Genomic DNA, 109,582 nt, shown 5'->3' on the forward strand with positions numbered 1-109,582 from the left:
CGTACCTGGCGCTCCACAAAGGGCTCGATCATGCCGTGCTCTAGTGCCATGCGGCGAATCCACTTGTCCGATTTGATGCTCATGGCAGTGTCCTGAATAGCGAGGTGGAAAAATATGTTGGGCATCTTACCGGGCCGGGCCGCCGGGTTCAAAGATTCTAGAGGTCACAGCCATCGATTCGACCCCCTCTTTTAGCAATGAGAAGAAATAATCCTGAACAAGGCATTGGCACTTCTCGAAAAACCAGATAAGGTGACGTCACTGTGTTGCTTGTGTCACTGAGAATCTCTACACGATGTTGAATTTCGATCCAACCATCTCCAAGAATTTTTCCTGCTCTTTGCACTCAGTCTCGGCCAGGGTTCTTCCTGCGTCGCAGTTAACTTTGTCCAAGGAGATACACCATGTCTAATCGCCAAACTGGTACCGTTAAGTGGTTCAACGATGAAAAAGGCTTCGGCTTCATCACTCCACAATCCGGTGACGACTTGTTCGTTCACTTCAAAGCTATCCAATCCGACGGCTTCAAAAGCCTGAAAGAAGGCCAACAGGTTTCTTTCGTCGCTACCCGCGGTCAGAAAGGTATGCAAGCTGAAGAAGTTCAAGTTATCTAACTTGTACTGAATCGCTTAAAAGAAGCCCCGCCCTCAAAAGCGGGGCTTTTTTATGCCCGTTGCAAAATAACCAGCGGTGTCCGGACGGACTCTTCGCGACAGCAATACAAAACCTGAAGCGAACGCTACGATGCCTGCATCTGCTTAACCAAGGTGCTCGTCCATGCTGATCGGCATTCTGCTCATCCTCACCTGGCTGATTCTGCTATTGCGTTACCCGACCAAGGCGCTCCTGGTGTCACTGGCTGCACTGCTGGGTCTGGGGGCCGTGGCAATGTGGGTAGTGTGGCAGGATAGTCGCGAAACGCGGCAGTTGGAGCATCTGGAGTTGCGACTCAACTATTTGCCGCAACACTGCCCACCCGACCGTCCGTTGCAGATCCAGCTACATAACGGCAATGATGTGCCGCTGCTTACCCTGCATTGGCGTATTGCTGCTTATATGCCGGGGGATACGGTCAATCTGGCGGATAACGCCTACGCGGCACCTCGCTATCGCGGCCCTGGCGAATTGCAGGCCGGTGGTGACTGGCAAGATTGCTTGCCGCTGCCACCGCTGCGTCCCGGTTACCGCGCACAAACCGTAGAGTTTCGTGCCGAGCACTTACAAGGTAGTTTCTCGGACTAGGTCCATTAAGGAAAAAACATGCCCATCGCTCTTATCACTGGCTGCTCCAGCGGCATTGGCCGTGCGCTGGCGGACGCGTTCAAAGCCGCTGACTATCACGTATGGGCCACGGCCCGCAAAACCGAAGACGTCGCCGCGCTGAACGCAGCCGGCTTTACCGCTGTGGAACTGGACGTCAACGATGGCGCGGCCCTTGAGCGATTGGCCGCTCAGATCGAGCAACACGGTGGCCTCGACGTGCTGATCAACAACGCTGGCTACGGCGCCATGGGGCCTTTGCTTGATGGCGGCGTGGACGCCATGCGGCGGCAGTTCGACACCAATGTGTTCGCGGTGGTCGGTGTCACCCGTGCGCTGTTCCCATTGTTGCGCCGCAGCAAGGGAATGGTGGTCAATATAGGCAGCGTCTCCGGGGTCCTGGTCACGCCATTTGCGGGCGCTTATTGCGCCTCTAAAGCCGCCGTGCATGCGCTCAGCGATGCCCTGCGTCTGGAGCTCGCGCCATTCGGTATCAAGCTGATGGAAGTCCAGCCCGGCGCCATCGCCTCCAGCTTTGCCAATAATGCCAGCCGCGAAGCCGAACTGTTGATCGGGGAGTCCTCGCCCTGGTGGCCGCTGCGCGAAGCCATTCGCGCCCGTGCCAGAGCATCACAAGGCAACCCGACCCCCGCCAGCGACTTCGCCCGCGACCTGCTCAGGGCGGTGAAGCAAGACAATCCGCCCCGTTTGCTGCGATTGGGTAATGGCAGCCGCGCCATGCCACTGATGGCCTGGTTGCTGCCCAAGGGCCTGCTGGACAAGCAATTACGCAAGCGCTTTGGTCTGGATGTGCAGCTATGATCCGCGCCACCGAACCGCTCGAGGCCAGCCACATTTACCCGGACAGTCAAGACGCGAGCTACTGCGACGCCTACCAGATCTTGACGCCCGCCGGTGATGACTCGATGTTGACACTGGCGACGCAGGTGCTGGGCTCGACGCCGAAATGGATCGACTTCTTGATGCTGTGTCGCAATCGGATTGTCGTCCTGCTGGGCCTGAAAGACCTGGGCGGGATGAGAAATATTCGCAGGGATAAAGCCGTCGAGGACTACCGCATAGGGGATCGGGTGGGGATTTTTACGCTGCTATATCTGGCTGAGAATGAAGTCATCCTCGGCGACGCGGACAAGCACCTGACGGTGAAGGTGTCGATCTACCGTCAGCACGCAACGCACGACTGCGAGTTGACCGTGGCCACCGTGGTGCACAACCACAATTGGCTGGGGCGCCTCTACATGCTGTTCGTGGCGCCGGCGCACAAGGTCATCGTGAGGGCCTCGTTGCGCCGTTACCTACGCACGCTGACGGCGCGCAAATAGATAATCAGTGGTCCTGCGGATTAACAATCACTGTGCAGGTAATCCCCGCCGCCAACACCACATCGTCCGGCACTTTATCCAGGTGGATGCGCACGGGCACACGTTGGGCCAGGCGCACCCAGTTGAAGGTCGGGTTAACATCGGCGGTCAGTTCGCGGCTTTGCGGGTTGTCCCGGTCGTAGATGCCACGGGCGATGCTTTCGACATGGCCTTTAAGCACTTCGCCGCTCATCAATTGCATATCGGCCAGATCACCCACGCGAATGTGCGGGAGCTTGTTCTCTTCGAAGAAGCCGTAGACCCAGAATGAGTTCATATCGACCACGGCCATTTTTGCATCGCCGATCCGCGCATAGTCGCCGCGGTGCACGTTGAGGTTGGTGACATAGCCATCAACAGCAGACAACACCTGGGTGCGTTTGAGGTTGAGCTCAGCCGCGTCCAGTTCCGCTTGGGCGAGCTCATAGTCGGCCAGCGCCGAGTTGGCGATATTGCTCGCATCGTCACGGTTTTCGCTGGAGATCACCAGGCTATCCATGTCTGCGCGGCGCTTGGCATTGAGCTTGCGCATCTCCCACGTTGACTTGCGCGAAGCCACTAACGCCTGCGCCTGTTTGACGGCGAGCTGGTAATGCTCTGGGTCGATCTGCATCAGCACGTCGCCCTTTTTCACCTGTTGGTTGTCGCGCACCGGCACATCCACTACAACCCCGGAGACATCGGCAGCCACGTTGATCACATCGGCGCGCACCCGGCCATCGCGGGTCCATGGCGTGTCCATGTAGTTGATCCACAGAGTGCGACCAATCCAAAGAGCCATGGCCAGAACCAGCAAGGTAGCAGTCAGACTGAAGAGCTTTTTCATCCAGGGGTTCTCAACAAAAGTGCATCAACGGTAAACAGTGAGCGCCAAAGCGCCAAAGATGCAGGTAAACACGCACAGACGCAGGAGCGCCGGATGCCAGAAGAGCCGATACAAATCAAACCCGGACAAGAGCCTACCCAGCGTCCAGGCAAGGACCGCCGCGATCAGGAACATCAAAGTCATGGTCGGCATATAGACGCCGTGCAGGGCGATTTCACGAGGCATGGATCAGTCCTTGCGGCTTGCGTAACGGAGCATACGCGGCCAGGGGAGATTGCGGGTCGAGCAGCGAAGTCCGGATAAAGTGCAGGTAACTCTGGACTCGCCGCAATACCGAGGTGTCGAAGTGTCGGGCAAAGGGTTCGTCAGTACCCTGCACACGACTGATGGCATGGTCGACGGCGATCAGGGCACGCTCCAGGTTACTGTGATTGGGTAGCAGGAATAAGCGCACCAGCGAACGCCCCATCACCCGGATTGCCAGGCGCCAGGACTGCGATTCGGCATAGCATGAGTGCACCGGCATGACGGATTGCTCACGACGCAACTCGATGATGGCATGACCGACTTCAAGCACCACGAACATCCAGCGCAACAGATTGCGTTGAACCTCAGGCTGCCCTGCCGCCAGGCCATAGGCTTGATGCAGCAGGTCGCGGGTACGGCTTTCGAAGCTTGAGCCTAAACCGCGCAACGGCGCACTGATGGCGAACAATACCTGCTGACGCAAGTCCTGCTCAAGCCGGCTCCACATCCAGCGACTGTTGGGCGGCATGATGATTGCGCCTGCCGCCGCGCAGACCAGCATGCCGAGAACCATCCCGATGTAGTCGTTGATAAACCCATAGGGGTTGTAGATCGTCAGGTTGTCAGGCACCGAGCCGGTACTGAAAAATATCAATAATCCCAAGCCATAGCCTGCCAATTGCGGCCGCGAGGAGAGAAACGAACCCAGCACCAACACCGGGGCCAGAACCAGACACAGCAAGGGGAAACCATCGATAAACGGGTACACGAAAAACATCTCTATAAAGCCAAATATGGCTCCCAGAAACGTACCGCAAGCCATCTGAAAGGCCATGCGCTTAGGGTTCGCCGACGAGGCCGAAAGGCCAATGGTGGCGGCGGCGACCAAGGTCATGACGGCGCCACTCGGCCAGGCGGTGGCGACCCAATAGCTGCCCAACACCAGAAGGACGAACGAGGCTCGAACACCGGCGGCGAGGGCCGCCATCCAGTTCGTTTGTGAGGTAAACGGCTCATCCCACTGTTCACGGGCATGGTTGTGATCGGCCAGCGAGGCGTGGGTCTGAGCGTAACCGTGCATGTCATCGACAAAACGATACAGCAGCTCATAGGCGGTGTGAAAATCCAGCAGGTCAGCCTCTGCGGGTTGAGTCTCGACCAGCGCCGCACGCAGGCTGCGCACGTGCTCCGGCAGTCCCTCTTTAAAAGCCGCCAATCGCTCGGCCAATCGCGCGGCGTCGGCATCGGTCAAGGGACGCCCGGAAAACGGTTCAAGCAAATCGGCCAGTGCCATCAACCCAGGCTCAATGGCCCCAATCACCTGAACCACCTCCCGGCTGCGCAAGCGTCCGAGCAGTTGGTGCAAGGCATTGAAGCGCGTGGTAATGGCCATGAACTCACTGTTCAGGCGATTGAGCCGGCCGTTGCGGCGGCGCATGTGCGGGTCTTCGAACACGGTGACACTGCGCAACCCTTCCAGGCCGATCGCTTCAGCAATGAAGCGCACATTACCGGCCTCGAATGCGCCCGACTCATTGCCCACCCGCAAACCATGAGCCACGAACCCGGCGAACACGCCGAAGCGCAGGTACAGCGCGTTACGCATCGCCGCGCTGGCGGTCTGCGGCAAGATCGCGACACTGACCAGCGTCGAGCACAGAATGCCCAATGAAATTTCCAGCACCCGCCACATGGCGGCCATGAACGCCCCGTCCGGGTGCGCCAGGGCAGGCAGGCCGACCATTGCTGCGGTATAGCCCGCGAGAACAAAGCCATAGGCTCGAAAGTTGCGGTTACGTGCCGCACCGGCAGAACAAATGCCCACCCAGATCGCCAGGCTGACAAGGAACAACTCAGTGTCCTGGGCGAACAGGGCAATCAGAGCCACCATCACCGCCGAACCGGTCAACGTCCCCAGAAAGCGATAGAAACTTTTGGCCAGGACTTGTCCGTTTTGCCGCTGCATCACAATAAACACGGTGATCATCGCAGTGCGGGGCTGCGGCAACTCCAGGCGCATGGCCAGCCATAAAGTCAAGAATGCGGCGAACAGCACCTTGAAGATATAGACCCAGGTCACGCCATCGCTGCGCGCCCATTCAAAGAAACTGCGGCGCCATTCCAACGAGCCCAGCCAGCGCAGTGGTGCAAACAGTTGGGTCATGGCCGGCTAATCATGTGATCGTACGCGGCAAGGGCCGCAGAGGGTTTGCTGGGCGCGGTCTTGTTCTCGTCGGGTGAATCAGCACCTGCCGACAAGCCGCCACCCAGCGCAACCACCAACGCGGCATGAGCGGTCAGGCGTGCAGCCTGAACCTGCTGCTGAATCTCCTGCTGATGAAACAACAAGGTCTGGGCATTGAGCACATTCAGGTAATCGGTCAGACCGCGTTTGTAGGCGACTAAGGCAATGTCATACGTCTTCTGCGCCGACGCCACCGACTCAGCGGTGAACACTTGCTGCTTGTCCATCGAGGCACGACGGATCAATTGATCAGAGATGTCTTTGAGCGCATTGATCAGCGTCTGGTTGTACTGCGCCACGGCCACGTCATAACCGGCCGCCGCTTCACCCAGCTCCGAGCGCAAACGCCCGCCATCGAAGATCGGCAAGCTGATAGCCGGGCCAACGCTGTAGTTGAGTTTCTTGCCGGCCAGGAACGACAGCATGCCGCCACCGGTGGCCATGTAACCCAGGCTGCCGACCAGATCGACGTTAGGGTAGAAGCCGGCATGTGCGACATCAATGCCACGCGCCTGGGCTGCGACCCTCCAGCGGCTGGCGACCACATCCGGGCGCTGCCCGAGCAGTTCAGCCGGCAGCGCCGACGGCAGTTTTAAAGCGACCTGCAACGACAGCGTTGGCCGCTGCAACTTCGCGCCCTCCCCCGGCCCCTTGCCCGCCAGCGCTGCGAGCTGATTACGGCTCAGGTCAATGGCCTCGTCCAGCGCATCGATTTGCCGATGGGTTTCCGGCAGCGGTGTTTCGGCCTGGCTGACTTCTAAGTGGGTGCCGATCCCGCCACTCAGGCGGCGTTGTGCCAGATCGAGAATCTGCTGTTGTTGGGCCAGCGTCGCCTCAACGATATCGCGCTGGGCAAAGTTCAACGACAACTGAATATAGGCACGGACGATGTTGTTCTGCAGCTCGAGTTGCGCCAGCCGTGACTCGGCGACACTCATGTGCGCCAGATCAAGCGCCTGTTCGGTGGTATTGCTTTCCTGACCCCACAGGTCGAGGGAGTAACTCAGACCCAGCGACGCATTGTTATCCCAAGTGCTGGTGTTCGCCAGCGCGCCAGGACCGTAGAACTGATCGGTAGGCCAGTTATGACGTTTGAGGGTGGAGTCGCCATTGATATGCAGCGATTCGGCGGACTCGGCGATACCGGCCATCGCTTTGGCCTGACGCACACGGGCGGCGGCCATGGCCAGGCTCGGACTGCCTTGGGCGGCAAGCTCGATCCAGCGGTTAAGTTGCTCATCACTGTAAGCACGCCACCACTGGGCGGCGGGCCAATGAGCATCTTTTGCAGCACTTTGGATCGCTTCATCCGTGGCCAGGGCGTTGGCTGGCAAAGAGTGGTCTTGAGGAGCAATCCCCCCAGTCCCGATGCAGCCGCCTATTGCCAAGGATAAAGACAAAACACTGAGGAGCTTAAGCCCTCTGATCATGCGACGCGGCACAGCTGCGAGTTCCCGACTTAGGTGAAATAGCGTGAATACAGCAATTCTAGGCGGCGCTCAAAGCGGCGATAAGCCGAGGGAAGTGTGATTCTTTGTTACCGAACGAGCGATAATCCATTGGTCTGGCTCACACGCGACTGTTACTTCATGTCACACTTTGCCGATCTCACCAGAGAACTGCCAATGGATACCCTGCAAAACATGCGCGCTTTCAGTTCCGTAGCGCAAGCGGGAAGCTTCACTGCCGCAGCAGTGCAGCTCGATACCACCACCGCCAACGTATCGCGTGCCGTCTCAAATCTTGAAGCTCACCTGCAAACCCGATTACTCAATCGCACCACTCGTCGCATTGCCCTCACCGAAGCGGGCAAACGCTACCTGTTGCGCTGTGAACAGATCCTCGGGTACGTCGAAGAAGCCGAAGCCGAAGCCAGCGATGCACATGCCCGACCGGCAGGACAGCTGAAAGTCCATTCGATGACCGGCGTCGGCCAGCATTACGTGATCGATGCCATTGCCCGTTATCGCAAGCATCACCCGGACGTGACCTTCGACCTGACCATGGCCAACCGCGCGCCTGATCTGCTCAATGAGGGTTACGACGTCTCCATTGTCCTGGCCAGCGAGTTGCCCGATTCGGGTTTCGTTTCCCAGCGCCTGGGGATCACCTACAGCATCGTTTGCGCTTCGCCAGCCTACGTCAAAGCCTTCGGTGCTGCGCAAAAGCCCCAAGACCTGCTCAACCATGCGTGTCTGCGCCTGGTGAGTCCGGTGATTCCACTGGAGAAGTGGTTGTTCGATGGTCCTGAAGGTCAGGAGATGGTTACCATCGTCACCTCGCCCTTCCTGGTCAATTCGGCCGATGCCATGAAAACCGCCATCTGCAGCGGCATGGGTGTCGGGATTTTGCCGATTTACTCCGCCATCGAAGGATTGCGTAATGGCACGCTGGTGCGGGTATTGCCCAACTACCGCTCGCAGGAACTGAACCTGTACGCCATCTACCCCTCGCGCCAGTACCTGGATGCGAAAATCAGGACCTGGGTCGAATACCTGCGCGGCTCATTGCCAGAGATTCTGGCCGCCCATGAAGCCGACTTGAAGACCCACGATTTGATGAACATCGTCTGACCCGCACGGCTCGCCAGAAGAGCGCCCTCGAAAGAACCAGATGCCCAGGGACGGGCAAGAATGTTAGCGTGCTACGCACTGACCATTCGAACGTCCGAGAGTATCTGCCTGATGAAAAAGACCGTACTTGCCTTCAGCCGCGTGTCGCCCGAAATGGCCGAGCGCCTGCAGCAAGATTTCAACGTGATCGTACCCGACCCCAAGCTTGGCGATATGAACGCGCAGTTCAATGACGCGCTGCCGCACGCCCACGGCCTGATCGGCGCGGGCCGCATGCTGAGCCGCGAACAATTGCACAGCGCCATCAAGCTGGAAGTGGTGTCGAGCATCTCAGTGGGCTACGACAATTACGAGCTGGGCTATTTCAACGAGCGCGGCATCATGCTCACCAATACCCCGGATGTATTGACCGAAAGCACCGCCGACCTGGCCTTCGCGCTGCTCATGAGCAGCGCCCGACGCGTTGCCGAACTGGACGCTTGGACCAAGGCTGGGCAGTGGAAACGCACGGTCGAAGCCTCGCATTTCGGCACCGACGTGCACGGCAAGACCCTGGGCATCGTCGGCATGGGCAACATCGGTGCTGCCATCGCCCGCCGTGGCCATTTCGGTTTCAACATGCCGATTCTGTACAGCGGCAACAGTCGCAAGACCTCGCTGGAACAGGAAATGGGCGCGCAGTACCGCAGTCTCGATCAATTGCTGGCTGAATCCGACTTCGTCTGCCTCGTGGTGCCGTTGAGCGAAAAGACCAAACACCTGATCAGCACCCGCGAACTGGCGCTGATGAAGTCGAGCGCGATCCTGATCAACATCTCTCGTGGCCCGGTGGTCGACGAACCGGCGCTGATCGAAGCCCTGCAGAAAGGCACTCTTCGTGGAGCAGGTCTGGATGTGTACGAAAAAGAACCGCTGGCCGAATCACCGCTGTTCCAGTTGAGCAACGCCGTCACCCTGCCGCACATCGGCTCCGCCACCCACGAGACACGGCAGGCCATGGCCGATCGCGCCTACCAGAACCTGCGCAGCGCGTTGTTGGGTGACCGGCCGCAGGACCTGGTGAATCCACAGGTGTGGAAGGGCTAAACCCTTAGGCCAGCTTGCCGTTGCCGCTATTGGCAGGGTTAACGGCAGGCATCTTTGGCTTACGAAACACCAACACATTCCCCAGCATCACCAACACCAGCCCCATCAACGCGGGCAGTGTCCATTGGTAGCCTTCGGCGAACGCCGAGATATTCAGCGCGACCACCGGGAACAGTACAGTGCAATACGCAGCGCGTTCCGGCCCCATGCGTCCGACCAGCGTCAGGTAAGCGGTAAAGCCGATGACTGAGCCAGCAATCACCAAATACACCAGTGAACCGATGTAGCGCGTGTTCCATTCGAAGCTGAACGGCGTGCTGCTGAGCAGGCAATACACGCTGAGCATTGCCGCACCGTAGAGCATGCCCCAGGCATTGGTGGTCAAGGGTCGTAAGCCGGCCTTTTGTTGCAGACTGGACAACAGATTACCGGCGGAGAAACACAGGGTGCCAAGCAGCGCCAGGCCCAGACCGAGCAAGGTTTCGTGGCTGGCCGTACGCCCGGCCAGTTCAGGCCAGAACAGACACGCCAGACCGACCAGCCCCAACGCCCCACCGGCCAGCACATTGCGCGCGACTTTCTGGCGAAAAAAAATCCGTGCATTCAGTGCGTTCCACAGGGTCGAGGTGGAGAACACCACTGCGATCAGGCCGCTGGGGATCCACTGACTGGCGGTGTAGAAGCACATGAAATTGATGCAAAACAGGCACAGTCCCTGGGCGAGGCAAATAAGCTGGCCACGCCGATTAACCTTTTGCAGACGCCCGCTCAACAGCAGAATGACGAACAACACCAACGCCGCGAAGCCGAAGCGATAGACGATCGACACCGGAATCGCCACGACGCCGAGCTGTAATTTCAGAGCGATCCAGGTCGTGCCCCAGATCAAAACGGTGAGTAAATAAAGCGATATGTTCATCGTTGGGCTCCTGAATGAAGCCTCAGTCTGGCGTTTTGCGTGAGCGTCGACTTGCACAATCTTGCGCATTTAATCACGGGGAGGCTGGCAGCTCGGGTGCTACGGAGTAGGATGCGAATCGGAGAGAACGCGTTATGCAGCCACTGGAAACCATCCAAGTCTTTCAAGCCCTGAACAGCTCGCCCAACGCTCGTCTGGAACAAAGCGCGGGCCTGGGTGACGGCATGGTCGCGGCCCTCTGGAACAACCGGCACGATGCGCAGGAGTACCAGGCGCCGAGCCACCACACGCTGTCCTGCTACATCGAAGGTGGCACCGGGACCTTTCGCCGCGACCAGCCCAATGACAAAGGCGGGCCGGGGAAATTGTGCGTATTGCCTGCCGGCCATGAATCAGCCTGGGTGATCAATGGTGAGATCCGTCTGGCGCATTTGTACGTCAGCCCCGAGCAATTCGCGCTGGGCTGCGTCACCCTGCTGGACCGTGAGCCGCGCGAGTTGCAACTGCGCGAAAGCACTTTCATCGACGACCCCGAACAAGTGCTGCGTTTTCGCCAGTTGATCCAACTCAACTGGAGCGAACCCGGCGAACGCCTGCTGACCAGCAGCCTGGCCCACGAAATGCTCAACCATGCCCTGCTCAGTCAGGTTGGCCAGCGCGAAGGTCTACGCCTCAAAGGCGGGCTGGCCCCACACCTGCGGCGGCAACTGGTCGACTGCATCGAGCACCGCCTGGCTGATCCTCTCAGCCTTGGCCAACTGGCGGGGCAATGCGCGCTGTCCGAATACCACTTCGCGCGCATGTTCCGTGAAAGCTTCGGCCTGCCGCCCCATCAATACCTGCTCGCCCGCCGCCTGGCCCACGCCCGGCATCTGCTGCGCACCAGCAACCACCCCTTCGGTGATATCGCCATGGCATGTGGTTTTGCCAGTGCGAGTCACTTCAACAATCGTTTTCGGCAGGCAATGGGCGCGACGCCGGGGGAATATCGGCTGGCGTTTATCCGGTAATTGATCGACGCCTTCGCAGAGGAATATTGACCCTTCGGCATCTCTTATCAAACAACCTGTAAGTAATTGAAAAATAAAGCATAAATCACACAAATTTTTCAGCAAAACACTGACTCTAATGAAATGGTTACCCCCGCCTACCCAGTGGAACGCCCACTAAGCTTTCACTGGGTATTTAACGGAGATCATTTCCATGAACCACGCAGCGATTGTCAGCATTGATCTGGGAAAACAGAGCTTTCATGTAGTTGCTCACGATAACCAAGGGCGCGAGCTTCAACGCAGAAAGCTCAGCCGCGCAACCTATCCCAAATACTTTGCCAATCTTCCACCGTGCACTGTCGCGATGGAAGCGTGCGGTGGGGCTCACTTCATGGCTCGGGAGATGATCAGATTCGGGCATGAACCCAAGCTGATTGCACCGCACCATGTGCACCCCTATGTCAAAAGCAACAAAAATGACTTCGCTGATGCTGAAGGCATTTGCGACGCCGCCAGCCGGGGCAGCATGCGATTTGTCGCACCCAAGTCTGAAGCGCAGCAAGCTTTGGCCCTGCTCAATATCGTGCGCGACTCGTTCATCAAGGATCGCACCGCCACCGTCAACCGCATCCACGCCGCGCTTCTGGAAGTCGGTATCGGTTTGACTCCCAGTTTCAAAGCCATCAGGGAATTGCCGGTATTACTCGAAACCTGCGACTTCTCTGGGCTAATCAAAACGTTGCTAATGGACCTGCATAGCCACTTCACTTACCTGGACCAAAAGGTCAAGGCGATGGACCATCAAGTCGAACGCCAAGCCGCTGACGATGATCTGGCCCGCCGGTTAATGACGATTCCGTGCGTCGGCCCGATCACCGCCACCGTCGTGGCTGCAGAGTTGGGCGACGGTCATCAGTTCAAATGTGGGCGTGACTATGCCGCCTCGATAGGGCTTGTACCCAAGCAACACAGCACCGGCGGCAAGCAGGTATTGCTGGGGATCAGCAAGCGCGGTGATAGAAATCAAAGGCGTCTATTTGTCCAGGGTGCTCGAGTCTATTTGATAACGCTGGATCGACGGACGGGCCCACTGGCGGACTGGGTCCGCCAGTTGCTGAGCCGAAGCCATCCAAACAAGGTGGTTTGCGCCTTGGCCAACAAACTGGCACGTATCGCCTGGGCAATAGCCGCACACCACAGTGAATTCGATGCAGGGCCAAGCGCTATGGACGCCTGACCCTGCTGTCACCCAAGCACCACCCACCTGGTTTTGCGATGCTGAATAACAGATGACATGAACGGCCAACCGGCCTGACGGAGATCCTGGGCTCCTACGCGGCTCTTGAAGCCGTAACTCTAATGAGGACCGTCAGGCGCGATTTTCATCGAGGCGCGGGCATAAGCTCAGACGCCGAATAGATGACCGCAAGCCAACCATGCATCGGATTTAGTATTGCAGAAAAGGGGGTAACCATAGATGTAGGAGCTGCCGAAGGCTGCGAGCGACCGGGAACCGGTCGCTTTCTTGAGACCGCTGAAGGTCGTGCCGGTCGCCCGCGACCCCGGCCTATCGCAGCCTTCGGCAGCTCCAGGATTCAGTTTGCTGCGCGACAGCGCAGCGTCGAAGACAGGGGCCTTCTACATAAAATCAGTACGGACCTTGCGCCAAAGCCCGTCGCTGATGGTCTAATCCCGGCCTGCCACCCCTGATTTTTTCCACGTCAAAATATTTCTGTGCACAAAGGGCTTGAATTGTTTCCTCATCGGCGCCAACACTGAGGGTGAGAGGCGAATGGTTTGAACTCCCCGAGCGAAACCGTCAGATCTCATGTGAGCAAGCCTAAGTAAGGGAAAAACTATGCAAATCCAGGTCAATAGCGATAACCACATCGAAAACAGTGTCCGACTGGAGGAGTGGGTACGTACCACCGTTGAGAGCACGCTCGAACGTTACGAAGAAGATCTGACTCGCGTCGAAGTCCATCTCCGCGACGAAAATGGCGACAAGCCTGGCCCGCATGACAAACGCTGCCAGATGGAAGCCCGGCCAAAAGGACACCAACCGATCTCAGTCACCCACAAAGCCGATACATTGGACAGGGCAGTGGAAGGCGCGGCGGAAAAACTCAATCACGCCCTTGAGCATCTGTTCGGCAAAATACGTGACAAACGTGCGGGCGCACCTGTAACAGAAGGCGCTCTGAACGAAAGGGCAGAAAACCCGGACGCCCTGCTTCAGGAAGAGTTTTTAGAGAAAGAACTCGAAAAAGATGAAGCGCTACTCAGCTGATCCGACGACGCGAGTGGTTTTTGTACCTCTTACCATTGAGGCAACAAACTAGAAGAAGGGCGGGCCTGTGTAGACAGGTCCGCCCTTCTTCGTTATGACGACGGTTTGATCCAGTGCCGCAAATCCATGCAGACCACCGATCCAGCGCCGCGAACTTAACCCAACCACAGGCGGTCAACTTAGACAGACCTCTTGACTAGGTAACAGGCCATGAACAACCCTTTTCAACTCATCACCGACGCCTTCCAGTCTCAATACAGGGTCAACCTGAGCATCCAGAACCTCGACGGCAGCATCATGCTGACCTTGTCCAATGAAACCGGAGTCGTTGCCAAACGCTTGATCAGCGCCGCACAACGCAACGAACCCAAACGTCTGCGCCGCCTGATCGAAAGCGTGCAATTCGGTATTGCGATTGAGCATGGCCACAGTGCCGTGGATATCCTCACCGCCATGACCGACAGCGATAGCCTCAATCAACTGCATGTGCCACGCAAGAACTGGCTGGGCAATCAACCCCATCCAGGGCACCGCATTTAAGACCGCGTCAGCGCTCGTTTAAATCAGATCCAGCGCATTAGGGCGGGCGCCAGGAAATACCGACTGCAGTTGCGTGCCAGACAGTCCCCACGTGCGCCCCAGTAGCCCACCGAGCAGGTCGCGATAGTTATTGAGCACCGGATAATCACGGTTTTGCAGCAAGGTTTGCTGATTCACGGCGACCTGCTCACCGACGATCCGTCCGCCGCGAACCTTACCGCCCAGCACCCAGTACACGGTGCCATGACCGTGATCGGTGCCCTTGTCGCCGTTCTCTCTAAAGGTACGACCGAACTCCGACACCACCACCACGGTGGTGTTATTCCATTCGTCACCGAGTGCATCGGCATAGGCCGCCAAACCCTGCCCCAGGTTGTTCAAGTTGTTGGCCAACACCCCGGTCGTGCTGCCTTGGTTAACGTGGGTATCCCAGCCGCCAACATCTACAAAGCCGAGCCGATACTGATCACGCATCAGCGTCGCCATGCGTTGGGTTTGGGCGGCAAAACTCTGCGCATTCGGCGCACCGCGATTTGCACGGATCATTTCGTCTTGAAGGTCCCTGGACACCACCTGACGCAGCTCAAGACCATCGGATGCAGCCGCAGCGAGCGAAGTCCCTTTGTACATCCCAGCCAGAATGGCTGATTGCCGGTCATCGAACGCTGGCTTGGAGACGCCGCGCAACGAGATGTTCGGAATGTCCTTGCCACCCTGAAAACTCAGCGGCAACGCATCCGTAAAAGCAATCGGCGAGCTACCGGGGACTAAGCGGGATAAGCGAGCGAGGAAGCCTGAATTATAACTGCGCTGCTGGGTCGGCTCGCCGGACTCTATGTTGTCTTGGGTCTCGAAGTGGCTGCGTGACAGGTCGTCAGTGCCGGCAAACGGGACGAAGGCGATCTGTTTGCGTTGCCACAACGGATAAATCGAATCGCGTAGAACCGGGTTGAGGCCCCAGTGTGCATCGAGCGCAATGGCACTGTTGACGTTGTTCGGGTCGGGCTTAGCGATTGCCAGCGTCGGGCGTGACGCGTAATAAAAATCGCTGGTGTAAGGGATGAGCAAGTTGTTGCAGTCGTAGCCTCCGCGCAAGAACACAATAAGAGTCCGCGGTGTCGAGGGGGGCGCGGCGAATAACGTGCCGGAGAACGAGAGCGCTGGAAGCATGGCGGCCGCAGCGGACGCTAAAAGAAATTCTCGACGATTCATGACAGCACCTCATTACACGGTGGATCGTGACGCAGTTCAATTCGACGCAAGCCAAGCGCTTGTAGCCGTCGCGCTATCGGCTGTTGAAATCGGGTGAAGCCAGTAGAAACGTGTTCCATTCCTGCTGCGACGCCGCCTGGTCCAAGGCACTTCTTGTGTTAGCGGAGAGGGTCGGGGCAATCGCATCGTAGAAGAGCCGGGTGGTGATCATCGGAAACCCAATACCCTCGGTAGGGCTGCCTTCAGGTGTGAACAGCCGGTTGTTGCCCCTGCCGATAACCCGTGCAATCTCAAACCGCTTGGACAGCTGTCCCGAGCTCGACCACCCAATAGCATTCAGCGGCCAGCCATCCGGCGTCACACGCCCGAACACCGGCTCGCCCATCTGGTTAAGCCAGTTGACCATCGGTTTCGCATTGGCAACCGGCTTGCCGTCATAGGCGAGTCGAACCGACGACACCACAAACTGAAGGGGGTCCTTGAACTTGGAGCCAGCGCTCTGAAGAAGTTCCTTGGACTCAAACATCGTGCGCATCACTTGGCTGATGTCGCCATCGCTGCGCTGGAAGGTGTTGGTCATCCGATCCACAAGGGCTTGAGGCGGATTATCAGCCACGAAATAGTTGGCCAGTTGACGCGAAATGAACTGTGCGCAGGCTTTCTGGCGAGTGATCAGGTCAACGGCCTGGGTGATTTCATCAAAGCCCACTCCTTTGATCGCGTGCCCGAGCAAGACCTTATCGCTAAAGTCGTGGCGCTTGGGGTTGAACTCGAACACACCCTCACGCACCACCAACGACTCAATCCGTGGCGGAAACTTTTGCACTCGGCCATCCAGCGGGACGAGGCCGGCGCCGGTAAGAATCAAGGCCAACTGTTGCACGTCTTGCTGCGTGTAGCCCGACCCCACTCCGAGCGTGTGCAATTCCATCAGTTCACGCGCGTAGTTTTCATTGACCTTGCCTTGCGCGTTTTGGGCATTGTCTAAAAACTCAAGCATCGCCGGGCTTTTGAGCGTCGCCATCACCAGGTCTTTGAACTTACCCAGCGCATGCGGGCGGATCACGTGCTCTTCGTAATCTGCCACCATCAAGCGCACACGCCCTTTGCCCAAATACACGCTGAAATGGTTGAGCCAGAACCCTACCAACTGTTCCTTGAGCTGGTTCGGCCCATAGACGGCTCGCAGCAGGAAGATCTCCCGCGCCTGGTCCCCGATTGCGTTGGCTTGCTGCTGCCAGGCCTTCCTGGCGTCCACCTTCGCGTCACCGTCAGGCATCGCCTTGATCTGTTCCTGCGCGTCCTTGTTTGCGCGTAACGACGATTCGAGCGACGTCATCAGCACCGGGTAACGGTGAAGCAGCGTCGCAATGGCCGGAGGGAGCGGATCAGCAACACGATCGGTCAACTGAGCTTCCAGCAGGCCCGAGCGACCCATTGACCGAAAGCGCGCCACGCTCGCCGCGTCCAGATCGAAACCGTCCCGGCGCAGCCATGCAATATCGCTGGGGCTAAGGGGAGAAGGTCCGTTTGCCGCGGCCTCGCCAGGCGCAAACATCAGGAGACAAACCAACAGACACAAGGAGCGCTGAACGACAGTGGGCACTTGCATGCAGGAGGGCTTCCGAGTGATGAAAGAGACGCCAGGAATCGTATCGGTAATTCATCCTGTTCCATGACCCGACGCTAATGATCAAGCGCTTGTCAGGCGCCATGTTGGGCGCATATTCATGCTCCGGCAAGCCGCTCACTTCAGTCCATGTGCCGCAGACTGCCAAATGTAATGGTCGGGTAAAACCACTGTAAGTGAAGTGTTTAGTGTTGTAGTTTGACCCTGATTCGAACAACCCCGAGGGAGGCAACATGTTTTTACGTTATGTATCGCTGATAGCGATGGTCGTAGTGGCTTCCGGTTGCGTAGAACGAGTGGTCCATGAGCGACGCGTGGTGGTCGAGCGTCCGGTGCAGCAGCGAGAGTACGTAGAAATTGTCGCGCCGCAACCGCCACCAGAACGTATCGTCGAAGTGGAACCGGTCGGCCGACCTGGTTATGTCTGGGCTCGCGGTTATTGGCACTGGGACGGGGCGCGCTATGTCGCCGCCCATGGCCACTGGGAACAAATACGTCCGGGCTATCGCTATGAGCATCCCCACTGGGAGCGCAGGGGTGATGGTTGGCACTTGCGTGCTGGCGGTTGGGCTAATTGATCCGTAACGTGTCCCCGACACCTGAAGCTGTGTACTGACACATCCATGCCCCGTTCCGACGGGGCATTTCCTGACCGCCTGTCAAATCGCCCCTTTCTCCTCTATCACTGCGCCTTTTACGCTGCAGTGGGGGTCAGAGATTTTCGCTGACAGGAACTCTGATGACGCGTATCGCACAACCAGAATCGAAAAGGCGAGTAAGAGGATGGCGCCCGTTTGAAGGGCGGTTGCAGCTGAGTGCAACTCAGTTATTGCATTGAATATTTCGTTAGTGACTCAACTACCGGTACACCTCACGGCGGTTACCCAGTTGCACCACCAAAATCTGCAATACGTCGTCCTGGATGTCGCAAATCACCCGAAAATCCCCAACCCGATAACGCCACAAACCACCCAACGGGCCGGTGAGCGCCTTGCCCGTGCTGCGCGGGTCATCCCGACCGGCAACCCGCTCATCCATAAAGTCGAGGATGCGCTTGGCCGCCTGCTTGTCGAGCTTGCGCAACTGCGTCTTGGCCGTGTCGGTGTAATCAATCGTCCAGACCAAGGTCTTTCCTTACGTCCGCTGCCGAATGCACGGCTTCCTGACCTTTGCGGACACGCTCCAAAACTTCCGCCGCGAGGTAGTAATCCTCGAGGTCAGTCAGGCCATGGTCGATGAGTTCGCGCAGGTAATACGCTTTGGTGCGCCCGGTGCTGGTCGCCAAAAAATCGAGGCGCTGCTCGGTTTCGGGAGCCAGGCGAATGGAAGTGGCCATGTCTAAACCTCCTATGTGATACGTGTATTCACTGTATCACAACAGATAACGCATTCCCGTCCTGAATAAGGTTGACACCTCCATGCCCCGTTTCGACGGGGCATTTCCTGACTGCCTGTCAAACCTCCCCTTTCTCCTCTATCACGGCGCCTTTTACGCTGCTGTGTGGGTCAGGGATTTTCGCTGACGGGAACTGCGACGAAGCATATCGCACGACCAGAATCGAAAAGGCGAGCAGGAGGATGGCGCCCGAGAGATAAACCACACCCAGATCCGGTGGCGCATGGTGCGATACATCCGAAATCAACAGCCGGGTGAGTGCCGTGATGGCGACGTAAATCAAAAAACGCACGGGCATATGGTTGGTCTTGAAGTAAATCCCTGTCATCGCCCCTAATTCCAGGTAAATGAAGAGCAACAGAATGTCATCAACCGTGATATTTCCCTTTTCGATCATCCCCAGGAACGCAACCACGGAGGCCCAGGCAGTGATCCCGCCAATCGCGAACAACGCAATGAAGTGGAAACCTTCGACGCAGAGATTCCCGAATGACTCAGCGTGGGAATGCAGGTTTTCGCGCAGCTTTTCCGCCCATTTGGTTTCCATTCTTTTTTATCCCCTAACCCTTCGATTTTAAAAAAAACTGACCTGTCCGCATGACCCATTTCCATTCGCTGCTTTTTGTAGCAGCTTTTTGTAGCAGAAAGGGGGCCAAAGTCTAGGGTGAGAGCGTGGCAGGTTGTCGCAAGACACATCCCGACGCTCTTCCGATGCGCGGGAAGGTAAAAATGCCACTATCCAAATCGAATCGGTTGGCTTATGCTTTTAGCTGTATAAAAATACAGTAGTCGTTAAAGACACATTATCGTAAAGGCCTGTGAGGTGGTGAATGTCCGTCGAAGTGGTATACCGCAGCAGCCGAGATCTGGAGCGTTTGTTCATGGATAAAGCCGAAGCTGACCGTCATGACAAAATGCTCGAGCTGGCAGAATTGCTCGCCGAAGTATTGCAAAGAGCAGTGCCGTCGCTGACGGAGGCTCAAGTGGAAGAGGCCGGTATTTACATGGCGAAAAACCGTGACGTCTTCGCCAAGGCGTTTAAGAGCCAGCCAGACGCATTGTCCGAGCTGCTCAGTGCGCCGTTGGAAGAATGACGTTGATGCGGTGTGTTCGGCACACCGCGGTCAATCACCCTTCCGGTTTTTCCAGCGCCATCACCAACGCTTTGAAGAATCGCGCAGCTTCGCCGCCGGTCACTGCTCGATGATCGAAGGTCAATGACAGCGGCAATATCGGATGCACCACCACCCTACCGTTCATGGCCACGGGCTCGTCACGAATGCTACCGGCACCGAGAATCGCCACTTGTGGCGGTATGACCACCGGGTTGGCGTAGCGACCGAACAAGGTGCCGAAATTGGACAGGGTCAGGGTAGCGCCCATCATTTCTTTGGGTGGTATAGAACGCGCTTTGACGTCAGCACGCAGTCGGCCCATGCCCTCCTTCAAGTCCATCGCCGTACGGTTGCCAATATCGCGCAACACCGGCACGAACAAGCCGTCAGGCGTATCGATAGCAATCCCCAGGTCGAGCGTTTCATGCTGCTTGATCGACAAGGATTTACCCTCGAACCAACTATTGAGCACTGGCTCCGCCGTGCAGGCAACCACCAAGGCCTGGGCCAGACGAATCAAGGGGTCGCGGGCATGACCCCATCGATGTAAGTCTGCGTCAGCAAAGATCGTCACCGGCACCACTTCGGCATGGGAGCGGGCCATGTTCAGCGCCATGCTACGGCGCACCCCGTGTAGTTTTTCCCCGCCAAATTTATCGCACTCGGCTTGCGCCGCGCCTTCGACGTCGGAGCGGGTGATCAAGCCCTCGCGGCCAGAGCCACTCAATCCACTGAGTTCTACGCCCAACTGCCGGGCAAATTGGCGCACCGCAGGTGTAGCGCGAGAAGCCATGTGTTCGCGAGTGGACGGCGCCGCACCCACAAAAAACTGATCGTCCTGGTTGTTACCGCCGCCTTCAAGACGTCCGACTACCGTGCCCGCATCGCCCTCCCCTTCATAGGCCATCAGCGGCTCGCCGACGTGCAGAATATCGCCGTCACCGCCATAGGTTTTCGCCACGATGCCGTCGTATGGAGCAGGAATATCGACAATGGCTTTGGCGGTTTCCACCGACACGACCAACTGATCGGTCTTGACCACGTCACCGACTTTGACGTGCCATCGGACAATCTCGGCCTCCTGCAAACCTTCGCCCAGATCAGGCAGTTTGAAATATTTCATGACTGGCCTCCTCAGGCGAAATTCAAGGCGTTGTCACAGGCGTGAAGGATGTCCGCAACGCTGGGGATGTACAGATGCTCCAGTCGATACAGCGGCGGCGGAATGTCCGGCGCGGTGACACGCTGGATCGGCGCCTGCAAATCCAAAAATGCCCGTTCATAGAGGCTGGCCGCGATTTCTGCGCCCACGCCGCACGAGCGCGGCGCTTCGTGGACGATTACACAGCGCCCGGTTTTGCGCACCGAAGCCTCGAGCGTATCGAGGTCCAGCGGTTTGACGCAGGCGACATCGATCACCTCTGCCGACACGCCCCGCTCCGCCAGCGCGCTGGCCGCTTGTAAGGTTTCGAGCACACTGGCGCCCCAACTGACCAGGGTGATATCACTGCCTTCGCGCAAGGTAAAACAGGTGTCCAGCGGCAAGCGTTTACCGTCGTCCAGCAGAGGTTGTGGGTTCATCCGGTAGAGACGCGTCGGCTCAAGGAAAATAACCGGGTCAGGGTCATCGATGGCTGCCAGCAACAAACCATAGGCCCGTGCCGGCGAGGACGGGATGACCACGCGCAAGCCGGGAATATGGGCGAACAGCGCTTCGGTGCTTTCACTGTGGTGCTCGGGTGCGCGAATCCCCGCGCCCATCGGGGTACGCAACACCATCGGGCAACTCAAACGACCCCGCGTGCGATTGCGCAGGCGGCTGGCGTGGGACACCAGATGCTCCATGGCCGCGTAGATAAAACCCATGAACTGGATTTCCACCACCGGTTTCAAGCCCTGTGCCGCCATGCCGACCACCAGGCCGCCGAGCATGGCTTCGGCCAGCGGCGAATCGATCACCCGCTTGAAACCAAAGCTGTCGCGTAACCCTTGGGTGGCGCGAAATACGCCACCGTTAACCCCTACATCTTCGCCGAGTATCACCACATTTTCGTCTTCAGCCATGGCCCGATGCAGGGCCAGATTGACCGCCTCCAGCAGCGTGACCTTTTCATTTGCCATGAGTGTCACTCCCGGCACGGCCCGCGGCCCGCTCAAGGAGCCATTCGCGCTGCTCGGCCAGGGCCGACGGCCATGTGGCGTAGACATGGTCGATCACTGATTCAGGCGCTTGAGTGCCAGCGCTTTCGAAGACATCCACCGCCTTCTGCACCCATGCTTGGCATTCGCTGATCAGTGCCCGCTCGCGGCCCTCATCCCAGATACCTTGGCTCACCATGAAAGACTGCAGGCGTTTGACCGGTTCTTCCAGCCAGGCCTGCTTGACCTCTTCAGCCGGGCGGTAACGGGTGGCGTCATCCGCGGTGGTGTGGTCGCCGAGGCGATAACTCAGGCACTCCAGCAACACCGGGCCCTTGCCTTTACGGGCGCGCTCAAGGGCGATCTGCACCCTGTCGTAGACCGCTAGCATGTCATTGCCATCGACCTGTTCGCCGTGAAAGCCCGCGCCGACCGCTTTTTGCGCCAGCGTCGGCGCGCCGCACTGAATACGCCGGGGGACGGAAATGGCCCACTGGTTGTTATTGATCACGAACACGACGGGTAATTTCCAGGCGCCTGCAACGTTGAGCGCTTCAAGGAAATCGCCCTTGCTGGTTGCGCCGTCACCGCAAGTGGTCACCACCACCCGATGCTCGCCACGAATCTTGAACGCAGTGGCGACACCACAGGCATGCAAGGCCTGGGTCGCAATCGGGATGCTCAACGGGAAGTCCTGGGCGGCGGCCGGTTCGGCATAATCACTGCCGCGCTCGTCGCCGCCCCAATAGAGAAGGATTTCTTCCATGCGCACGCCGCGCATCAGTTGCACGGCCGTGTCGCGGTAGTAGGGAACCAGCACGTCTTCAGGGTGCATCAGGCTGCCAATGGCGACCCCGATGGCTTCTTGGCCGAGGGTTGGCGCGTAGGTGCCGATGCGCCCGGTGCGTTGCAGGGCGACGGCTTTCTGATCGAATAGGCGGGTAAGAACCATTTGCCGATAGAGACGGGACAGCAGATTGAAATCATCGGCCCAACGTGGAAGTTCGCCGACCAGGCGACCATCGGGAGCGAGATAGCGGGTGTAACCCATATCGATCTTGTTATAGGACATTGCACGCTCCTGACACGCAACACGCCCTGTCAAGCGAGAAGCGTGGTGGCCCGATTCACCGCGTGTGGCGGCGAGGTCAGTCGGGCGGCGCCAGGTAAGGTGCTAGCCGACGTTCAGCAGGCGTTCTGCCAACATATCGGCGACGCGCGCAGGTGAGCGCTTCTCCGCTTGGGCATGGGCAAAAACCTCAGTTAATCGTAGTCCGATTCGCGATAGATGCGCGGTGATGGTACCCAGTGTTTCCCCCCGATGCTGCAATGCAACATAGATCAGGCCGCCGGAATTGATCACGTAATCCGGCGCGTAAAGAATGCCTCGGTTTTCCAGGTGATCCGCGACTGGCAAGCTGCTCAGCTGATTATTGGCCCCGCCCGCCACAGCGGCACAACGCAGTTGAGCGACGCTCTGACTATTAAGGATGGCACCCAGCCCACAGGGCGCAAGAATGTCGCAAGGTGTGCTGAGCAACGCCTCGCAAGCAATCGGATGCGCGCCCAGTTGTTCCATGGCCAGTTGCACCTTGCCGCTGTCCAGGTCGCTGACCAGCAGTTCGGCACCCGCCGCATGCAGTTGTTCGGCCAAGGCATAACCGACATGACCAAGCCCCTGGATCGCCACCCGCAGACCTTCAAGATTTTCGCTGCCCAAACGCGCCAGCGCCGTGGTGCGAATGCCCGCAAACACGCCCATGGCGGTATGTTGCGAAGGATCGCCCGCTTCGGTGGTACTGGTGACATGTTGGGTGCGTTGGGCGATGCAATCCATGTCGGCGCTGGAGGTGCCGCTGTCGACAGCAGTGATGTACCTGCCGTCCAGGGTTTCGACAAAGCGTCCGAAGGATTCGAACAGCGCAGCACGATTATTGATATGCGCCGGACGCATGATCACTGCTTTGCCGCCGCCAAAAGGCAATCCGGCCAGTACCGCTTTGTAACTCATGTTTTGCGCCAGACGAATGGCGTCCTCGATAGCGCTTTCTTCATCCGCATAGGCAAGGTAACGACAGCCGCCAAGGGCTGGACCTTTTTGGCTGCTGTGGATCGCGATCACCGCCTTGAGCCCGGTTACTGGATCGACGATGAAGTGCAATGTTTCTACACGTGAGCTTTGCATGAGAGCGAACATCGGTATTGCTCCCGGTGGTTCTTTTTCTACAGCGAGTATAGGCGATGAAAAAAAAAACGACTGATCGCTCAGTCATAAGTAAACGAACGCTGACAGGCTTCAAGGCATAACGCTGATGGCCTTCACCCGGAGATAGAAACCGCACTGGACGAAATCGGCTGCTGGGGCTAAAACGGGACATCTCAGGTCAGATAACTATTTCGCCTTATGGCTCTACACCCCTGATCCACCCGGAGAGCTCGATGACCCCACGTCAAGCCTGCCTTGCCTGCCTGCAGCGCATACCGCCTTCAATTTTTGAGGCGGCTTTGTGGGTTTCAGCCGAACACGACCCGGAGTTTTTGCCGCAACAAGCGCTTGGGTATATTGAGGATTTGAAACGTCAGGTCAGCGCTGCCCTGCCGATGTTGCCGGCTGACGAATTGGCGCAACCCTTGTTGCGACGGCTGACTGCGTTGGGGTTTCAGCAGGACGACTGGAGTCATCCAAAACCACAGTCGGCACTGCTGCACAAAATTCTGCAACGCCGCCGTGGACAACCCTTGGGGCTGGCGATCATTGCGCTGGAGTTGGCCAGACGTCTGGAAATCCCACTGGAGGGTGTCAACTTCCCGGGGCATTTTTTGCTGCGAGTACCGGGCGCCGATCACCTGCTTGATCCGTGTGATGGACGCAGGCTTTATCCCAAGGATTGCCGGGAATTGCTGATCCGCCAATTCGGCCCGGATATGCTGCTCAAGTCTGAGCACATGGGTCGTGCGACCGACATGATCATGTTGCAACGGTTATCGCGCAACCTGAGGCATCTGCATCAGCTTGACGATGATCTTCTGGCGTCACTCAAAGACGCCGACCGCGTGGTGGAACTGGGCCAAGCGACCACCAGCGATCATTTGGCCCGCGCCAGCCTGTACCAGTTACTCGAATGCCCGCAGGCCGAGCGTTTCGACCTCGAACACGCGCTGTTACTCAGCGATGATCCGATTCAGCGCCTGCGTCTGACCGAACGGCTAAGCCATCTGCCGCCCATCAGTGCGCTTCATTAGACAGCAAAATGAACAGGTGCTCGGCGATGCTGTGGTTGTGATAGACGGCGTGGGTGAGATCAATGGATTAAACTTCCGAGCCCTGCAAAACCCGGCGAACGCGTTGCGGACCGGCGCCCTGAAAAAACGCACTATTGCCGTGTATGCAACAGTCCATGTCGCAAACCGCTCTGTTTCATTTGGCCGAAACTCTTTACTCTTACCGCACTTCCACAGCAACCGGCCAGAATCATTAAAACACCGGTGCTTATTCAAGTGATTGGTTTATCAACTGTCTACCGGTAGCCGCTCAGCTATAAGCGTCTACGCGATTATTTGCCCCTGGTTTATCGACGTTGGTTTGAAAGCTCCTGGATCGAACGTCTTCTTTAGCCGCTGTTTAAACAGCGGCTTTTTTTTGCCTGAAATTCAGCATTCACGGCCTTGAGCTATCAACTAGCGGCCTTTCCGTCAGCACTTTTCTCCCGTTCTCTGGCACGCAACGTGGCGTAGCTATCACCCGTCGTCGCGTAGACGTGCAGGTTCTGTATGACATGAATCGTCTGGATGTAGTCGGGAAGCAACATCGTTGCATAGGGATCACCACGCAATGCGTTGTCTTTCATGGCCGATATCCTGCCCGCGAAGAAATCCAGGGCGTTGATCTTTACCTGCGGGTTCATTGGCATTCCGTTTTTATCGAACTCGGCGCCGGCTCTGTCCATGAGTTCGGCCGTGTGATTATCGATAAGACCCCATTGGTAAAGCTGCTTACCCAACTTACTGAGCTCATCAGGCGTGACCTCTTCAGGGTTGAAATCCTTGACCAACGGCTTCAACCTCAGCTTGTCCATATGCTCTGTATCAAGGGCTATCGGGTTTTTGCCGATTTCCAGCAAGACACTATTAGTTTGTGCGGTGGTGGACGTTTTCGGCAATGTGCTCTCTGGCGGTTGCCGGATGCGGACAGCAGGCAGGTCGCCCCAGACATTAACACTTGACATGTATTTCTCCCAATTCAATTAACGGACAGTGCATTGGGCGTATCGGAAAGCTGTTCGATAACTTGACAGATCCAATCAGGCTCGCTTGAAATTGATCTATTACCTACTTCATAACGAGAAATATCGTACATAAAATAGGGAAACGTCATCAGCACGGAAAAACCCTACAGCCATCTCAGAGGCAGACCTACAAGAAAGTGTGATTAACCTTAAGTCGCCAAGTAGAAATTCAAGCATTACTTGAACGGTATTGGCATTAAACATAAACATTAAAAACCCTATACTTTACTTATAAAACAAGCTGATAGATTTAAGGGGCTTCATCATGAACAAGAAAATCAACACACTGCTGCTGTCGCTGGCGCTATGCCAATTTGTGGGACCAAGCTTCGCGGAGCCTGTCGTCAGCGCGGAGACAACGGCGATGTGTTTCAGGAATAACGGCACCATTTACGAGAGCCTTGCTAACGCAGGCGAATACAAAGTAGTGCACGGGCCGTTCACCACAAAATGCGGCACTACGGCGCACAGCATCCAACTGAGAACTGCGGCAGGCGCAATGCTACCTGTGGTGGTAGAACAATTGTCTGGGGGTGCCTGGACTCTTGTAGTGAATAAGGCATTAGACCCTTACCAAAAACTCGGCAATGGTACATTTCGCGCGGTATTGGATAATAGGGAAGGCCTAACGCCCGTTCGTTATAAAGGGACATTCTCGCTCCCGCTTTAACCCGCCACTGTAGTGTTGCCTGAGCCGCATGATCCAGGATCATGCGGCTCAGGTTCCGTTGAAACCTTACACCATCGGTATTCAAACCCGGTCATCAATCACCCCGGCAGTACGAGATGCCTGCGCACGCTCTTGCAAAGCCAACATGACAGTAATGACGGTATTCAAACCTGTCAGTGTGTCCTTAGCAAAGTCGTGCCCCTCCGCAATATAGCCTTTGATAAATTCAAGGCTGTTGTTGAAGTATTCGAAAGCATTCGTTTTTTTGTCCATATTAATTTGATTCCCTTGATCATTGAACTCGCTCCCAACCATACCAAGCCAAGACCCCGTAGATTGGTCAATAATGCCCATTCGCTCAAGCGCAAGACTAATTTTTATAAGCTCTCGACTGCTGGTTTTCATGGGATCAAAGCCTGACAAATCAAACTCAAACCCCTCCAGCTTCGACGAGTTTGGAATACTGTCATCCGCCCAATACTGTCGTAATTTCTGGGCAACACTTTCTTCTTCTACGGAACGACCGGAAGACGTCCTGAACTGTCGATCAGGCACATAGGTATAGGAACTGATTCGGTCTTTGATCAGACCAAAATTCTCAATCATGCAAACCTCCGTCATCGACTTCATTATTAACGTCGTATCGGGAGGCATCGGAAAATCTTGATAACAAGTCGACCTAAAACAGCATAAAAAATAGATATAGAGAACAATCCTACATACGCACCACTAACAGTCCTACAAAAACAACTCGGCCGATCAGGCATAACCTGATCGGCCGAGTTCGATATGAAGCCGCTATTATCAAGCGCTATAGTGTTGCAGATTCTTCATCATTTCCTGCAGTGCTTCGATCGTGTCTTTTGGATGCGCTGCACCTTCGAAGTCACAGATGTTCTGCCAACTGGCGGCCACCTCTTCCGGGCTAAAGCCGGTGCGAGGGTCGAAGCCCGCCCCGATGCTGCGCTCCCAGCGTGTCTTGCCGATCCAGCCGCCACCGACTTCGAACAGACCGGAGGTTTCCTGGCACTGTTCGCTGCCGAGAAACACCACCAGCGGACTAATCAACTCAGGCTTGAGCAGTTCGAACACATCGGCCGGGATCAATCCTTCGGTCATGCGTGTGCCGCCGGTTGGGGCGATGGCGTTGACCAGAATATTGTTCTTGCGCCCTTCCACAGCCAGGGTTCGGGTCAGGCCATAGAGACCCAGCTTGGCCATGCCGTAGTTTGACTGACCGAAGTTGCCGTAGATGCCAGAGGTCGATGAGGTAAAAATCACCCGTCCGTAGTTCTGCTCACGCATGTGCGGCCAGGCGGCATGCGTCACTTTGTAGGCGCCTTCGACGTGCACGCGATAGACCAGGTCCCAGTCGGCATCCTCCATTTTGGCGAAGGTCTTGTCCCGCAGGATGCCCGCGTTGTTGACCACGACATCAATGCGACCGAATGCATCCAGTGCGTTTTGGACAACTTTGTCGCCGTCGGTGACCGAGTCATGGTTGGCCACCGCTGTGCCCCCCGCTTCGCGGATCTCGGCGACCACACGATCAGCCGCCGACGCGTTGGCGCCTTCACCGTGCGCCGAGCCACCCAAATCGTTGACCACTACGCGGGCGCCGTGCTTAGCAAACAGCAGCGCATGGGCGCGCCCCAGACCGCCGCCAGCACCGGTGACGATTACGACCTTATCCTCAAAACGAACAGGCTCACTCATGGACAGCTCCAGCAGAAGGTGGACTATGGTTTGAGTGTCGAACACTCGACCCACTGTCACAATCAACACGCTCAGTCCTGAATAGTGCGCAATAAGCTGGCGTGGGGTGCTGGGCGCCTGATGCGGCGCGAAAACTGATGTAATGCTGCAGGACCAGTGCTGGCGCCTCGGTTTGCGGGTAATGACCGATGCCCTCCAAGAGCACGGTGTCGGCATTGGGGATCAATTCGCGGTAGCGCTCGACCATGTGCGCACCGGAGATCGGATCGACCGCTCCGTCGATCACTCGCAGCGGAACATCGCCACGCTGCATGGCGGCCACCCAGCGATCACGCTGCACAATCCGCTCGGGAATATAGTTGATTAGACGGTGGATGATCCGCGGCCCCTGGTTGGTTTCGATCAGGCTCCAAAAATCATCCAGCTCACTTTCGCTGGGCCGCGTATCGGGGCCAGAAATCCGGGTAAAAATTTTGACCAGGCGTTCCCGGTTGAACATCCGCCCCAGCAGCCAGCCCAGTGGGCTGAGCAATAGTTTCTGGGCCAGCAGTTTGCGATGGGTCTCCGGGAACAGCCCTCCATTGAGGAACACGCAACTGGCCATGACGAACGTCCCTTCATAATGCCGGGCCAGCAATTCCTGAGCGACGCTGTCACCGTAGTCATGCGCCAACACATGGACCGGTTGCTCAACGTGCAGATGCTCGAGCAGCGCTTGCTGCAGGTCTGCCTGTTCAAGCAGGCTGTAATCAAGATCCTGCGGCTTGGACGAGTCGCCAAAACCCAACATGTCGCAGGCAATCACCCGGTAATGCTGGGTCAAGGGTTGCCACAGGTAATGCCAATCCCAACTGGCGGTGGGGAAGCCATGAATCAACAACAAGGGTTCCCCCTGCCCCGCGACCCAGTAACGGATGGTCTGTCCACGGAACAGAAAACTGTGTCCATGGGTGCGCCAGACGCTCAGTGGGATCTCTGCCGGCAGCATTATTCTTTGTAACTCGGGTCTTGTTTATCGAGTTTTCGCAGCAGCGCCGGCCAAGCCAGTGGCCCGCCCATGCCTTGTGCACTTTTGGTCACCCCGGCAATCATCGCTTTCGCTCCAGCCAGGATCTGCTCGCCGATAGGGATCAGCTCGGCACCACCGTTTTGTGCCAGCACCTGGATTTCACAGGCACGCTGGAAGGTGAACATCATCAGGAAGGCGTCGGCAATGCTGCTGGAGCAGGTCAAAAGCCCATGATTGCTAAGCATCAAGAAGCTGTTGTTGCCCAGATCGGCTTGCAGTCGCGCTTTTTCTTCATGATTGAGGGCGACGCCTTCGTAGGGGTGATAAGCCAGGCTCGACAGGACGAAAATTGATTGCTGGCTGATCGGCAAAATGCCCTGCTTTTGCGCAGAAACGGCAACCCCTGCCGCCGTATGGGTATGCAGCACGCAGACCACATCATGACGAACTTCATGCACCGCGCTGTGAATGGTGTAGCCCGCCGGGTTGATCTCGTAAGGGCCGTCCATCAGTTTGTTACCGGCCTGGTCGACCTTGACCAGACTCGACGCGGTGATTTCGTCGAACATCAGGCCGAACGGGTTGATCAGAAAGTCTTCGGTGCCAGGAACCTTGGCCGAAATATGGGTAAAAATCAGATCGTCCCACCCGTGCATCGCTACCAACCGATAGCAGGCGGCAAGATCGACCCGGGCCTGCCATTCGGCGGCACTGACTTGATCCTTCACGCTTCGGGAGGGCAAAACTTGAGCAGTGTTCACGGTGCTTACCTCGGTATTTTTATTATGTTGGCAATTAGGTTCACGTGCCCATCAGTCTAGTCAGACCTGAGTCTCCTGGTAGTTTCATTGGCAGCCAGCTTACTGGCCGAGCGAGTCATATCAGAGTAGCGCCGACAACAACGGTGCCGCGAACAAATTGAGCAGCCCGGTCAGCACCATGACCAATCCGGCCACCGAGCCTTCCTCATCCCCCACTTCATGCGCCCGACTAACGCCGGCACCGTGCGCCCCCACACCAAACAAGGCGCCACGTGCCAGGGCGCTGCGCAAGGGCAGCCACTTGAGCAGCACGCCACCCAGCAACGCGCCAAATATCCCGGTGAACATGACGAACACCGCCGTCAATTCCGGCACGCCCCCCAAATCCTGGGCCAATGGCATAGCGAAGGGCGTGGTGATCGAGCGCGGCACCAGCGACATTGTCACCGAGGTGTCCAGCGCCAGCGCTTTGGCCAGCCAGAAGGAACTGCCGATGGACGCAGCACTGCCAGCCAACATGCCCATCAGTAAGGCCGCCCAGTGGCGCATTAATAGTTGGCGTTGTTGCCAGATCGGCACGGCAAAAGCGACGGTCACTGGCCCCAGGACCCCCATCAACCAGTGAGTATTACTTGAGTATTCGGCGTAAGCGGTGTGCAACGGTAAAGCGACCGACAGCAATAGGGCTGGCGCTAATATCAACGGTGACAACAGGTAGCGGCCGGTGCGCCGATAGATCCAGCGGCTGAAGGCGTAGGCTGACAGTGTCAGGACCAACCAGAACATGGGCATTGGTTCAAGTGTCATAACGCATCCTCCAGCGGCACACCGCCTCGACGGTAAGCGCGGTAACCAACATCACCATCAAGGTGCTGACGCCGATGACCAGCATGATCCGCCAGCCCTCATCACGCATCAGCGCGCGGTAATCGAGCAGGCTCATCAGCGCGGGGATAAAGAACAACAACATCTCGGCCAGCAACAGGCCCGCGCCCAATTGCAAAGCCGCAGGCTTCACCCAGCCAAAAGCGAACGCCAGCAACAGCAAGGCCAGGCCAATCACACCGCCGGGAATTGGCCAGTGCCACCAGATCGCCAATTGGCAGCCAAACAGATAAACCGCGAGCAAAACGCCCAGCTCGGAAAACAGACGGCCTACGTGCTGCAAGGTGGAACGCTTCATAGTCTTTCAATCCTCTCTGGCATGCATTTTATGCAGCCAGCTATCATCCCAAAAGCGAATTGTTAGACTTGCAACCATTCCATATTGGAATTACTAGGGTCTGTTAACGTATGGTGGCGAACCAAACGTCAACAGACCCTGGACCCTGCGGATGAATTGATCATGGAATTCAAACAACTGCGCAGCTTTATAGAAGTCATGCGTCAGGGCGGTTTCACCCAGGCGGCGAAGACCCTGCACGTCAGTCAGTCTGCCGTCAGCAAGCAAGTGGCGCAGCTGGAACAGAGCCTTGGCGTCCCTCTGCTAGACAGGCTCGGATCGCAGCTGCGCCTGACCGCTGCCGGGAGCGTCGTGTTGCAACGGGGCGAAGAGATGCTGCTGTTGCGCAATGAGTTGCTCAGCGAACTGGATGATTTGAGCCAACTGGTGCGAGGCGAGTTGCGCCTGGGTTTACCGTTGCTCGGAAGCGATGCGTTGTTCGCCGGACTATTTGCCGAATATCGGCGGCGCTATCCGAACATTGCGATTCATCTGCTCGAAGGCGGCAGCCACAGCATTGAACAGGCGGTGTTGAATGGCGAACTGGAACTGGGCGGTAGCCTTACGCCGAATAATCCAGCCTTCGCTTATCAGCCTTTTTGTGATGAGGCTCTGGATGTACTGCTGTCCGCTGATCATCCGCTGGCCAGTGCCGGGCACGTCGACCTGGCTCAATTGGCCGACACGCCGTTCCTGCTCTATCAGCGCAGCTTTGTTCTCAACGACCGTTTGCTTCAAGCCTGCCAGCAAGCGGGTTTCACCCCGAAGGAAGGCGGTCGCAGTGGGCAGGCTGACTTTCTCGCAGCCTTGGTGGCCGCGGGCCAAGGCGTGGTGCTGTTGCCCAGCATCGTGGCACGTGGGCTGGTGCGGCCGGGCGTGGTGCGATTAGCGTTAATCGCACCGACGTACCTGCGCTGGGACATCGCATTCATCTGGCGCCAAGGGGCGTACCTGTCAAAAGCGGCGCAGGCCTGGCTGGCAATGCTGCGTGAGCAGCCTGCTCAGACGTCGAGCTGATGAATAAACGCTGCCAGCCACGGTTCCGCATCGGACTCAGGTGTAACCGTTTCGCTGGCATCCAGACGCAACATGGGTTGCACTTCGCGAACCCCCAACTCTGCAAACAACTCACGCACCTGCTCGCCAGCACCGCAGAACGTATCGCCATAACTGGCGTCGCCCAAGCCAATCACTCCGCCGGGCAGGCCACGCCAAATTGCTGGCAACACATCACGAATCTGCGAATAGAGGGCCTGGAAGTTATCCGGCAATTCGCCCAGCCCCGTGGTCGAGGTCACGACCAGAAACGCCTCGGGTGCGAATGCCTGCAATTCCGCCAACGTGACACGGGGGTTGTGCCGAACTTCGTGGCCAGCGTCACGAATGATTTTCTCGGCATGCCGGGCGACTTCTTCCGCCGAACCATAGACCGACCCGGAAAGAACGACCACTCTCATAAATAGATCCTGTAGCAGAGTAAAAACGTCGGACATTATGCCCCAAGCCGGCGTGATGTCTTAGAATGCTGGCTTGGCAATTCGCAACGGAAGCTTTCCATGATCAATGCAAAACTATTGCAGCTGGTAATCAACGCCTCGAATGACGGCATTGTGGTCGCTGAGCAGGAGGGTGATGACAATATCCTGATCTATGCAAACGCAGCCTTTGAAACGCTGACTGGCTACAAGGTGGACGACATTTTGTATCGCGACTGCCGCTTCTTGCAGGACGATGATCGCCAGCAGCCAGGGTTGGAGGCCATTCGCCAGGCCATTGCCAGCGGCCAGCCGTGTCGGCAAGTGCTGCGCAATTATCGCAAGGACGGCAGCGCCTTCTGGAATGAGTTGTCGATTACACCCGTATTCAACGAGGCCGATCAGCTGACCTATTTTATTGGCATTCAAAAAAATGTCAGCACCCAGGTCGAAGCACAACAGCGTGTCATCGAACTGGAAGCTGAGCTGGCACTCGCACAGGCAGAGATAAAATCGCTAAAAAATTGACAAGCGGCGCTAACAAACCGCTGAATGAGTTGTCTGCATCTTCAATAACCGCCTCTTTCGAGCTTTAGCATGCAGCGCGATACCCTACTCACGCAGGATGAGCTGGACTTCATTCAGAACATGCAGCACAACCCGAAGCTGAACGTGCGTGATGCGTCACGCAGTCTGTTGGTGAACGGTGGCGCGCAGGTTCAGGAGTTGCTGACCCGTCTGGCTGCTCAAGAGCAGGTAACCATTCAGGCACAGTTTGAAAACCAGCAAATGACCTTTCCGTTGCATCTGGTGGAAGATGAATTCCACGCCATGCATCTGCAGTTGGGCGCGCCGAGTATTTATGAAGAACACGGCCCTCAGGTTCGTCCATGGCGCCTCAGCCTGCCTGAACCGCTGCCGCTGCAAACCGCAAAAGGTTCGCTGACCGCACTCTGGGTGCACGAAATCTCGTTCAAGGGGATTTTGCTGGAGAACCGAAAAGCGACCAAACCGCCAACATACTTCGCGCTGTGGTTTTCTCCGACGGGCTACGCGCCCATTGCATTGCGCGGCACCTTCGAACGACTCACCGAACACGGTCTGGCGGCGTACCGCCTGAGCCAGAGAAACAAAGAAGACACTGAACGCCTGCGTCAGTACATCCTGCAACAGCATCAACTGGCTCACCCTGCCCCGCTCGACTGAGCCACCGCGGGCACTGTCACTCGTCGGTCAAGACAACCCCGCCAGGCATCGATGCCTACGTATCCAAATGCCCCTCTAAAAATTGTTGTAAACGCCTCTGCATCGAAAGCCCATCACTTCCCAGACAAGCGATGGGTGAGCCGTCGAGGCTTTCTTGCGCCAAATCCGATGCCTCCCCCGCCAACAAAACAGGGCAATCCAGGGTCAGCGCCAGGCGCTTCAGGCGCCGAGGCAGATCAGCCGCCGGCGGATGATTTGAAAACAGTACCAAGGCCTGAGGCTGAACCTTCTCGCACACCAGGCTCAGCTCTTCCAGCGGCTGACCGAGCGCCAGGACACTGATCGATGTATCAGTGGTGCCCAGCATCAATCCTGCCACCCAGAGTTCCAGCTCGCGACATTGGCCCGGAATGGCCGCCAGCACGACCTTCAACTCCGTCGCACCCCGCAGCATCTGCAAACGTTGCAGGGTGCGCGCACGCAGAAAACTGTCGAGAAACAGCCATTCGCTCGCCTGGCCAAACTGATCCTGATGCAGCAGAAGCTCCTGCCACAGCGGCATCAGAATATCCTGGAACACTACGGTCAGCGGATAACTGGCAAATACCTGGCCGTATAACTGCTCCAGACGTCGCTCATCGAAGGCACTAGTGGCGCGACGCAGCTGTGCCTGCCATTCACTCCACTCACCCAGCGAGCCCTCCTCTTGAGGAGGGCTCGACAGGGTCCTGACGATGCTGGCCTTGGCGAGAATCTTGCCGACCTTACTGACCGCCACACCGCGCTCGATCCAGCCAAGAATGCTGCGTACCTCGTCGATATCGGCCTGGGAATACAGACGATGGCCGCTGTCGGTGCGCGTCGGCTGGATCAAACCGTAGCGTCGCTCCCACGCCCGCAACGTAACCGGATTGATCCCGGTAATACGCGACACCTCGCGAATGGGGAATAACTCTTCTTGTTTGAGGCCGCTGCCCAAGGCAGGGCCAATACCAGGTTCAGTCATGACAGGCATCGATTGAGAACAATGGAGGCATTGTACCCTCAAGCCCGCCTCCACAAACAACGCGGGTGACGACGACCGCTGGCTTATTTCCGGGATTCGGGAATAATCCTTGCTTGCCTTTTAAACGCAGCCCACCACCCCGGCGCTGCGTTATGTGAACGCCCTACCCGGGAAGCTCACTCGTCTTACGGAGATGCACGATGTCTACCTCACCCGTCACCCTGATGGTCGCACGCCGCGTCGCCCATGGCCGCTACCACGAACTCATCACCTGGCTGCGTGAAGGTGAGCAACTTGCCACCGATTTTCCTGGCTATCTGGGCTCCGGTGTTCTGGCGCCGCCCCCTGGCGACGATGAATTCCAGATCATTTTTCGCTTCGCCGATGCCTACACAATGCACGCCTGGGAGCATTCCGCGTCACGAAGCACCTGGCTGGTGCGCGGCAGTGGCTTGTTTGCCCAACCTTCGGAACATCGGGTCAGCGGCATTGACGGCTGGTTCGGCGCCGTCGGGCAGCATCCTCCGCGCTGGAAACAAGCAGTGGCTATCTGGCTCGCGTTCTTCCCGGTATCGCTACTGTTCAATTTCTTGCTGGGCCCCCTGCTCAACGAACTGAATCTGCTGACCCGGGTGTTGGTGAGCACCCTGGCGCTTACACCGCTGATGGTTTTTCTGTTCATCCCACTGTCCACCCACCTGCTCGCACGCTGGTTGCACAGCACACCTCAAGCGCCTATCCGCAGGTCAGAATCGTCACCCAGCTGCTAGGGCTCAACACCTCGCGCCGAGCAGTGCGGGTTGTTCAGTGAGGGTCATTGGTATAACTTTGCTCCAGATAATAGCCAGCTAATGGTTTCGCTGGTTCGAGCCGCATGGCGATGACTCAGGGCCCGGCTTCAACCCTCACTGTGATGCGCGAGTTGCCCCATGGCTTTTCCTTCTGCCCCTATTCTGATCACTGGCGCCAGCCAGCGCATCGGGCTGCATTGCGCAAAGCGCCTGTTGGCAGACGGTCATCCCGTTATTATCAGCTACCGCAGCGACCGCCCCGGCGTGCAGCAATTGCGTGAGCTGGGGGCGGTGGTGATTCATGCCGACTTCTCATCAGAAGCGAGCATTCTGGCGTTCATCGACGAACTCGGCAGCCACACCGACAGCCTGCGTGCCATTGTCCATAATGCCTCTCAATGGCTGGCCGAAACGCCAGGCAGTGAAGCCGCAGCCTTTACTCAGATGTTCAACGTGCATATGTTGGCGCCCTATTTGATCAACCTGCACTGTGCCCCATTGCTACACCGCTCGCCCGTGGCCGACATCGTCCACATCAGCGACGACGTTACCCGTAAAGGCAGCCGCAAGCACATCGCCTACTGCGCCAGCAAAGCAGGGCTTGAAAGCCTGACCTTGTCATTTGCAGCCAAGTTCGCACCCCGGATCAAGGTCAATAGCATCGCGCCCGCGCTGTTGATGTTTCAACCCGACGACGACGCGGCGTACCGCACCAAGACCCTGGCAAAATCCGCCACGGGTATCGAGCCAGGTCCAGAGGTGATCTACCAGAGCCTGCGCTATCTGCTGGACAACCCCTACGTTACCGGCACAACCTTGATTGTAAACGGCGGCCGGCACCTTAAATAAGTCGCCCCGCGAGGATCCATTAATGACCTTATCGCTGCCTCAGCATTACCATGAAATCCTTGTGGGTCTGGGTGAAAACCCCGATCGCGAAGGTCTGCTGGATACGCCAAAACGGGCGGCCAAAGCGATGCAATACCTGTGTCATGGCTATGAGCAAAGCATTGAGGGCATCGTCAACGGTGCGCTGTTCGCCTCCGACAACGATGAGATGGTCATCGTCAAAGACATCGAGCTGTACTCACTCTGCGAGCATCATCTGCTGCCCTTCATTGGCAAAGCACACGTGGCCTACATCCCGACCGGCAAAGTCCTTGGATTGTCGAAGATTGCGCGCATCGTCGACATGTTCGCCCGCCGCTTGCAGATTCAGGAGAACCTCACCCGGCAGATTGCCGACACGATCCGCGAAGTGACGAGCGCCGCTGGCGTCGCCGTGGTGATTGAAGCCCAACACATGTGCATGATGATGCGCGGCGTCGAAAAACAGAACTCGACCATGATCACCTCGGTGATGCTCGGTGCATTCCGTGATTCGAGCACGACCCGCCAGGAGTTTCTGCAATTGATTGGACGGAGCAAATAGTCATGCCGAGACTCGAACCAGGAACAGCCCGCATTCGGGTCAAAGATCTGTGCTTGCGCACCTTTATCGGCATCAATGAGGACGAGATTCTTAATAAGCAGGACGTGCTGATCAACCTGACGATTCTGTATGCCGCCCAGGATGCGGTGCGTGACAACGACATTGATCACGCGCTGAACTACCGCACGATCACCAAGGCCATCATCCAGCACGTTGAAGGCAATCGTTTTGCGCTGCTCGAACGGCTGACCCAGGAAGTACTCGACCTGGTGATGAGCCACGAAGCCGTGCTGTACGCCGAAGTCGAAGTCGACAAACCTCATGCCCTGCGATTTGCCGAATCGGTGTCGATTACCCTCGCTGGGCAGCGTTGATTTAATGTTTGCCTGGGTCTGACCAGGAGCCTTCGCGAATAAATTCGCTCCCACGGTTGACCCCCTATCCATGTGGGAGATTCTATGGTTGTGATCAAACCATTAACTGCCTGCAAAGAGCCCATCATGACCGAGCAAGAACGCCTCGAACTCGAAGCCGCCGCCTTTCGCCGACTGATCGCGCACCTGGACAGCCGCAAAGACGTCCAAAACATCGACCTGATGAACCTTGCCGGTTTCTGCCGCAACTGCCTGTCCAAGTGGTATAAGGCCGCAGCCGACGAGAAACAGATCGACGTCAGCCTCGACCAGGCCCGGGAAGTGGTTTACGGCATGCCCTACAGCGAGTGGAAAACCCACTACCAGCAAGAAGCCAGCGCCGAGCAGCAAGCCGCGTTCGCCAAGGACAAAAAACATGATTGATCTGAATACCCTGCACGCCAGCCTGCGCAGCGGCCAGCATGCCTTCGCCGACACCCTGGCATTCATCTCCGCTGGCTACGACTATCAGCCGCAAGCGTTCAGCAACGGTGGCGTGGAGAACGCTGCTGGGCAGAACGAAGGCTCCTGCAAGACATTGGGCCTTGTACTGCTTGAAGGACTGAGCGATGAAGAGGCCCTGCTCGCCTTTGGCGAACACTATCGCTCGGTGCAGGCCACCCCTGATGGCAATGATCACGGCAATATCCGCGCGCTGATCGCTCACGGCCTGGCGGGTGTGACATTTGCCACCGAGCCGCTGAAACGTAAAGGCTGAACATGAAAAAACCGGCCGAGGCCGGTTTTTTTTGCAACTGCAAGCTGGGTCTTAGAACGCAGCGTCCTTCAGACCATCGAGGTAACGCTCGACGTCCAGTGCCGCCATGCAACCCGCGCCCGCCGAGGTAATCGCCTGACGGTAGATGTGGTCAGCCACGTCACCTGCCGCGAAGACACCGTCGACATTGGTCGCAGTCGCATTACCGTCACGACCGCCCTGAACCACCATGTAGCCGTCTTTCAACGTCAACTGGCCTTCGAACAACGACGTGTTCGGCGTGTGGCCGATAGCGATGAATACGCCATCGACTTTCAGCTCGTCGGCGCTGCCGTCGTTGTTTCTCAGGCGAGCACCGGTCACGCCCATGTTGTCGCCCAGCACTTCTTCCAGGGTCGCGTTGAGCTTGAGCACTATCTTGCCTTCGGCAACGCGGGCATGCAGCTTGTCGATCAGGATCTTCTCGGCGCGGAACGTTTCGCGACGATGAACCAACGTCACTTTGCTGGCGATATTGGCCAGGTACAGCGCCTCTTCCACTGCGGTGTTACCACCGCCAACAACCGCGACTTCGCGATTGCGATAGAAGAAACCGTCGCAGGTAGCGCAGGCAGAAACACCTTTGCCCATGAAGGTTTCTTCTGACGGCAGGCCCAGATAACGAGCGCTGGCACCGGTAGCGATGATCAAGGCGTCACAGGTGTACGTCGCGTTGTCGCCTTTGAGGCTGAACGGCTTGCCAGCCAGATCCACTGCATTGATGTGGTCGAACACCACTTCGGTTTCGAAACGCTCGGCGTGTTCTTTCATCCGCTCCATCAACACCGGGCCGGTCAGGCCGTGGGGATCGCCAGGCCAGTTATCGACTTCAGTGGTGGTGGTCAATTGACCGCCAGCCTGCATGCCGGTAATCAGCAGTGGCTTGAGGTTGGCACGTGCCGCGTAGACCGCTGCGCTGTAACCGGCAGGGCCGGAGCCGAGAATAATCACTCGGGAATGACGTACATCAGACATGACACACTCCTATTGACCGGCCATCGTTACGCGTGGTCGGAACGCCGGTGTACCGGCTGGAATAAAAAAGGACCGCACAAGCACTTGGGGAAGGCTTACAACAGCGCAGCCCTGAAAAATCTGTGGCTGCGGCCGAAGCCGCAGCCTGGGTATTACAAGTTTTTAGCGTTTTCGGCCAAGTAATCAGCAACGCCCTTAGCGTCAGCCTTCATGCCTTTTTGACCTGGACGCCAGCCGGCTGGGCAGACTTCGCCGTTTTCTTCGGTGAACTGCAGGGCTTCGACCAAACGGACCATGTCGTCTACATCGCGACCCAGTGGCAGGTTGTTAACGACCTGATGCTGAACCACACCTTCCTTGTCGATCAGGAACGAAGCGCGCAGAGCGACGCCCGCTTCATGCTCGATGCCATAAGCACGAGTGATTTCGTGTTTGACGTCAGCCACCATGGTGAATTCGACTTCACCGATGCCGCCTTTTTCAACAGGGGTGCTGCGCCATGCGTGGTGAGTGAATTGCGAATCGATGGAAACGCCGACCACTTCAACACCCAGCTCACGGAACTTGGCGATACGGTTGTTATGGGCAATGATTTCAGACGGGCAAACGAACGTGAAATCCAGAGGCCAGAAAAACAAAACCACGTATTTGCCGCGCAGGGAGGACAGCTTGAAGCTGTCGACGATGGAACCGTCACCCAATACCGCTGCTGCGTCGAAATCCGGGGCTTGTTTGTTTACGAGGACGCTCATAGTGACTCCTTGGAAATTAAAATTCAGGGGTAGGTCGATAAGTTGCCGAGAAGCTTATCGAGGTCGCGCAGATTAAGGAAATATCGTTTCACAATCCACCTCATAGGCATGCTCTATCCCGACAACCCTATATCAACCCATGACGATAGACTTTACGCCCTCGGGATTGTTACCGCGAATGTCTGAGCTTCCGCCCGCCTCGCAAAGCCGGTAAGGTCGGCGCGTTTTCCACTGTTCGGAGCCTGCCATGCCTGCCCCTGCTCTTTCTGGCCCGCAATACCTGCGCGAAGGTCTGAAACTGGTCCTCAGCCCCGGCCTGCGCCTGTTCGTTTTACTGCCGCTAGCCATCAACCTGGTGCTCTTCGGCGGCCTGATTTACTTGGCCATGCACCAGTTCAGCCTGTGGGTCGACACCTTCATGCCAACCCTGCCGGCCTGGTTGAGCTTTCTCAATTACATCCTTTGGCCGTTGTTCGTGGTGATGGTACTGCTGATGGTGTTCTTCACCTTCACCATGATCGCAAACATCATCGCTGCGCCGTTCAACAGTTTTCTCGCGGAAAAAGTCGAAGTGGTACTGCGTGGCACCGATGACTTCCCGACCTTCAGTTGGGGCGAGCTGATCGCCATGGTGCCGCGCACCTTTAACCGAGAGATGCGCAAACTTGGCTATTTTTTGCCCCGTGCAATCGGTCTGCTGGTTCTGTCCTTCATCCCAGTGGTCAACCTGATCGCCGCGCCACTGTGGCTTATGTTCGGCATATGGATGATGGCCATTCAGTACATCGACTACCCGGCAGACAACCACAAACTCGGTTTCCCGGAAATGCTCGCCTGGCTGCGCGCCAAACGCTGGCAGAGTCTGAGCTTCGGCGGCATCGTTTATTTGGCGTTACTGATTCCGGTGGTCAATATTCTGATGATGCCCGCGGCTGTGGCGGGCGCGACCTTGTTCTGGGTGCGCGAGCGCGGCGCCGAAGCAGCGTCAAATAACAGGTATTAACGCTCGCCGATAGCAGCCGATTGTTGTGTTCCCGCAACGCACCGGCTGTTATCTAACCTCACCGCTAATACCCGATTATTTTCACCGCCATAACTATGTATGTACTGTGACCCCGCCTGATCCTTTCTAATGGCTCTTCCAAACCACCTGTCCATTTGCACTACCACTATGAGCATGACGCTCAATAGCATGGACGCTAAATTAAGGAAGATAACCATGAGCATTGAAATCATTCGCGAAAAAGCACGCAATTTGCTGAACGCGGCGCTGGAAAGCTGGAACCTGAACCCCGACGCCGTCTATCTCACCGGCGTCAACAACATGACCGAGCGCTTGGTCCTTAGCTCGATTTCACTGACCGAGGAAGCCGTACAACGCACCCTCGAAAAAGACCTGCCTTCGTACTCCTATATCAATGAGGGGCTGTTTTCGGTGGCTTACTCGTTCGCCGATGAACATCGTGTGAATGGGCCCGACGCTGAAACCTTGAAACGTATCATTACCGACATCATTCACACACTGAGTTAATAGCAACGTGCGCGTCCTTGACAGGAAGCCATTGCGGCATTAACCAGAACATGCCCATCGCATAATAAGGATGGGCATGTTTATCAAGCACAAAAAATGAAAGCAACCATGGGTTATTAATCGGAAGGCAACCCTTTGCCGGTAGGGGGCAACAACCTGCCCACGCCCTACAAATAATTACGTGTAGGACTTTCTGTAGGACAACTATTCTATCGCACAGAATAGCCGCACTCTATAACTCATCCCCCGCGCTACACGCCCCCCGATAAAAACTGGCACCTTTATTGCTCTCCTCATACTAAAAAAAACCAGGAGGCATTATGCCCATTGAATCCAGTATCAATCCGACCCAAACGGCTGTAGGCATTCAAAAAACCATCGCTGGGCCCGCACCCGCAGCGCTCGAGAGATTAGTCGAGCCGCGCTCAAGGTTCGTACAAACATTAAACAGTGCAATGAGTGAATATAACTCAACTCAAGAAAAAACATATCAACCGGCACCGGCGACACTGACAGCACTCGTACTGCCCCGCTCGACGGCGTTCATGCAGAATGATGTAAGCGATAAACCACTGAATGGAGATAAGAACTATACACCCGCCCCGACAGCACTGGAGAAAATAGCATCGCCCCATTCAAGGTTATTAAACTGACAGAACGCCAGCCTTCGATGGCCAATACTGCTTGGTCATTCGGTATTGAATACCTTTCACAAGGAACCCTTATGCGTATTGAGACCTCGGTCAATTTAATCAACCCGGTTGAGACTGCCAGACCAGACGTTAAAGATGCAACGTCCCGACGAACCACGGACAGTGCGGGCCAGTCATTCATGCAGACCTTCAGCGAGGCAGTCACAGCTTCCGAAACGGATAAAGAACACACCAGAAGCGCTAAAAGCGTATCGCTCAGGAGTTTCCTTTTTGACAGAGCCAATAACGATCCGCAAGAGGCGGCGCGGTTGGCTAATGCCTATACCTACACTTCTCTCAACGGAGAAATGCATGACCTTACTGACTACCCTATTATTCGCTACTGCGCGACAGGGGAGATTGTGAATGATGAGACAACGTTGTATTTCGCAAAAAATATGCTCTCGATGCAAAAGCAGCGCACTCATCTTTACGAATCAGAAATAGCAAAAGGTACACCGCCAGTAAAAATCCTGGAAAAAATACTCGATTTCAATGATGGATTGCCGCAGAAGTTTCGTGAAATGGCCAACTGGTAAACTGCCCGCCCACCACTGTCACAAATCCATCATCAAATCACCACATAAGCGACATGACCTCAGCCGACACTCGCGTCATGAGCACGATCCTGCATGTCACCCTGATTAGCGAAACCTTCCCACCCGAGATCAATGGCGTGGCCAATACCCTTGGTCGGCTGTGCGACGGGCTGCGTCTGCGTGGCCACCGTGTAGAACTGGTGCGTCCGCGCTACAACGAAGATCCCGATCGTACCGGCGATGCCGATCTGTTGCTGTGTCGGGGCTGGCCGATTCCGGGTTATCCCGGTTTGCAGTGGGGGCAATCGTCGGTGCATAAGCTGCTGCGGCGCTGGACGCGGCAGCGGCCGGACGTGCTGTACATCGCCACGGAGGGGCCATTGGGATTGTCGGCATTGCGCGCGGCCAGGCGCTTGGGGATTGCCGTAGTCAGTGGTTTTCACACCAACTTTCAGCAATACACCAACGACTACGGGCTCGGGTTTATCACCCGCATGCTGACGCATTATTTGCGCTGGTTTCACAACCGCTCACAGATAACCGTCGTGCCCAGCATCAGTCAGAAAATGGAGCTGGAACGCAAAGGGTTTGAGCGGATCGAGTTGCTGTCCCGGGGCGTCGACAGTCAGTTGTTTCATCCCTCGAAGCGTTCAGCTGCATTGCGTGAAAGCTGGGGGTTGAAGGTCGGGGATATTGCCGTGCTGCATGTGGGCAGGCTCGCGTCCGAGAAAAACCTGGGCCTGCTCAAAACCAGCTTTGACGCCCTGCAAACGGCCTATCCTCGTCAAACAATGAAGTTGATTATCGTCGGCGACGGCCCTCAACGAGCGACGCTGGAGCAGCAGTTGCCGGAAGCGATCTTCTGCGGCACGCAACGCGGTGAAACGCTGGCAACGCACTACGCCTCGGGGGATCTGTTTGTATTTCCGAGCCTGACTGAAACCTTTGGCAATGTGGTGCTTGAGGCGCTGGCCTCCGGGCTGGGCGTGATCGCTTACGACAAAGCCGCAGCGGCTCAGCATATTCGTCACGGCCACAATGGCGCGCTAGCGATGCCGGGGGATGAACAGGCGTTTATCGAAGCGGCGTGTTGGGTGCTGGAAGAAAGCGAAAACCTGCGCAGGGTCCGTTTGAATGCACGGCAACACGCCAGTCGTCAGGGATGGGAAGCGATTATTGATGTGTTTGAAAGGCAGTTACACAGCGCGTGTGAGATGGGCAACAAGGCGTTGCCCATAGGGCAATTATTGTAGGTGCGTGGGGGGACGTCCCCCACGCACCCATAGGTTTTAGACCAGGGTCATTAAGGCGTCACGGCTGAACGGCAGGATGTCCTGCTCGCGGCCATCACGTACCTTCACCGCCCAGTCCGGGTCCACCAGCAATGCACGGCCTACCGCTACCAGGTCGAACTCGTCATTGTTCAGGCGTTGCAGCAGGTTATCCAGGCTCGCCGGTTGCGCGACCTTGTCTGTATTGACCATGAACTGCAGGAACTCGCCATCAAGCCCGACGCTGCCCACGGTGATAGTCGGTTTACCGGTCAGCTTGCGGGTCCAGCCGGCCAGGTTCAGATCAGAACCTTCGAACTCGGGTTCCCAGAAGCGACGTGTAGAACAATGAAAGATATCCACGCCGGCATCCGACAGCGGCTTGAGGAACTCACCCAGCGCTTCCGGCGTCTGCACCAGACGTGCGCTGTAGTCCTGCTGTTTCCACTGCGAGAAACGGAAAATGATCGGAAAATCAGGGCCGACCGCAGCACGCACCGCCTCGATCAATTCGACGGCAAAACGCGAACGACCGGCCAGATCGCCACCGTATTCGTCCGTACGCTGATTGGTGCCTTCCCAGAAAAACTGATCGACGAGGTAGCCGTGGGCACCATGGATTTCCACGCCGTCCATGCCAATCGATTGGGCGTCTTTGGCCGCCTGAGCGAAGGCGCCGATCACGTCCTGAATATCTTGCCTGGACATGCCGTGCACTACGACCTGACCATCTTTGAGTTTTTCCGTAGGCCCATAACCTGGCACGCTGGCATCAGGCTCGGTGCCCATGCGCCGAACACTGCCTACATGCCACAGTTGTGGAACGATTTTGCCGCCTTCGGCATGCACCGCCTCCACGACTTTTTTCCAGCCAGCCAACGGTGCGTCACCGAAAAACTGCGGGACGTTCGGGTAACCGTTAGACGCTTTGTGGTCGACCGTCGTACCTTCGGTGATGATCAGGCCTACGCCTGCGGCAGCACGCCGACGGTAATATTCGATGACCTTGGTATTGGGCACACCGCCCAGGGAGAATGAGCGCGTCATGGGGGCCATGACCACGCGGGACGGCAATTGCAAACGGCCCAAATGAAAGGGTTTGAACAGGGCTTTGGCGGGCATGTGACGCTCCTCGATAATCAATCGGTATCAGTGGGGCCCGGCGCCAACAGACGCTCAAGCTGGTTCAGAAAAATCTCGAGAGAGGCCACACGGCCCCCCACTTTCATGCGCATCAATGCCCCTTCCCAGGCATTGGCTATAAATTCGGCGAGCGCGGCGCAGTCTGTATTGCACGGCAACTCACCCGCCTCACGCGCAGCCATCAGGCATTGGGCAAGAATGGCCACCGACCGCTTAAGGATGCTTTCAACATGGCTGGCAATGGGCAGACAGTCGTCCGCCATTTCGAAACTCAAACTGCCGATAAAGCAGTGATACTCGGGTTTCTCCTGACGAGAAAAGTGATCGAGCAGGTCGCGGTAGTAGCTCAGGAGCCGTTCTCGCGGGCTGCGCGCAGGGTCGGCCAAGGCGGCGGCGTAACGCAGCAAGCGCGGCGCGTACAAATACTCCAGCGCCTGCACGGCAAAGTCTTCTTTGCTGGAGAAGTAGTGATAGAACGAGCCCTTGGGAATGCCTGCGGCTTGAACGATCTCCAGCACGCCAGTACCGTGATAACCGCGACGGGTCATCAGGTGGGCGCCTTTGGCGAGGATCAGATCACGCTTGTCGAGTCGAATGGATGTGCTCATGGCGCCGAGCATATGACCGGTCGTCTCGCTTTTTCCAGCACTATTGATTTGGGTGATTTAGCGATAGAAGTTGCGAAGGGGAAACCTTGCCGGGCGTGCTCGAATGGCAACCCGGCTGGCAGAACGGCTTGATCAGCTCAGGGCTTTTTCAATGGCCTGAACCACAGCGTGATCTTCTGGCAAGGTACTGGGCGAAAATCGTGCGAGGACACGCCCGTCTTTACCTACCAGAAACTTTTCGAAGTTCCAGGTGATGTCGCCGGGAAATTCGGCACCTTCACCGACCAGCAGCCGGTACAGCGAATGACGATGGGCGCCGTTCACTTCAAGCTTGCTGCCCAACGGAAAGGTCACTCCGTAATTCAGGGTGCAGAACGCTTGAATCTCCGCTTCGGACCCAGGCTCCTGACCGGCAAATTGATTGCACGGCAGACCCAGCACGCTGAAGCCTTGATCCTTGTACTTCTGGTAAAGCTTTTCCAACTCCGCGTATTGCGGCGTCAGACCACACTTTGAGGCGACATTGACCACAAGCACGACTTTGCCCTTGAGGGGCGCGAGAGGCAGTTCCTGGCCATCCAGAGCTTTTAGTATCGTGTCGTGAAAAGCACTCATGACGAACTCCCAAATAACTAGCTGACTAAAAAGGCGCCCTCATCAGGCCATGAAAACGAGCCAGTCGTCTTCACACACCTGCCTGGGCGCCTTGCCGGCTAACTGAGCTTAGCAGCACAAATCAGTGATGATGGCCGCCTTCGCCATGCACGTGACCATGAGCAACTTCTTCCTGGCTGGCATCACGGATTTCGACGATCTTTACGTCGAAATGCAAGCGCTGACCGGCCAGAGGGTGGTTACCGTCTACGGTCACATCATCACCATCCAGATCACGGACAGTCACGATCTGCATTTGGCCGTCCGGGGCGGAAGCGTGAAACTGCATGCCCACTTCCAGTTCGTCGACACCTTCGAACATGCTGCGGCTCAGGGTGCTGACCAATTCGGCCAGGTATTCGCCATAGGCGTCTTCCGGCTCGATGGACACTTTCAGTTCGTCACCGACGTTCTTGCCATCCAAAGCCTTCTCCAGGCCCGGAATGATGTTACCTGCACCTTGCAGGTAAACCAGCGGCGCGCCGCCGGCGGAACTGTCGATGACCTCACCAGCGTCGTTGGTCAGGGTATAGTCAATGGAGACTGCCTTGTTGGCGGCGATCGGCATGGGGCGAGACCTTTTGCTTAAGATTGAAGAACGTTCAAGTCTAACCAAGCAATCGCCCGAAAGCGAACGTAACTCTGACGGACGGCCCAGATTGCAAAACCCGACACTCCTTGAGTTTCGTCAGGACGAGGATGGGCACTGGATTGCCGTGCTTTCCTGCGGCCACACTCAGCATCTGCGCCATCAACCGCCATGGCAATCGAGGCCCTGGGTGCTTGATCCAGCGCAGCGGCAACAACGAATTGGTAAAAGCTTTAGCTGCGGCTGGTGTGCGCAGCGCCCGGATAGCGATAGTCTTATGCCCCACTGAGGCGCCGCGATCGATAGCGCGCCTGTAATTTACAAAAAGAGTCAGTGACGTAAACCGGTATTTTGGCTGGCTGATCCGAGCCGCCCTTGCACTGCTCAATTGAGAAGCCCGCATGCAAACTTTTTTTATCGCCCCCACTGACTTCGGTGTGGGTCTGACTTCTATCAGCCTGGGCCTGGTGCGCACGCTTGAACGCGCAGGGCTCAAGGTCGGCTTTTTCAAACCCATTGCCCAACCTCATCCGGGGGATCTGGGGCCAGAGCGCTCCACCGAGCTGGTCGCACGCACCCACGGCCTCAAGCCCCCTAAACCATTAGCCCTGGCCCACGTCGAACGGATGCTCGGCGACGGTCATCTGGATGAGCTGCTGGAAGAAATCATCAATTTGTATCAACAAGCGGCGGTGGGCAAAGACGTGCTGATCGTCGAAGGCATGGTCCCCACCCGCCATGCCAGCTACGCCGCACGGGTCAATCTGCATTTGGCGAAAAGCCTGGACGCAGAAGTGATTCTGGTTTCAGCACCGGAAAATGAAGTGCTGACCGAACTGTCCGGTCGGGTCGAATTGCAGGCGCAGCTGTTCGGCGGCCCAAAAGACCCGAAAGTCCTCGGCGTGATTTTGAACAAAGTGCGCACAGATGAAACCATGGAAGCCTTTGCTGCACGTCTCAAGGAACACTCGCCCCTGCTGCGCAGTGGCGAGTTTCGCCTGCTGGGCTGCATCCCGTTCCAGGCGGACCTGAACGCGCCACGCACCCGCGATGTGGCTGATCTGCTCGGCGCGCAGGTGTTGAACGCTGGTGATTATGAACAACGGCGCATGTCCAAAGTCATCCTCTGCGCACGCACCGTACTCAACACCGTGTCGCTGCTCAAACCAGGGGTACTGGTGGTGACGCCTGGCGATCGCGACGACATCATCCTCGCCGTCAGCCTTGCCGCCATGAACGGCGTGCCACTGGCGGGCCTGTTGCTGACCAGCGACATGGTGCCTGATCCTCGGATCATGGAGCTGTGCCGTGGCGCGCTACAAGCAGGCTTGCCCGTGCTGTCCGTGAGTACCGGCTCGTATGACACGGCGAATCAGTTGAACCAGTTGAACAAAGAGATCCCTATCGATGACCGCGAACGCGCGGAAATCATTACCGATTTTGTCGCTGGGCACCTGGACGCGAAATGGCTGCACCAGCGTTGCGGCACGCCTCGGGAAATGCGCCTGTCCCCGGCGGTTTTTCGCTATCAATTGATCCAGCGCGCACAGGCCGCCAACAAGCGCATCGTCCTACCGGAAGGCAGTGAACCGCTGACCATCCAGGCGGCGGCCATCTGTCAGGCCCGCGGCATCGCCCGTTGCGTGCTACTGGCCAAGCCTGAAGAAGTCTATGCCGTGGCCCAGGCCCAGGGCATTGAACTGCCCGCAGGGCTGGAGATTCTCGACCCGGACCTGATCCGTGAACGCTATGTCGCGCCCATGGTCGAGCTGCGCAAAAGCAAGAGCCTTAATGCACCGATGGCCGAACAGCAATTGGAAGACACCGTGGTGATCGGCACCATGATGCTGGCGCTTGATGAAGTCGACGGGCTGGTTTCCGGCGTCATTCACTCAACCGCCAATACCATCCGCCCGGCCCTGCAACTGATCAAGACCGCGCCAGGCTGCACGCTGGTGTCGTCGGTGTTTTTCATGTTGTTTCCAGAACAGGTACTGGTCTACGGCGACTGCATCATGAACCCGCACCCAAGCGCCAGCGAGCTGGCTGAAATCGCCCTGCAAAGCGCCGATTCGGCGGTGGCTTTCGGCATTACACCCAGGGTGGCGATGATCAGTTACTCCAGCGGCGATTCGGCCAGCGGCGAAGAAGTGGAAAAAGTCCGTGAGGCAACGCAACTGGCGCATCGGGCCCAAAGCGATCTTTTGATCGACGGCCCGCTGCAGTACGACGCCGCCGCGAACGAAACCGTTGCTCATCAACTGGCGCCCAACAGCCCGGTCGCCGGACGCGCCACGGTGTTTGTGTTCCCGGACCTCAACACCGGCAACACCACCTATAAAGCCGTGCAGCGCAGCGCTGATTGCGTCAGCCTCGGCCCAATGCTGCAAGGTTTGCGCAAACCGGTGAACGATCTGCCGCGTGGGGCCCAGGTCGACGACATCGTCTTCACCATCGCCCTCACAGCGATCCAGGCAGCCAACCTTTCCTGACCCCAATGACAGCCGCCGGGAAACCCGGCGGAACCTGAACTATTTTGGAGCCTCGCCTCGCATGGACTTTTTGCCTGCCCCGCTTCGCGGCGTCATTGCCTCGCTGCTATTGGCGCTTAACACCATCGTTTGCTGCACACCGTTGTTCGTCGTCGCCATCTTCAAGCTGTGCCTGCCCTTCCCGTCTGCCCAGCGTTTAACCGACTGGCTGATGAGCCACATTCATGAGGCCTGGATCAGCAACAACAGAACCTGGATGAAGCTGATGGGCAACACGCGCTGGCACCTGAGCGGGCTTGAAGGGCTGGACTATCAGCACTCGTACCTGATCACCAGCAACCATCAAAGCTGGGTCGACATCATGGTCCTGCAATACGTGCTCAACCGGCGCATTCGTCCGCTGAAGTTTTTTCTTAAACAGGAATTGATCTGGGTGCCGGTTATCGGCCTGGCTTGGTGGGCGTTGGGCTTCCCGTTCATGAAGCGCTACTCCAAGGCCTACCTGGCCAAGCATCCGGAGAAGAAGGGCAAAGACCTGGAGACAACGCAGCGCACGTGCGACAAATTCCGCCATAACCCGGTGGGTATATTCAACTTCGTCGAAGGCACGCGGTTTAACGAGAGCAAGCACGCCGAGCAGAATTCGCCCTTTCGCCACCTGCTGAAACCCAAAGCGGGCGGCATCGCGTTTGTACTCGATGCCATGGGCGACCAACTGAAATCCATCGTCAATGTGACCATTCACTACCCTGACGGGCGCCCAGGTTACTGGGACCTGCTGTGCGGTAATGTCGGGGAAGTGGTCGCGCATTTCGAAGAAATAAAAATTCCGCCGCAGTTCATCGGCAGCAACTATGACCAGGACGCTGAATACCGCCTGGAATTCCAGCAGTGGATCAACCGACTGTGGGAAGACAAGGATTTACTGCTGGATCGCCTGCACCGGGAATACCCACAGAAGCGTTGAGCACAAACTAACTGTAGGAGTGAATTCATTCGCGATAGCGGCAAGTCAGACACACATGATGTCGGACCTAATGACCCCTTCGCGAATGAATTCGTGCTTATCAAACAACCTATAACTAATTGAAAAATAAATAAAATCTTAAGACAAGCGCTGATCCCTGTAGGAGCTGCCGAAGGCTGCGATCGACCGGAAACCGGTCGCTTTCTTGAGACCGCTGAAGGTCGTGCCGACCTTATCGCAGCCTTCGGCAGCTCCTACAGATCTAGCCGCAGATATAAAAAATACTGACTTACTGCGGTGGCTGCTGGTATTGCTGACCCGGAATGGGCTTCAGGTTGACTTCAACCCGACGGTTCTGCGCCCGGCCATTTACGTCGGCGTTGCTGGCAATCGGCTGGTCAGGACCTGCGCCAAGTACGGCAAGATGGGAAGGATCGACACCCTGCGAGGTCATGTAAGTAGCGACGCTTTGCGCGCGTTGCTGCGACAAGTCCATGTTGTGCTGACGGCTACCGGTGCTGTCGGTGTAGCCCACGATTTCAATCATGTTCTGGTTGAATTGCTTCAACGAGCCCGCCAGGTTGTTCAACGGCGCATAGAAGCTGCTGGCGATAGCCGAAGAGTCGGTGCCAAAGGTGATATTGCCCGGCATGATCAGCTTGATCTGATCACCCTGACGCTGCACCTCCACCCCTGTATTGGCCATGCTCTTGCGCAATGCGGCCTCTTGCTTGTCGGCGTAATAACCGTAACCGGCAGCACCGGCACCAACGACTGCTGCACCAATCAGCGCACCCTTGCCACGGTTACCGTGATCGATCGCTGCACCCGCCACGGCACCCGCCAGTGCACCCAAGCCACCATACTTGGCGGTCTTGCTGATACCACCCGAATTATCAGCCTGTCCTTGATTGTCATAAGGATTAGGTGACGCGCACCCGGACAACAAGGCAACCGTTGTAGCGGCAAGAATCAAACGACGCGAGGTGAACATTAAGAAACTCCTGTTTTACTTTCTATGGCCGCTTTCGATGACGCAACGAACGTCAGGCGCGGGCCTTGCCGCGATTGGAACCTCATTTTAGAAAAAAATTCCTTAACCCCGGCTGAACACATTCACGCCCGAACGTAAGGGTTCTCCCGCATCTCATCACCCAATCGCGTATCCGGGCCATGGCCGGTGACCACCGTCGCCTCTTCGTCCAGGCAGTACAACCGTTGTTTGATAGAACGAACGATGGTTGCCTGATCGCCACCCCATAAATCCGTGCGTCCAATCCCTCGCTTGAATAATGTGTCGCCAGCAATCAACAACTTGGCGTCGGCAAACCAGAAGCTCATCGAACCCGGTGTATGCCCAGGCGTGTGCAACGCCACGCCGCAGCCACACGCCAATGCCTCATCATCGGCCAACCAACGATCCGGCGGTGGTACCGGCGCATAAGGCACACCGAACATCTGGCACTGCATCTCCAGATTGTCCCAGAGGAACTTGTCCTCCCGATGCAAATGCAACGTCGCCCCGGTCTTCTCTTTCAACAAGCCAGACGCCAGAAAGTGATCCAGATGCGCATGGGTATGAATAATGCTCACCACCCGCAACCCCAATGCCTCCAACCTCGCAAGAATCAACTCATGATCGCCACCGGGATCGACAACGATTGCTTGCTTGGTGATGGGATCGCCGATTATTGTGCAGTTGCACTGCAAAGGACCGACGGGGAAGGTTTCGCGGATGAGCGTGGTCTTTACGGCTTGCATGGGGTCTCCCGGAAGATGGATGGGCGTAGTTTGAATTGTAGAGGCCATGCCGTCGAGCGGCGCCCCCTATACACCGAGCGCCTCACCTACAAACCCGAGGTTTACGCCTCTTTTACCCTGGCAGTCAGCACGGAACTCGACTGAGGCAGACGTCAGCAGGTAGCTCACTGATTTCTGCCACGAAAAACCTGACCCGTGCAGTCATTAGAATTGACGCATCGAGCACAGCGCTCATAACAGGTTGATTTTAATCGTATAAATCAGACCTTAAAAGTTGAAACAAGACCACGGTTTAGCTTTACGCGCTTTTCACGAGCAGGCAGGTTATAATGGCACTATGCAATCATCGCGAGTAGATCCCGCCCTCAAGCGCGCTCGAAAAGGTGACGCCCTGTTGACGCGTCATCTACTGCATCAAACGTCGTGACGGGTTTTGTTTTCGCGGTAACAGAAATAGAACCGGCTTACTTGCAAGGAAGCTTGGCCGTACAGGGAATCTGGCGATGCTGAAAAAAATCCCCACCTCTGAAATTGCTCTGGGCATGTACATACATAAGCTCTGTGGTTCGTGGGTCGCACATCCTTTTTGGAAAGGCAGCTTTGAACTAAAAGATGCTTTGGATATTGTACGAATCCAACAGTCGGGCATTACAGAAGTGTGGGTGGAGACCAGTAAAGGCTATTCTCCGGTTACGGATGATAAACCCCAGCAAGTTGAAGCCCCCCTCCTTCCGACACTTCCGATACTTCCCGTCATACAGCCCCCACCCGCCAGCACCCTCAAGGCCAGCCTGGATGAAGAGCTGTACCAGGCCCGAAAAATCTGTGTGCGAGCCAAAGCAGCCGTTACCACTATGTTCAGTGACGCAAGACTGGGGCTGGCTATAAAACTGGATGATGGCGCTTTTTTAGTGGATGAAATAACCCATTCCATACTTCGACACCCGCATGCACTTATCAGTCTTGCGCGCTTGAAAACGTCTGACGATTACACTTATATGCACTCTGTGGCCGTGTGTGTATTGATGATTGCTCTAGCCCGACAACTGCAGATGACCGAGGAGCAAGTCCGTGAAGCAGGGATGGCTGGTCTTATGCACGATGTCGGCAAGATGATGATCTCAAGCGCCATCCTCGATAAAGCTGGAAAGCTGACGCCCGAGGAGTTCAAGCTCGTCCAGAGCCACCCTGAAGAGGGGCTTAAAATTCTGGAAAAGAGCGAGGGCGTCAGTATTAACGTGCTTGATGTATGTTTGCATCATCACGAAAAAGTCAACGGCACAGGTTACCCGCATGGCCTCTCCGGGGACCACATCAGTGTGTTTGCCCGAATGGGCGCGGTGTGCGATGTGTATGACGCTGTTACGTCTGAGCGCCCGTATAAAAAGGGCTGGGGACCTGCACACTCCATTCGCGAAATGGCCTCCTGGAAAGGGCATTTCGATGAAATGATTTTCCAGAGCTTTGTTAAAACCATCGGCATTTACCCAACCGGCGCTTTGGTCAGCCTGCAAAGCGGTCGCATGGGCGTAGTCATTGAGCAGAACGAACACTCCCTCCTGACACCCAAAGTTAAAGTGTTCCTGTCAACACGCAGCAAGATGACAATCCCCCATAAGATCATTGACCTTGCATGCCTCGAGGAACCAGACAAAATTGTGCAAATTGAGTCGGCTGAGGACTGGGGCATTACCAACACCGAAGAACTCTGGTCAGGCCTCTCATTAGCCAAAGGCAACCTGTTCGATTGACATCCAAAAGGCTAATAGGTCCCGATGCGTTCCGGCAGGTCAGAGACATTTGGGCGCGTGTACAGACGAGCGATTGTCGAATAGTGAAGCAAGAAAACCGTCCCGCCCACCAACGCGCAGATCCACCACAGTGCCGGTCCACCATAGGCCCCGTATAACCAGGCGCCCACGCTGGGACCATAAAGCGAATGCCCTAGCCAGCCTGCACTGAATACCCCCAGGTACTTACCGCGCTGACGATGCTGAGAACGCTCTAATACCGCCAACGTCCACGCGGGAGTCAACAGCAGTTCCGCCGCCGTGATCGTCAACATGGTCACGATGGCCCAGCCTATATGGCTGCCCACGTTGAGAAACAAAAAAGCACAACTGAGCAGACCCACGCCAAGCCGCGAGGCCATCACCACCCCGTGTCGCTCAATCCAGCGCGTTACCGGCATTTGCAGCAAGACCACCAGCAATGCATTCATGGAAAAAAGATAAGCCATCCACTCTGGCCCGGCCTCAGCGTGCTCGCGCAAAAAAATGCCAAACGTGCCGTACATTTGATCAAACACACCGAGCGCCAACAGTTGCCCCACGATGAACACAAGAAATAACCGATCGTTCCAGGGTGAGCCTTTTAATGCCAACACCTCTCGCTGAAGATCGTTAGTCGCCACCTCAACATGCAATCGAACTCGGCCTGCATGTTTCAATGCGTAGCCCAGTAGACACACGCTGCCGAGCATATTCAGCGCGCCCTGGAAAAGGAATACGTAGCCATACCCCAGCATGACCAGCGTACCCGCCATGACGCCCGCCAAGGCAACACCCAGGTTGAACACAACCCGATGCAAACCCTGCACACGAATCTGCAAATGCTTCGGGCTGGCGTCCATGACCAGCCGCAAATTGGCCGGGCGGAACGCGCCATCGAAAAGCCCCACCAAAGGTACTACAAAAAACAGCAACACCAAGGGTAAATGCAGCGCGAGCGCAGCAGCAAAAAGGCCACTGAACAGCAACGAAATACCCGACACCCACTGGCAATCAATGTATTCAGATAACACACCGCCTGAGTAAGCACCGACGATGCACCCGGCGCCATAGGCCGCCATGAGTAAAGCAATCACAGTGAAGTCAAACGCATAAGCTTCGTAAAAAAACAAAGGCATAAAGAGCTTGACGATACCGCCGGCGCTATTGCACGGGGTCGCCAATAGCTGGAGTTGCACCACTCGTGGTAAGGCTCGAAGCATTTTTCTTCAACTGATTAATTAACGCCTGCGCAGTGACAACATTCCAACGCGCTGGGCCGCCCTCACCCCAACAACCCCAGCTCCTGCGCCCGTGCCACCGCCTGCGTTCGCCGCTCTACCCCCAATTTGCTATTGATGTGGCTGGCGTGGGTTTTTACGGTGTGCAGGGAGATGAACAACTGCTCGCTGATTTCCTGATTGGAGCAGCCTTGAGCGATGAGTTGGAGCACGGCGCGCTCACGAGCGCTGAGCCGTTCTGCGCAGTACAGCGACTCAGAGGGTTCACGCGGAGTAACCAGGATCGGTAACCGTTCCAGTAGCGAGTCGCGGACAGCGCCCGGTGTGCTTTGCAGCAGTTGTTCTCGTAACCAGTCGGGATGCCCGTGCACCAGCCAGTGGAAAGGTAAAAGTGCGCCACCGGTGGCCGCTTGCAGGCTGCGGGTGAGCAGTGTTCGCGCCTGTGCTTCGCAGGCAGTGCCCAACAGCGGCAGGATTTGCTGGGTCAGTGCCGCAACGTACACAGCGTGGGCACCGACATTTTGTGCCTGTTTTTCAAGGCCGAGCAGGCGTTGCCCGGACGCGGGCAACAGCCCCTGAATGCGTTCGAGCACCGCCCGCAGCAATTCGATGTGCTGCGGCAATTGCGGATGACACTCTGGTGCGGCAGCGGCGTGATCACCGCCATAGGTTTGCGCCAGACGTACCAGCCAGGCTTCTGCCAGGTCAATGCGGCCCTGCAACAACCACAGCTCGCATTTGACCAGTGTGATCATGGCCAAGTAATAGATGGGGGGCACGTCCCAGATATGCATCAAGCGCTCGGCCTCACCCAGCTCAGCAAAGGCCTCGGCAAAACGGCCGTCGCGCCCCTCCAGCCCGGCAATCACACAATGGCCGATCAATACGCTGATATCACGACACGCCCGCGCTTCAGCCAACCCAGCTACCAGTCGCGCACGTCCTGCTTCAGGCTGCATGCGCATTGTCAGCAGATAGCCTTCATACAACGTCAGCCGCGCACGAATGGCGTAGAGCCGTTGAGCGGACAAACCCTTGAGCCGCTCCAGCCCTTGGTGGACTTCGTCCAGTGCACGCAATACCTCGCCACGCGCCTGCAACACCCGCGCCCGGTCGTAATGAGCAAGCGCTTCAAACAACGGATTAGCGACCCGCTGCGCCAGTTCAAGGGCCTCGCGATTGAGTGCCCGTGCGCGCCACGGGTCCCCCTCGGCAATGGCCAGGTTGGCCAACGTCGACAGGCACGTCAGCCGTTGACCATAACGTTTATGCGGCAAGCTGAGCAGCGCTTCATTGCAATAGAGTTGGGCCTTGGCACTGTCACCACGCCCCCGAGCGATAATCCCGCTGAGCGCGAGCCATTGCGCGAGCATGGATTTTTGCGCGGTCGCCGAAGGCGCAGGAAGAAAGCGACTGAGGTGACTGGCCAGATCTTCAGCGGCATCCAGCTGGCAAGCCAGACCCAGCGCCCAGCTATAGAGCACGATCAAACGCGGCGTGCTGATCAACAGGCTGTCGGGCAAGTCCATTTTCCAGCGCAGCAGCATGCCCACATTTTGCTCTGCCAGCAGTTGCTCCTCGGACAGGTTCTGCACCAGATTGGCGGCGACATCCAGATGCCCGGCACGCAACGCTTGTTCGACGGCTTCGTCGAGCAGGCCCTGATCGCTGAACCAACGACAGGCATTCAAATGCAACCGGGGTTGCTGTAGCCCTGCTTCGGCACCTGGCCGGGTTCGCAACAAGTCAGAAAATAAATGGTGGTAACGAAACCAGCGACCCTGCTCATCGAGCGGCACCAGGAATACCTGATGTGCTTGCAGGTAACGCAACATTTCGGCGCTGTCATGCGTCTCGCGGGCGGCGTCGCACAGCTCACTGCAAAATCGCTCCAGGCAGGCAGTGTCGTACAAAAACGCCTGAACATCGGCCGGTAGAAAGTCGATCACTTCTTCGAGCAGGTAATCGCGAATCAGCCCTTCCCCGCCATGCAGCGCTTGAGGCAACGCATTGTCTTTGCCTGTTTCAGACGCTGCCAACAGCCAGAAGCGCAACCCCGCAACCCAACCTTCACTGCGTTGAATCAGGCTTTGCAGCGCCTCATCGTCCAGCGAACTGCAGGGCTGATCGAGCACCGCGACCGATTCGGCATGCGTCAGACGCAAATCCTGCTCATTGAGTTCAAGCAATTGGCGCGACAGTCGCAGCCGTGCCAGATGCCAGTTCGGACGCTGGCGGCTGGTGACCATCACGATCAGCCCGGCGGGTAGGTGGTTAAGGAAAAATTGCAGGCAGCGATCCAGCACCGGGCCCTGCGCGAGGTGGTAATCGTCCAGCACCAACAGCAAGGGCTTGCTCAGTGTCAGGTGTGTGGTCAGCTCATCGAGCAGGCCATCAAGCCATTCTTCGAATGCAAAAGGTTGATGGCGTTGGCGCATCTTCAACAAACCCAGCGCCTGGGTACCCAACAGCGGGAAAAATTGTTGCAGCCCCGCGAGCAGACGCTCAAGAAATCGCCCCGGATCACTGTCCCGATGGCTCAGTCCCAACCATAGGCTTTGCCAGTGATCTGGCAGGCTCTGGCAAAACTCTATCGCCAGCGAACTCTTGCCAAAACCTGCCGGTGCGCAGACCAACAACAATCGCCCCGCCAGGCCTGCACTCAAACGCTCACACAAACGGGAGCGCAGTACATAATCTTCGGGCAACGGTGGTCGAAAAAAACGGCCCTCCAACGCAGCAACCGCGTGGCTGGAAAACCCTTGCAGACGGGACAAATCAGTCATGGCCGGCTCTTATTAAAGTGCTGTTATCGGCATTGCAGATGTCCGCAGACTAGCGTGTAAGTCGGCCCTGTTGTAGGTCTTTGCCGAAGATTCGGAAAAGGATTACAAAAACGTCAAAAGCAGCCAGTGAACACAGGACCTGAATAGAAAACGCCCCGAGCCAGTCGGGGCGTTTCAGTATATTTCCAGCTACGACACGTTACCGCACGCCCGACTGACGAAGAGCCGAAGGAGAGAAGTCGCTGACGCTCGCCTCGAATTTGAAGTTATAGGCTGACTTCTCTTCGTTCTTCATGCCGAGCGCCAGGTAACGGCCCGATTGCAGATCGTAGAGCGTTTCCAGGGTGTACCACGGCACTTGCACGTTGTAGTAGTTCTGGGAGTGAGCCTCGGCCACACGCCACAGTTGACCACGCCCGTCATAGTGATCGATCACCGCCGCCTGCCAGGTGTCTTCGTCGATGAAGAAGTCACGTTTGGCATAGATGTGGCGCTGGCCTTCTTTCAAGGTTGCGGTCACGTGCCAGACACGACGCAGTTCATAGCGCGCCAGGTCCTGGTTGATATGGCCTGCTTTGATAATGTCGGCGTATTTAAGCGTTGGGTCATCGAGTTTATAGCTGTCAGAGGCGATGTACATTTCCTGCTTGCCGATCAGCTTCCAGTCGTAACGATCAGGCGCGCCGTTGTACATGTCCAGGTTGTCCGAGGTGCGCAAGCCATCTGCTGCGGTACCCGGGCCGTCATAGGACACTTGTGGCGCACGACGCACGCGACGTTGCCCGGCGTTGTAAACCCAGGCCATGCGCGGCTCTTTTACCTGGTCGAGGGTTTCGTGCACCAGCAACACACCGCCAGCCAGGCGCGCAGGCGCGGTCACTTCCTGTTTGAAGTAGAAAAGGATGTTGCTGGTATCTCCGGTTTTTTCATCGTCGTCACCCGACTTGGCTTTCTCGTCGTCTGCGCCCGACTTTTTCACGTTATCGCGAAAGACAAACTGGTCTTTGAAATAAACCAGGTTGTATGAACCGTTGGCCTGCGGTGTGGCCTGGGTCACCAGACGTTGGACACTGCCACCGCGATACCGGGTGATGTGGTTCCAGATGACCTCGGCGCCGTTTTGCGGGATCGGGAATGGAATCGCCGTCTTGAAGTTCTCCAGGCCGTTACCACCGGCGACCAGTTTGGTCTTGGTCGCGTTGCCTTTGATCGCTGCGAACACATCATCAGGCACAGTCGCGCCGCGATGGGACGGGAATACCTTCATTTTGAAGGTGTCCGGATAGCGCTTGAACATCGCTATCTGCCCCGGTGACAGTGTGGCCTTGTACTGATCGACGTTTTGCGCGGTGATCACGAACAGCGGTTGTTCCTGGGCATACGGGTCAGCAAGGAAACCCTTGCTGTCCACTGCGCCAGCATTCTTTGGCAGCGGGCTCCAGGCCGGAATCGTCCCAGCGGCGTTTCCGGCCTTTTCGGCACCCATCGGCGTCAGGGTTGTACCCAGTTTGGCGGCGTCGGATTCCGACACTGCAGCCATCACCCCGGTCGCCAGCAATGACAGACCCAGTACACCGACTTGTAGCAGACCCTTTGTTATTTTCATGTTCATAGTCGTCCTGAAAAAAACCGTATTCTTAGAAGTTCATGCCAACGCTGAGCGCAACAAAATCGCGGTCATCCACAGTGGTGTACTTGCCGCCGAAGAAGTTGGTGTACGAGAGGTTCGCGGTGTAGGTGTTCTGGTATTCGGCTTCGAGCCCCAGGCTGACCGCCTTGCGCCCTTCTTCGAAGTTGCCACCAGGACCTGGCGAGTAGCCTGAAACGTCATGCGACCACGCAATACTTGGCTTGAGGTTGATACCTGCGAACACGCTGTTGTAATCCCAGATCGCACGTGCGCGATAGCCCCAGGAGTCAGCAGTGGTAAAGCCATCGTTTTCGCAGTAGCGCGAGACGTTGTCTTGGGCTGCACCGGCCAGTGTGCTGGCATTGAGCGCCGCGCACTGACCATTAGGCAAAGGACCTGGGCCATAGCTCGGGTCACGGCCGTAACGGACTTTCGAGGTGCTTTCCAGCCCACCGACGTGAGTCCAGCCCACTTCGCCCACGACCGTCAGTCGTTCGGCACCCATCACCTGATCGAAGAACTGGGTGAAGGTGGTCTGGAACTGGGTGACTTCCTTACGGCGATAGCCCGACTGGTCCACGCCCGGTTTGCCTTGCAACAGCGAGACATTCGGGTTCAACGGCGTCAGACCGGAGTACAGAATATCGGTGGTATTGAGTTGCACCGGTGCGTTCGGACGGTAGCTGACCTCGCCACTCCACGCCGTGCCGGTCGGCAGAGTGGTGGAGAAACTCAAGCCGTACAGATGGATATCTTCTGGGTATTCAATGTAATAACTGGAGTTGCCGGCTACCACCATTGGCAGCAAGGTTGGCGCCAATCCCACAGCAGCCCCTACCGGGAGACCATTTCTGACCAGCGACCCGACCAGATTATTAGGGTTATACGCGCTGGCGGGCGCGCCTTTGCCACTGAAGATCGGGTTGCGGCTGTGGTAGTTCATGAAGTAGGCACCGAACTCGGTGTCCAGTGGCTCGAACATGTAGTGCGTGGCCAGGCCGAATTGACCGCCATTGCGAGGATCACGGTCAGACCCTCGGGCCACGATCGCACCTTCGTCCGGGTTGCCAAAGTTGACGCCCTGGGCGGCCAACGAATTGAACACTGCACCCCGTGCCGGTGCCGGCAAGCCCGCTGCAGTCAACGCCCCGTTGAGGCCCGCCCGGCTTTTCAATACGGCCAGGTTGTTGTTGCAGCCATCGGCGATCACGTCTGGTTGCGAGAAGAAAGTGCCGCAGTTATCGACGACCGTCTGGTCCCATCCAATCTGGTAGAAACCCTCGGCCGAGAGGTTCTCGGTAATGTTTTGCGAGAGGTAGAACATGTTGACCGGAATCAAGCCTTCCTTGATTTCCGCGCCGGGACGACGGAAAGCCGACGCGTCGATCGGGTTGATGCTGTTGATACCGCCCTGGATGAAGGTACTTTCACCCCAACTGACGACCTGTTTACCCAACCGCACGGAGCCTGGCTCATCACCAATGGCGTAATTGTGGTAAACGAAGGCATCAAGCAGCTCGGCGCCCGAAGATTTCGCGGCTTCCTTGCGGCCGTTGTCGCTGATGTTCTTGAAGTCGAGATCATCGTCCTTGAGCTTGAAGTCATACCAGTACTTGCCCCGGAGAAACACGCCGGTGTCGCCGTATTTCAACTCAAGATCGTGAATACCCTTGAAGATCTTCGAGAACGTTTCCCCCGCCTTGAAGTTCAAGTGGCCATCATCGGAGGTCTGCGACAAGCCGTGGCCGCCGTTGTTGGAACCGATGAGGTTCTGGTTGGGGTTCTGCGTAGACCAACTGGCGCCTATGGAAAGCGACGAGTCGAACTGACCTTCGATTTCACCGATATTGAAACTGACGCCAAATGCCGGACCGGCGAGCGTAGAAGCGAGGCTGACGGCCAGAGGCAATTTTGCCCGGCGCCAGAACTGGTTTACTGATGTCATCGACGCTACTCCATGTGCTTTATTGTTATGGCGGGGGGCCTTTCCAAGACCGACTCACGTGCTCTTGAGTGTTAACGCCCATCGGGCAGTCCGGAAGGCTGCGATACGAGGTGGCGTTATAAGCTGCTCGTTCCAAGACCCCGCGCCAACTATAGCCAGCAGGTAGGACAGCTTGATCCCTCTAAAGTGTGATTTGCAGCGTCAAACCCTCTGGCACGGCTATTTCGACCGACCAGTCAAAACGGGCACCGGGAGAATGGCGTAATTTCAGAATTTGGCAAGGCAAGCGCTTGCTTGGGGGCTTGCCGTGCTCAGCGAGCACGGCAAGAGGCACTCAGAGTGTCGAGAGGAAGGTGCTGTTAGTCTTTTGCCACTCGATGATATCCAGGCGGATACGCTTCTTGTCGAGCTTGCCAACGCTGGTCTTGGGAATTTCAGTAACAATGGCGATCTGACTTGGAATCGCCCATTTATTTATGTGTCCCAGTTCGACAAACGGCTTCAAATGTTCCTTCAGCTCCTTGGCGCCAATGTCGTGCCCTTCGTGTATGACCAACAACGCGAAAGGCCGTTCACCCCATTGCGGATCGACGATACCGACGACTGCTACTTCACGTACCGCCGGGTGGCGACTGACCAAGTCTTCAAGTGCCAATGAGGACACCCATTCGCCACCTGTCTTGATTACGTCCTTGATCCGGTCTCGAATATCGATCACCCCCATGCTGTCCAGAGTCGCCACATCCCCAGTGTGCAACCAGCCACCGGCCCATAGCTCAGCGCCTTTTTCCGGCTCGCGGAAATAGCCTTCAGTCAGCCATGGCGCGCGCAGCACCAATTCGCCCTGAGACTCTCCATCCGCTGGCAGAAAGTTTCCGTCCAGGTCGATGATCGCTGCGTCCACCAGAACACCTGGCACACCGGCTTTGATGCGGTAGGTGATGCGTTCGTCGTCGCTGCCAGCCAGCATCTCGTCATTCAAATGCGCGACGGATATCAGCGGACAGGTTTCAGACATACCGTAAGCCGCAGTCAGTTGAATGCCTTTGGCTTTGGCCGCGTCATAGGTTGCACGGTTGAGTGAGCTGCCGCCGATGATGATCTTCCAACCGGAGAAGTCCATGTCCTGGGCTGCTTTGGCGTTGAGCACCATCTGCAGGATGGTCGGCACACAATGGGAGAACGTGACCTTTTCCTTGCGCCACAGCTCAACCAACAACTCCGGGTCGTAACGACCGGGATAGACCTGTTTGAGCCCGAGCATGGTCGCGGCATAAGGCACACCCCAGGCATGCACATGGAACATCGGGGTGATGGGCATGTACACGTCATTGGTGCCGAGCAACCGCACGCTGTCGATACAGCCCATGATCGTCGCCACCCCCATGGTGTGCAGCACCAATTGCCGATGGGAGAAGTACACGCCTTTGGGGTTACCCGTGGTGCCCGTGGTGTAAAAGGTAGTGGCCACCGAGTTCTCGTCGAAGTCCTCAAATTCATACTGGGTGCTCGCGGCCGCCAGCATGTCCTCGTATTCGCCAATCAGATTGGGCAAATCGGCCGTCTTTTCTGGGGCATCGGTCAACAGGATGGTTTTCTCGACCGTAGTCAGTTGCCCGGCAATGGCCTGGTAGAGCCCCACGAACTCGCTGTTGACCAGCACGAACTTATCTTCGGCGTGGTTCATGGTGTAGAGAATCTGGTCTGGTGACAGACGAACGTTGATGGTGTGGATCACCGCGCCAATCATCGGGATCGCGAACATGCACTCCAGATAACGATGGCTGTCCCAATCCATCACCGCCACCGTATCCCCGGCTTTGACCCCGGCAGCGGTCAACACGTTGGCCAGACGGGCAATACGCTCATTGAGGGTTGGATAGCTGTAACGCAGTTTGTCCCGGTAGACGATCTCGCGAGTTTTTTCATAACGGCTGCCCGACATCAATAGCCGCTTGATCAACAGCGGGTATTGGTAGGCGCCGTCAGCTGGCGGAATAACGCGAGTCTGCAACATAGGAATCCCTTTTCTGAGTGCACGGTCTTGGCTAAAAATATGCACTTTAGAGACCTTGCTCGCCAGCTAAATCAGCCAAAGGGATGATTTTTGGGCGAGCTGGAATGCAGGCGTTGAGCCATCAAGCGGGATTGCGATTGGTGTGTCGTGGTCGATGGTGGCGTGTCAGAAAAGACGCCTTCGCGAATAAATTCGCTCCCACCGGGATCTTGATTGGTTTCTAAAGTGCTGTGTGAATTGAGTATCGAATTACGGCAAGGCCCCTTTTCCAGGAGGCCGAGCGCAGGCGTTGCGCAGGGGGTAACGAGGCAAGGATGCCGAGTAAGCCGCACGGGGCCAGGGACGGCCCCTTGCGGCGACCCCCGGAGCAACGCCGGAGCGAGGGAAGTCCGAGCCTAAGCGAGGATCCGCATGGAGGGGCAAGCCTTTTGGCGGGACCTTTTTGGCGCCTGAAAAAGGTTCCTCGCTGTAAGAGCGAAACCATAATTCCAGCAACCACACATGCCGGATATACACCCAATGCACTGCGCCAACACATTGTTTTTAAAGGATTAAAAATCAGCTTGATGAGAGCAGAACGCCGCAAACGACGCTGAAATCAATTAATCGAGGTAAAGGCCAGTTTCACGCCCAGCGCAACCAACACCGCGCCCATCGCCCGATCGAACCAATGGCCCATCCGCGCAAAGGCCGTACGTACGCGCTCCTGACTGAACAACCGCGCCACCAGACAGAACCAGACACCTGTCGCGACTGCCAGGTACACGCCATAACTGGCCTGCACGATCAACGGGGTGTGCGGGTTGATGACAACGGTGAATAACGACAGGAAGAACAACGTCGCCTTGGGGTTGAGGCCGTTGGTCACGAAACCGCTGGTGAAGGCGCCACGTGCGGTGCGTTCGCCCACGGGCAGATTGACCAGCGCATCGGTGGCGCTGGCCGGTTTGGCGCGCAGCGCCTTGATGCCGATGTACAGCAAATACGCAGCGGCCGCCCATTTGAGGGCGTTGAACAGCACAATCGACTGCGACACGATCAGGCCGATGCCCAGTAACGAATACCCCACGTGCACAAAGATCGCAGTGCCGACGCCCATCGCGGTCCAGGTGCCCGCCTTGCGGCCGTGGGTCACGCTTTCGCGCACGACCACGGCGAAGTCCGGGCCGGGGCTGGCGACAGCAAGCAGGTGTATCAGGGCAACAGTCAGAAATTCAGTCCAGTACATGGGGCCTCCGTATCCGGTGTGTGGGCAATGAACGCTATCAGTGCGGTTCACATTACGCCTTCGTCCAACAGCGCAAAAGGTACAGTTCAGTGATGGAATACCCGCACACATCATTTGCGCCGCAGCTTCTGGGTGTTGGCCGCCCCCCCCCAGGCCGATCTAGCTATTAACGGCAGCACCCCGTCCGCCAAGATAAAAATCGTGAATATCATCACGCTGAGCCAGCATTTGCGCCGGCCCCTCACTCACCACCTGACCACTTTCCAGCACATAGGCGTACTGGGCGTAGCGCAAAGCGACGTTGATATTTTGTTCGGCGATCAAAAAACTCACGCCGTCGCGGCGATTGAGCTGATCGACGATCTCGAAAATCTCTTCGACAATCTGGGGCGCAAGCCCCATCGAAGGCTCATCCAGTAATACCAGGCGCGGTTCCGCCATGAGCGCGCGGCCGATGGCGACCATTTGCTGCTCACCACCTGAGGTGTAGCCGGTCAGGCTTTTGCGCCGTTCTTTGAGTCGCGGGAAGTACGCGTAAATGCGTTCGAGGTTGGCCTTCAATGCCTGCCGCGAAGGTTTGCGCACGAACGCGCCAATCAGCAGATTCTCTTCCACGGTCAAGTGCGCGAAGCAATGCCTGCCTTCAAGCACTTGCGCCAGACCATTGGCCACTAAATGGCTGGTCGAGCTGCGGGTGATGTCCTGCCCGCGATAGAGGATTTGCCCTTTAACCACCTCTCCGCGTTCGGCACTGATCAAATTCGAGGCAGCTTTGAGTGTGGTGCTCTTGCCCGCACCATTGGCACCGAGCAGGACCACGATTTCACCGTCGGGCACCTTCAGCGACACCCCGCGGACGGCAAGAATTGCTTTTTCGTAGAGGACTTCAATGTTGTCGATTTGCAAGATGGGTGCAGCGGCCATGACGCTCTCCAGAAGTGACGAGGCCGAAGAGCATGCTGCCCTCTTCGGCCATAGACGGCTTAAGACTCCTTGCTGCAATCGCGTGGCGTAATGCCTTTTTCTTGCGCGTATTTATGCGAAGAGGCTTCGATAATCGGCCGCAACAGCGCACGGTCGGCCTGCACCCAATCACTGATCAGGTTCCACTTCTTTCCGTCCCATTGCTGAAAGCGCACAGCACCACCGCCCTCATGATCAGAGCAGGACAGTTTCAACGGCTGCACCAGGCCCTGGGCACCCAGCGCCTTGAGTCGTGCTTCGTCAAGATTCAGGTGCTCGAACCCCCAGCGGACCTGTTCACCCGTCAGTGGTTTTTTGCCGTATTTTTCCTGAGCGATGCGTATCGCCTCAACGTTGAGGATGCCGTTTACCACGCCGAGGTTGTAGTACACCGTGCCAAACCGTTTCGAGTCTTCCAGGTTGCCTTTTCCTACATCCAGCACTGATTTTATGATGCCTTGCAGCACCGGAAAGTCAGTGCCTGACGGGTGAGTGGTAATGGCAATAAAGCCTTTGGCCGCAGCGCCCGCCGGTGCTGCGTCCTCTTCAGAGTTACTCCAGATGTTGCCGATAATGTGGTCTGCCGGGTAACCGACCTTCTGTGCGGTTTTCAGCGCGACAGGGTTCATCACCCCCCAACCACGCAGGATCACCCAGTCAGGCTTGATCCGACGAATGTTCAGCCACTGCGACTGCTGCTCGTTACCTGGGTGCGGGACTTCAGACAGGGTCAGCTCGAAGCCGTATTTGTCGGCCAGGGTCTTCAGCACCTCATTGGTTTCCTTACCGTAGGGCGAGCCGTGGTAGAGGGTGACAATCTTCTTGCCCTTGAGTTTATCCAACCCACCGGCTTGCTGGCCGATGTAGTTGATGATGGCCGACACTTCGGAATACGGGTTCAGTTGCAGCGGAAAAACGTAGGGAAAGACACTGCCGTCGGTGGAATCGGTACGGCCGTGGTTGATGGTGATCAATGGCAACTTGTCTGCGGTGGAGCGTTCCAGCGTCGCATAGGCGATCCCCACCGACAACGGGTTGGTGGCCGCAGCGGGCGCACCGTTGAGCCCTTTTTTCAGACGCTCATAGCACTCAACGCCCTTCTCAACCACATACTCGGTCTCGCACTCACTCCAGGTCAGCTTGACCCCGTTTACGCCGCCGTTGGCATTGACGTACTGCATGTAGTCGATGAACCCGCCAAAAAAGCCAGTGCCACCGGCCGCATAAGGGCCGACCCGATAGCTTTGCAAGGGGAAGTACTGCTCGTTGTCGGCGTGCGCAGTCAAGGCTGTTGCCGTCAGGCTCAGTGCCAGGGCAAGGCTTCTGACGAAGGTGCGTTTTAGCATCGGTATTATCCTTATCGAATCGGGGCGATCAGTGTTTTAAAGGGTGAGATGGACGGGCGTCCGGTCACGCTGGGGTTCACTCAGTAGCGCAGCGGCCAAAGCCGTGCGCGCTCGCGAAATCGTTGCCAGAGGCGCGCCAGCCCCTCGGGTTCTTTGATGAGAAAGACGATGATCAGCGCGCCAAAAATCATTTTCTGAGCATTTTCCAACTGCCCGGAATCGATCAGGCCCACCGGTAGCAAGCTGGCAAGGTTGGAGAGCAGCACCGGGAACAGGACGATAAAGGCAGCCCCCAGCAGATTGCCGAGGATGCTGCCCAGACCGCCGATAATGATGATGAACAAGATCTGGAAAGACCGGCTCAAATCAAAGCCGTGGGGCTCCACCGTCCCCAAGTAGGTAAACGCCCACAGCGAACCGGCGACACCCAGGAAAAACCCGCTGATGGCGAAGGCCAGCAATTTGCTCTTGAGGATCGGAATACCGATCACCGCTGCCGCAGTGTCCATGTCCCGGACGGCCATCCAGTTGCGCCCCAGCTCACTGCGCGCCAGGTTTTTACCCAACCAGAACATCGCGACCACGATGCCCAGGGTCAGCAGATAACGACCGGCCGGCGCACTGAAATCGATACCCAAAATATTCAGGGGTGGCGCAGTGATGACCCCGGACGCGCTGTTATTGGAAAACCAGTCGAATTTGGTGAGCACCCATTCCACAAAAAACTGTGCCGCCAGGGTCGACACCAGCAGGTAAAAACCCTTGATCCGCAAACTGGGCAATCCAAACACGACCGCGATCAGTGCGGCGGTGACACCGCCCAGCGCAATGCTGACCAGCAACGGCAGACCCGATACGCGCAGTTCAAAATTGTAAGTGGCGAATGCACCGACAGCCATAAAGGCCGCTGACCCCAGCGATAACTGGCCGGCATAGCCCGTCAATAGATTGAGGCCCAGCCCGGCCAGCGACAGCACGAGGAATGGAATGAGGATGGCACTGAACCAATAGTCGTTGCCGATAAAGGGCACACCGATAAATGCAAAGGCCAATAGCAGGACCAGCCCATAACGGTCCTGTCTAAGACGAAACACACGACGGTCTGCGGCATAGGTCGTGCTGAACTGGCCGGCTTCTTTATAGAACATATGCGTTCTCCTTAAACCCGCTCGATGGCACGTTCGCCAAACAGTCCGGCTGGCCGTACCAGCAAGAACAGCAAGGCCAGCACGTAGGGAAACCAGTTCTCGAGGCCGCCCCCGATGAAGGGGCCCAGGTACACTTCCGCCAATTTCTCCGACGCGCCAATGATCAGGCCGCCGATGATTGCGCCGCTGATGGATGAGAAGCCGCCAATGATCAACACCGGCAACGCTTTGAGAACGATCAGGGAGAGCGAGAACTGGACCCCCAGGCGCGCGCCCCACAGCAGTCCGGCAACCAGCCCGACAAACCCGGACACTGACCAGACCAATGCCCAGATACGCGGCAGTTTCACCCCCACTGCCAAGGCCGCCAGCGGATCATCAGCCACTGCACGCAGCGACAAGCCAACACGTGTTTTGTTGAACATGACTGAGAGCACCACCACCAAAAGAGCCGCGGTAGCGGAGGCGAACAGGTCGAACTGCGACAGCAACATGCCTTTGATTTCCAGAGGCTCGTCGCTAATACCCAACTCCAGGCCGTGCACTTGGGCGCCCCAGAGTGCCTGGGCGAAGCCTTCGATGACGTAAGACAGACCCAACGTGGCCATGAACAGAATGATCGGCGGGCGATTGACCAAAGGCCGCAACACGATCCGCTCGACCAACAGCGCCAGCACCACCATGACCGCCAGGCAAATAACAAACGCCAGCCAAAACGGAATGCCGCGCTCAACCAGGCTGACAAAGGTCAGCGCAGCGAACAGTACCATGGCGCCCTGGGCGAAATTGAACACGCCCGAGGCCTTGTAGATCAGGACGAAACCGATGGCCACCAGCGAGTACATCACCCCTGCCAGCAGTCCCCCGATCAGTACTTCGAAGAAGAATTCCATGCTCAATCACCTGTTGTTCGGCATACGCTGACCTGCGCCCCGGACAATTCGAGGGGCCGATTCACGCGTGGGTATCAGTGTCGGGTGCCGAGATACGCGGCGATTACCTTGGGATCACGGCGCACGGCCTCAGGGGTGCCATCGCCGATTTTGCTGCCGTAGTCCAAAACCACCACATGGTCCGAGAGGCCCATCACGACACCGATGTCGTGCTCAATCAGGACCACGGTGGTGCCAAACTCCCGATTGATGTCGACGATGAAGCGGCTCATCTCCTGCTTCTCATCGGCGTTCATTCCGGCCATTGGCTCGTCCAACAGCAGAAGCGTGGGCTCAGCGGCCAATGCACGGCCCAGTTCCACACGCTTCTGCAAGCCGTAAGGCAGCTTGCCCACTATTGCGTCACGCCACGCATGGATCCGCAGAAACTCGATCACGCGCTCGGCGGCTTCCCGCTGGCGGTCGTCTTCAGCCGCCGCGCGTCCCAGACGCAGTGCTTGCTCCACCCAGGTGCTGCGGCGTTTGAGATTGCGACCGCACAACACGTTGTCGAGAACGCTCATCCCCTTGAACAGCGCGATGTTCTGAAACGTCCGGGCAATGCCTCGTTGTGCTGCGGCGTGCGGGCGCATGCGACGGTGAACTTCACCGTTGAAACTGATCCGCCCTTCCTGTGCCTGATAAACCCCGTTGATGACATTGAGCAGCGAACTTTTGCCGGCACCATTGGGGCCGATCAAGGCACAGATCTCACCGGGTGCAACGGCGAAGCTGATGTCGGTGATGGCTTTGACACCCTTGAACGACAGCGAAATATGTTCCAGTTCCAGCAAGGGCGGTCGTATTGCGTGAGTAGCCTGAGACATCGTCGTGCTCCTGATCAGGCTAATTGCGAGCCGTCATTAATCCATCCATCGACCCGCTCTGCTGAAGCACGCGGCCGGGGTTGCCATTGACCAGGGTCTGGCCAGCTGCGGATGTCGATACCCAACAGCGTAAAGAATGCTTTGGTGTTTTCCGGTAACGCTTCACCCACCAGCAGTGCTGCGTGCGTACGGCTAAAGCCAAGGACATCGCGCAGCGGTCTGCGGATCAACCCGTCACCCAACACCCGGCGGACAAACCCCGGCCTGCTGGCCAGCGCCCACTCCACCAGAGACCGATGCCAACCGCCGACTGGCGGCAAGCGCGTCAATACCTGAGCATGTAGTCGGCCATAGGTTTCGCGGGTCCCGGCCACCAGGGTCGGACCCAACTCGCGGCGATCGTTATCCCGAGTGGCCAGGCTCTCCGGAAAATTCAACCGAAAGCCCGCAATCAGCCAGGGGGCCAGCAAATAGCGCGCTTGCCCGCCTGCGGCGAACGCCCTGGCAGCCAACGCTTCCTCATGAACACCCAACTGCTGGACGTCCACCAGATGCCGACCTTCATTCAGCAGTTCGGCATGGCTGATTCGCTGCTGCTCAAGGATGCCGCTCTCACCGCGCCGATAAAAAGCAAAGGCCGTGTGCTGGGCATGCCCTCGAACCGGTAATTCAAGATTGGGCGCTTGCGCCACCAGGCTTGCGTAGGCGATCCAACTGCCCTGCCCGTCGAAGCTCCCTGCGACCGTGCGTCCGTCGGCATAAAATACCAGTTGCGGGGCCAGGTGCGCGGCATCTACCCGCTGAAGCTCTTCGAGCCCTTCGGCAAAGATAAAGTCGGGTTGCAGCTGCTCCAGCAGCGCCGTTTGCTCTGATGCCGCATCCAGTGGGTCGAGCAACGCAGCCACTCCGCCGAGCCACTGAGCAGCCAAAGTCGCCAGCAATGCTTCAGGACGGGGTCGACTGAGGATGGTCAGCGTCGCGCCCGGCGTAAAACCGCGTAGGTGCAATGCCGTGGCAAGACTGAGCACCTGCGTGACGACCTGAGACCAACTGCGCACCTGCCACACACCCAAATGCTTATGACGCAATGCAATGCCCGTTGCCTGCTGCCCGGCTTGCAACAACAGCCACTCGGGGAGCGTGGTGGGAGCCGCCTCCCGATTCTCCGCAAACTCAGACATTGCCTTTCTCCGCCTACGTGCCGACTCGGCACCTTCCACAGCGATAGAGCAGCAACCGTGCCAAAACATAATATCCATTAAAAACAATGAGTTGGACGACAAATCAACGATTAGGGCCTGTTCCTCACCGAACAAGCTGTTGCGCGACTGTTTGTGGCTGAACAGTTGCGCGGCCCACCGAATACGGCACGGCCACTGAGACGGTCGCGCCAGATACCAGAAATTGATACCTTTCCAGTGCCTCCAGCCATTTCAGGCTGCACTTATATTTTTGATAAGGCCCCTCATCCCATGAGCAATCATCACAGAGCAGTTTTCCTCGACCATACGTCTCTGGACCTGGGTGATCTTGACCTCAGCGAGCTGCGTGAGCACTTCAGTGATTTGCAGTTGCACACCACCAGCACGCCGCAACAGGTGATCGAGCGCCTGCAGGGCGCACAGGTGGCGATTACCAACAAGATCATGATCGATGCCAGCACGTTCGCGGCATGTCCCGATTTGAAGCTGGTGCTGGTTTCCGCCACGGGCACCAACAACGTCGACCTGGTTGCGGCCCGTGAACACGGGGTTGTGGTCAGCAACTGCCAGGGTTACGGCACCCCCTCCGTGGCGCAACACACGCTGATGCTGCTGCTCGCGCTGGCCACCCGCCTGCCGGATTATCAAAGCGCCGTGCAGCATGGCCGCTGGCAGCAAGCCAAACAGTTCTGTCTGCTGGATTTCCCCATCGTCGAGCTTGAAGGCAAAACCCTTGGCATGCTGGGTTATGGCGAACTCGGCGGCGCAGTTGCGAAGCTGGCCGAAGCCTTTGGCATGCGCGTGTTGCTGGGGCAGATACCCGGCCGCCCTGACCGCCCTGACCGTGTGTCGCTGCAAGAGCTGCTGCCACAAGTCGACGCATTGACCCTGCACTGTCCGCTCAACGAACACACCCGCGACATGATTGGCGCCTATGAACTCAGCCTGCTCAAACCCCATGCCTTTGTGATCAACACCGCGCGTGGCGGCCTGATCAATGAACAAGCGCTCGCCGATGCCTTGCGCAACGGCCATCTGGGTGGGGCAGCGACGGATGTGCTGACCGTCGAGCCGCCCGTGAACGGCAATCCACTGTTGGCCGGTGACGTTCCACGCTTGATCGTCACCCCGCACAGCGCCTGGGGCAGTCGCGAAGCCCGGCAGCGGATCGTCGGCCAACTCAGCGAAAACGCTCAGGCATTTTTCGCCGGTACACCGCGACGGGTCGTGAGCTGACAAGCTCTGTTAGACTTCGCCACTTTTCAGGAGCCAAAGATGGACCCGCGCAGTGAAGTGTTACTCCGTCAGGCCGAATTGTTTCAGGGCTCCGTGCTCCTGGCCGGGCTGCCTGCCGACGATCTGCTCGGGAAATTGCCGAACGCCCACGGTTGGTGCTGGCATGCCGGCGATCAAGCGGTGCTGGACGCGCGTTTCGAAGGCCGCTGCCACTTTGGGGTCAATGTGCCGGAGCAGGCGTTCGAAACAGCCGTGCTGTTTGTGCCCAAAGCCCGCGACCTGACCGATTACGTATTGAACGCCCTGGCATCGCGCCTGGCCGGACGTGAGTTGTACCTGGTCGGCGAAAAACGCAGCGGCATCGAAGCGGCAGCCAAACAACTGAGCCCCTTCGGCAAGCCCCGCAAAGTCGACAGCGCTCGCCACTGCCAGCTTTGGCTGGTGACTGTCGAGAACGCTCCGCAGGCGGTGACCCTGGAAAGCATGGCCCAACGCTATGAAGTCGATCTGGAAGATGGCCCACTTACTGTGGTCAGCCTGCCCGGCGTCTTCAGCCATGGCCGACTGGATCGTGGTTCGGCATTGCTCCTGCAACATCTGGACAAACTGCCGAGTGGCGAGGTGCTCGATTTCGGGTGTGGCGCCGGGGTGTTGGGGGCTGCGGTCAAGCGTCGCTACCCGCATAACAATGTCACGCTGCTGGATGTCGATGCCTTTGCCACGGCCAGCAGTCGCCTGACCCTGGCCGCCAATGGCCTGGAAGGTGAAGTGTTGACCGGAGACGGCATCGACGCTGCGCCCATGGGTTTGAGCACTATTTTGAGCAACCCTCCGTTCCATGTCGGGGTGCATACCGACTACCTGGCGACAGAGAACTTACTGCGAAAAGCACGCCAACATCTGAAAAACGGCGGCGAACTACGACTGGTTGCCAATGCGTTCCTACGCTATCAGCCACTGATCGAAGAGCATCTGGGTGTGTGCGCAGTCAAGGCCCAAGGACAAGGCTTTCGTGTCTATCGCGCCAAACGCGAAAAAAAATAAGCGCTTGCCGAATGCTTTCAGCGTAGGCAAAATCCGCTCCGTCCTAGGGGAGTAGTCTCCCACGAGCGCCATGCTCGTCCGGCACGTATCAACATACTTGGTCAACAGACCATGGTGCGTGCGACCCAGATCCGCTCAGTCGGATCGGTGGTTTGACAAGACCTATGACACGAACACCTTACCCGGGGCGGGAAGGCTGTACGTGTCATAGCCGTGTCGACCCGCCCCTTAGGAAAAACCTGATGTTGGAATCCCTGCTGGTCCCCACCGCTGTTGTTGCCTTGGCCGAAATCGGTGACAAGACCCAACTCCTCGCCCTGATTCTCGCTGCGCGCTTCCGCAAACCCTGGCCGATCATCGCCGGTATCGTCGCGGCTACGCTGGCTAACCACGCCGCCGCAGGTGCCGTCGGGGCCTGGTTCGGGAGTTTCTTCTCGAACGCCACCCTGCATTGGATTCTGGCCGCCAGCTTTACCGCCACCGCGCTGTGGACCTTGGTGCCGGACAAGATGGATGACGACGAAGCCAGCACCACACGCAAGTTCGGGCCGTTTGTGACCACATTGATTACGTTCTTCATCGCTGAAATCGGCGACAAGACCCAAATCGCCACCGTGATGCTCGCCGCCCAGTATTCCTACCTGTGGCTGGTAATTCTTGGCACCACACTGGGCATGCTGATCGCTAACGTTCCCGTGGTGCTGGCAGGCAATTTCGCGGCTGACAAACTCCCGCTCACCTTGATTCGTCGCTTGGCGGCCTGTGCGTTTTTCGTCCTGGCCATCGTCGCGGTGTACAAGGCAATGCAAGTGAGTGGCTGGGTTTAAGTAACGTCTTCAAGATCGGGGAGGGGTGAGACCGGATCACTGTGGGAGCCCTCGCCGCGTCTTCGACGCCGCGCTGTCGCGCAGCAAACAAGTTTCAGGTAGGAGCGCGCTTGCCCGCGATCGGCCCGGGGTCGCCTCCGACCGAAGCAGTCGCAAATGGGTTGGCGCCGATGTCGCAGGAAAGCCCTTCGGGCTTTATCGCGGGCAAGCGCGCTCCTACAAATAATCAATTTATTTCAGTTAGTTACGCGTTGTTTGATGGGAGCAGACCTGCCTGCAAAGCTTTTTTCGTTCAAAGCGGCGTCAGGCATTCCGGGGCATTGAGCTTCGGATCGTTCACCAGGTTGGCCAGCGCGCGCTCGCGCAGTGCCGTCTGGGGGCTGGCGAGCAGTGCTTGCAGAGTGGGTGTTGGCGTATCAGCGGCCAACCAGGCTTCCTGACCTTCCGCGTCCAGGATCAGCGGGCGCCGCTGACTGGCTGCCGCCTGGGTCACAACGGCGACACTCAGGTACGTGTGGCCTTCTACCGGATAAGCCTCCCAGATAGCGGCGAAAAACAGCGCCGAGCCCTCCCCCGGCGTCAGCCAGAACGGTCGTTTATGCGTGGTGCCGCGCCATTCGTAAAAACCGTTGGCCGGCAACAGGCAGCGACGCAGCCGGAAAGCCTGGCGAAACATCGGTTGTTCGGCCAGGGTTTCGGCGCGGGCGTGGGCAGGCGTTCGGGAAAGGTCGGTCAGCCACGGCGGTGTCAGGCCCCAGCGCGCACGTGCCAGTTCGCGCGAAGCATCCCCGCCACGCAACATCAGCACTGAGTCACCCGGCGAGATATTCCATTGCGCTTTTTGGTCAGCCGGAAAACCGGGTAAGCCCGCAAACGCGGGCGTCCAGCGAAACAGGGCATAACGTCCACACATGAGGGCAACACACTCTCTTTTTTGAAAAGTCCCTCTTCAAAACACAGGCTTTAATGCAGGTTTTTTGAAAACAGGGCCAAACGCACTTCAGCACACCAGTACGTCGGGATAATTGTCAGGCTCATCGCCCGACAGCGGCAGCGCTGCATTGTACGCGGCGATCAGCAGCCGTGCCTGTTCGGCCTGATCATTGTCCACCGTCAGCCCCAACAGGCCGAAAACCGGCAGTTCACCTACGCCGCCGAGCAAATCACGGCCGGTCAAGTGGGCTTCGACGCCCTCGCTGGCGAGCATGCCTTGCAGCAACTCGCCCTCCATCAAATTTTCCGGCTCGTAGATTCTCTGCATCATTCATTCTCGCTGCGCACGTCCAGGGTCCACTCTTGGCCATCTGTCTGCAGATCGAACACTATCGGTCGGCAGCACACCGGGCAATCCTCGATATAGCACTGATCGCCGCCGGACAAATCCAGTACAGCTTCAACCGATTCGCCACAGTAAGGGCAGTCATAGCGCTGTATTTCCTGCATCGCGGCCTCCGAGGTCAGTTATGCGTATAATCGCGGTCTATTTGAAGCTTGGCTTTTTGTTCTGAACGCACTTTTCAGACAGGCCTGCCTTTACCCTAGCCGTTTCCAACAAGAGAGCATGATGGGCGAATTCGATGCCATCCGACCCTACGACGACGCCGAAGTCCCTGCCGTAATTGCACGGCTGCTCGGCGACAAGGCACTTCTTGAAACCCTCACGCACTTTCGCTTCCCTCGTATGGCCAGTGCATTTGGCTGGATGCTCCGGCCTCTTATAGCTCATCGCCTGCGTCGCGAGTTCGCCGAGGTCCATTCGGTGGCCACATTGCAGGACAAAGTCGAGGTTTACATCGATCACACCATCGAGCGGGCTACCGACGGTGTGACCTACACCGGTGTCGAGCAGTTCAAGTCCGGCAGGGCCTACCTGTTCCTGGCCAACCACCGCGACATCGCGATGGACCCGGCCTTCATCAACTATGCGGTGTATCACGCGGGCCTGCCAACGCCGCGCATCGCCATCGGCGACAACCTGCTGCAGAAGCCCTTCGTCAGCGACCTGATGCGCCTGAACAAGTGCTTCATCGTGCACCGTTCCATCATCGGGCGCAGGGAAAAGATGGCGGCGTACCTGCAACTGTCGGCCTATATCAATCATTCGATTCACGACGACTGCCAATCGATCTGGATCGCCCAGGCTGAAGGTCGCGCCAAAGATGGCGACGACCGCACCGAGTCGGCAATTCTCAAGATGTTCCACATGAGCCGCAAGGACGAGCCGTTCGCCGACGTGATCAAATCGCTGAACCTGACGCCAGTATCGATCAGCTACGAATACGACCCTTGCGATCACGCCAAGGCCCGCGAGCTGTATATCCGCGCCACCACCGGCAGCTACACCAAGGTGCCAGGCGAGGATGATGTCAGCATTGCACTGGGCATCACCGGCTATAAAGGTCGGGTGCATGTGAATTTCGCGACGCCGATCAGCGGGGTGTTCGAAGACACCAAGCAGTTGGCCATTGAGATGGACCGGCAGATTCTCGGGGGTTATCGCCTGTTTCCTGCGCATTATCTGGCGTATGCACAATGGACGGATGCCGATCCGACGCTAAAAGTGCCCACTGCCGCCGAGGTGTTCCCTGCCAACGACGAACTGGCCCGCGCCAAGGAAGAATGGCAGCGCCGTCTGGAAGGCTGCCCTGTCGAACACCGTCCGTATCTGGTGTTGCAATACGCAATGCCGGTGCGCAATCAGTATCGGGTCAAGGCTGGCCTGACACTTTAAGCATTCGGTTCAAAAAAATGGCGCCTCATCAGGCGCCATTTTTTTTGCCCTTTTTCCAGGCATCGGGGGGCAGTCCTCTGGCGCGGGATGAATGACGATCTATCTGCCGACTCATTTGGCCACGGTCACCTTAACGTAACCTGTACCCGCCATTGTGTTGCACCTCGACACCTAAAGAGACCTCTTCATGCTGCATGCCCAGAACCAGGATCGGCTGTATCTGATCGCCCAGAGCGACGAACAGGAAGCACTGATCGATGCACTGTCCTTCAACGTGCAAGACCGCCATTGGCTGGTCTACTGCGCGCTGGGTGGGCATCAACACCACGACCTGCCAGACCTGGATCAGCAGACGGGCCTGAGCTTTCTGGATTTCTACCACGAAGCTGCCTGACAGCCACTCCGTACTGACCGGATCTCCACAAAAAAACCGGTTTCTCGCTAAAGAAACCGGTTTTTTTGGTTGCAGTTAACAGGCGGTATTACTGGCCCAGCATTTGGCCAATCGTTTGATCCTGGAACATCCGGGTCAGCGCATCGCTGAGCACATCACTGACCAGTTTGGTGTTGGTTTCCTCGTTCGGCACCATACCGAAGTGCTGGTTAAGCGAGGCCGCATAACGACCACTGTAGCTGCGGCCGTTGTTTTGCACGTCAGCACGGAACGTCGAGCTGATGGTCGCTTCGGTCACGTACAAACCTTCTTTGGGCGATTGGTACTTCAGGTCAGACAGCGTCACGGTCAACTGCGGCGCGTTGCCACTGTTTGAGGTTGGGGTAAAACCCAACAGACGTACCGCGGCCTCGGCCTGAGCCTGCAACTTGGGCAGCAGGTCGGAACCCTGGACACTGATGGCGCTGGTTTCCGGGTACAGACCACCACGGGTTCCCAGGGTTGGCGATGGACGACCATCGACGACGCGAACCACGACCGGCTGACCGTGACCCACCGCAGCGAGTTGGCTGGTGAGTTTGGGTTGCGGGCTAAGTTGTTGCGGGCTGTTGGCACAGCCGACCAGGGTCAAACTGCCTACAGCAAGCAAACCGAACAACAGGCGATGCAACATGCTCATCTCTCCAGGGCCAGACACAATAATAAAGGGAGTATAGCGGTGCCCACGGCCCGCTCACTAGCTGAAAATAGGACCCACCATGGGATACCGTTCCTGATGCCACGACCCTGTCACAAGGGCGTCACCGGGGTGTCGCGCCCCGCAGCTACCGTCGACGCCTCACGAATCGACTGAAGGGCTAATAAAAGTCAGTTAATAAGATCAATTCCGCACGTTTCATCGCTATAATCTTGCCCCGATTATAAGGACGTCTCCTGATCGGGCCTCGCAGCATCGCTAATACGCTGTATTAGCTCCCCCGCACCGCCCACAGAGAGCCGCCCACACAGGTCGTTTTCAAGCATCAGTGCTTGCCGGTCCGGTGTCGAATAGCTCGAATCGTTTCGAACCTTTCTCGCCCTCCAGCATCCCACTATTACCTGTATTCGATCTGCCAGAGCTGCCATTACGTCAGTTCTTTTTTGAGGTTCACGTCTTCAAAAGAGCGTGAAAAAAACGGGTTTCACTACTTCACAAGAGTGTGGCGAGCAAATGAATAGTTTTGCGTTTGTACATGCACCATTAACGTCTGACCCAGCCCCCTTGAACAGGACTGATTGCTGCTGCGCAGCCTCCATGACTGGAGTCTGAAGCCTGTCCGCTACGGATTTGGTTGCACAACCGGACACCTTGACGATAGTCGAATTGCTAACCGAGCCCGAAAATGAGTTCATACGAATTCAAAGCCCGATTGGCGGTGTCCGCTGAAGATGCAAAAAATTGCGAAGAATCGGACATGGCGATCCTGGCCATGAGTTACCAGGGGCACTTTTGGATACACGCCCCGCAAACACTTGGCAGCTGACCTCAGGATCGTATGCCGTCAATTTGGTGCTGCAGATTTTGGAGACGCGTTAATGGCGCATAACGAAGCAGTCGATGTGGTATTGGTTGGGGCAGGCATCATGAGTGCCACCCTGGCAGTACTGCTCAAAGAGCTCGACCCCAACCTAACGTTGGAAGTCGTTGAGCTGATGGATTCTGGTGCCGCGGAGAGCTCAAACCCGTGGAACAACGCCGGTACCGGCCACGCCGGGCTATGTGAGCTGAACTACACGCCGCAAGCGGCCGACGGCTCCATCGACATCAAAAAAGCGGTACACATCAACACCCAGTTCGAGGTCTCGAAGCAGTTCTGGTCCTATATGACCAAGAAAGGCACATTCGGCTCATCGAAGTCATTTATCACCCCGGTACCGCACCTGAGCTACGTTCAGGGTGAGGCAGGCGTCTCGTTCCTGAAGCACCGGTTTGAAGCCATGCACAAGCATCATGCTTTTGCGGCCATGGAATACACCGAAGACAAGGCCAAACTGGCCGAGTGGATGCCTTTGATGATGCCGGGGCGGCCTGCCGATGAGCCAATCGCTGCCACCCGGGTGATGAAAGGTACCGACGTCAACTTCGGCGCGCTGACCAATCAGTTGCTCAAGCACCTGTCCAACTCCCAGGGTGCCCAGGTCAAATACTGCAAACGCGTCACAGGTCTGACCCGCAAGGGTCAGGGTTGGAGCGTCAGTATCAAGGACGTCAACACCGGCAATACCCGCGAAGTCGACGCCCGATTTGTGTTCCTTGGCGCAGGCGGCGCGGCGCTGCCGTTGTTGCAGATGTCAGGCATCGAAGAAAGCAAGGGTTTCGGTGGTTTCCCGGTCAGTGGCCAATGGCTGCGCTGCGACAACCCGGAAGTGGTCAAGCATCACCAGGCCAAGGTTTACAGCCAGGCCGCCGTGGGTTCACCGCCGATGTCAGTGCCGCACCTGGACACCCGCGTCGTCGACGGCCAGACCTCCCTGTTGTTCGGCCCGTATGCCGGTTTCACCACCAAGTTCCTCAAGCACGGCTCGTTCATGGACCTGCCTCTGTCGGTTCGCGCCGCCAACATCGGCCCGATGCTGGCCGTGGCCCGCGACAACATGGACCTGACCAAATACCTGGTCAGTGAAGTGATGCAGTCGATGGAGCAACGTCTTGCATCGTTGCGTCGCTTCTACCCTGAAGCCAAGGCTGAAGACTGGCGTCTGGAAGTGGCTGGTCAGCGCGTGCAGATCATCAAGAAAGACCCGAAAAAAGGCGGCATCCTGCAATTTGGTACCGAACTGGTTTCGGCCAAGGACGGTTCTCTGGCCGCCCTGCTCGGCGCGTCTCCTGGTGCATCGGTAACGGTGTCGATCATGCTGGATTTGATCGAACGCTGCTTCCCGGACAAGGCTCGCAACGAATGGACCGCCAAGCTCAACGAAATCTTCCCGGCTCGGGAAAAAGCTCTGGAAACCGACGCGCAGTTATATCAGCGCATCGACACCGAAACCAGTGAAAGCCTGGGGTTGGTAGAGAACACCAGCGAGACCGAAAGCTTCGCTTGAGGTCATGCCCTTTTCTACCGCTCATAAAAAAACGCCCTTCGGGGCGTTTTTTTTGGCCTGACTTATCAGTCTCAGCCGCGAGCTTTTTCGATCAGCTCAATGTACTCATCGGCATGACGCTGATCGGCAACGAGCGCAATGAAATCCTTGCCGTGCTCATCTTTGCCATTCAGGTCGTACCCGGCGTCGAGGAAGAACACCAGAAAACGCTCGAAATCATTGATCCGCAGGCCTCGGTACGCCTTGATCAACTTGTGCAGCGACGGTGAAGTGGCGTCGACCGGTTCAAAGTCGAGGAACAACTTGATCTGCGCATCGCCGATCTCATCACCGATCAACTGCTTCTTATCTTTACGCATTGCTGACTCCAACTGACTTGCGGATATTTCACGGGCAGGCAGTTTACCCCTCGCGCACCTCGACGCTCAACGCGCGTGTACGGCCATGGTGTGCAGATCAGCCCAGACATGCCCGTTGGCGTAACTCAAGAACTGGCAATACACCTTCTCGTTACGTAACAGGTCGAGCACTACCCGGTACTGAGTCATCGGGTAATACAGGGTCAGGGTCAGGGTCTGACCATCGAAGGTCGGCTTTTTCAGGCTTTTGCTTTCACCGTCGAAGTGAATCAGCACCTCGGATATGGTAGCGCCCTTGTTCATGGGTTTGCCTTTCAAGCGCAACAACAACGGTGAGGTCACCGGTATCGGCTGCTGATTGGATTGGCGCTGGCTGCCGACCACCACTGAGTATTCAGTGATTTGCAGCAATTGTTGCTGCTCGGGATTACCCTCGCGCACAGCCAGATCGTCAGGCGGCAAGTATTGCGCATGCATGGGTGTCGATGTGGCAGTGCCCCGGCTCGGCGCGGCAGCCAGCGGCAGACTGACTAACAGCATCAACGCTGCTGCGCTACGAATGAATAAGGTCATGTTGACTCCCCAAAAAGCTGGCGAGCACTCTAGCATGAGGTTCGATGATACGGATCAAGACGCACGGCCGATACCGAGTCCATACTGGGTTAGGGCCTGCCTACACCATTAGCTGCTACACGATAAAAACAACGAATCAATCGAGCGGAACTGTGCGCTCACTGTTGGAGTTGCCATGTCTTTCTCACTCCCGCCCGTTTTTTCTGCCTGGCGCCAAACCTGGCGTGCCGGTTACTCCTGGGCCGCATTGCGCGGCGACCTCAGCGCCGGCTTGACGGTAGGAGTCATTGCCATTCCTCTGGCGATGGCCCTGGCCATTGCCGTGGGGGTCGCGCCGCAATATGGGCTGTATACCGTGCTGGTGGCCGCCCCGCTGATTGCCTTGACCGGGGGCTCGCGGTTCAACGTCAGCGGACCGACCGCCGCCTTCGTGGTGATCTTGCTGCCCATCACCCAACAGTACGGAGTGGGTGGCCTGTTGTTGTGCACGATGCTCGCCGGGGTGATCCTGATCACACTTGGCCTGATGCGCGCAGGTCGGCTGATTCAGTACATTCCCTACCCGGTCACCCTGGGCTTTACCGCCGGGATCGGGATTGTGATCGCCACCTTGCAGCTCAAGGACTTGCTCGGCCTGAGCCTCACCAGCCAGCCGCAGCACTATGTCGAGCAAGTAGGCGTATTGCTCCAATCGCTGCCCAGCGCTCATTTGGGCGATGCGGTGGTGGGGGCGGTGTGCCTGGCAGTGCTGATCATCTGGCCACGCTGGGTGCCTAAAGTCCCCGGACATCTGGTGGCGCTGGCTGTGGGTGCGCTGCTGGGACTGCTGATGGAAGCAGCGGGCTGGTCGGTCGCAACCCTTGGCGAACGCTTCAGCTATAGCGTGGAGGGCGTCAGCCATGCCGGCATCCCGCCGTTCCTGCCGACCTTCACCTGGCCGTGGAACCTGCCCGCCGCCGACGGACAGCCGCTGACCCTATCCTATGATCTGATCCGCCAACTGATGGCCCCGGCGTTCGCCATTGCGATGCTCGGCGCCATGGAGTCACTGCTGTGCGCGGTGGTCGCCGACGGCATGACGGGCAGTAAACACGACCCCAATGCCGAATTGATCGGCCAGGGTCTGGGCAATCTGGTTGGCCCCTTGTTCGGCGGGATCACCGCCACAGCGGCCATCGCCCGCAGCGCGGCCAACATCCGTGCCGGCGCGTTTTCACCCGTGGCGGCGATCATTCACAGCGGCGTGGTGCTGATCGCCATTGTCCTGATGGCGCCGCTGTTCAGCTACTTGCCCATGGCGGCGATGGCAGCCTTGCTGGTGATGGTGGCCTGGAACATGGCCGAAGCTCCCCACGTCCTCCACACCCTGCGCATCGCGCCACGCAGTGATGTCTGGGTGTTGTTGACCTGCCTGAGCCTGACCGTGCTGTTCGACATGGTGCTGGCGGTGGGCGTCGGGCTACTCATGGCGGCAGGGCTATTTATCAAACGCATGAGCGACCTGACGGACACCGCCGAACTGCCGCGCAGCTACCACCAAGCGTTGCAAGACATGCCCGAACAGGTGCAGAGCTATGCGATTCGTGGGCCGTTGTTCTTCGGCGCAGCGGAAAAAGCCCTCAGTGTGCTGCGTAAGTTCAGCTCGGGGGTCAAGGTGGTCGTGGTGGAGATGAGCGCAGTGCCGATGCTCGACATGACCGCACTGGCGGCGCTGGACAGCGTTTTGCGTGAATACCAGCGTGCCGGGGTCGGCATGATACTGGTCGGGACCACGCCGAGGGTGCGTTTTAAATTGCGCCGGGCAGGCGTGCACCGGATCGAAGGACAACTGGCTTACGTGCGTGATCTGCATCAAGCGCGGGTAAAAGCATTGCGCTGGCTGGGTCAGGATGATGTGCAATAGGTCGTGTGTCTGTGTGTACCCGACACGCTGCAGTTAATCGAACTGCGCGCACATCCAGGCGTGATACTCAGCCACTCCCGTCTCGCCTTCACGCGGCGCCCAATGAGCACATTCGACTTCGCTGAGCGGGTGATAGGGCCCGGATTTGCATTCGAACATCAGGGTGTCCGGCGCCAGTACCACCAGGCCATGAAACACGCCTGGTGGCAGGTCCACACCCAGGCAATCGCCGCCCGCCTGCATCAGCCGCTTGCTCAACACGTGGCCGTTTTCATCGAACACCAACAGGCCCAGCGCACCCTTGAGCACCAACAGGCATTCGGCCTTGTCGGCACTCAGGTGGCGATGTGGCGGGACGTAAGTGCCGGGCTGCATACCCACCGCCAAACGATGGCACGACTCTTCCATCTGGTGGAAGGTGTGGTGCTGCCGGCCACGCGGATTTTTCGCAGCTTTCTCAGCGAGGTCGACAAACAGCGACTGATCGAGAAAACGCGGACCGCTCATGATTACATCCCTTTAACCGCATAAATGCCGGCCGCGTTGCGCCAGTAACCTTTGTAATCCATGCCGTAACCGAAGACGTAGCGGTCGATGCACGGCAGGCCGACGAAATCGGCTTTCAGGTCCGCACGAGCCTTGCGGTCGTGTTCCTTGTCGATCAGCACGGCGGTGTGTACGGCGCGGGCACCCGCGTGCTTGCAGAAGTCCACGATCGCGCCAAGGGTATGACCTTCATCGAGGATGTCATCGATGATCAACACGTCCCGGTCGATGAACGAGACTTCTGGCTTGGCTTTCCAGAACAGGTCGCCGCCGGTGGTCTCGTTGCGGTAGCGGGTAGCGTGCAGGTAGGACGCTTCCAGCGGGAAATTCAGATGGGTCAACAGCTTGCCAGAGAAGATCAGGCCGCCGTTCATCACGCAGAACACCACCGGATTACTGTCAGCCAGTTGGGCGTTGATCTGCGCACCGACACGGGCGATGGCCACTTCGACTTCAGCTTCTGTGTAAAGGCAGTCAGCCTCGCGCATGATTTGACGGATATGCTCGAGATCAGCAGACATAGCGCTCTCCAAGGGGTGCGGTGGAAGAAAAGCGGGCAAAGGTACGCATCCGCTTCGGTCAGGGCAAGCATTTGTGAACTAACGTTCCGGATGTTCTAAGACAGTAACATTTGGAATAGATTAACCTAGGCCGTTTTTTTCCTACGCCGGAGCTTTCCTTATGCCTATTCGTGAGATCCGCCATCCGCTGATCCGCCACAAACTCGGCCTTATGCGCCGGGCTGACATTAGCACGAAGAACTTCCGCGAGCTTGCTCAGGAAGTCGGTGCCTTGCTCACCTACGAGGCGACCAAAGACCTGCCCCTGGAAAGCTACGAAATCCAGGGTTGGGCCGGCACCGTGCAGGTCGAGAAAATCGCGGGCAAGAAAATTACCGTGGTGCCGATCCTGCGCGCAGGCATTGGTATGCTCGACGGTGTACTCAGCCTGATTCCAGGCGCCAAGGTCAGCGCCGTGGGCCTGGCCCGCAATGAAGAAACCCTGCAAGCGCATACCTACCTGGAAAAGCTGGTCCCGGAAATCAATGAGCGTCTGGCGATGATCATCGACCCGATGCTGGCAACCGGCAGCTCTATGATCGCGGCTATCAACCTGCTGAAAAAAGCCGGCTGTAAGGAAATCCGCGCCATGGTCCTGGTCGCTGCGCCCGAAGGCATTGCGGCGGTGGAAAAAGCGCACCCTGACGTGATGATCTACACAGCGTCCATTGATCAGTGCCTGAACGAACACGGCTACATCATTCCAGGCCTAGGCGATGCCGGCGACAAAATATTCGGCACCAAGCAGAAGGACGCCTGATGAGGCCGGATGAGTTCAACGATCCACTCTGGCGTACGATTCTGTCGGGCGCACAGATGCTGTTCGTGGCCTTCGGCGCATTGGTCTTGATGCCGCTGATCACCGGGCTTGACCCCAATGTCGCGCTATTCACCGCCGGGTTTGGCACGCTGCTGTTCCAGATCGTCACCCGGCGTCAGGTCCCGGTATTCCTGGCATCAAGCTTTGCTTTCATCACGCCGATCATTCTCGCCAAGGGTCAGTTCGGCCTGGCGGCGACCATGGGCGGGGTGATGGCGGCGGGCTTCGTCTACACGTTCCTCGGGCTTGCGGTGAAGGTCAAAGGCATCGGTTTTATCGACCGTCTGTTGCCGCCGGTGGTGATCGGTCCAGTGATCATCTCGATCGGTCTGGCAATGGCGCCGATTGCCGCGAACATGGCCATGGGCAAAGGCGGCGATGGCGCGGAACTCATTCCTTATCGCACCGCGATGTTGATCTCAATGCCCGCGTTGCTGACCACGGTGATTGTCGCGGTGTTTGGCAAAGGCATTTTCCGTCTGGTCCCGATCATTTCCGGAGTACTGGTCGGCTTTGCGTTGGCGTTCTACTTCGGCGTTGTCGATACCGCAAAAATTGCCGCCGCCCCTTGGTTGGCACTGCCGCACTTCACCGCACCGGAATTCAACTGGCAGGCGATTCTGTTCATCGTTCCCGTCGCGCTGGCCCCGGCCATCGAGCATATCGGTGGGGTGATTGCGGTCGGCAGCGTGACCGGACGCGACTACCTGAAAACGCCGGGCCTGCATCGCACCCTGCTCGGTGATGGTATTGCGACCACGGCAGCCGGCCTGTTTGGCGGACCACCCAACACCACCTACGCCGAAGTCACGGGCGCGGTGATGCTGACCAAGAACTACAACCCGAAGATCATGACCTGGGCGGCGATTTTCGCCATCAGCCTGGCCTTCATCGGCAAGTTCGGTGCGTTGCTGCAAAGTATCCCGATTCCGGTGATGGGCGGGATTCTCTGCCTGCTGTTCGGCTCGATCGCGGCGGTGGGGTTGAACACCATGATTCGGCACAAAGTCGACCTCGCCGAAGCGCGCAATCTGGTGATTGTGTCGGTGACGCTGGTGTTTGGTATTGGCGGGGTATTGATCGGCACTGGCTCCGGCCCGAACGATTTCGGCCTCAAGGGCATTGCCCTGTGTGCCGTGGTCGCGATTGCGCTGAACCTGCTACTGCCAGGCAATGACAGCTGGAAGCACAAGAAAAAGCTGGAAGAGATGCTTTAGTTTTTTGTTTCGTTCCCACAGGGACTGCGCAAGGCACACTCTTTGTGCAGCCTCTGTGGGAGCGAATTTATTCGCGAAGAGGACGGGACAGACGGTAGATCGTCTGTGCCTGAAATCAAGCCTTCGCGAATAAATTTTCTCCTATCAAACTGATTTTTAATCGTTTAAAAACAATGTGTTGGCGCTGGTCTTGATGTGTATATCCGGCATTTTGGTGTGCTGGAATTACGGTTTCGCTTTTACAGCGAGGAACCTTTTACAAACGCCGGAATGCCGGACCACTAAAAGGTACCCCAAAACGCTTGCCCCGCCATACGGATCCTCGCTTAGGCTCGGATTTCCCTCGCTCCGGCGTTGCTCCGGGGGTCGCCGCAAGGGGCCGTCCCTGGCCCCGTGCGGCTAACTCGGCATCCTTGCCTCGTACCCCCCTGCGCAACGCCTGCGCTCGGCCTACTGGAAAAGGGGCCTGGCCGTAATTCGGCAGTCAATTCACACAAAATCACAAAGGCAGATCAAAAACCTGTGGGAGCAGGCTTGCAACTACGCGTCCCGCTGCGAAGGCGGCTTATCTGACACCCCACCAATCACGACACACAAATCGCAACCCAGTTTGCTGCGCGACAACGCAGTGTCGCAGACGGGGCGAGCCCTCCTCTCGCCAATCAAAGCATCAACGGCGCCCGCTCACACAGAGTATTCAGCGCCGCGGCCCAATTCGGGTCATCATTGAGGCACGGGATCAGGACCAGCTCATCGCCACCGGCCTCGCGAAATTGCTCGCGGCCGCGATCTCCGATTTCTTCCAGGGTCTCGATGCAATCAGCAACAAAGGCCGGGCACATCACCAGAATCTTTTTGATCCCCTGCTGCGCCAAGGCTTCAAGTCGTGCCTCGGTGTACGGTTCGATCCACTTGGCCCGACCCAACCGCGACTGAAACGACACCGACCATTTGCCCTCGGGCAAGCCCAGACGCTCAGCGAACAGCCCCGCTGTACGCAGGCACTGTGCGCGGTAGCAGGTGGCGAGCACTTGCGCAGACGCCATCTGGCAGCAGTCAGCGCCTTTGAAGCAATGATTGCCGGTGGAATCGAGCTTGTGCAGATGCCGCTCTGGCAGGCCATGAAAACTCAGCAACAGATGGTCATGTTCCTGCTGCAAATGCGGTCGGACATTCTCCACCAGCGCATCAAGGTATTCGGGCTGATCGTAAAAGGGTTGCAGCACCGAAAACTGTAGTTTCAAACGTTTCACCTGCACTACCCGCTTTGCCTCTTCAATCACCGTGGTCACGGTGCTGTCGGCAAACTGCGGATACAGCGGCGCCAGCGTTACCTTCTGAATACCTTGGGCCGCCAGGCGCGTGAGCATCGTCTCGATTGACGGTTCGCCATAACGCATCGCCAGCTCGACCGGACCTTGGGTCCACTCCTTGACCATGGCCTTTTGCAGGCGCTGACTCAGCACCACCAACGGCGAACCTTCATCCCACCAGATCGAGGCATAGGCATGCGCCGACTGCTCGGGCCGCTTGACCAGGATCAGTGACACCAACAAGCGCCGAATCGGCCACGCCAGGTCAATGACATAAGGGTCCATCAAAAATTGATTAAGGTAACTGCGGACATCCGCCACCTTGGTCGAAGCCGGTGAGCCCAGATTGACCAGCAACAGCGCGTGATCGGTCATGCAACATCCTATTTCAGTGGCGACCTAGCAAATCATCCAGGGCCGCGTGCAGATCAGTGAATTGGAAAGTGAAACCTGCCGCGTGTAATCGAACCGGTTGCGCACGCTGACCACCCAGCAACAGCACGGACATTTCGCCCATCAGCAGGCGCAAGACAGAGGCCGGCAATGGCATGAACGCGGGGCGGTGCAGCACGTCAGCCAGCGTCTTGGCGAATTCGCGATTGCGTACCGGGTGTGGCGCGCAGGCATTATAAGGACCTCGGGCATCAGGCTGGTTCAACAGAAAATCAATCAGTGCGATTTGATCCTGCAGATGAATCCACGCCATCCATTGCCGACCATTGCCGATGGGGCCGCCCAGACCGAGCTTGAACGGCAGCAACAGGCGCTGCAAAAAACCGCCCTGATTCGCCAGTACCAACCCCGTGCGCACAATCACCACGCGGATGCCCAGGTCCTCAGCACGCTGCGCAGTCTCTTCCCAGCTTTCGCACAACTGACTGGCAAAATCCCGATTGACTGGCGGCGCGCTTTCGTTCAATTCACGCTCGCCGCCATCGCCATACCAGCCCACGGCCGAGCTAGAAATCAGCACCTGCGGTTTTTGCTCGCGCCGCTCCAGCCAAGCGAGCAGCTGTTCGGTGAGACCGATGCGACTGCTCAACAGCAGCAGCTTGCGTTTGCGGGTCCAGGGCCTGTCAGCAATCGGCGCACCGGCCAAATTGATCACCGCATCCACTGGTTCGACTCCCAACGCGTCAAGACTCGCGATACCCCGGACCGAATCACCGCAGAGCTTGCCGACCTCTTCGGGTCTGCGACTCCAGACAGTGAGCTGATGACCTTGGGCTCGCCAGTGCTTGCAGAGCTGACGTCCTATCAAACCAGTACCGCCGGTCAGCAATATGTGCATGACATCTCCCTCGCGTGGCGTTCGTCGCAAATCGTTAGTCTATTAATTACAGACCGGTGCTTTCACTCACCGCTGTTGACCTAACAATAGGCTACCCCTGAAAACGGTGACGCTGCATGACCCGTTCGGGTAGTTGAAAACCCCCATTAGGGTGCCAGACTCAAGCTATCGGGCCGTACGATCAGCAAGACGCAACAAGTTATACCAAAAAACAATATTGTACAGGTTTTAACTACGGCGTAGTCTGTACAGACAAGGTAAACGAGGCCCCTATGACTGTACCCATCGCAATCATCGGCACCGGCATCGCCGGACTCTCCGCTGCCCAGGCGCTCCACGCCGCCGGGCATTCGGTTCATCTTTTCGATAAAAGTCATGGCAGTGGCGGCCGAATGTCGAGCAAGCGCAGCGATGCCGGCTCTTTGGACATGGGCGCGCAGTATTTCACCGCTCGTGATCGCCGCTTCGTCGACGCGGTTCAGCAATGGCAAACCAAAGGCCATGTCGCTGAATGGAAGCCATTGCTCTACAACTACCACGCAGGCCAGCTCAGCCCGTCGCCGGATGAACAAGTGCGCTGGGTCGGCAGCCCACGCATGAGTGCGATCACCCGAGCCATGCGCGGTGATCTGCCGGTCACCTTCTCGTGCCGGATCACTGAGGTTTTTCTTGGCGAAGAACACTGGAATCTGCAGGACGCCGAAGGCATTACCTACGGTCCTTTCAGCCATGTGGTGATCGCTACGCCCGCGCCTCAAGCGACCACCTTGCTGGCGGCCGCGCCGAAACTTGCCAGCGTCGCTGCCGGTGTGCAGATGGAACCGACCTGGGCCGTAGCGCTGGCATTCGACACCCCCCTGCAAACCCCGATGGAGGGCTGCTTCGTGCAGGACAGTCCGCTTGACTGGCTGGCCCGCAACCGCAGTAAACCGGGGCGCGACAGCGCACTCGACACCTGGGTGCTGCATGCCACCAGCGCCTGGAGCAAGCAGCATCTGGACATGCCCAAGGAAGCCGTGATCGAACAATTGCACGGAGCTTTCGCTGAACTGGCTGGCTGTGCCATGCCCGCCCCCGCGTTCACCCTGGCCCACCGCTGGCTGTATGCACGTCCGGCAAACGCTCACGAATGGGGTGCGCTGTCCGACTCCGATCTGGGTTTATATGTGTGTGGCGACTGGTGCCTGTCGGGTCGGGTCGAAGGTGCATGGCTCAGCGGTCAAGAAGCCGCTCGCCGACTGATAGAACATCTGGAATGAACCGTCTCAATCCGCGCAAGTTGCTGCTGTCTAAGTGGACAGCAGCCCATCCCCAAAACCGGGAAAAGCATTTCCTGGTCACCGAACTGTTCCGTGACGAAGAAGGCAACGTACTGGGTATTGAGTTGCAGGCCGTGCTCACCCAGCGCAGTGAACGCTTCCCCTGGCAAACCCTGCAAGACGCTGAGGCGTGGCGTATCGGCTGGGAATAGCACAGCGCCGAGCAGACACCTTTTCCCCCTGCCCCGACCTCGTTACACACCCGTACCCCTCAGAAAATCCGCGACAATACTTGTACAAATAATTTGACTTGTACAGGGTTAAACCTATGATGAACCAAAGCTGTACAGAAACTTATATCTGTACAAGTCTAGCTTAGAGGTTTGTCATGATCCGCACCCCCGCCATTCACAAACCGAAGCTCGGCGTCAGCGCCTGCCTGATGGGCGTCGAAGTGCGCTTCAACGGAGGCCACAAAGAGTCACACCTGTGTACCCGCAGCCTGAATGAATATTTCGACTTCATACCGGCCTGCCCGGAAGTCGCCATCGGCATGGGCATTCCCCGCGAAGCCATTCGCCTGATCGGCGATCCCGCGAATCCTCAGGCCGTCGGCAGCGTCCATAGCGAATTGAACGTGACCCAGGCGCTGGCTGATTACGGCACGCACATGGCGACCGAAATGGACGACCTCTGCGGCTACATTTTTATGCAGAAATCCCCCTCATGCGGCCTTGAGCGGGTCAAGGTCTACCAGGACAACGGTGTACCGGCACCCGACGGCGGTCGCGGCATTTATGCCCAGGCTTTTTGCGCTCGACAGCCAGATCTCCCCGTCGAAGAAGACGGCCGCCTCAACGACCCGGTATTACGGGAGAACTTCATCACCCGCGTGTTTGTTTACGCCGACTGGCAAGCCTTGTTACGCAGCGGGTTGAGTCGTCGCGGGCTGTCCGAGTTTCACGCTCGCTACAAATACCAACTGATGGCCAATAACCCGGCGCAGTACCGGGTGCTGGGGAAAATGCTCGGTTCCATGGCCAACGCCGATCCCGATGACATCGGCCCGCGCTACTTCAGCGAGTTGATGAGCGCGCTAAAAAAATGCGCCACCCGCGGCACCCACACCAATGTCCTGCAACACCTCAACGGTTACTTCAAAAAAACCATGAGCCCCGGAGACAGCCAAGAGATACAGCGCCTGATTGCCCAATACCGCCAAGGTGTCGTGCCATTGGTGGTGCCGTTGACCCTGCTCAAGCATCACTTGCGCCAGCACCCGGACCCGTACGTGAGTCAGCAGGTTTATCTGCAACCGCACCCGGAAAACCTCAGCCTGCGAAATGCGATCTAAACCATGAACGATTCAAGCGGCGAGGCGCTCGACGGCCCCCCGGAACGCGGACCCGATGCTTATGCATTGGCGCTGGAACAAGGCTGGTTGCCGATCCGCGAAGTCGCCCGGCAAACAGGGGTCAACGCCGTCACCCTGCGTGCGTGGGAGCGCCGCTACGGGCTGGTCGTGCCACAGCGCACGCCCAAAGGTCATCGCCTGTATTCGGCCGAGCACGTGCAACGCATCCTGAAAATCCTGACGTGGCTCAACCGGGGCGTATCGGTCAGTCAGGTCAAACACCTGCTCGACGCCCCACAACCCGTAGCGAACAGAGCCGAAAACGATTGGGACACGTTGCGCCAGACGCTGATGCAGGCGGTCAGCCAATTGGACGAACGTAAGATCGACGAAACCGTCAATCAGGCCATGGCGCTGTACCCGCCTCGCACCCTTTGCGAGCAGCTTTTGCTGCCGTTGCTGGCAGAGCTGGAACAGCGCTGGCAGGGACAGTTCGGCGCGCAACTGGAGCGGGTGTTTTTCTACTCGTGGCTGCGCAGCAAGCTGGGAGCACGGATCTACCACAACAATCGCCAACTCAACGGTGCACCGCTGTTGTTGGTCAATCAGTCCGATCTGCCATTGGAGCCGCACCTGTGGCTGAGCGCCTGGCTGATCAGCAGCGCCGATTGCCCGGTGCAGGTCTTCGATTGGCCGCTGCCGACAGGCGAGTTGGCGCTCGCCGTGGAGTACCTGGAGGCCCGCGCTCTGCTGCTGTATTCCAGCAAGGCGCTAAACCTCAGCCAGTTGCCCAAGCTGCTGGGCGGTATCACCTGCCCCACGCTGCTGACCGGACCAACGGTGTGCATCCATTTTGCCGAGCTGTCCGTATACACCTCTGAGATCGACGGATTGATGCTCGCCGAAGATCCCTTGACTGCCCAAACCGCGCTGCATCGACTCGGGCTTATCTAAGGAATGACCATGCAACTGATTTGGCTGCGCAGCGACCTGCGATTACATGACAACACCGCCTTGACCGCCGCGATGGAGCGTGGCCCGACGGTGGCGGTGTACCTGATCAGCGCCGGGCAGTGGCAAGCCCATGACGATGCCCCCTGCAAGGTGGACTTCTGGCTGCGTAACCTGGTTGAGCTGGGGCAGGCGTTGGGCGCATTGAATGTGCCGCTGTTGATCCGTTACGCCGACACGTGGGATCAGGCCCCCAAGGTGCTGTTTGATCTGTGCAAGGAGCACAGCATCAAGGGCCTGCACCTCAATGACGAATACGGCGTCAATGAAACGAATCGGGATCGCGCCGTCGCCGAAGCCTTGGAGCAGGCCGGGATTAATGTCTACCGCTACCTGGATCAGTTGCTCTTCAAACCCGGCAGCGTGTTGACCAAAGCCGGTAGTTATTTCCAAGTCTTCAGTCAGTTCCGCAAAGTTTGCTATTCGCGCCTGCACGAGGCCATGCCGCGTCGGGTCCACGCGCCGCAAGCACAACGTATGCTGAGCATCCACAGCGACGCCGTGCCGCGCCATGTCGATAGTTTCGCCCCACCGACGGAGGTGTTGCGCACGCTTTGGCCTGCGGGAGAAAACGAGGCGCGTCGACGCCTTGACGCTTTCACCGACGAACAGATCGGTTATTACCAGAGCGAACGGGATTTTCCGGCAAAGCCCGGCACCAGCCAGCTGTCTGCGTACCTGGCGGCCGGGGTGGTATCGCCCCGTCAATGCCTGCACGCCGCTCTGATAAGCAACCACGGGGAGTTCGAGACCGGCAACGTCGGCTCCGTCACCTGGATCAACGAACTGCTTTGGCGCGAATTCTACAAACATACGCTGGTCGGCTACCCACGGATTTCCCGACACCGCGCCTTTCGCCCGGAAACCGAAGCGGTGCCGTGGCGAGATGCCCCTGAAGAATTGGCGGCTTGGCAAGAAGCCCGCACCGGCCTGCCCATTATTGATGCGGCCATGCGCCAACTGCTGGACACCGGCTGGATGCACAACCGGCTGCGGATGGTCGTCGCCATGTTCCTGACCAAAAACCTGTTGATCGATTGGCGTCTGGGTGAGCGGTTTTTCATGCGGCACTTGATCGACGGTGATCTGGCGGCAAACAACGGCGGCTGGCAATGGAGTGCGTCCACCGGCACCGATTCGGCGCCTTATTTCCGGATTTTCAACCCCCTCAGTCAGTCGGAAAAATTCGACGGTGAAGGTCGTTTCCTCAAGCGCTGGCTGCCCGAACTGGGGGATCTGAACAAAAAAGATATCCACAACCCGGCGGCCATTGGCGGTTTGTTCGGCGCGGGCAATTACCCAAAACCCATGGTTGATTTGAAAACAAGTCGCGAACGTGCGCTGTCGGCCTTCAAAAACCTGCCCCATCGGCAGTCTGTGGGTGCTGACCATGAGTGACTTTCTGCGCCAGTTCGCCCAGCGCTTTGCCGCACTGGATAAGCAAAACCTCGATCGACTCAGCGAGCTGTACAGCGATGACGTGGTGTTTACCGATCCCTTGCATGAAATCCGTGGCCTCAACGGTGTGCGTCGTTATTTCGGCGAGCTGTACGCCAACGTCAGCCAACTGCGCTTCGATTTCTATGCCTTCGATCAAACAGGCGAAGGCAAAGGCTACCTGCGCTGGACCATGAGTTTTTGCCACCCGCGATTAAATGCCGGTCGGCTGATTCGGGTTGAGGGCTGCTCGCACTTGCTGTGGCACGACAAGGTTTACCAGCACCACGACTTCTTCGACGCGGGAGCCCTGCTCTATGAGCACGTGCCTGTCATGGGACGAGCCATTGCCTGGCTAAAAAGGAGACTGGTATGACGCCTCCTGACGCACGACGCATCTGGCTGACCGGCGCCAGCAGTGGCATCGGTCTGGCGCTGGCCGAAGAGCTGATCAAGTCCGGCCACCGGCTGGCCCTGACCGCGCGCACGCTGGGGCCGCTCGAAGCGCTGGCTGAACGTTATCCACGGAAGGTCCTGCTGGCGCCCGGCGACATTACCGACAGCGAGCAAGTCAAGGCCATCGGCGAGCGCATTGGTGAGGTATGGGGTTCTCTGGACACCGTGATTCTGAATGCCGGTACCTGTGAGTATGTCGACTGCAAACAGTTCGACGCGGCGCTGGTCGAGCGCGTGGTGCGGACCAATCTGCTGGCCAGCAGTTACTGCGTCCAGGAAGCACTGCCGCTGCTGCGCTTGGGTAGAAAACCGCACCTTGTGGCCGTCATCAGCTCAGTGACCTATTTACCCCTGTCACGCGCTGAAGCCTATGGTGCCTCCAAGGCTGGCCTGCGTTATCTGTTCGAGGCCCTGCGCATCGATCTGGCCCACGAAGGCATCGACGTCACCCTCATCAGCCCCGGTTTTGTCGATACACCACTGACCGCCCAAAACGACTTCCCCATGCCCCTGCGCTGGTCCGCAGAGAAAGCCGCCAGCCATATTGCCGAACGCCTGCAACGCCCACGCAGGCCTCTGGAGATTGCCTTCCCAGCGGTGTTCATCTTTGCCCTGCGCCTACTGGCGCTGCTGCCGACACGCCTGCAACTCACGCTGGCTAAACGCGTGGTTCGCTCACCTAACATGCAGAAGAGTACGCCATGAAAGTCGCGATCATCGGCAGCGGCATCGCGGGACTGACCACCGCGTACTTGCTCAATCGCAACCACGAGATCAGCGTCTTTGAGGCGGTTGACTGGATTGGCGGTCACACCCATACCGTGGACGTGACCGTCGACGGCCAGCACCATGCCATCGATACCGGCTTCATTGTGTTCAACGACTGGACCTACCCGAACTTCATTCGCTTGCTGGCTAAACTGGGCGTCACCTTCAAGGCCACTGAGATGAGTTTCTCAGTGTGCGATCCAGAGTCGGGCATGGAGTACAACGGCAATACCCTAAACAGCCTGTTCGCTCAGCGCCGTAATCTCTGTTCGCCGTCATTCTGGGGCATGTTGCGCGACATTCTGCGCTTCAACAGGGAAGCGCTGAGCGATCTGCACAGCCAGCGCATCGCCGCCGACACTACCCTCGGCGCATACCTGAAAACCGAGGGGTACGGACAGCGCTTTACCGAGCATTACATCGTGCCGATGGGGGCTGCGATCTGGTCAATGTCATTGGCCGACATGCTCTCGTTTCCTCTGCAATTTTTTGTGCGGTTCTTCAAAAACCACGGTTTGCTGTCGGTTAATCATCGGCCGCAATGGTGTGTGATCGAGGGCGGCTCTAGCCGCTATATCGAACCGCTGACCGCCTCGTTTCGTGAGAAAATCCGCCTTGATTGCCCCGTTAACCGGGTCGAGCGCGATGACGAAGGTGTATCGATTCACAGCGCAGCGGGCAGCGAACGTTTTGACAAAGTGGTGTTTGCCTGCCACAGCGATCAAGCCCTGCACCTGTTGGCGCAACCGAGCCTGGCCGAACACGACATCCTCGGCGCCCTGCCCTACGCCGACAATGATGTGGTGCTGCACACCGATATCCAACTGCTGCCCAAACGGCCATTGGCCTGGGCCAGCTGGAACTACCGGTTGGGCGGCGCCGGCCAGCACCTCGCGGCCGTGACGTACGACATGAACATTCTGCAAGGGATCGACAGTCATACCCGGTTTTGCGTGAGCCTGAATCAGACCGCCGCCATCGACCCCAGCAAGATCCTCGCTCGCTACCGCTATGCCCATCCGCAATACAGCCTGACTGCCGTTGCAGCGCAAGCGCGCTGGGAAGAACTGCATGGCGCGCAACACACCTACTATTGCGGCGCCTACTGGGCCAACGGGTTTCATGAAGATGGCGTAGTCAGCGGCCTGCGAGTGGCTCAGGCCTTTGGGGAATCGCTGTGAACAGCGCCCTGTACAGCGGCTGGATCGCCCATCGGCGGTTTTCGCCCAAGCCTCATGACTTCCGTTATCGGATTGGCCTGCTGTATCTGGACCTGGACGAACAGGACGCAGTGCTTGGCCTGTCGCCTCTGGCCGGCAGCAGCCGTTTTGCGCCGTTTTCGTTTCGCCAAAGCGACTACCTGCACGCGTACACCGGGCGCGGTGTGCCCCTGATCGATGCGGTGCGTGAGCTGGTCGGCACCGCCCTGGGCCATACGCCCCAAGGTTCGGTTTGCCTGCTGACCCAAGCCCGCAGTTGGGGTCTGGCCTTCAACCCGGTGAGTTTTTTCTACTGCCATGAGCGCGACGGCCAACTGGCCGCCATCCTCTGCGAGGTCAGCAACACGCCGTGGCGTGAGCACTATCACTACGTCCTGCCCGCCAACGGTGCAGGCCATCAGCATTTCGCGGTGGCCAAAGCCTTCCACGTTTCGCCGTTTCTGCCGCGGGATTTGGAGTACCGCATGAGCTTCAGTCAGCCAACGGAAAAGCTCGGCGTGCACATGGCCGACTGGCAGGGCGAACTCAAGGTGTTCGACGCCACACTCAACCTGCAACGCCAGGCGCTGAACCGCACCAGCCTGCACCGTTATTTACTCGAGTTTCCGTGGATGACCGCAAAGACCTGCCTGGCGATCTATTGGCAAGCCTTGCGCCTGCTAATCAAACGGACGCCCATTCATTCCCACCAGGCCGCCGACGATGCCGTCCGCATTGCCGCCGTGCAACCCAAGGACCCTCGCCATGAAAAGCAGTAACGTATCGGCCAGCTTCAGCACCAACAGCCTGACGGCCAACATTCTACGGCGCGGCGTATTGCGCCAGCTTGCCCGCTTGCAGCGCGGGCAATTGGTGGTCATCGAGGGTGAGGAACACCACGTATTCGGCGCGGCGGGTGCCGGGCAGCACGCGCAGATCCAGATTCTCGATGCTGCGGTCTGGGGCATGGTCGCCAGCAATGGCTCAATCGGCGCGGGCGAAGCATTTATTCAAGGTTACTGGAGCACACCCGACCTGACGGCAGTGATCAGGGTCTTCGTCAGCAACCTGGCGGTGCTCGACGCCATGGAGGGTGGCCTGGCGAAAATGGGACGACCGTTCATTCAGGCCCTGCATTGGCTCAATCGCAATACGCGCAAGGGCTCGCAGAAAAACATCGAGGCCCACTACGACCTGGGCAATGAGCTGTTCGAACAGTTTCTCGACCCGACCATGATGTATTCCGCAGCGCAGTTCCTCAGTCCAGACGACACCCTGGAACAGGCACAGTTGAACAAACTGGAGCGCATCTGCCAGAAACTCGACCTCAAACCCACCGATCATTTACTGGAAATCGGCACGGGCTGGGGCAGCATGGCCATTTATGCGGCGCAATATTACGGCTGCAAAGTCACCACCACTACCCTGTCGAAAGAGCAATTCGCTTACACCGAGAAGCGCATTGCCAAGTTGGGTTTAAAGGACCAGGTGACACTGCTGCTGGAGGACTACCGCGACCTGACTGGCCAATACGACAAGCTGGTGTCCATCGAAATGATCGAAGCCGTGGGACACCGGTTTTTGCCCACCTATTTCAAGCAGTGCGCACAGCTGCTGAAAAACAATGGGCTGATGCTGCTGCAGGCGATCACCATCCGCGAGCAACGTTACGAGCAAGCCAAAAATAGCGTCGATTTTATCCAGCGCTACATTTTCCCCGGCGGCGCTTTACCGTCGGTGCAGCGGATGCTGGAGATCATCGGCCGTGACACCGACATGAACATGCTGCACATGGAGGATTTCGGCCTGCATTACGCGAAAACCCTGCGCCTGTGGCATGACAATTTTCGTCACGCCCACGGCTACTTGATGGAACTGGGCTACGACGATTACTTCCTGCGGCTGTGGGAGTTTTACCTGTGCTACTGCGAAGGTGGCTTCCTTGAACGGACCATCGGCACCGCGCAATTACTGTTGGCCAAGCCGGACGCGCTGCCACAACCGTTACTCGGCCGTTTTGATGCTTAAACCGCTGGCCAACGCGCTGCTGTTCCAGATCGGCTGGTTCGCCTGCGTACTGGGCGGCGACAGCCTGTGGTTGCTGATTCCTGCGAGCGTATTGTGCGTGCATCTGCTGTGGATAAGTTCATGGGCGGCAGAGGCCAAACTGCTGATCAGCGTCACGCTGATCGGGACCTTGCTGGACAGCGCCTTGCAGGCGCTCGGGGTATTTGATTTCGACACCGGCGGGCCGTTGATCCCGCTGTGGTTGATCATGTTATGGGCGGTATTGGCGACCACGCTCAATCACTGCCTGGCCTGGACCGCCACGCCCTGGTGGCGCGCCAGCCTGCTCGGGGCCATCGGCGGCCCCCTGTCGTACTGCGCCGGTTCGCAGATGGCGGGGGTTCATTTACCGCTGGGGGTGTGGCCGAGCATCGTGTTGCTGGGGTTGATCTGGGCGGTGTTGTTTCCGTTGTTGCAAGGTCTGGCAAATCTTCTGCGCCCGACAGGCAGCCTTCGCGAATAAATTCGCTCCCACCAGGGGCGGTGTTCTGTCAGCGGATTCACACGGGGGCTGCGCACTGGCATACACTGCGCGCCTATGACAACCACCAACATTCCATTGACCCAAATCGACGCAGAACCGGCCGTCACGTGTTCGACCTGTGCGGCCTGTTGTTGCCAGCTGGAAGTGATGCTGATCACTGATACCGGCGTGCCTGAACGTTACATCGATACCGATGATTGGGGCGGTGAAGTCATGCTCCGCCTGGATGATGGCTGGTGCGCGGCGCTGGATCGCAACACCATGATGTGCACCATCTACGAGAAGCGCCCACTGATCTGCCGCGAATTCGAGACAGGGGAAGCGGATTGCCTGCACGAACGCCGTGGGATTGCCACGGCCTATCGTTAACGCCCTCTTTAGAACCGCATCGCCCGTCTAGAACGGCATCGTGTAGTGCAGTGCGTAACTTTCTACACCAGAGTTGACGTCGTTGAACCCGGCATTGGAATAGTGAATCGCACGAATCCCGATCTCATGCCCCCCCGCAAAGCGCAGCCCCACCCCAATCCGGTCTTCGAACAGAACGGACGTACCCAATCGCTGGTCTTCCACCCGGGTACGGGAAAACACTGCCACGCCGATACCTGCTTCGACGTAAGGCTTGACGCTTGCGCCGTCGAACTCATAAACCAATACCGGAGAAAACGACAGGCTGTTGTTGCTGGGCGCTTTGCGGCCGTCCCAGTAGGTGTAAGCCCCACTCCAATAACCCGTCAGACGCCCCACATCACTCTGTAACCAGCTTTTATCCCAATCAAATTGCAGCCCCAACCTATAGGTCATCGTCGACTCGCCGGTATGACCGACCGAGAACTCGACGCCAGCGGCTTGAGCGCTAACACTTTGCCCCATTAATGCGGCCGCAAGCGCAGCCAGACAAAAAAGTCGCTTCATTAGAAACATCCTATTTTCGAATGCAGTTGTAGGGATTTTTCACCTCTCACCCGACGTCTTATAAAAATCCGCCGCTACGCGTTAGTTCAGCTCAAAACTGAGCCCTTCGCGTTTTTTTTTCACTGAGGGAAAAATCGCACACAGCCAGATGTTTTCCATAACAACGGTAGGATGTTTCTGAAATCTTCCGGGGCCGCACTGGTCCAGAACTGCGTTTCTTGAGCGGGACCGGTCGCCAACAACGCTCGTTGGGTCAATAACCGTTGAAGTTGCCGGGCGACTGCACCGCCCGTATCGATCAGGCTGATCGATTCCGGGACTATCTGGCGCAGCAGTGGCTTGAGGAAGGGATAGTGCGTGCAACCGAGAATAATGGTGTCGCAGCCAGCGGCCAACAGGGGCTCGACATAGCTGCGCAGCAAGTTGCGAATGGTCGGGCTGACCAGATCACCCGTCTCGATCAGCTCGACCAGACCGGGACAAGGCTGGGTGATCACCTGCACATCAAGGGCAAACCGATCGAGCAGCGCCGCAAACTTGGCGCTCTGCAAGGTGCCCGTGGTCGCCAGCACGCCAACCACACCACTATGCGTCGCCGCCGCAGCCGGTTTGACCGCAGGCTCCATGCCGACGATTGGCCAGTCAGGATAACGTTCGCGTAGATCAGCAACGCCCGCCACCGTGGCGGTGTTACACGCCAGCACCAGCGCCTTGGCCCCCTGCTTCTGGAAAAAATCGGCAATCACCGCACAGCGTTGGCGAATGAATTCTGGGGTTTTCTCGCCATAAGGAATGTTGCCGCAATCGGCCACATACAGCAGGGACTCGTTGGGTAACAGGCTGCGAATCTCGCCCAACACCGATAAACCGCCAACCCCGGAATCGAAGACTCCAATCGGCGCTTCATGGGTTTTAATCATGGGTAAGGCCGCACACACTGCAGGCCGGATCACGCTTGACCCTCAACTCACGAAAGCGGCTGGTCAAGGCGTCGATCAATAACAGACGGCCCACTAACGGCTCGCCAAATCCGGCCAACAGCTTCAGTGCTTCAAGTGCTTGCAGGCTGCCGACCATTCCCACCAAGGGGCCAAGGACCCCGGCTTCACTGCACGTCAGTTCAGCTTCGCTGCCATGTCCGTACAAACAGTGATAACACGGGCTTTCGTCGCGCCGTGGATCGAACACCGACAATTGTCCTTCCAGGCGAATCGCCGCACCGCTGACCAGTGGTTTACGCGCTGCAACACAGGCCGCGTTCACCGCTTCACGGGTAGCAAAGTTGTCAGAACAATCGAGCACCAGATCCACCGCAGCCACCGCAGCAGCCAGGCTGTCGGCATCCAGTGCGCTGCGATGGGCGATCAGTTTCACCTCGGGATTGATTGCAGTCAGGCGTTCGATGGCTGAATCAACCTTGCTCTGCCCTACGCTGTGGCTGTCATGAATGATCTGCCGTTGCAGATTGGTCAGGTCCACGGTGTCGAAGTCGGCCAGATGCAACTCGCCGACGCCGGCAGCCGCCAGATACAGGGCCACCGGAGAACCCAGACCGCCGAGACCGACGATCAATGCCCGGCTGTGTTTGAGGCGCAACTGACCATCGATATCGACGTGCTGCAATAGAATCTGCCGGCTGTAGCGCAACAGCTCCTGGTCGGTCAGCATGGTAGGCGTCCGAGAGTAATACGCTCGTGGCCGCCCAAATCCTTGCGGCTGTGCACGCGTTCAAAGCCTTGGTCAGCCATCAGGTCGCGCACCGCGGCGGCTTGATCGTAACCGTGTTCGAGCAACAGCCAACCGCCAACATCAAGGTAATGCGGCGCTTGGGTAATGATGACGCGCAGGTCGTCCAACCCGTCGACGCCCGCCACCAGGGCACTGCTCGGTTCAAAACGTACGTCGCCTGCCACCAGATGCGGATCAGCGCTGGCAATATAAGGAGGATTACTGACGATCATGTCGAAACGCTGACCTTCAAGCGCGCTGAACCAATGGCTGATCAGCACTGTTGCATTGCTCAAGTGCAGCCGCTGTCGATTGCGCTCGGCCAATGCAACGGCTTCCGGGATGCGGTCTACGGCCGTCACGTTCCAGGCCGAACGCTCACTGGCCAGCGCCAGGGCAATGGCGCCAGTGCCAGTGCCCAGATCGAGCACGGTGACAGGCGCCAGAGCAGGCGTTGCCGCATGCAGTTCGAGTGCCGCTTCGACCAACAGCTCCGTGTCGGGACGCGGGATCAGCGTATGTGGCGCCACTTCCAGGTCCAGCTTCCAGAAGCCCTGCTGGCCCAGGATATAGGCCACCGGCTCGCCAGCGCGACGGCGATGCAGGTAGGACGCAAACACCAGCGCCGCCTCACTGCTGACAATCCGTTCGGGCCAAGTGTGCAGGTAGCTGCGGGGCTTGCCCAAAGCGGCAGCCAACAGCAACTCCACATCCAGGCGCGCCGTCGGCGAATCCGGAAGCTCGGCGGCTCTTAACACGCTGGCGATAATAGTCATTTAATCACCCAATGCCGCAAGTTGATCAGCCTGGTACTCGGCCAGCAACGGTTCTATCACTGCATCGACTCCACCGGCTAAAACATCATCAAGGGAGTACAGCGTCAGGTTGACCCGATGGTCCGTCACGCGCCCCTGCGGGAAGTTATAGGTACGAATTCGCTCGGAGCGATCACCCGATCCCACCAGCAGCTTACGCTCACTGGCGATGGCATTGGCCGCCGCGCTGGTTTGCTGATCGTTGAGTTTCGCCGACAGCCAAGACATTGCCCGAGCCCGGTTCTTGTGTTGGGAACGTTCCTCCTGGCACTCGACAACGATGCCGGTCGGAAGGTGAGTGATACGTACTGCCGAGTCGGTCTTGTTCACGTGCTGACCACCCGCGCCGGAGGACTTGTACGTGTCCACGCGCAAATCGGACGAGTTGATCTCGATGACTTGCTGCTCGTCGGGTTCAGGCAGTACTGCCACGGTGCAGGCAGACGTATGGATACGCCCCTGGGATTCGGTTTCCGGGACGCGCTGCACACGATGGGCACCGGACTCGAATTTCAATTTCCCGTAAACGTGATCGCCTTCGACGCGCGCGATGATTTCTTTGTAGCCGCCATGCTCACCTACGTTTTCCGAAAGAATTTCCACGCGCCAGCCGCGACGTTCGGCGTAGCGTGAGTACATGCGGAACAGGTCGCCGGAGAAAATCGCCGCCTCGTCGCCACCGGTGCCGGCACGAATTTCGAGGAACACATTGCGCCCGTCGTTCGGGTCTTTGGGCAGCAGCATGCGTTGTAGCTGACCTTCCAGCTCGGCCAGTTGGTCTTTGGCTTCACGGACTTCCTCGACGGCCATTTCACGCATGTCCGGGTCACTGTCCTTGAGCAGCGCCTGTGCACCTTCCAGATCGCCCAGTACTTTGAGCAGTTGGTTGTAGGTCACGACAATCGGCTCTACTTCGGCGTACTCCCGGGAATAGGCGCGGAACTTGTTTTGCTCGGAAATGACTTCGGCATCACCCAGCAGTGCGGTCAGTTCCTCAAAACGATCATTGAGGATGTCCAGCTTATTGAGCAGTGAAGCTTTCATTGCGGGGGTTTATCCGTCGAGCCCTCACCGAGGGCAAAAAGTTCTTGGGCCATGGCCAGCGCATCGAGGCGACCTTCGGCAGTCAGCTTTTTCAACTGCACACTCGGGGCATGCATCAATTTGTTGGTCAGCCCTCGCGCCAATTGCACCAGCACGTCTTCGGCGCTGCTGCCGTTCGCCAGCATGCGTTGGGCTTTAAGCAATTCGTCGTCACGCAGGCGCTCGCTTTGTTGGCGATAGGCCTTGAGCACATCCACCGCCGCCAGCTCACGCAGGCGCAGCATGAAGTCATCAGCACCCAGGTTCACCAGCTCTTCAGCGGCTTGTGCCGCGCCCTGGCGACTCTTGAGGTTTTCGGCAACCACTTCGTGCAAGTCATCAACGCTATAGAGGTAAACGTCGTCCAACTCGCCGACTTCAGGCTCGATATCGCGAGGAACAGCGATATCGACCATGAAAATCGGTTTGTGTTTGCGCAGCTTCAAGGCGCTTTCCACCGCGCCCTTGCCCAGGATCGGCAACTGGCTGGCAGTGGAGCTGATCACAATGTCGCTGTTGACCAGTTGGGCAGGGATATCGGAAAGCAAAACGGCGTGAGCGCCGAACTCTGCGGCCAGAATACTGGCCCGTTCCAGCGTGCGGTTGGCCACCACGATACGCCTCACGCCCAGCTCATGCAGATGCCGGGCGACCAGCGTGATGGTTTCGCCAGCGCCGATCAGCAATGCCTGGCTGCGCTGCAAATCACTGAAAATCTGCTTGGCCAGGCTCACGGCAGCAAACGCCACCGACACTGGGTTTTCGCCAATCGCGGTATCGGTGCGCACCTGCTTGGCCGCATTGAAGGTGGCTTGGAACAACCGCCCCAACAACGGGCCGACAGTCCCTGCTTCCCGCGCAACGGCGTACGCAGATTTCATCTGGCCGAGAATCTGCGGCTCGCCGAGCACTAGCGAGTCAAGCCCTGAGGCCACCCGCATCATGTGACGAACGGCTGCATCATCCTCATGCACATATGCACAGGCGCGCAGATCCTCCAGGCTCAGATGATGATAATCGGCCAGCCAGCGCAATATGGCATCGGACCCCAGGTGATCCTGTTCGATGTACAGTTCGCTACGGTTACAAGTCGAGAGGATCGCAGCTTCGCGGCTGTCGGTAAGACGGCAGAGCTGCTGCAAGGCCTCAACCAACTGCTCAGGCGTAAATGCCACGCGCTCGCGGACGTCTACTGAAGCAGTCTTATGGTTAATACCAAGTGCAAGGAAGGCCATTCAAGGTCGCTGATGGTGACGTGAAGCCGGCAATTGTCCTACTTCGCCAGAGTGAGAACAACCACCGCAAACTATTGTCCTATTAGAACTGCTCACTTGAAGCCGGTTATTGGTCATGTTTTTTGTCTCGATGAAGGCCCGCTGAGTAGTTTTCGCATGGGCTGTGGGTTTGCTCCTAGGCTTGTGTCATGATGATCCGACCGCAGGTAAGTCGCCCTTTCCCTATATATGAATAGATCCTCCGCGTTACTTCTCGCCTTTGTCTTTCTGAACGGCTGCCAGGCTCTGGCCCCCGTTTCACCGGAGGCTACGCCTCCGGCCGCAGACACGACGCCCGCACCTGCGCCCACGCCGCAGGTTTATAGCTCATTCACCGAAGACACCGTGTACAGCTTGCTGAGTGCGGAACTGGCTGGCCAGCGCAACCGCTTCGACATTGCGCTGGACAACTACGTTACCCAAGCGATCAATACGCAGGATCCGGGAATTTCCGAGCGTGCTTTTCACATTGCCGAGTATGTGGGCGCCGATCAGGCAGCGCTGGACACCGCGCTGATCTGGGCAAAAAACGACCCGACCAGTCTTGACGCACAACGCGCGGCGGCCATCCAGTTGGCCCGTGCCGGACGCTATGACGACTCCATGGCGTACATGGAGAAGGTGCTGCAAGGTCAGGGCGACACGCATTTTGACTTTTTGGCGCTGTCTGCCGCCGAAACCGATACCGACACCCGCAACGCTTTGCTGACCAGCTTTGATCGCTTGCTCAAAAAATACCCGAAAAACGGTCAGCTGATCTTTGGCAAAGCCTTGCTGCTCCAGCAGAACGGCGACGCCAAAAGCGCCTTGAAACTGCTGGAAGACAACCCGACCAACGACGGAGACGTCACCCCGATCCTGCTGCGCGCCCGTCTGTTGCAGGGTATGGACCGAGGCAAAGAAGCCTTGCCGATCCTGGAAAAAAGCATTCGCCAATACCCGGACGACAAACGCCTGCGCCTGACCTACGCACGCATGCTGGTCGAACAGAACCGCATGGACGACGCCAAAGTCGAGTTCTCCAGCCTGGTTCAACAGTTCCCGGATGACGACGAATTGCGTTACTCGCTGGCGCTGGTTTGCCTTGAAGCCAAAGCCTGGGATGAAGCCGTTGGTTACCTGGAAGACTTGATCGCTCGCGGTAGCCACGTCGATTCGGCGCATTTGAACCTCGGACGCGTCTACGAAGAGCGCAACGATCCGCAAAATGCCCTGACCGAATACGCTCAAGTCGGCCCAGGCAATGACTACCTGGCAGCGCAGCTGCGCCAAAGCGACATTCTGATGAGCAATGGCCGCGCGGCCGAAGCCTCGAAACGCCTGGTCGCCGCTCGCGAAGCTCAGCCCGACTATGCGATTCAGCTGTACCTGATCGAAGCCGAAACGCTGGCGAACAACAACCAAGGTGATCATGCCTGGCAACTGCTGGGGCAGGCACTGAAGCAGTATCCCGACGACTTGAACCTGCTGTACACCCGCGCCATGCTCGCGGAAAAACGCGATGATCTGGCGCAAATGGAAAAAGACCTGCGCGCGATTCTCAAGCGCGAACCTGACAATGCCATGGCCTTGAATGCCCTGGGCTACACCCTGTCAGACCGCACGACGCGCTACGCCGAAGCCAAGGTATTGATCGAGCGGGCGCACAGCCTGAACCCCGAAGACCCGGCCGTACTCGACAGCCTGGGATGGGTCAATTACCGCCTGGGCAACCTCGATGAAGCCGAACGCTTGCTACGCCAGGCGCTTGAGCGCTTCCCGGACCACGAAGTCGCCGCTCACCTGGGCGAAGTATTGTGGGCCAACGGCAAGCAACGCGAAGCCCGCAAAGTCTGGGGCAAAGCCCTCGAGCAACAACCTGATAGCCCTATTTTGCGCAGCACTCTGCGGCGCCTGACCGGATCCGAGACTCTTTAAATTTATGTTTTTGCGCCACGTTATTGTCTTCAGCCTGATTGCCCTGCTTGCCGGTTGCGCCGGTTTTACTTCTCGCGAAGCCCTGCAGGGCCAAGGTAATCCCGCGCAATGGCGGGTACACAAAGAGCAACTGAGCAGTCTCGACGGCTGGCAAATCAGCGGCAAGGTCGGCATTCGCGCCCCCAAGGATTCGGGCAGCGGCACCTTGTTCTGGCTGCAGCGTCAGGACTACTACGATATTCGCCTCTCAGGCCCTCTGGGACGCGGCGCAGCGCGCCTGACCGGGCGACCGGGCAGCGTGGTGCTGGAAGTGGCCAACCAGGGCCGCTACGAGGCCGCTGATCCCGAAGATTTGCTACAGCAACAGCTTGGCTGGAAATTACCGGTATCACACTTGGTCTGGTGGGTACGCGGCCTTCCTGCTCCCGACAGCAAGAGTCGCCTGACGCTGGACGGCGACAGTCGCCTCGCCAGCCTCGAACAGGACAACTGGCAAGTCGAATACCTAAGCTACACGCAACAGAACGGCTACTGGCTGCCTGAGCGTATCAAGCTGCATGGCCAGGACCTCGACGTCACGCTGGTGATCAAGGACTGGCAACCACGCAAACTGGGGCAGTGATCATGAGCCCCCCTCGCCTGACGCTGCCTGCGCCCGCCAAACTCAATCTGATGCTGCATATTCTTGGCCGTCGTGAAGACGGCTATCACGAGTTGCAGACGCTGTTTCAATTTCTCGACTACGGTGATGAACTCAGTTTCGCCGTGCGCGATGACGGAGAAATCCGTCTTCAAACCGAAATACCCGGCGTGCCCCATGACAGCAACTTGATCGTCAAGGCCGCCCGCGCATTGCAAAAACAGTCCGGTTGCACCCTCGGCATCGACATTTGGCTGGAAAAACGTCTGCCCATGGGCGGCGGAATCGGCGGCGGAAGCTCCGATGCTGCCACCACATTGCTCGGCCTCAATCACCTGTGGAAACTTGGTTGGGATGAAGATCGCCTGGCCGCACTGGGCCTGACATTAGGCGCGGACGTCCCGGTTTTCGTGCGTGGACACGCCGCATTTGCTGAAGGTGTCGGCGAAATACTGACCCCTGTAAACCCCGAAGAACCGTGGTATCTGGTGCTTGTACCGCAAGTATCTGTAAGTACAGCAGAAATTTTTTCAGATCCCCTGTTGACACGAAACACTCCTCCCATTAAAGTGCGCCCCGTTCTCGAGGGAAACAGTCGAAATGACTGTCAACCGGTTGTAGAGAGGCGTTACCCAGCTGTTCGTAACGCTTTGAATTTGTTAGGCAAATTTGTCGAAGCAAAATTAACCGGAACTGGAAGTTGTGTGTTTGGGGCCTTCCCAAACGAAGCTGAAGCTGTTAAAGTCTCGGCCCTTCTTACAGAGACCCTTACAGGGTTTGTAGCAAAGGGAAGCAACGTTTCGATGTTGCATCGCAAGTTACAAAATCTGTTCTAAGAATTGAGTGCTGGGCACTCAAGGTGAAACATTACAGGGGCGTCGCCAAGCGGTAAGGCAGCAGGTTTTGATCCTGCCATGCGTTGGTTCGAATCCAGCCGCCCCTGCCATTTTCTATACTCATCCAGGTATACCCTCAGCCGGCAGGTAGTGCGCGTGTCCAAGATGATGGTCTTTACGGGGAACGCTAACCCCGATCTAGCTCGACGTGTAGTACGTCAGCTGCATATCCCTCTAGGTGATATATCTGTCGGTAAGTTCTCCGATGGTGAAATCAGCGCTGAGATTAATGAAAACGTCCGCGGTAAAGACGTCTTCATCATCCAGCCAACCTGTGCTCCAACCAACGATAACCTGATGGAACTGGTAGTGATGGCAGACGCCTTCCGCCGCTCCTCAGCGTCTCGAATCACTGCGGTGATTCCATACTTTGGTTATGCCCGCCAGGATCGCCGTCCGCGTTCCGCACGTGTAGCTATCAGCGCAAAAGTTGTCGCTGACATGCTTACCGTGGTGGGGATCGATCGTGTTCTTACGGTTGATTTGCATGCTGACCAAATTCAGGGTTTCTTCGATATTCCGGTAGATAACATCTACGGCTCCCCCGTTCTGGTGGATGACATCGAAGATCAACGCTTTGAGAACCTGATGATTGTTTCCCCGGATATCGGCGGTGTCGTGCGTGCACGGGCTGTTGCTAAATCCTTGGGCGTAGATCTCGGGATCATCGACAAACGCCGTGAGAAAGCCAATCACTCTGAAGTGATGCATATCATCGGTGATGTCGAAGGGCGTACCTGTATTCTGGTCGATGACATGGTCGATACCGCCGGCACTC

The 109,582-nt window shown here is 57.6% G+C and carries 118 protein-coding genes, 1 tRNA gene, 1 pseudogene and 1 riboswitch (2 of these 121 running past the window's edge); of the genes and pseudogenes, 59 read left to right on the forward strand and 61 right to left on the reverse strand.

What is annotated here, in order from left to right:
* Positions 1-83 carry the 5' end (the start) of a dCTP deaminase gene (gene dcd / locus AC1ME2_RS08065; protein ID WP_219064163.1) on the reverse strand. The gene continues 484 nt to the left of window position 1, outside the view, so only the first 83 of its 567 coding nucleotides appear in the window; the start codon lies at positions 81-83; the stop codon falls past the left edge of the window.
* Between the two features lie 321 nt (positions 84-404).
* Here dcd and AC1ME2_RS08070 point away from each other — a divergent pair, with 321 nt between their 5' ends.
* The 4 genes from AC1ME2_RS08070 (at position 405) to AC1ME2_RS08085 (ending at position 2,603) form a co-directional block, all read left to right on the forward strand.
* Complete coding sequence (locus AC1ME2_RS08070; protein WP_014336857.1) at positions 405-614, forward strand: cold-shock protein; 210 nt, start codon at positions 405-407, stop codon at positions 612-614.
* Positions 615-777: 163 nt separating this feature from the next.
* Positions 778-1,242 (forward strand): multidrug transporter, encoded by a 465-nt coding sequence (locus AC1ME2_RS08075; RefSeq protein WP_480440290.1) that lies wholly within the window; start codon positions 778-780, stop codon positions 1,240-1,242.
* An 18-nt stretch (positions 1,243-1,260) separates the two neighbouring features.
* On the forward strand, positions 1,261-2,082 hold the full coding sequence (locus AC1ME2_RS08080; protein ID WP_480440291.1) for an SDR family oxidoreductase: 822 nt from the start codon (positions 1,261-1,263) through the stop codon (positions 2,080-2,082).
* Positions 2,079-2,603, forward strand: a complete 525-nt coding sequence (locus tag AC1ME2_RS08085; RefSeq protein WP_480440293.1) for a DUF2867 domain-containing protein — start codon at positions 2,079-2,081, stop codon at positions 2,601-2,603. Before AC1ME2_RS08080 ends, AC1ME2_RS08085 begins: the two co-directional genes overlap by 4 nt.
* A gap of 4 nt (positions 2,604-2,607) precedes the next feature.
* Here AC1ME2_RS08085 and AC1ME2_RS08090 read toward each other — a convergent pair whose 3' ends face one another.
* The 4 genes from AC1ME2_RS08090 to AC1ME2_RS08105 are packed head-to-tail and all read right to left on the reverse strand — an operon-like array spanning position 2,608 to position 7,401.
* A complete protein-coding gene (locus AC1ME2_RS08090; RefSeq protein WP_480440294.1) occupies positions 2,608-3,468 on the reverse strand; it encodes an efflux RND transporter periplasmic adaptor subunit in 861 nt (286 codons plus the stop codon).
* A 24-nt stretch (positions 3,469-3,492) separates the two neighbouring features.
* Positions 3,493-3,693: a DUF1656 domain-containing protein gene (locus AC1ME2_RS08095; protein WP_480440296.1), complete on the reverse strand. Its 201-nt coding sequence runs from the start codon at positions 3,691-3,693 to the stop codon at positions 3,493-3,495.
* Entirely contained in the window at positions 3,683-5,878 is a 2,196-nt protein-coding gene (locus AC1ME2_RS08100; protein ID WP_480440297.1) for an FUSC family protein, read from the reverse strand. Before AC1ME2_RS08100 ends, AC1ME2_RS08095 begins: the two co-directional genes overlap by 11 nt.
* A complete protein-coding gene (locus AC1ME2_RS08105; RefSeq protein ID WP_480440299.1) occupies positions 5,875-7,401 on the reverse strand; it encodes an efflux transporter outer membrane subunit in 1,527 nt (508 codons plus the stop codon). Before AC1ME2_RS08105 ends, AC1ME2_RS08100 begins: the two co-directional genes overlap by 4 nt.
* A 183-nt stretch (positions 7,402-7,584) precedes the next feature.
* Between AC1ME2_RS08105 and AC1ME2_RS08110 the strand changes: the two genes are divergently transcribed.
* Positions 7,585-8,532 carry a LysR family transcriptional regulator gene (locus tag AC1ME2_RS08110; RefSeq protein WP_480440301.1) on the forward strand — a complete coding sequence of 316 codons (948 nt, stop codon included), beginning with the start codon at positions 7,585-7,587 and terminating at the stop codon, positions 8,530-8,532.
* Positions 8,533-8,643: 111 nt separating this feature from the next.
* On the forward strand, positions 8,644-9,618 hold the full coding sequence (locus AC1ME2_RS08115; RefSeq protein WP_480440303.1) for a 2-hydroxyacid dehydrogenase: 975 nt from the start codon (positions 8,644-8,646) through the stop codon (positions 9,616-9,618).
* A 4-nt stretch (positions 9,619-9,622) separates the two neighbouring features.
* On the opposite strand, the gene AC1ME2_RS08120 is transcribed toward AC1ME2_RS08115, so the two are convergent.
* A complete protein-coding gene (locus AC1ME2_RS08120; RefSeq protein ID WP_480440305.1) occupies positions 9,623-10,537 on the reverse strand; it encodes a DMT family transporter in 915 nt (304 codons plus the stop codon).
* A gap of 134 nt (positions 10,538-10,671) precedes the next feature.
* Here AC1ME2_RS08120 and AC1ME2_RS08125 point away from each other — a divergent pair, with 134 nt between their 5' ends.
* From AC1ME2_RS08125 to AC1ME2_RS08140, 4 genes are all read left to right on the forward strand, one after another.
* Complete coding sequence (locus AC1ME2_RS08125) at positions 10,672-11,547, forward strand: helix-turn-helix domain-containing protein (protein WP_480440308.1); 876 nt, start codon at positions 10,672-10,674, stop codon at positions 11,545-11,547.
* Between the two features lie 193 nt (positions 11,548-11,740).
* A complete protein-coding gene (locus tag AC1ME2_RS08130) occupies positions 11,741-12,766 on the forward strand; it encodes an IS110 family RNA-guided transposase (protein ID WP_480440312.1) in 1,026 nt (341 codons plus the stop codon).
* Between the two features lie 621 nt (positions 12,767-13,387).
* A complete protein-coding gene (locus tag AC1ME2_RS08135; protein WP_480440314.1) occupies positions 13,388-13,819 on the forward strand; it encodes an HPF/RaiA family ribosome-associated protein in 432 nt (143 codons plus the stop codon).
* Between the two features lie 210 nt (positions 13,820-14,029).
* Positions 14,030-14,359 (forward strand): DUF3509 domain-containing protein, encoded by a 330-nt coding sequence (locus AC1ME2_RS08140; protein ID WP_480440316.1) that lies wholly within the window; start codon positions 14,030-14,032, stop codon positions 14,357-14,359.
* An 18-nt stretch (positions 14,360-14,377) separates the two neighbouring features.
* On the opposite strand, the gene AC1ME2_RS08145 is transcribed toward AC1ME2_RS08140, so the two are convergent.
* Together AC1ME2_RS08145 and AC1ME2_RS08150 are read right to left on the reverse strand one after the other, a co-directional pair.
* Entirely contained in the window at positions 14,378-15,571 is a 1,194-nt protein-coding gene (locus tag AC1ME2_RS08145) for a DUF1501 domain-containing protein (RefSeq protein ID WP_480440318.1), read from the reverse strand.
* A gap of 73 nt (positions 15,572-15,644) precedes the next feature.
* Positions 15,645-17,183, reverse strand: a complete 1,539-nt coding sequence (locus AC1ME2_RS08150) for a DUF1800 domain-containing protein (protein WP_480440320.1) — start codon at positions 17,181-17,183, stop codon at positions 15,645-15,647.
* A 251-nt stretch (positions 17,184-17,434) separates the two neighbouring features.
* On the opposite strand from AC1ME2_RS08150, the gene AC1ME2_RS08155 reads away from it, so the two are divergent.
* Positions 17,435-17,779, forward strand: a complete 345-nt coding sequence (locus AC1ME2_RS08155) for a YXWGXW repeat-containing protein (protein WP_480440321.1) — start codon at positions 17,435-17,437, stop codon at positions 17,777-17,779.
* An 81-nt stretch (positions 17,780-17,860) separates the two neighbouring features.
* On the opposite strand, the pseudogene AC1ME2_RS08160 reads toward AC1ME2_RS08155, so the two are convergent.
* The 4 genes and pseudogenes from AC1ME2_RS08160 to AC1ME2_RS08175 form a co-directional block, all read right to left on the reverse strand.
* Positions 17,861-17,992: pseudogene (locus tag AC1ME2_RS08160) on the reverse strand (phosphate-starvation-inducible protein PsiE); the annotation flags it as partial.
* A gap of 67 nt (positions 17,993-18,059) precedes the next feature.
* Positions 18,060-18,326 (reverse strand): type II toxin-antitoxin system RelE family toxin, encoded by a 267-nt coding sequence (locus tag AC1ME2_RS08165; protein ID WP_480440322.1) that lies wholly within the window; start codon positions 18,324-18,326, stop codon positions 18,060-18,062.
* A complete protein-coding gene (gene relB, locus AC1ME2_RS08170; RefSeq protein WP_480440323.1) occupies positions 18,310-18,537 on the reverse strand; it encodes a type II toxin-antitoxin system RelB family antitoxin in 228 nt (75 codons plus the stop codon). Before relB ends, AC1ME2_RS08165 begins: the two co-directional genes overlap by 17 nt.
* A gap of 118 nt (positions 18,538-18,655) precedes the next feature.
* A complete protein-coding gene (locus AC1ME2_RS08175) occupies positions 18,656-19,144 on the reverse strand; it encodes a phosphate-starvation-inducible protein PsiE (protein ID WP_480440324.1) in 489 nt (162 codons plus the stop codon).
* Positions 19,145-19,427: 283 nt separating this feature from the next.
* Here AC1ME2_RS08175 and AC1ME2_RS08180 point away from each other — a divergent pair, with 283 nt between their 5' ends.
* A complete protein-coding gene (locus AC1ME2_RS08180; protein ID WP_480440325.1) occupies positions 19,428-19,691 on the forward strand; it encodes a YebG family protein in 264 nt (87 codons plus the stop codon).
* Positions 19,692-19,725: 34 nt separating this feature from the next.
* Here AC1ME2_RS08180 and AC1ME2_RS08185 read toward each other — a convergent pair whose 3' ends face one another.
* The 4 genes from AC1ME2_RS08185 to AC1ME2_RS08200 all read right to left on the reverse strand — a co-directional run bounded on the left by AC1ME2_RS08185 (position 19,726) and on the right by AC1ME2_RS08200 (position 24,048).
* Positions 19,726-20,835, reverse strand: a complete 1,110-nt coding sequence (locus tag AC1ME2_RS08185) for a dihydrolipoamide acetyltransferase family protein (protein WP_480440327.1) — start codon at positions 20,833-20,835, stop codon at positions 19,726-19,728.
* An 11-nt stretch (positions 20,836-20,846) separates the two neighbouring features.
* Positions 20,847-21,833: an alpha-ketoacid dehydrogenase subunit beta gene (locus AC1ME2_RS08190; RefSeq protein WP_480440328.1), complete on the reverse strand. Its 987-nt coding sequence runs from the start codon at positions 21,831-21,833 to the stop codon at positions 20,847-20,849.
* Positions 21,823-22,923, reverse strand: coding sequence for a pyruvate dehydrogenase (acetyl-transferring) E1 component subunit alpha (gene pdhA, locus AC1ME2_RS08195; protein WP_480440330.1), 1,101 nt, complete (start codon positions 22,921-22,923; stop codon positions 21,823-21,825). The genes AC1ME2_RS08190 and pdhA overlap by 11 nt, the downstream gene beginning before the upstream one ends.
* Positions 22,924-23,025: 102 nt before the next feature.
* Positions 23,026-24,048: a Glu/Leu/Phe/Val dehydrogenase family protein gene (locus AC1ME2_RS08200; protein ID WP_480440331.1), complete on the reverse strand. Its 1,023-nt coding sequence runs from the start codon at positions 24,046-24,048 to the stop codon at positions 23,026-23,028.
* 242 nt (positions 24,049-24,290) lie between these two features.
* On the opposite strand from AC1ME2_RS08200, the gene AC1ME2_RS08205 reads away from it, so the two are divergent.
* Complete coding sequence (locus tag AC1ME2_RS08205; RefSeq protein ID WP_480440333.1) at positions 24,291-25,094, forward strand: SirB1 family protein; 804 nt, start codon at positions 24,291-24,293, stop codon at positions 25,092-25,094.
* Positions 25,095-25,525: 431 nt separating this feature from the next.
* Here AC1ME2_RS08205 and AC1ME2_RS08210 read toward each other — a convergent pair whose 3' ends face one another.
* Entirely contained in the window at positions 25,526-26,077 is a 552-nt protein-coding gene (locus tag AC1ME2_RS08210) for a hypothetical protein (RefSeq protein ID WP_480440335.1), read from the reverse strand.
* Positions 26,078-26,402: 325 nt separating this feature from the next.
* Here AC1ME2_RS08210 and AC1ME2_RS08215 point away from each other — a divergent pair, with 325 nt between their 5' ends.
* Positions 26,403-26,807, forward strand: coding sequence for a hypothetical protein (locus tag AC1ME2_RS08215; RefSeq protein ID WP_480440337.1), 405 nt, complete (start codon positions 26,403-26,405; stop codon positions 26,805-26,807).
* A gap of 81 nt (positions 26,808-26,888) precedes the next feature.
* Here the strand turns inward: AC1ME2_RS08215 and AC1ME2_RS08220 are convergent, their stop codons facing one another.
* The 6 genes from AC1ME2_RS08220 to AC1ME2_RS08245 form a co-directional block, all read right to left on the reverse strand.
* Positions 26,889-27,413, reverse strand: a complete 525-nt coding sequence (locus AC1ME2_RS08220) for a hypothetical protein (RefSeq protein WP_480440338.1) — start codon at positions 27,411-27,413, stop codon at positions 26,889-26,891.
* 198 nt (positions 27,414-27,611) lie between these two features.
* A complete protein-coding gene (locus AC1ME2_RS08225; protein ID WP_480440339.1) occupies positions 27,612-28,523 on the reverse strand; it encodes an SDR family oxidoreductase in 912 nt (303 codons plus the stop codon).
* Positions 28,516-29,511, reverse strand: coding sequence for an alpha/beta fold hydrolase (locus AC1ME2_RS08230; protein ID WP_480440341.1), 996 nt, complete (start codon positions 29,509-29,511; stop codon positions 28,516-28,518). Before AC1ME2_RS08230 ends, AC1ME2_RS08225 begins: the two co-directional genes overlap by 8 nt.
* On the reverse strand, positions 29,511-30,275 hold the full coding sequence (locus tag AC1ME2_RS08235) for a class II aldolase/adducin family protein (protein WP_480442052.1): 765 nt from the start codon (positions 30,273-30,275) through the stop codon (positions 29,511-29,513). Before AC1ME2_RS08235 ends, AC1ME2_RS08230 begins: the two co-directional genes overlap by 1 nt.
* Before the next feature lie 138 nt (positions 30,276-30,413).
* Positions 30,414-31,100: an LrgB family protein gene (locus AC1ME2_RS08240; protein WP_480440342.1), complete on the reverse strand. Its 687-nt coding sequence runs from the start codon at positions 31,098-31,100 to the stop codon at positions 30,414-30,416.
* A complete protein-coding gene (locus tag AC1ME2_RS08245) occupies positions 31,090-31,476 on the reverse strand; it encodes a CidA/LrgA family protein (protein ID WP_480440344.1) in 387 nt (128 codons plus the stop codon). The genes AC1ME2_RS08240 and AC1ME2_RS08245 overlap by 11 nt, the downstream gene beginning before the upstream one ends.
* Before the next feature lie 162 nt (positions 31,477-31,638).
* Between AC1ME2_RS08245 and AC1ME2_RS08250 the strand changes: the two genes are divergently transcribed.
* On the forward strand, positions 31,639-32,532 hold the full coding sequence (locus AC1ME2_RS08250) for a LysR family transcriptional regulator (protein ID WP_480440345.1): 894 nt from the start codon (positions 31,639-31,641) through the stop codon (positions 32,530-32,532).
* Here AC1ME2_RS08250 and AC1ME2_RS08255 read toward each other — a convergent pair.
* The gene (locus AC1ME2_RS08255) at positions 32,517-32,972 is read right to left on the reverse strand and encodes a flavodoxin (RefSeq protein ID WP_480440346.1); all 456 of its coding nucleotides are present in this window, start codon (positions 32,970-32,972) and stop codon (positions 32,517-32,519) included. The genes AC1ME2_RS08250 and AC1ME2_RS08255 overlap by 16 nt on opposite strands.
* Positions 32,973-33,071: 99 nt before the next feature.
* On the opposite strand from AC1ME2_RS08255, the gene AC1ME2_RS08260 reads away from it, so the two are divergent.
* Both AC1ME2_RS08260 and AC1ME2_RS08265 read left to right on the forward strand, forming a co-directional pair.
* Complete coding sequence (locus AC1ME2_RS08260; protein ID WP_480440347.1) at positions 33,072-33,518, forward strand: PAS domain-containing protein; 447 nt, start codon at positions 33,072-33,074, stop codon at positions 33,516-33,518.
* 69 nt (positions 33,519-33,587) lie between these two features.
* A complete protein-coding gene (locus AC1ME2_RS08265; protein WP_480440349.1) occupies positions 33,588-34,196 on the forward strand; it encodes a hypothetical protein in 609 nt (202 codons plus the stop codon).
* 55 nt (positions 34,197-34,251) lie between these two features.
* On the opposite strand, the gene AC1ME2_RS08270 is transcribed toward AC1ME2_RS08265, so the two are convergent.
* Entirely contained in the window at positions 34,252-35,202 is a 951-nt protein-coding gene (locus AC1ME2_RS08270; RefSeq protein ID WP_480440350.1) for a MerR family transcriptional regulator, read from the reverse strand.
* 200 nt (positions 35,203-35,402) lie between these two features.
* Between AC1ME2_RS08270 and AC1ME2_RS08275 the strand changes: the two genes are divergently transcribed.
* From AC1ME2_RS08275 to AC1ME2_RS08300, 6 genes are all read left to right on the forward strand, one after another.
* Positions 35,403-35,972 (forward strand): antibiotic biosynthesis monooxygenase, encoded by a 570-nt coding sequence (locus tag AC1ME2_RS08275; RefSeq protein ID WP_480440352.1) that lies wholly within the window; start codon positions 35,403-35,405, stop codon positions 35,970-35,972.
* Positions 35,973-36,131: 159 nt separating this feature from the next.
* Positions 36,132-36,842 (forward strand): dihydromonapterin reductase, encoded by a 711-nt coding sequence (folM, locus tag AC1ME2_RS08280; protein WP_480440353.1) that lies wholly within the window; start codon positions 36,132-36,134, stop codon positions 36,840-36,842.
* A 22-nt stretch (positions 36,843-36,864) separates the two neighbouring features.
* Positions 36,865-37,425 (forward strand): GTP cyclohydrolase I FolE, encoded by a 561-nt coding sequence (folE, locus tag AC1ME2_RS08285; protein WP_480440354.1) that lies wholly within the window; start codon positions 36,865-36,867, stop codon positions 37,423-37,425.
* Positions 37,426-37,427: 2 nt separating this feature from the next.
* A complete protein-coding gene (gene folX / locus AC1ME2_RS08290) occupies positions 37,428-37,799 on the forward strand; it encodes a dihydroneopterin triphosphate 2'-epimerase (protein ID WP_480440355.1) in 372 nt (123 codons plus the stop codon).
* Positions 37,800-37,925: 126 nt separating this feature from the next.
* The gene (locus tag AC1ME2_RS08295) at positions 37,926-38,222 is read left to right on the forward strand and encodes a DUF1244 domain-containing protein (RefSeq protein ID WP_480440357.1); all 297 of its coding nucleotides are present in this window, start codon (positions 37,926-37,928) and stop codon (positions 38,220-38,222) included.
* On the forward strand, positions 38,215-38,556 hold the full coding sequence (locus AC1ME2_RS08300; RefSeq protein ID WP_480440359.1) for a HopJ type III effector protein: 342 nt from the start codon (positions 38,215-38,217) through the stop codon (positions 38,554-38,556). Before AC1ME2_RS08295 ends, AC1ME2_RS08300 begins: the two co-directional genes overlap by 8 nt.
* 51 nt (positions 38,557-38,607) lie before the next feature.
* On the opposite strand, the gene trxB is transcribed toward AC1ME2_RS08300, so the two are convergent.
* Both trxB and AC1ME2_RS08310 read right to left on the reverse strand, forming a co-directional pair.
* Positions 38,608-39,570, reverse strand: a complete 963-nt coding sequence (gene trxB, locus AC1ME2_RS08305; protein WP_480440361.1) for a thioredoxin-disulfide reductase — start codon at positions 39,568-39,570, stop codon at positions 38,608-38,610.
* A gap of 152 nt (positions 39,571-39,722) precedes the next feature.
* Positions 39,723-40,322, reverse strand: a complete 600-nt coding sequence (locus tag AC1ME2_RS08310; protein ID WP_219063544.1) for a peroxiredoxin — start codon at positions 40,320-40,322, stop codon at positions 39,723-39,725.
* Positions 40,323-40,569: 247 nt separating this feature from the next.
* Here AC1ME2_RS08310 and cysZ point away from each other — a divergent pair, with 247 nt between their 5' ends.
* The 5 genes from cysZ to AC1ME2_RS08335 all read left to right on the forward strand — a co-directional run bounded on the left by cysZ (position 40,570) and on the right by AC1ME2_RS08335 (position 44,337).
* Entirely contained in the window at positions 40,570-41,325 is a 756-nt protein-coding gene (cysZ, locus tag AC1ME2_RS08315; protein ID WP_480440362.1) for a sulfate transporter CysZ, read from the forward strand.
* A gap of 216 nt (positions 41,326-41,541) precedes the next feature.
* Positions 41,542-41,853, forward strand: coding sequence for a hypothetical protein (locus AC1ME2_RS08320; RefSeq protein ID WP_480440363.1), 312 nt, complete (start codon positions 41,542-41,544; stop codon positions 41,851-41,853).
* A 320-nt stretch (positions 41,854-42,173) separates the two neighbouring features.
* Complete coding sequence (locus AC1ME2_RS08325) at positions 42,174-42,506, forward strand: hypothetical protein (RefSeq protein WP_480440364.1); 333 nt, start codon at positions 42,174-42,176, stop codon at positions 42,504-42,506.
* 71 nt (positions 42,507-42,577) lie between these two features.
* Positions 42,578-43,084 (forward strand): hypothetical protein, encoded by a 507-nt coding sequence (locus tag AC1ME2_RS08330; protein WP_480440365.1) that lies wholly within the window; start codon positions 42,578-42,580, stop codon positions 43,082-43,084.
* Positions 43,085-43,161: 77 nt separating this feature from the next.
* Complete coding sequence (locus AC1ME2_RS08335; protein ID WP_480442053.1) at positions 43,162-44,337, forward strand: glycosyltransferase family 4 protein; 1,176 nt, start codon at positions 43,162-43,164, stop codon at positions 44,335-44,337.
* A gap of 36 nt (positions 44,338-44,373) precedes the next feature.
* Here AC1ME2_RS08335 and AC1ME2_RS08340 read toward each other — a convergent pair whose 3' ends face one another.
* The 4 genes from AC1ME2_RS08340 to AC1ME2_RS08355 form a co-directional block, all read right to left on the reverse strand.
* Entirely contained in the window at positions 44,374-45,477 is a 1,104-nt protein-coding gene (locus AC1ME2_RS08340; RefSeq protein WP_480440367.1) for an NADH:flavin oxidoreductase, read from the reverse strand.
* A 17-nt stretch (positions 45,478-45,494) separates the two neighbouring features.
* Positions 45,495-46,106 carry a TetR/AcrR family transcriptional regulator gene (locus AC1ME2_RS08345; RefSeq protein WP_480440368.1) on the reverse strand — a complete coding sequence of 204 codons (612 nt, stop codon included), beginning with the start codon at positions 46,104-46,106 and terminating at the stop codon, positions 45,495-45,497.
* Between the two features lie 132 nt (positions 46,107-46,238).
* Complete coding sequence (locus tag AC1ME2_RS08350; RefSeq protein WP_480440369.1) at positions 46,239-46,721, reverse strand: glutathione peroxidase; 483 nt, start codon at positions 46,719-46,721, stop codon at positions 46,239-46,241.
* A gap of 121 nt (positions 46,722-46,842) precedes the next feature.
* Entirely contained in the window at positions 46,843-47,328 is a 486-nt protein-coding gene (locus tag AC1ME2_RS08355) for an FKBP-type peptidyl-prolyl cis-trans isomerase (protein ID WP_480440371.1), read from the reverse strand.
* Between AC1ME2_RS08355 and AC1ME2_RS08360 the strand changes: the two genes are divergently transcribed.
* From AC1ME2_RS08360 to AC1ME2_RS08370, 3 genes are all read left to right on the forward strand, one after another.
* Positions 47,297-47,638, forward strand: a complete 342-nt coding sequence (locus AC1ME2_RS08360; RefSeq protein WP_480440372.1) for a DUF3565 domain-containing protein — start codon at positions 47,297-47,299, stop codon at positions 47,636-47,638. The two genes, AC1ME2_RS08355 and AC1ME2_RS08360, sit on opposite strands and share 32 nt — an antisense overlap.
* 112 nt (positions 47,639-47,750) lie before the next feature.
* Complete coding sequence (gene pta, locus AC1ME2_RS08365; RefSeq protein ID WP_480440374.1) at positions 47,751-49,841, forward strand: phosphate acetyltransferase; 2,091 nt, start codon at positions 47,751-47,753, stop codon at positions 49,839-49,841.
* A 61-nt stretch (positions 49,842-49,902) separates the two neighbouring features.
* On the forward strand, positions 49,903-50,808 hold the full coding sequence (locus AC1ME2_RS08370) for an acyltransferase (RefSeq protein WP_480440375.1): 906 nt from the start codon (positions 49,903-49,905) through the stop codon (positions 50,806-50,808).
* A gap of 289 nt (positions 50,809-51,097) precedes the next feature.
* Here the strand turns inward: AC1ME2_RS08370 and AC1ME2_RS08375 are convergent, their stop codons facing one another.
* Both AC1ME2_RS08375 and AC1ME2_RS08380 read right to left on the reverse strand, forming a co-directional pair.
* Positions 51,098-51,802 carry a YiaD family glycine zipper/OmpA-like lipoprotein gene (locus tag AC1ME2_RS08375; RefSeq protein ID WP_480440376.1) on the reverse strand — a complete coding sequence of 235 codons (705 nt, stop codon included), beginning with the start codon at positions 51,800-51,802 and terminating at the stop codon, positions 51,098-51,100.
* 122 nt (positions 51,803-51,924) lie between these two features.
* Entirely contained in the window at positions 51,925-52,569 is a 645-nt protein-coding gene (locus AC1ME2_RS08380; protein WP_480440377.1) for an MBL fold metallo-hydrolase, read from the reverse strand.
* Positions 52,570-53,072: 503 nt separating this feature from the next.
* Here AC1ME2_RS08380 and AC1ME2_RS08385 point away from each other — a divergent pair.
* Positions 53,073-54,320 carry a cyclic di-GMP phosphodiesterase gene (locus AC1ME2_RS08385; protein ID WP_480440378.1) on the forward strand — a complete coding sequence of 416 codons (1,248 nt, stop codon included), beginning with the start codon at positions 53,073-53,075 and terminating at the stop codon, positions 54,318-54,320.
* An 11-nt stretch (positions 54,321-54,331) separates the two neighbouring features.
* On the opposite strand, the gene AC1ME2_RS08390 is transcribed toward AC1ME2_RS08385, so the two are convergent.
* From AC1ME2_RS08390 to AC1ME2_RS08445, 12 genes are all read right to left on the reverse strand, one after another.
* Positions 54,332-55,561 carry an MFS transporter gene (locus AC1ME2_RS08390; protein WP_480440380.1) on the reverse strand — a complete coding sequence of 410 codons (1,230 nt, stop codon included), beginning with the start codon at positions 55,559-55,561 and terminating at the stop codon, positions 54,332-54,334.
* Positions 55,562-55,623: 62 nt separating this feature from the next.
* Positions 55,624-58,365 (reverse strand): winged helix-turn-helix domain-containing protein, encoded by a 2,742-nt coding sequence (locus AC1ME2_RS08395; RefSeq protein WP_480440382.1) that lies wholly within the window; start codon positions 58,363-58,365, stop codon positions 55,624-55,626.
* A gap of 199 nt (positions 58,366-58,564) precedes the next feature.
* The gene (locus tag AC1ME2_RS08400; RefSeq protein WP_480440383.1) at positions 58,565-59,971 is read right to left on the reverse strand and encodes a DUF1329 domain-containing protein; all 1,407 of its coding nucleotides are present in this window, start codon (positions 59,969-59,971) and stop codon (positions 58,565-58,567) included.
* 31 nt (positions 59,972-60,002) lie between these two features.
* Positions 60,003-61,940 (reverse strand): DUF1302 domain-containing protein, encoded by a 1,938-nt coding sequence (locus AC1ME2_RS08405; RefSeq protein ID WP_480440384.1) that lies wholly within the window; start codon positions 61,938-61,940, stop codon positions 60,003-60,005.
* Between the two features lie 334 nt (positions 61,941-62,274).
* Positions 62,275-63,957: a fatty acid--CoA ligase gene (locus AC1ME2_RS08410; protein ID WP_480440386.1), complete on the reverse strand. Its 1,683-nt coding sequence runs from the start codon at positions 63,955-63,957 to the stop codon at positions 62,275-62,277.
* A gap of 598 nt (positions 63,958-64,555) precedes the next feature.
* A complete protein-coding gene (locus AC1ME2_RS08415) occupies positions 64,556-65,185 on the reverse strand; it encodes a LysE family translocator (RefSeq protein ID WP_480440387.1) in 630 nt (209 codons plus the stop codon).
* Between the two features lie 159 nt (positions 65,186-65,344).
* On the reverse strand, positions 65,345-66,109 hold the full coding sequence (locus tag AC1ME2_RS08420; protein WP_480440389.1) for an ABC transporter ATP-binding protein: 765 nt from the start codon (positions 66,107-66,109) through the stop codon (positions 65,345-65,347).
* A 59-nt stretch (positions 66,110-66,168) separates the two neighbouring features.
* Complete coding sequence (locus tag AC1ME2_RS08425) at positions 66,169-67,494, reverse strand: ABC transporter substrate-binding protein (RefSeq protein WP_480440391.1); 1,326 nt, start codon at positions 67,492-67,494, stop codon at positions 66,169-66,171.
* An 80-nt stretch (positions 67,495-67,574) separates the two neighbouring features.
* Positions 67,575-68,642 carry a branched-chain amino acid ABC transporter permease gene (locus tag AC1ME2_RS08430; RefSeq protein ID WP_480440393.1) on the reverse strand — a complete coding sequence of 356 codons (1,068 nt, stop codon included), beginning with the start codon at positions 68,640-68,642 and terminating at the stop codon, positions 67,575-67,577.
* A gap of 11 nt (positions 68,643-68,653) precedes the next feature.
* The gene (locus AC1ME2_RS08435) at positions 68,654-69,535 is read right to left on the reverse strand and encodes a branched-chain amino acid ABC transporter permease (RefSeq protein ID WP_480440394.1); all 882 of its coding nucleotides are present in this window, start codon (positions 69,533-69,535) and stop codon (positions 68,654-68,656) included.
* 74 nt (positions 69,536-69,609) lie between these two features.
* The gene (locus AC1ME2_RS08440; RefSeq protein WP_480440396.1) at positions 69,610-70,401 is read right to left on the reverse strand and encodes an ABC transporter ATP-binding protein; all 792 of its coding nucleotides are present in this window, start codon (positions 70,399-70,401) and stop codon (positions 69,610-69,612) included.
* Positions 70,402-70,415: 14 nt separating this feature from the next.
* Positions 70,416-71,582 (reverse strand): AMP-binding protein, encoded by a 1,167-nt coding sequence (locus AC1ME2_RS08445; protein WP_480440398.1) that lies wholly within the window; start codon positions 71,580-71,582, stop codon positions 70,416-70,418.
* Positions 71,583-71,873: 291 nt separating this feature from the next.
* Here AC1ME2_RS08445 and AC1ME2_RS08450 point away from each other — a divergent pair, with 291 nt between their 5' ends.
* The 3 genes from AC1ME2_RS08450 to AC1ME2_RS08460 all read left to right on the forward strand — a co-directional run bounded on the left by AC1ME2_RS08450 (position 71,874) and on the right by AC1ME2_RS08460 (position 74,710).
* Positions 71,874-72,839, forward strand: coding sequence for a 2-hydroxyacid dehydrogenase (locus tag AC1ME2_RS08450; RefSeq protein ID WP_480440399.1), 966 nt, complete (start codon positions 71,874-71,876; stop codon positions 72,837-72,839).
* A 39-nt stretch (positions 72,840-72,878) separates the two neighbouring features.
* The gene (locus AC1ME2_RS08455; protein WP_219063517.1) at positions 72,879-73,883 is read left to right on the forward strand and encodes a class I SAM-dependent methyltransferase; all 1,005 of its coding nucleotides are present in this window, start codon (positions 72,879-72,881) and stop codon (positions 73,881-73,883) included.
* A 33-nt stretch (positions 73,884-73,916) separates the two neighbouring features.
* Positions 73,917-74,054: riboswitch (yybP-ykoY riboswitch) on the forward strand.
* A gap of 71 nt (positions 74,055-74,125) precedes the next feature.
* Entirely contained in the window at positions 74,126-74,710 is a 585-nt protein-coding gene (locus AC1ME2_RS08460; RefSeq protein ID WP_480440400.1) for a TMEM165/GDT1 family protein, read from the forward strand.
* 292 nt (positions 74,711-75,002) lie between these two features.
* Here AC1ME2_RS08460 and AC1ME2_RS08465 read toward each other — a convergent pair whose 3' ends face one another.
* The 3 genes from AC1ME2_RS08465 to AC1ME2_RS08475 form a co-directional block, all read right to left on the reverse strand.
* Entirely contained in the window at positions 75,003-75,623 is a 621-nt protein-coding gene (locus AC1ME2_RS08465) for an SOS response-associated peptidase (RefSeq protein ID WP_480440401.1), read from the reverse strand.
* A gap of 87 nt (positions 75,624-75,710) precedes the next feature.
* Positions 75,711-75,971 (reverse strand): putative signal transducing protein, encoded by a 261-nt coding sequence (locus AC1ME2_RS08470; RefSeq protein ID WP_480442054.1) that lies wholly within the window; start codon positions 75,969-75,971, stop codon positions 75,711-75,713.
* Complete coding sequence (locus AC1ME2_RS08475; protein ID WP_480440403.1) at positions 75,971-76,153, reverse strand: CPXCG motif-containing cysteine-rich protein; 183 nt, start codon at positions 76,151-76,153, stop codon at positions 75,971-75,973. Before AC1ME2_RS08475 ends, AC1ME2_RS08470 begins: the two co-directional genes overlap by 1 nt.
* 121 nt (positions 76,154-76,274) lie before the next feature.
* On the opposite strand from AC1ME2_RS08475, the gene AC1ME2_RS08480 reads away from it, so the two are divergent.
* Positions 76,275-77,441, forward strand: coding sequence for a 1-acyl-sn-glycerol-3-phosphate acyltransferase (locus AC1ME2_RS08480; protein WP_480442056.1), 1,167 nt, complete (start codon positions 76,275-76,277; stop codon positions 77,439-77,441).
* Positions 77,442-77,628: 187 nt separating this feature from the next.
* Complete coding sequence (locus AC1ME2_RS08485) at positions 77,629-77,835, forward strand: hypothetical protein (protein ID WP_480440404.1); 207 nt, start codon at positions 77,629-77,631, stop codon at positions 77,833-77,835.
* Between the two features lie 88 nt (positions 77,836-77,923).
* On the opposite strand, the gene AC1ME2_RS08490 is transcribed toward AC1ME2_RS08485, so the two are convergent.
* Positions 77,924-78,508 carry a YajG family lipoprotein gene (locus AC1ME2_RS08490; RefSeq protein WP_480440406.1) on the reverse strand — a complete coding sequence of 195 codons (585 nt, stop codon included), beginning with the start codon at positions 78,506-78,508 and terminating at the stop codon, positions 77,924-77,926.
* Positions 78,509-79,217: 709 nt separating this feature from the next.
* Between AC1ME2_RS08490 and AC1ME2_RS08495 the strand changes: the two genes are divergently transcribed.
* Both AC1ME2_RS08495 and mqo read left to right on the forward strand, forming a co-directional pair.
* Positions 79,218-79,358, forward strand: coding sequence for a hypothetical protein (locus tag AC1ME2_RS08495; protein ID WP_480440407.1), 141 nt, complete (start codon positions 79,218-79,220; stop codon positions 79,356-79,358).
* Positions 79,359-79,410: 52 nt separating this feature from the next.
* Complete coding sequence (mqo, locus tag AC1ME2_RS08500) at positions 79,411-80,919, forward strand: malate dehydrogenase (quinone) (RefSeq protein WP_480440408.1); 1,509 nt, start codon at positions 79,411-79,413, stop codon at positions 80,917-80,919.
* 71 nt (positions 80,920-80,990) lie between these two features.
* Here the strand turns inward: mqo and AC1ME2_RS08505 are convergent, their stop codons facing one another.
* Positions 80,991-81,278 (reverse strand): PA4642 family protein, encoded by a 288-nt coding sequence (locus AC1ME2_RS08505; RefSeq protein ID WP_480440410.1) that lies wholly within the window; start codon positions 81,276-81,278, stop codon positions 80,991-80,993.
* A gap of 66 nt (positions 81,279-81,344) precedes the next feature.
* Positions 81,345-81,851 carry a hypothetical protein gene (locus tag AC1ME2_RS08510; RefSeq protein ID WP_480440411.1) on the reverse strand — a complete coding sequence of 169 codons (507 nt, stop codon included), beginning with the start codon at positions 81,849-81,851 and terminating at the stop codon, positions 81,345-81,347.
* A 175-nt stretch (positions 81,852-82,026) separates the two neighbouring features.
* On the opposite strand from AC1ME2_RS08510, the gene dauA reads away from it, so the two are divergent.
* Positions 82,027-83,754, forward strand: coding sequence for a C4-dicarboxylic acid transporter DauA (gene dauA, locus AC1ME2_RS08515; protein WP_480440413.1), 1,728 nt, complete (start codon positions 82,027-82,029; stop codon positions 83,752-83,754).
* 33 nt (positions 83,755-83,787) lie between these two features.
* Here dauA and AC1ME2_RS08520 read toward each other — a convergent pair whose 3' ends face one another.
* On the reverse strand, positions 83,788-84,261 hold the full coding sequence (locus AC1ME2_RS08520; protein ID WP_480440414.1) for a WbuC family cupin fold metalloprotein: 474 nt from the start codon (positions 84,259-84,261) through the stop codon (positions 83,788-83,790).
* 2 nt (positions 84,262-84,263) lie between these two features.
* Positions 84,264-84,821 carry a hypoxanthine-guanine phosphoribosyltransferase gene (locus AC1ME2_RS08525; protein WP_480440416.1) on the reverse strand — a complete coding sequence of 186 codons (558 nt, stop codon included), beginning with the start codon at positions 84,819-84,821 and terminating at the stop codon, positions 84,264-84,266.
* A 160-nt stretch (positions 84,822-84,981) separates the two neighbouring features.
* On the opposite strand from AC1ME2_RS08525, the gene upp reads away from it, so the two are divergent.
* Positions 84,982-85,620 carry a uracil phosphoribosyltransferase gene (gene upp / locus AC1ME2_RS08530; protein WP_480440417.1) on the forward strand — a complete coding sequence of 213 codons (639 nt, stop codon included), beginning with the start codon at positions 84,982-84,984 and terminating at the stop codon, positions 85,618-85,620.
* A complete protein-coding gene (locus tag AC1ME2_RS08535) occupies positions 85,620-86,897 on the forward strand; it encodes a uracil-xanthine permease family protein (RefSeq protein ID WP_480440418.1) in 1,278 nt (425 codons plus the stop codon). Before upp ends, AC1ME2_RS08535 begins: the two co-directional genes overlap by 1 nt.
* A 662-nt stretch (positions 86,898-87,559) precedes the next feature.
* On the opposite strand, the gene hemH is transcribed toward AC1ME2_RS08535, so the two are convergent.
* Together hemH and AC1ME2_RS08545 are read right to left on the reverse strand one after the other, a co-directional pair.
* Entirely contained in the window at positions 87,560-88,585 is a 1,026-nt protein-coding gene (gene hemH, locus AC1ME2_RS08540; protein WP_480440419.1) for a ferrochelatase, read from the reverse strand.
* A gap of 13 nt (positions 88,586-88,598) precedes the next feature.
* Positions 88,599-89,501, reverse strand: coding sequence for a TIGR01777 family oxidoreductase (locus tag AC1ME2_RS08545; RefSeq protein ID WP_480440421.1), 903 nt, complete (start codon positions 89,499-89,501; stop codon positions 88,599-88,601).
* A gap of 272 nt (positions 89,502-89,773) precedes the next feature.
* On the opposite strand from AC1ME2_RS08545, the gene AC1ME2_RS08550 reads away from it, so the two are divergent.
* The 12 genes from AC1ME2_RS08550 (at position 89,774) to AC1ME2_RS08605 (ending at position 99,905) form a co-directional block, all read left to right on the forward strand.
* Entirely contained in the window at positions 89,774-90,760 is a 987-nt protein-coding gene (locus AC1ME2_RS08550; RefSeq protein WP_480440423.1) for an NAD(P)/FAD-dependent oxidoreductase, read from the forward strand.
* On the forward strand, positions 90,757-90,972 hold the full coding sequence (locus AC1ME2_RS08555; RefSeq protein ID WP_480440424.1) for a TIGR02450 family Trp-rich protein: 216 nt from the start codon (positions 90,757-90,759) through the stop codon (positions 90,970-90,972). Before AC1ME2_RS08550 ends, AC1ME2_RS08555 begins: the two co-directional genes overlap by 4 nt.
* A 176-nt stretch (positions 90,973-91,148) precedes the next feature.
* The gene (locus AC1ME2_RS08560; RefSeq protein WP_480440425.1) at positions 91,149-92,114 is read left to right on the forward strand and encodes a YbgA family protein; all 966 of its coding nucleotides are present in this window, start codon (positions 91,149-91,151) and stop codon (positions 92,112-92,114) included.
* 3 nt (positions 92,115-92,117) lie between these two features.
* Positions 92,118-93,068: a MerR family transcriptional regulator gene (locus tag AC1ME2_RS08565; RefSeq protein WP_480440427.1), complete on the forward strand. Its 951-nt coding sequence runs from the start codon at positions 92,118-92,120 to the stop codon at positions 93,066-93,068.
* A gap of 9 nt (positions 93,069-93,077) precedes the next feature.
* Positions 93,078-94,523, forward strand: coding sequence for a deoxyribodipyrimidine photo-lyase (gene phrB, locus AC1ME2_RS08570; RefSeq protein WP_480440428.1), 1,446 nt, complete (start codon positions 93,078-93,080; stop codon positions 94,521-94,523).
* Entirely contained in the window at positions 94,516-94,938 is a 423-nt protein-coding gene (locus AC1ME2_RS08575; RefSeq protein WP_480440430.1) for a nuclear transport factor 2 family protein, read from the forward strand. The genes phrB and AC1ME2_RS08575 overlap by 8 nt, the downstream gene beginning before the upstream one ends.
* Entirely contained in the window at positions 94,935-95,723 is a 789-nt protein-coding gene (locus AC1ME2_RS08580; protein WP_480440432.1) for an SDR family NAD(P)-dependent oxidoreductase, read from the forward strand. The genes AC1ME2_RS08575 and AC1ME2_RS08580 overlap by 4 nt, the downstream gene beginning before the upstream one ends.
* Positions 95,720-96,967, forward strand: coding sequence for an NAD(P)/FAD-dependent oxidoreductase (locus AC1ME2_RS08585; RefSeq protein ID WP_480440433.1), 1,248 nt, complete (start codon positions 95,720-95,722; stop codon positions 96,965-96,967). Before AC1ME2_RS08580 ends, AC1ME2_RS08585 begins: the two co-directional genes overlap by 4 nt.
* Positions 96,964-97,764, forward strand: coding sequence for a DUF1365 domain-containing protein (locus tag AC1ME2_RS08590; RefSeq protein ID WP_480440435.1), 801 nt, complete (start codon positions 96,964-96,966; stop codon positions 97,762-97,764). The genes AC1ME2_RS08585 and AC1ME2_RS08590 overlap by 4 nt, the downstream gene beginning before the upstream one ends.
* A complete protein-coding gene (locus tag AC1ME2_RS08595) occupies positions 97,751-99,013 on the forward strand; it encodes a class I SAM-dependent methyltransferase (protein ID WP_480440436.1) in 1,263 nt (420 codons plus the stop codon). Before AC1ME2_RS08590 ends, AC1ME2_RS08595 begins: the two co-directional genes overlap by 14 nt.
* Complete coding sequence (locus tag AC1ME2_RS08600; RefSeq protein WP_480440437.1) at positions 99,006-99,515, forward strand: DUF2878 domain-containing protein; 510 nt, start codon at positions 99,006-99,008, stop codon at positions 99,513-99,515. Before AC1ME2_RS08595 ends, AC1ME2_RS08600 begins: the two co-directional genes overlap by 8 nt.
* Positions 99,516-99,590: 75 nt before the next feature.
* On the forward strand, positions 99,591-99,905 hold the full coding sequence (locus AC1ME2_RS08605) for a YkgJ family cysteine cluster protein (RefSeq protein WP_480440439.1): 315 nt from the start codon (positions 99,591-99,593) through the stop codon (positions 99,903-99,905).
* A gap of 27 nt (positions 99,906-99,932) precedes the next feature.
* On the opposite strand, the gene AC1ME2_RS08610 is transcribed toward AC1ME2_RS08605, so the two are convergent.
* From AC1ME2_RS08610 to hemA, 6 genes are all read right to left on the reverse strand, one after another.
* Positions 99,933-100,451: an acyloxyacyl hydrolase gene (locus tag AC1ME2_RS08610; protein ID WP_480440440.1), complete on the reverse strand. Its 519-nt coding sequence runs from the start codon at positions 100,449-100,451 to the stop codon at positions 99,933-99,935.
* Between the two features lie 119 nt (positions 100,452-100,570).
* The gene (gene murI, locus AC1ME2_RS08615; protein ID WP_480440441.1) at positions 100,571-101,371 is read right to left on the reverse strand and encodes a glutamate racemase; all 801 of its coding nucleotides are present in this window, start codon (positions 101,369-101,371) and stop codon (positions 100,571-100,573) included.
* Positions 101,364-102,119, reverse strand: coding sequence for a molybdopterin-synthase adenylyltransferase MoeB (locus AC1ME2_RS08620; protein WP_480440442.1), 756 nt, complete (start codon positions 102,117-102,119; stop codon positions 101,364-101,366). The genes murI and AC1ME2_RS08620 overlap by 8 nt, the downstream gene beginning before the upstream one ends.
* Positions 102,113-102,955 (reverse strand): peptide chain release factor N(5)-glutamine methyltransferase, encoded by an 843-nt coding sequence (prmC, locus tag AC1ME2_RS08625; protein ID WP_480440443.1) that lies wholly within the window; start codon positions 102,953-102,955, stop codon positions 102,113-102,115. The genes AC1ME2_RS08620 and prmC overlap by 7 nt, the downstream gene beginning before the upstream one ends.
* Positions 102,956-104,038 (reverse strand): peptide chain release factor 1, encoded by a 1,083-nt coding sequence (gene prfA / locus AC1ME2_RS08630; protein WP_480440444.1) that lies wholly within the window; start codon positions 104,036-104,038, stop codon positions 102,956-102,958.
* The gene (gene hemA / locus AC1ME2_RS08635; protein WP_480440446.1) at positions 104,035-105,312 is read right to left on the reverse strand and encodes a glutamyl-tRNA reductase; all 1,278 of its coding nucleotides are present in this window, start codon (positions 105,310-105,312) and stop codon (positions 104,035-104,037) included. Before hemA ends, prfA begins: the two co-directional genes overlap by 4 nt.
* Positions 105,313-105,540: 228 nt before the next feature.
* Here hemA and AC1ME2_RS08640 point away from each other — a divergent pair, with 228 nt between their 5' ends.
* The 5 genes from AC1ME2_RS08640 to AC1ME2_RS08660 all read left to right on the forward strand — a co-directional run.
* Entirely contained in the window at positions 105,541-107,268 is a 1,728-nt protein-coding gene (locus AC1ME2_RS08640; protein WP_480440447.1) for a tetratricopeptide repeat protein, read from the forward strand.
* A gap of 4 nt (positions 107,269-107,272) precedes the next feature.
* Positions 107,273-107,890, forward strand: a complete 618-nt coding sequence (gene lolB, locus AC1ME2_RS08645; protein ID WP_480440448.1) for a lipoprotein insertase outer membrane protein LolB — start codon at positions 107,273-107,275, stop codon at positions 107,888-107,890.
* A gap of 2 nt (positions 107,891-107,892) precedes the next feature.
* Positions 107,893-108,744, forward strand: a complete 852-nt coding sequence (gene ispE / locus AC1ME2_RS08650) for a 4-(cytidine 5'-diphospho)-2-C-methyl-D-erythritol kinase (RefSeq protein WP_480440449.1) — start codon at positions 107,893-107,895, stop codon at positions 108,742-108,744.
* Between the two features lie 35 nt (positions 108,745-108,779).
* A tRNA-Gln gene (locus tag AC1ME2_RS08655) sits at positions 108,780-108,854 on the forward strand.
* 46 nt (positions 108,855-108,900) lie between these two features.
* On the forward strand, positions 108,901-109,582 hold the 5' portion of the coding sequence (locus AC1ME2_RS08660; RefSeq protein ID WP_219063551.1) for a ribose-phosphate pyrophosphokinase. 260 nt of this gene lie beyond the right edge of the window; only the first 682 of its 942 coding nucleotides appear in the window; it begins with the start codon at positions 108,901-108,903; its stop codon lies off the right edge, out of view.

Source organism: Pseudomonas sp. ASL9, assembly GCF_056680335.1.

Coding starts and splice junctions, on each gene's coding strand:
- AC1ME2_RS08070 (WP_014336857.1), top strand. CDS start 405: ATGTCTAATCGCCAAACTGGTACCGTTAAGTGGTTCAACGATGAAAAA.
- AC1ME2_RS08075 (WP_480440290.1), top strand. CDS start 778: ATGCTGATCGGCATTCTGCTCATCCTCACCTGGCTGATTCTGCTATTG.
- AC1ME2_RS08080 (WP_480440291.1), top strand. CDS start 1,261: ATGCCCATCGCTCTTATCACTGGCTGCTCCAGCGGCATTGGCCGTGCG.
- AC1ME2_RS08085 (WP_480440293.1), top strand. CDS start 2,079: ATGATCCGCGCCACCGAACCGCTCGAGGCCAGCCACATTTACCCGGAC.
- AC1ME2_RS08090 (WP_480440294.1), bottom strand. CDS start 3,468: ATGAAAAAGCTCTTCAGTCTGACTGCTACCTTGCTGGTTCTGGCCATG.
- AC1ME2_RS08095 (WP_480440296.1), bottom strand. CDS start 3,693: ATGCCTCGTGAAATCGCCCTGCACGGCGTCTATATGCCGACCATGACT.
- AC1ME2_RS08100 (WP_480440297.1), bottom strand. CDS start 5,878: ATGACCCAACTGTTTGCACCACTGCGCTGGCTGGGCTCGTTGGAATGG.
- AC1ME2_RS08110 (WP_480440301.1), top strand. CDS start 7,585: ATGGATACCCTGCAAAACATGCGCGCTTTCAGTTCCGTAGCGCAAGCG.
- AC1ME2_RS08115 (WP_480440303.1), top strand. CDS start 8,644: ATGAAAAAGACCGTACTTGCCTTCAGCCGCGTGTCGCCCGAAATGGCC.
- AC1ME2_RS08120 (WP_480440305.1), bottom strand. CDS start 10,537: ATGAACATATCGCTTTATTTACTCACCGTTTTGATCTGGGGCACGACC.
- AC1ME2_RS08125 (WP_480440308.1), top strand. CDS start 10,672: ATGCAGCCACTGGAAACCATCCAAGTCTTTCAAGCCCTGAACAGCTCG.
- AC1ME2_RS08130 (WP_480440312.1), top strand. CDS start 11,741: ATGAACCACGCAGCGATTGTCAGCATTGATCTGGGAAAACAGAGCTTT.
- AC1ME2_RS08135 (WP_480440314.1), top strand. CDS start 13,388: ATGCAAATCCAGGTCAATAGCGATAACCACATCGAAAACAGTGTCCGA.
- AC1ME2_RS08140 (WP_480440316.1), top strand. CDS start 14,030: ATGAACAACCCTTTTCAACTCATCACCGACGCCTTCCAGTCTCAATAC.
- AC1ME2_RS08145 (WP_480440318.1), bottom strand. CDS start 15,571: ATGAATCGTCGAGAATTTCTTTTAGCGTCCGCTGCGGCCGCCATGCTT.
- AC1ME2_RS08150 (WP_480440320.1), bottom strand. CDS start 17,183: ATGCAAGTGCCCACTGTCGTTCAGCGCTCCTTGTGTCTGTTGGTTTGT.
- AC1ME2_RS08155 (WP_480440321.1), top strand. CDS start 17,435: ATGTTTTTACGTTATGTATCGCTGATAGCGATGGTCGTAGTGGCTTCC.
- relB (WP_480440323.1), bottom strand. CDS start 18,537: ATGGCCACTTCCATTCGCCTGGCTCCCGAAACCGAGCAGCGCCTCGAT.
- AC1ME2_RS08175 (WP_480440324.1), bottom strand. CDS start 19,144: ATGGAAACCAAATGGGCGGAAAAGCTGCGCGAAAACCTGCATTCCCAC.
- AC1ME2_RS08180 (WP_480440325.1), top strand. CDS start 19,428: ATGTCCGTCGAAGTGGTATACCGCAGCAGCCGAGATCTGGAGCGTTTG.
- AC1ME2_RS08185 (WP_480440327.1), bottom strand. CDS start 20,835: ATGAAATATTTCAAACTGCCTGATCTGGGCGAAGGTTTGCAGGAGGCC.
- AC1ME2_RS08190 (WP_480440328.1), bottom strand. CDS start 21,833: ATGGCAAATGAAAAGGTCACGCTGCTGGAGGCGGTCAATCTGGCCCTG.
- pdhA (WP_480440330.1), bottom strand. CDS start 22,923: ATGTCCTATAACAAGATCGATATGGGTTACACCCGCTATCTCGCTCCC.
- AC1ME2_RS08200 (WP_480440331.1), bottom strand. CDS start 24,048: ATGTTCGCTCTCATGCAAAGCTCACGTGTAGAAACATTGCACTTCATC.
- AC1ME2_RS08205 (WP_480440333.1), top strand. CDS start 24,291: ATGACCCCACGTCAAGCCTGCCTTGCCTGCCTGCAGCGCATACCGCCT.
- AC1ME2_RS08210 (WP_480440335.1), bottom strand. CDS start 26,077: ATGTCAAGTGTTAATGTCTGGGGCGACCTGCCTGCTGTCCGCATCCGG.
- AC1ME2_RS08215 (WP_480440337.1), top strand. CDS start 26,403: ATGAACAAGAAAATCAACACACTGCTGCTGTCGCTGGCGCTATGCCAA.
- AC1ME2_RS08220 (WP_480440338.1), bottom strand. CDS start 27,413: ATGATTGAGAATTTTGGTCTGATCAAAGACCGAATCAGTTCCTATACC.
- AC1ME2_RS08225 (WP_480440339.1), bottom strand. CDS start 28,523: ATGAGTGAGCCTGTTCGTTTTGAGGATAAGGTCGTAATCGTCACCGGT.
- AC1ME2_RS08230 (WP_480440341.1), bottom strand. CDS start 29,511: ATGCTGCCGGCAGAGATCCCACTGAGCGTCTGGCGCACCCATGGACAC.
- AC1ME2_RS08240 (WP_480440342.1), bottom strand. CDS start 31,100: ATGACACTTGAACCAATGCCCATGTTCTGGTTGGTCCTGACACTGTCA.
- AC1ME2_RS08245 (WP_480440344.1), bottom strand. CDS start 31,476: ATGAAGCGTTCCACCTTGCAGCACGTAGGCCGTCTGTTTTCCGAGCTG.
- AC1ME2_RS08250 (WP_480440345.1), top strand. CDS start 31,639: ATGGAATTCAAACAACTGCGCAGCTTTATAGAAGTCATGCGTCAGGGC.
- AC1ME2_RS08255 (WP_480440346.1), bottom strand. CDS start 32,972: ATGAGAGTGGTCGTTCTTTCCGGGTCGGTCTATGGTTCGGCGGAAGAA.
- AC1ME2_RS08260 (WP_480440347.1), top strand. CDS start 33,072: ATGATCAATGCAAAACTATTGCAGCTGGTAATCAACGCCTCGAATGAC.
- AC1ME2_RS08265 (WP_480440349.1), top strand. CDS start 33,588: ATGCAGCGCGATACCCTACTCACGCAGGATGAGCTGGACTTCATTCAG.
- AC1ME2_RS08270 (WP_480440350.1), bottom strand. CDS start 35,202: ATGACTGAACCTGGTATTGGCCCTGCCTTGGGCAGCGGCCTCAAACAA.
- AC1ME2_RS08275 (WP_480440352.1), top strand. CDS start 35,403: ATGTCTACCTCACCCGTCACCCTGATGGTCGCACGCCGCGTCGCCCAT.
- folM (WP_480440353.1), top strand. CDS start 36,132: ATGGCTTTTCCTTCTGCCCCTATTCTGATCACTGGCGCCAGCCAGCGC.
- folE (WP_480440354.1), top strand. CDS start 36,865: ATGACCTTATCGCTGCCTCAGCATTACCATGAAATCCTTGTGGGTCTG.
- folX (WP_480440355.1), top strand. CDS start 37,428: ATGCCGAGACTCGAACCAGGAACAGCCCGCATTCGGGTCAAAGATCTG.
- AC1ME2_RS08295 (WP_480440357.1), top strand. CDS start 37,926: ATGACCGAGCAAGAACGCCTCGAACTCGAAGCCGCCGCCTTTCGCCGA.
- AC1ME2_RS08300 (WP_480440359.1), top strand. CDS start 38,215: ATGATTGATCTGAATACCCTGCACGCCAGCCTGCGCAGCGGCCAGCAT.
- trxB (WP_480440361.1), bottom strand. CDS start 39,570: ATGTCTGATGTACGTCATTCCCGAGTGATTATTCTCGGCTCCGGCCCT.
- AC1ME2_RS08310 (WP_219063544.1), bottom strand. CDS start 40,322: ATGAGCGTCCTCGTAAACAAACAAGCCCCGGATTTCGACGCAGCAGCG.
- cysZ (WP_480440362.1), top strand. CDS start 40,570: ATGCCTGCCCCTGCTCTTTCTGGCCCGCAATACCTGCGCGAAGGTCTG.
- AC1ME2_RS08320 (WP_480440363.1), top strand. CDS start 41,542: ATGAGCATTGAAATCATTCGCGAAAAAGCACGCAATTTGCTGAACGCG.
- AC1ME2_RS08325 (WP_480440364.1), top strand. CDS start 42,174: ATGCCCATTGAATCCAGTATCAATCCGACCCAAACGGCTGTAGGCATT.
- AC1ME2_RS08330 (WP_480440365.1), top strand. CDS start 42,578: ATGCGTATTGAGACCTCGGTCAATTTAATCAACCCGGTTGAGACTGCC.
- AC1ME2_RS08335 (WP_480442053.1), top strand. CDS start 43,162: ATGAGCACGATCCTGCATGTCACCCTGATTAGCGAAACCTTCCCACCC.
- AC1ME2_RS08340 (WP_480440367.1), bottom strand. CDS start 45,477: ATGCCCGCCAAAGCCCTGTTCAAACCCTTTCATTTGGGCCGTTTGCAA.
- AC1ME2_RS08345 (WP_480440368.1), bottom strand. CDS start 46,106: ATGAGCACATCCATTCGACTCGACAAGCGTGATCTGATCCTCGCCAAA.
- AC1ME2_RS08350 (WP_480440369.1), bottom strand. CDS start 46,721: ATGAGTGCTTTTCACGACACGATACTAAAAGCTCTGGATGGCCAGGAA.
- AC1ME2_RS08360 (WP_480440372.1), top strand. CDS start 47,297: ATGGAGACTGCCTTGTTGGCGGCGATCGGCATGGGGCGAGACCTTTTG.
- AC1ME2_RS08355 (WP_480440371.1), bottom strand. CDS start 47,328: ATGCCGATCGCCGCCAACAAGGCAGTCTCCATTGACTATACCCTGACC.
- pta (WP_480440374.1), top strand. CDS start 47,751: ATGCAAACTTTTTTTATCGCCCCCACTGACTTCGGTGTGGGTCTGACT.
- AC1ME2_RS08370 (WP_480440375.1), top strand. CDS start 49,903: ATGGACTTTTTGCCTGCCCCGCTTCGCGGCGTCATTGCCTCGCTGCTA.
- AC1ME2_RS08375 (WP_480440376.1), bottom strand. CDS start 51,802: ATGTTCACCTCGCGTCGTTTGATTCTTGCCGCTACAACGGTTGCCTTG.
- AC1ME2_RS08380 (WP_480440377.1), bottom strand. CDS start 52,569: ATGCAAGCCGTAAAGACCACGCTCATCCGCGAAACCTTCCCCGTCGGT.
- AC1ME2_RS08385 (WP_480440378.1), top strand. CDS start 53,073: ATGCTGAAAAAAATCCCCACCTCTGAAATTGCTCTGGGCATGTACATA.
- AC1ME2_RS08390 (WP_480440380.1), bottom strand. CDS start 55,561: ATGCTTCGAGCCTTACCACGAGTGGTGCAACTCCAGCTATTGGCGACC.
- AC1ME2_RS08395 (WP_480440382.1), bottom strand. CDS start 58,365: ATGACTGATTTGTCCCGTCTGCAAGGGTTTTCCAGCCACGCGGTTGCT.
- AC1ME2_RS08400 (WP_480440383.1), bottom strand. CDS start 59,971: ATGAAAATAACAAAGGGTCTGCTACAAGTCGGTGTACTGGGTCTGTCA.
- AC1ME2_RS08405 (WP_480440384.1), bottom strand. CDS start 61,940: ATGACATCAGTAAACCAGTTCTGGCGCCGGGCAAAATTGCCTCTGGCC.
- AC1ME2_RS08410 (WP_480440386.1), bottom strand. CDS start 63,957: ATGTTGCAGACTCGCGTTATTCCGCCAGCTGACGGCGCCTACCAATAC.
- AC1ME2_RS08415 (WP_480440387.1), bottom strand. CDS start 65,185: ATGTACTGGACTGAATTTCTGACTGTTGCCCTGATACACCTGCTTGCT.
- AC1ME2_RS08420 (WP_480440389.1), bottom strand. CDS start 66,109: ATGGCCGCTGCACCCATCTTGCAAATCGACAACATTGAAGTCCTCTAC.
- AC1ME2_RS08425 (WP_480440391.1), bottom strand. CDS start 67,494: ATGCTAAAACGCACCTTCGTCAGAAGCCTTGCCCTGGCACTGAGCCTG.
- AC1ME2_RS08430 (WP_480440393.1), bottom strand. CDS start 68,642: ATGTTCTATAAAGAAGCCGGCCAGTTCAGCACGACCTATGCCGCAGAC.
- AC1ME2_RS08435 (WP_480440394.1), bottom strand. CDS start 69,535: ATGGAATTCTTCTTCGAAGTACTGATCGGGGGACTGCTGGCAGGGGTG.
- AC1ME2_RS08440 (WP_480440396.1), bottom strand. CDS start 70,401: ATGTCTCAGGCTACTCACGCAATACGACCGCCCTTGCTGGAACTGGAA.
- AC1ME2_RS08445 (WP_480440398.1), bottom strand. CDS start 71,582: ATGTCTGAGTTTGCGGAGAATCGGGAGGCGGCTCCCACCACGCTCCCC.
- AC1ME2_RS08450 (WP_480440399.1), top strand. CDS start 71,874: ATGAGCAATCATCACAGAGCAGTTTTCCTCGACCATACGTCTCTGGAC.
- AC1ME2_RS08455 (WP_219063517.1), top strand. CDS start 72,879: ATGGACCCGCGCAGTGAAGTGTTACTCCGTCAGGCCGAATTGTTTCAG.
- AC1ME2_RS08460 (WP_480440400.1), top strand. CDS start 74,126: ATGTTGGAATCCCTGCTGGTCCCCACCGCTGTTGTTGCCTTGGCCGAA.
- AC1ME2_RS08465 (WP_480440401.1), bottom strand. CDS start 75,623: ATGTGTGGACGTTATGCCCTGTTTCGCTGGACGCCCGCGTTTGCGGGC.
- AC1ME2_RS08470 (WP_480442054.1), bottom strand. CDS start 75,971: ATGCAGAGAATCTACGAGCCGGAAAATTTGATGGAGGGCGAGTTGCTG.
- AC1ME2_RS08475 (WP_480440403.1), bottom strand. CDS start 76,153: ATGCAGGAAATACAGCGCTATGACTGCCCTTACTGTGGCGAATCGGTT.
- AC1ME2_RS08480 (WP_480442056.1), top strand. CDS start 76,275: ATGGGCGAATTCGATGCCATCCGACCCTACGACGACGCCGAAGTCCCT.
- AC1ME2_RS08485 (WP_480440404.1), top strand. CDS start 77,629: ATGCTGCATGCCCAGAACCAGGATCGGCTGTATCTGATCGCCCAGAGC.
- AC1ME2_RS08490 (WP_480440406.1), bottom strand. CDS start 78,508: ATGTTGCATCGCCTGTTGTTCGGTTTGCTTGCTGTAGGCAGTTTGACC.
- AC1ME2_RS08495 (WP_480440407.1), top strand. CDS start 79,218: ATGAGTTCATACGAATTCAAAGCCCGATTGGCGGTGTCCGCTGAAGAT.
- mqo (WP_480440408.1), top strand. CDS start 79,411: ATGGCGCATAACGAAGCAGTCGATGTGGTATTGGTTGGGGCAGGCATC.
- AC1ME2_RS08505 (WP_480440410.1), bottom strand. CDS start 81,278: ATGCGTAAAGATAAGAAGCAGTTGATCGGTGATGAGATCGGCGATGCG.
- AC1ME2_RS08510 (WP_480440411.1), bottom strand. CDS start 81,851: ATGACCTTATTCATTCGTAGCGCAGCAGCGTTGATGCTGTTAGTCAGT.
- dauA (WP_480440413.1), top strand. CDS start 82,027: ATGTCTTTCTCACTCCCGCCCGTTTTTTCTGCCTGGCGCCAAACCTGG.
- AC1ME2_RS08520 (WP_480440414.1), bottom strand. CDS start 84,261: ATGAGCGGTCCGCGTTTTCTCGATCAGTCGCTGTTTGTCGACCTCGCT.
- AC1ME2_RS08525 (WP_480440416.1), bottom strand. CDS start 84,821: ATGTCTGCTGATCTCGAGCATATCCGTCAAATCATGCGCGAGGCTGAC.
- upp (WP_480440417.1), top strand. CDS start 84,982: ATGCCTATTCGTGAGATCCGCCATCCGCTGATCCGCCACAAACTCGGC.
- AC1ME2_RS08535 (WP_480440418.1), top strand. CDS start 85,620: ATGAGGCCGGATGAGTTCAACGATCCACTCTGGCGTACGATTCTGTCG.
- hemH (WP_480440419.1), bottom strand. CDS start 88,585: ATGACCGATCACGCGCTGTTGCTGGTCAATCTGGGCTCACCGGCTTCG.
- AC1ME2_RS08545 (WP_480440421.1), bottom strand. CDS start 89,501: ATGCACATATTGCTGACCGGCGGTACTGGTTTGATAGGACGTCAGCTC.
- AC1ME2_RS08550 (WP_480440423.1), top strand. CDS start 89,774: ATGACTGTACCCATCGCAATCATCGGCACCGGCATCGCCGGACTCTCC.
- AC1ME2_RS08555 (WP_480440424.1), top strand. CDS start 90,757: ATGAACCGTCTCAATCCGCGCAAGTTGCTGCTGTCTAAGTGGACAGCA.
- AC1ME2_RS08560 (WP_480440425.1), top strand. CDS start 91,149: ATGATCCGCACCCCCGCCATTCACAAACCGAAGCTCGGCGTCAGCGCC.
- AC1ME2_RS08565 (WP_480440427.1), top strand. CDS start 92,118: ATGAACGATTCAAGCGGCGAGGCGCTCGACGGCCCCCCGGAACGCGGA.
- phrB (WP_480440428.1), top strand. CDS start 93,078: ATGCAACTGATTTGGCTGCGCAGCGACCTGCGATTACATGACAACACC.
- AC1ME2_RS08575 (WP_480440430.1), top strand. CDS start 94,516: ATGAGTGACTTTCTGCGCCAGTTCGCCCAGCGCTTTGCCGCACTGGAT.
- AC1ME2_RS08580 (WP_480440432.1), top strand. CDS start 94,935: ATGACGCCTCCTGACGCACGACGCATCTGGCTGACCGGCGCCAGCAGT.
- AC1ME2_RS08585 (WP_480440433.1), top strand. CDS start 95,720: ATGAAAGTCGCGATCATCGGCAGCGGCATCGCGGGACTGACCACCGCG.
- AC1ME2_RS08595 (WP_480440436.1), top strand. CDS start 97,751: ATGAAAAGCAGTAACGTATCGGCCAGCTTCAGCACCAACAGCCTGACG.
- AC1ME2_RS08600 (WP_480440437.1), top strand. CDS start 99,006: ATGCTTAAACCGCTGGCCAACGCGCTGCTGTTCCAGATCGGCTGGTTC.
- AC1ME2_RS08605 (WP_480440439.1), top strand. CDS start 99,591: ATGACAACCACCAACATTCCATTGACCCAAATCGACGCAGAACCGGCC.
- AC1ME2_RS08610 (WP_480440440.1), bottom strand. CDS start 100,451: ATGAAGCGACTTTTTTGTCTGGCTGCGCTTGCGGCCGCATTAATGGGG.
- murI (WP_480440441.1), bottom strand. CDS start 101,371: ATGATTAAAACCCATGAAGCGCCGATTGGAGTCTTCGATTCCGGGGTT.
- AC1ME2_RS08620 (WP_480440442.1), bottom strand. CDS start 102,119: ATGCTGACCGACCAGGAGCTGTTGCGCTACAGCCGGCAGATTCTATTG.
- prmC (WP_480440443.1), bottom strand. CDS start 102,955: ATGACTATTATCGCCAGCGTGTTAAGAGCCGCCGAGCTTCCGGATTCG.
- prfA (WP_480440444.1), bottom strand. CDS start 104,038: ATGAAAGCTTCACTGCTCAATAAGCTGGACATCCTCAATGATCGTTTT.
- hemA (WP_480440446.1), bottom strand. CDS start 105,312: ATGGCCTTCCTTGCACTTGGTATTAACCATAAGACTGCTTCAGTAGAC.
- AC1ME2_RS08640 (WP_480440447.1), top strand. CDS start 105,541: ATGAATAGATCCTCCGCGTTACTTCTCGCCTTTGTCTTTCTGAACGGC.
- lolB (WP_480440448.1), top strand. CDS start 107,273: ATGTTTTTGCGCCACGTTATTGTCTTCAGCCTGATTGCCCTGCTTGCC.
- ispE (WP_480440449.1), top strand. CDS start 107,893: ATGAGCCCCCCTCGCCTGACGCTGCCTGCGCCCGCCAAACTCAATCTG.